We start from the raw sequence: 115,343 nt of genomic DNA on the forward strand, positions 1-115,343 counted from the left end.
TGGTTACTCACTTCAAAGTTGCCGGGCATCTGGCCTGCGGCCACAAAGGCAGCAAGCTCACCACAACCACTGAACTGAACCGAGTGAAATGCAGAAGTTGCCGAAACACCGATGCATACAAGGATGCACGCAAAGACCAACGCAACGCGGCACGCCGCGCCGCCCGCAAAGCCAAAGCCACTCACACTGCCAATGACTGGCGCGCAGCATGGGTCGAGCGACTTACCGCCATGGCCGGGCTGCAACGGTTGCCCCGTGGTTTTAGCGGTCAACCATTCGTTTAAATGACAGGTTCGGCGGTTGAAGCACGTTCACTCGGCCCGGCCGCCGGCCCCATGATTTCTCGCAAAGACATCCGCTTGAACGCTTCGACCAGCGCGCGTCCCTCCTCGGGAGTGCATGAGATGGCCAGGCGCATTGTCGCCTCGCCCAGACTCCAGATCAGAAAGGCAGACGCCTGAACCTGTTGTATATCGCTGCTGGGGTTTACCCGCAGCATCGCATCCGCCAATAACCCGCCGGCAATCCGACACTCCTGCAGTTCCAGCGCCATGAGCTGCTTGTCTGCCTGCATGCCTGACCAGATGTCACGCATCGCCGGTGTCGCCAGGAAAATCTCGTAATACTCGTCCAACAGCTCTGAAAAGGCCTCGCGCAGCCCTTGCGCGTCCTCGACCGCAGCCATGGCGACTTCGATGCAACGACGGCTTTCGGCGTTATAGCGCTCGGCCAAGGTGCGAATCACCGAACTCTTGTCTGGAAAATACTGATAAAGCGAGCCGATCGAAATCCCGCACATTTCGGCGATTTCACTCATTTTCACTTGATCGCTGCCCTTGCTCGCAATCAATTGCGTCCCCGCCGCCAGGATTCGCTCCTGGCGTTCGCGGCTGCGCTGCTGCGTGGGATTGCGCCGGACGGTCTCTGAAACGGCTTGCTCGTGGGCTTCGGTGGTTTTCTTCGGCACTGGCGTGCTTCCCGATCAATAACATGACATAGCCTCACCTTAGCACCGCCCGTACGTCGGTTTCACCGGTTCTTCAGGTTGACGATAAAACATGAGCGTTTATCATCTTTTTAAACATGAGCATCACTCACATTAAACCGATGGAGATGAACGCGATGAAAACCACCCAAGAGACAATCCTGATTCTCGGCGCAACAGGCAAAACCGGGCGACGGATCACTCAACGGCTGCAAGCGGCCGATGTGCCTGTTCGTTTAGGCTCTCGTGGGGCGGATCCGGCGTTCGACTGGGAGGATCGCTCCACCTGGGAAGCGGTGCTTGGGGGTATTCACGCGGTGTACATTTCGTTCCAGCCAGACCTTGCGGTCCCCGGTGCGGTTGAAACAGTGCAGGCATTCACCGATCAGGCCGTTAAAAGCGGCGTCCGCAAACTGGTGCTGTTGTCAGGGCGCGGCGAAGTTGAAGCTGAACAGGCAGAACGCGTCGTTCAAAACAGCGGCGTGGACTGGACCATCCTGCGGGCCAGCTGGTTCTTTCAGAACTTCAGCGAAGCGCACTTTCTTGAGCCAATCCTGCAAGGAGAACTCGCCCTCCCCGTCGGCAACATCGCCGAGCCCTTTGTCGACGTGGAAGACATCGCCGAGATTGCGGTTGAGGCGCTGACCAAACCGGGGCATTCAGGCCAACTCTATGAGCTGACGGGCCCGCGCGCACTGACCTTTGCAGAGGCCACTGCCGAAATTGCCCACGCGTCCAAACGCGATGTCGGTTTCGTCGCCGTGCCACCCGACGCCTATCGCCAGGCGCTGGAACAGGCCCAACTACCAACAGAGCTGATTGAACTCGTGCTGTACCTCTTCACCACCGTACTCGATGGCCGCAATACACCGGTGGCTGACGGCGTACAGCGTGCACTGGGTCGCCCGGCGCGGGACTTCAGCGACTATGTTCGCCGCACGGTGGCTACGGGTGTCTGGGGTTGAGATCAGCCGAATAGATTATTCGACGATCAGTTCAATAGCGCTGTATGCCATTTCATTTTTGGCGATAAGCGTTTTCCTCAGCTAGGGTTTCTATCGCATCGATTCTGCGCCGACGATGTGGGTAGGCGCCTGATCAAGGAGGAACGAATGACACTGATCCGTGAGGCGGAAAAAACCTACCGCCGCTGGTCCAGCCCGATCCTGCTGGAACTCAAGGAAAGAGAACATCAGCTCAACCCGGTAGATCGTGAGGCTCTGCAGAATGTTTTGGTAGAGAGAAGGCTCATAGACACCGGCAACCCTTCCGGCGCTGATCGACGCAAGGCGAATCAGCCTGCTGACAAAAGCGGCAAGTGAAAATAGGTGACCGGAAACAAACAAGGGTTTGCATCAGCTTTCGCTGGCAAACCCTTGATTTTATAAATTACGGTAAGAGTCCCACTCAAGCCGGTTCGCAGGTCAGCCTCCACGACTGCTCAAACAATTCCCCAGCGTTTCGGCTTTCAAACTCTTCCTCCAGAAAAACTCTGCTATTGCGAGGAAGTGCGATGAACCTTGAAAAACCGACCATTCCCCCGAAGCTGTTTCTACTGTTCACCTCGCCGCAAAATACCTGGTGCCTGGAGTCAATGTTCCTGAACACCGCGGATTGAGGGTCTTTCAGATAGTCCCTGACAAGGTTTTTAGCCTGGTACTCCATGTAGTAATTGAAGTACGCAAACCTTGACGCGTAGACCACGCTCGCCAGAACGATGGCCGATACCATCAGGTACTTAAGTGTCTTCCATGCCATCCTGGGCCTCGCAAGAAGATGAAGTCGGCAAAGTGATCGTTCGCAGAACACTTCGAGAAATAGCCGAGTAAAAATGAAAAAGGCCTGCGTGAGGTATCTCACGCAAGCCTTTGATATTCATGGTGCCGAAGCCGGAATCGAACCTTCCTCCTTGTTGCTGAAAATAAAGGAAAATTTCAAGTTCGAAAATTTCTCTACCTCTATGTGTACCCTCATTGGGCTTTTCCAACGGTACGACTGGAACGCAGTGGTGCACCACGTGAACGAAAAATATCCAGGGTGTCTTTTACAAAATACGTTATTGGATGCTATCCCATAGCCAATCGGACGAACGATCATCAAGCCGGCGGCGCCAATTGCACAGGACTAACAGGAGATGTTTCAGTTTTACGACTGCGATTCACGGAAGGCCTGGGCTAGAGAGATGGCCTGGGGATACAACGTAATAGCAATGGAATCGGCGCCACCAGAGTGAGGATTTACAAACGACTCTGAGGAGGGGCGGAGCTGGCCAGCGTGGTGTGGGCTGATGTCGAACACCAACCGATCTACTCCATTCTGGAGTCAATCACCGGCATCGCGGTAACCCGTGCCGACCTGGCGATCCGTGCCCAGGAAGCCGATGAAAGCCTGGCCAGCGCCCTGCACATCAACCGTGGCGCGGCATTGTTAATCATGGAACGCACCTCTTACTTCACCGACGGCTGTTGCTGCGACCGCACGACGTTTTTTATCTGTTCCGAACGTTACGCCTTTGTTCTTAGCGGTGTATTCAAATCCACAAGCGGTCGGTAGATCGGCCACTTACCGAAAACGCTCATCGTAACCTCACGGGCGACCCATCATAGCTGAGCTTGCCTACTGCATCGGGCCCAACGGTTGGCGGGTTGATCTTTGACTCGAACGGGTATCAAGCGACATTCGAGTTGAGCGCTGCATTGCTCGGTGCGGCGGCTGCACTTGCCTTTCTGGCTGCACGCGCTGCCTCGCGGGAGCCTGTTGCATCGATGAGCATCGTCTGAAAACCACAAGACACGCCAAGGCGTGTCTTGTGGTTCGCGTGGAGCAGATGCTTCCCTGGATTCAATAGCCCTTCGAGCGATCGACTACATTCACTAAAGGTTTTCGCGCTTTTTCTCTGGCGAGATTCTCGACTATCACTGCCACAGCGCCCGATATCTGTACATCGCTCGCGACATGAGGTGTCAATAATATGCGCGGATGTTTCCAGACAGGGCTACCTTGCGAAGGAGGCTCTTGTTCCAATACATCCAATACGGCCCCCCCCAAACGGCCTTCATCTAACGCATCAAGCAGATCCTGCTCTATCACGTGGGCACCACGTCCTACGTTAATGAGTCCAGCGCCGTGAGGAAGACAAGCAAGCCTCGCCGCATTGAGTATGCCGTCTGTTTCGGGTGTTAGTGGAAGCATGTTCACCAAGATATCGCATTGCCCTAAAAACGCATCAAGCTGCTCTGGGCCGACGTAACAGCTTCCGCCAGGTACGTCCTTCAAAGAACGATTCCAGCCACTGAGCTGAAATCCCAATGGTTGAAGGCGATCAAGCGCAGCTCGTCCGAGATTGCCAACCCCCATGACACCGACACGCCGCTGTGAAGCTCGGACGATGGGTCTAGGATGCCAGCTGCCACTGCGCTGATCCTCTTGATAAGCGAGGATGTCTCGATGCAAGGCAATCACACCAAACAGAACATACTCGGCCATGATGTCAGCCATCGAGCTATCTACCAGTCGAATTAGCGACACGTGTCCAGGCAAGCTGGCCAAATCGAACTGATCAACCCCAGCCCCGGCAGCGTAGATGATTCGAAGATTGCTAAACTGCTCCGCAAGGTTGGTGAGAGGCTCCCAAGCCAAGATGTAGTGCACCTCTGCCGGGTTGCCGATATCAGGCCATTGGCGGAACTCAAGTTCAGGGGTGAGTGTTGATAGGCTATCCCGCCATTTCTCCGCGTCGGCGGGGTCTGCCATGTATAGGATGCACATGGAAAACTCCATATGGAAGTTTCTAGCATGAGGCGCTCCATGTAGCGCCTCGTCCTTTCCCGCATACGTATCTGCAACGGTCTCGACAAAATCAGCTAACTGTCTTCCAACACGCCCTTGCTCTGACGGTGCCCCCCGCAATCTTTAATACTTCGCTGAGTTTAAGCCGCGATGATGACTCAACGATATTTGAAGCAGGCATTTGGGCAGTCAGAAGAGCGATCACACCTTCTCGGTTTCTTTCAGGTGCGCGTAGCTATCAACGAATCGCTTAAATTTGTGGTTACCACATGTGTATGCTTCATATTTCGCGGGTGAAGTCTCACTCACGCAGGTTGGCACAGGTTCAACAACCGCATCGAAATCCAGATCAATGAAGAAAGGTATAGAATAACGCTCCAGCCCGCTGGTGTTGATGACGCGATGCATTGTCGAAGTGTAGCGATCATTGGTGAGAGTTTGAACTAAATCACCAATATTGACGATAAATGTGCCTTCAACGGGTGGCGCAGTAACCCACTCCCCTGCACGATTCCTGACTTGCAAACCGCCAACTGCATCCTGGGACAGGACAGTCAAGAAACCGTAGTCTGTGTGAGCCCCAATACCAATTTCCTCTTGGGAAACCCTTCCGATCTGGGGCGGGTAACGCAAAATTCGCTGAATTGTGATCGGTTTACGCTGAAGATGTTCAAAGTAATCTTGTGGCATACCCAGACTCAGCGCGATCCCGCCGATGAGCGTTCTGGCGAGCTTCAATACAGCGGAATGATAAGCGTCGGCAACCTTCTCGAATTGCGGCAGTGCAGCCGGCATTTGATTAGGGCCAAAAAATGGAGAAACCTCATCGTAATGAGCTCCGTAATCAAAACACTCTTTAAAATCGCGGGTATTGGCGGGATCTACGTTTTCCGCATACATGGGTATATAGCCGCGTAGCGTACGCCCGGAATTGACGACATTAAGTTTATTTTTCTCTTCGTATGGGAGTTTAAAAAAAGCCTTGCTCAGCGCATACATCTCATCTATCAATTGCTGATCGATACCATGGTCTTTAATGTAAAAAAACCCCACCTTTTCGCATGCGTCACCTATTTGGCTAGCCACCTGCAGCGGATTTTCACCGTTTAGAAGTTGGGAAATATCTATGATTGGAATTTCAGTAAATGCTGTTTGCTTGCTAGCCAGACGAATATCAGATGACTCTCTCACGGATGCTCTCCTCTTCCAAATATCAATAAGACAGCAGACTCAGAAAGCACCACCGCGCCCCTTTAATCTTACTGAACCACTCTACTCAACAGCGCGTTCGCATGCGACGACACAAAGGGATAAAGACAATTTGCAGGCCATTCGCGTCGATACCTGGACGTCACCTTCACGCCAACTTTTACGTTCGGGTCAATGGCGCGCTTTACCGCTACGAGCACTTTCATAAATCCCTCAAGGACTCATGGATCGATGCATTGGACTACCGACGCGAATGAGCCAGATCAGCCCCTGTTTTAAAGGATGTTAATCCTGGTTTTTTGGAGATGCAAGCAAAATGTACACCTATGTCACATTCATTGACTAACATGAACATTAGACGTACCGTTATGTCAACACCAATCCCGATGTTCTGCTCCAGGAGCACAACACATGTCCGGCGATCCCTCGCTGCAACCCCATACCACACATGAAAAACCGACCAGGCGCTGCGATCGTCAATACATCATCCGTTTGGGGTATTTATCCTCGCTCCGCCCACGTGGTGTATTGCACCAACAATGGGGCCGTTGCGGTTTTGACCAAGAATTTGGGCCGCGATTGTGCCCTCTGGGAATCCGTGTGAATGCCGTCTGCCCGCACGAAATCATTACCCCCAGGATACGCAGCGGATTTGAATGTCGAGGCCCGGATCCGGACAAGGCAGTGCAAGAGCTGAACAAGAACGTGCCACTAGGCCGTATCGCCGAGTCCGAAGATATCGCGGATGTGCTCGCGTTTCTGGGACCCGACGAGGCGAAGTACATCGTTGGTGAAACAGTAGAAGTCACAGGCGTCAAGCCGATATCAGGCTAAAGAGAGAAAGCAATGCTTAACGGCAAAAATGTAGTGGTTACCGGGGGCGGCAGAGGTATTGGTCGGGGTATTACCGAACAACTGCTTGAGGTGGGGGCATCGGTGTTGATTGCTCAGCGCCAGGCACTGGACGCCGAGTTGCAAAATCACCCCCGAGTCTATTTCATCGAGGCAGATCTCGCCTCGATGGCGTCACCTGGTTTGATCGCGCAAGTAGCGCAGGAGCAGCTCGGCGGAGTCGATGTCCTAGTCAACAATGCCGGGTTCATGTTCGAAAAATCCCTTGATGACATGACCGAGGAAGATTGGGATCGCATGATGGCTGTCAATCTGCGTGCGCCAGCATTCTTGTGCAGGGCATTGGTGCCACAGATGCGTCAGCGGGGCGGTGGCAGCATCATCAACATTGGATCGATCGAAGGAATAGGTTCTAACCCTGAACATGCCGCATATTGTGCCTCCAAAGCGGGCCTCCATGGATTAACCAGGGCCTTGGCGGTCGATCTGGGACGGGACAGCATTCGCTGCAACGCCATCGCTCCTGGGTGGATCAATTCTGAGCTAAGTGATGCGTATCTCGCCAACCAAGCTGATCCACATGCGGCGCGTCAGGCCCTCCTGCGACTTCACCCGGTTGGACGCACCGGAATGCCGGCGGACATAGGAAGGACAGTGGTTTTTCTGGCCTCAGAATCATCGGCCTTTATCACCGGGCAAGTGCTTGTGGTGGACGGAGGTCGCACGGCAAAACTGCCATTGCCATTTTGATCGAATCAGCCTGAGTTGCAACGGAGGGCGCCACTCACCCACCTCCGGTGCAGATTGCGCCACACTCTCGCCCGTTGGAAATTTTTTGCGGCGGGCAACGCTTTAACACTTGGGCGCTTTGTTCTCTATCAGGTAATTGCCACCATCGACCACCAGCAACTCACCGGTGATGTGACTGGACTCAGGTGAGGTACGGAAAGTAACGGCATCAGCCACTTCCTCCTGGCGACCTGCCATGCCAACCGGGACATACTTCGCTGCATTCATATCCTCTGGAGTGCTTGCCCCAGTGGCAATCCAGCTAGGTGCGACCGAGCTCACAGTGATTCGATATCGCGCGACCTCAAGAGCCAGCTCATGTTCATATCCACCATTCCGGCTTTAGCCGCCGCAAAAGCCGCCTCTCCCGGATTATCGGCTCGAGTGCCAGTCGTGGAGCTGACATTGACGAAACCTTACACTTCAAAACCCTGCGCAGGGTTCACGCTTTCACCTTAATCGCAAGTGCTGCGACTTCCAAAAGCGCATCCGGTCGAATCACCAGGCCGAGGTCGCTGGTGACCTCTCCTCCCTGCAACCCAAAAGTTCGTGAGGAAAACAACGTGGGCCGTAAAAGGTTCGCGGTGACAATCGTATCGAGCGCTTGCGTAAATGCAGGCAACGAGAAGTGCTCGAGCAGTAAAAATCCTACCCGAGCATGAGGCGTCGGCTCACCCCGAGTCTCTTCCAGATAGCGCAGGTTTTTACCTTTCATACACCCACTGAAATCTCGCCGTTCGATCACATATGCCTCGCTTCTGTACATTAACAAACGCAGCCTTTGTGCAAACCACGATTGAATCTGCGCATCGAAGAATCAACCGCTGACGCCGTGACCAAACAGTTTATGCGAGCTGGACCCCGTGGGCTTGAGGGCCTTTGCCCTCTCATATTGGTGACTTGCTAAATGGCCTTTATAGGAAAAGCCGACAATTTAAACTTACTAACCTTCTCGCCCGGCCCAAAATTCATGCCAACGAATGACCGAGCTGACGCCCAGCTTCGTTATTATCTTGGGGGGGAGCCTGCTGGGGCCTGGTGCCTGATTGAAACTATCCAGAAACTCAGAACGTATACCCGAAGCCAACTCCGCCGCCATTACACCTGCCAGGGTGCTCTTGACCGTTCCCAACCCATTTTCGCAGCATGCTGAATACAAGTTTTCTTCGATCTCGCCAAATGCCGCGGCGCTGTTACGACTCAAGCAGAGTCGGCCAGCCCAACTGAACTCCAGCGCAGTGGATTTCAGTTCGGGAAAACGAGCATCCAAGGAATGTCGCTGCTCTTTCGCAACCGCAGCTACGCGCTCCGGAGTGACCTGGATACCTGGGTCATAGGTGAACTTTGTCCGGATGACGATACGCGAGAGCCCATCTGAAGTGATTTTGCGAACGGTCGCTCCCATTGGATCAGCCGGCAACAAGGCCCACTTGGCTTTGCCCGGCACCACTTTCCTGAATGCATCGTCGCTATACGCTGCAGTCATGGAGGCGTAAGTGAAGACGTGCAGCAAGCGTCCTTGATAATGGCCAAAGTCTTCAATGTGGCCGTTAACCCCCAGGATAACCTTGGGTGCGTGTACCGTCCCGTTTGGTGATCGAGCGGTCCAGCCGCTACCCTGCTTCGACAATTCAATAATGGGAGAACGTTCAAACAGCGTGATTTTCCCTTCGAGCCCTGCTGCCAGATCCCGGATGTATTGTGCGGGTTGAATCAACACTGCGCCGGGGGTATAGATTCCACCGTGGTAATAGGTGGACCCGGTGATTTCACGCATTTGCGCTGCATCAAACATCTCGAACTTTTCGCCAATACGCTCAAGGGATTTGGCGTAATTGACGTTCAGTTTCAATCCCCGTTCAGTGGCGGCCGCGTTGATCTTCCCGGAAGGGTCGAACGTGTCGGCAGACATGCCGTACTCCCGTGCAGCTTCAGCGGCAAAAGCAATCGCAAAACGATTTTGCGTGATTTCCAGCGCCGTTGCAGACTCACTCGCCACGGAGTATTCCCCGGACGACAGACTGTGCGGCACATCGATCATGAAACCAGAGTTTCTGCCGGCCGGCCCCTTGGCGACTTCATGAGCATCGACCACAATAATGCTGTCACCCGGGTGCAGCTGTGAAAGTCTGCGAGCGGCGGACAGGCCGGCAAAACCGGCCCCGATAATCAGCCAATCCGCCGTCACGTTTCCATCAAGCATGCGGACAGGCGCAGTGCGTGCGGAAATCGCCTCCCAACCTGAAACCCCGGTGTCTACCGGCAGGCGCTTGATGGTATGGGTGCTCATTTTTCGGTCTCTTCATCCGACCGATCAGACACATCGATCCAGATTGTTTTGATTTCGGTGTACTGGTCATGGGCAAAAATGGACTTGTCCCGACCGCCGAAGCCCGACTCCTTGTAGCCCCCAAATGGTGTCGAGGAGTCACCCTCACCGAAGCAGTTCACGGTGACGATGCCCGCGCGAATTTCCCGCGACAACTTGATTGCCCGCCGCAGGCTGCCGGTGTAAACAGAGGCCGCCAGCCCATATACCGTGTCATTGGCCAACGCAATGGCTTCGGAGATCGTGTTGAAGGTGGTGACCGAGAGAATCGGGCCGAAGATCTCTTCCTGGAACAGCCGATTGTCTCGACCAACACCGTCAATCACCGTTGGCTCTACAAAGGCACCGTCTTTGGTCGCGCCACCGTAAACCACTTCAAGCTTTCCGGCGGCGGCGTGCTCAAGGTACGACTTCACTTTGGCGAAATGCTCTGGGCTGACCAGCGACCCTACACGGTTTTCCGGATCGAGTGGATCACCCATTTTCCATTCGCGGATGTAGGCGCCCATGCGCTCCAGCAGTTCGTCTTTAACGGACGCATGGACGATCAGACGTGAAGTCGCGGAGCAGTTTTCGCCCATGTTCCAGAACGCGCCGTTGACGACATGCTGAGCAACGAGATCTAGGTCTTGCGCATCGTCCATCACCACGGCCGGATTTTTTCCGCCGCACTCAAGGACGATGCGTTTCAGGTTCGAATCGGCGGCGTAATGCAGGAAACGGCGGCCGGTCGCGGTGGAACCGGTGAAGCTCACCATGTCGACATCGTTATGCAAACCAATGGGTTCACCGACGTCTTTGCCCGTGCCGGTCACAATGTTGAGTACACCAGCAGGTATACCGGCTTCAAACGCCAGCTGAGCGACACGCAACGTAGTAAGCGAGGTTTGTTCAGCAGGTTTGACGATGACCGAACAGCCCGCAGCGAGCGCCGGGCCGATTTTCCAGGCCAACATCAGCAACGGGAAGTTCCAGGGCAATACGCAGCCCACCACGCCGATGGGCTCCCGGACCACCATGGTCAGCGCGTCGCTGCCCACCGGGGCGGTGTTGTCATAAATCTTGTCGATCAGTTCTGCGTGCCAGCGGATCGTGTGGATGGTGTCCGGGATGTCGACCAACTGACATTCACTGACCGGTTTGCCGCTATCGAGGCTTTCGAGGACGGCCAGTTCGTATTGATGGCCCTCAAGCAGGTTTGCAAACTTCAACAGAACCGCTTTGCGCTCCCGAGGAGAAATCGATCTCCAGCGTCCATCCTCAAAGGCCTCCTTGGCATTGCTCACCGCGAAATCGACATCATAGGATGAACAAGCTGCGACGTCGGTCAAAAAGTCACCGGTCGCCGGATTGTTCGTGGCGAAGGTTTTGCCAGAGATCGCGGACTTGAACGCGCCATTGATGAACGCCTTGGATGGCAACGAAATGTCTTTGGCCAGAGCGGCATATTCGGCCTTGCTCAGAAGATCACCCATGGCTGGCTCCCGAAGAAATGTTGGCTACGTTACGTTTGAGTTCAGTAATGACCGACGCGAAACTCTGCTGTTCGTCCGCTTCAAGTGGCTGCAATGGCAGGCGCACGTTACCGACTTTCAATCCGACAACTTCGCAGCCGTACTTGATCGACTGCACGAACTTGCCACCGTCCAGGGCATTCATCAGCGGCATCATTGCCGACATGATTTGACGGCCTTTGTCGAAGTTCTTTTCGATCACGCAGGCTTCATAAAGCGCAACGTGTTCCTTGGGCAGGAAGTTGGAACCTGCGCACACCCAACTGCGGGCGCCCCAAGCAAAAAATTCGAGGGCCTGGTCGTCCCATCCGCAGGACAAGGCAATGTTGGGGAACTGCCGGGCCAGCATATGCACCTGGCCCATGTCGCCGGAACTTTCCTTGATGGCGACGACGTTTTTCGATTGGCTGACACGCGTGAAATATTCTTCGTCCATCGAAACGCACATGCGCCCCGGATAGTTGTAAAGCATGATCGGCAAGTCCGCTGCGCGATCGATAGTGAGCGCGTGAATCGCGTTTTCCTGTGAGGTTGGCAGCGCGTAAGGCGGGGACGTGACGAGAATGGCGTCCGCTTTGATCGCTTTGGCATCTTTGGCGTACTGAACCGCATCTTCGGTACGAATCGCCCCGGTACTGACGATCAGTTGCACCCGAGTGCCGATCACGTCTTTGGCGTAGGCTGCCAACTCAGTGCGCTCTTCGGCGGTCTGCGCATAATACTCGCCGGTCGACCCGCCAATAATAATGCCGTGTACCTTCGCCTCAATCAGCGACTCCAAAACTTCCGAGTACACATTCCAGTCAATCTCCCCATCAGAGTTATAAGGAGTTACTGCTGGTGTATAAATACCTTCAAATTTCAAGATAGATGCTCCGAATGCGAGTTAGGTGGAAGATCAACGAGCGCGTCAGCTTTGATGCCTTGAGGCGCGATAAATACCTCCATGTTTTCACGGGACAGTTCCCAATGCTCAAACACGAGATCAACTACGGCAGTTTCTTCACGCCGTTCAATGGCTTCAATAAAAGCGTCATGATGTCCGGCAGATTGCTCGAGACGTTTCTCCATGCCCCCGTTTTGAGGACGAAAAAACGTATTGCCGATACGAGCATGATCAATAAGCAGTCTTCCCAGACAAGGCTCCAGGTAGTGATTACATGCCATTTCACCCATGATGGCGTGAAACCGATTGTTCTCAACAACCATCACAAGTGCATCTTTTGAAACAGTGGCTTTGCGAAAGCGTTTCTGGGTTTCTTTTAAATCAATCAATTGACGTGGCTTGAAATTTTGTACCGCCAGGCGGCCAATGGCTGCGTAGATCATGGGTGCTACCAGAAAGAAGTTTCGAAGAGTCGCATAATTCATGGGAATGACCCGGGCGCCTCGATTCTCTCGAATATCTATATAACCTTCGCCAGCCAAACGTCTGAACACTTCACGAACAGGCGTTCGCGATAGACCATAACGCTCACTAATAACAACCTCGTCCAGTGTTTCATCTGGATCAAGTTCCATTGTCAGAATCTGACGCTTCAAGTCTTCGTAAAGAGCACTTTTGCTGCCTTTCACAAATGACCTCCAGAGGTTGTTTTGCCGACTAGTACGGTTAACTGTTGAATCCAGATTGGCATGGGCCAAGAAGGCGGTCAATAGAGTGTATTTCTGGCGTATACATTTCTAGATGGGTGCTTCACTCGTCCAGAAAAATAATTTCTCCTTTGTTTTCAATATCTTGATATTTTCTCCTCAGAGCCGCGACGCCAATCGATAACATTTGTTTATGCATTGATAAGAGTAAATGTTTCTTGTTGATGCATGATTACCGTCGTAGCCTTACAACAGCGATATTCTACCGACGAATTGGATAAGAGAATTTCTCACACATTCGTTCCATTAGTTAGAATCTGTTTGCCCGGGCTCGAATAAGGAGCTGTAGAAATAATGCTATTGATGCAAACTTCGGCATTAAAGAACTGTCTGCCTTAATAAGGACTCAGAAACGAAATGAGTGCATGGATGGCACCACCATCCAAGAAGGCACATTTTTCGTAAGGCGCTTTCTGGACGTGGCAAACCGTTCCGGTTCGCGGATAGAAGCAGCACGGTTTGATGGGCTTGCTCCACAGACGGTACTGCGAACTCAAGACCGTTTAGCCTCATCTCGCTGAGCAGGCTGAATGTGTCGTCCCCTTGGTATTTTGGAGTGTGTTGACCGTGAGCACTAAATCGGCAGTTTCAAATCTTATCGCGCAGCGCAAGCCTGACCACGCGCTGCCAGGTGCCCTCTATAGCGATCCAGACGTTTACAGGCAGGATCTGGAGCAGATCTGGCACAAAAGCTGGATCTTCGCAGGGCACACATTTGAGCTGGAGAAGTCGGGTCAGTACCTGTCGCTGCAAATCGGCGATTACCCTGTCGCTATCGTGCGCGGCGCAGACAAACAGATTCGGGCCTTCCACAACTCCTGCCGTCATCGCGGTTCCAAGGTATGCCCGGAAGCCAGCGGCAAGGTAGCCAAGCTGGTGTGTCCTTACCACAAATGGACGTTCGAGCTGGATGGCAGACTGCTTTTTGCCGGGAACATGGGGGAAGACTTCGACAAGTCTCAGCATGATTTGAAACCCGTGCATTGTGAGGTCGTCGAAACGTACATCTATGTGTGCGTCGCTGACGTCGCCCCTGACTTTTCTTCATTCAGAAAATCCGTCACCCCTTTCGTTGCGCCTCATAACTTGGACGACTGCAAAGTCGCGTTTGAGTCGAACATCATCGAGAAAGGCAACTGGAAACTGGTTTTCGAAAACAATCGTGAGTGCTACCACTGCGATTGTACTCACCCGGAATTGATGCACTCATTCGTGGACAACCCATCAGTGGGCGGCGCTGGCGGCGATGAAGATCTCGAACTCAAAGAGCACTGGGATCGCTGCGAGGCGGCAGGTCTGCCTAGCCGATTGGTCATGGATGATGAAGGTCGTTTCCGAATGACGCGCATACCCCTGTTTTCCGGGGCCGTCAGTTACACAATGGATGGCAAGCCTGCGGTCACTGGCCGGTTGGACACAACCGGTGAAGCCAACATCGGTGCACTGCTTTATTTCAACTATCCGTCAACCTGGAACCACTTTCTGGGCGATCACGCGTTAAGCTTCCGCGTTCTGCCCATCGGCCCGAATGAGACGATGGTCACTACAAAATGGATAGTTAAGAAGGACGCACAGGAAGGTGTCGATTACGACATCGATCGTCTCACCAAAGTCTGGCTTGCAACCAATGACCAAGATCGCACCTTGGTGGAAGGTGCGCAGGTAGGGGTTAACTCTCCTGCTTACGAGCCAGGCCCGTTGTCGGTGGCTAGCGAAATTGGCGTGTGTCAGTTTGACGATTGGTACTGCAAAACGATGCTTGAGCAGCTCAACGACACGATCCCATTAAGATCTGTTGGCTAAGTGCAAAACTGCCGGTGGTGAGAACCACGAGTGATCACCACCGGCACACCCAACCTCTCCCCTCCTCGTAACCCGAGTTACTGCTTCGCCAGTACTCCTATCCTTTAAACATCTCTGGAAAACTGGGCAAGAATCCAGTCTCGGAGCCGACAACTAGCGTCATCATTCATCCGGTCTTCACGAAATGTCAGATAGTGCTGACTTTCATGGAGAACCACTTCTTCTTCGATCGGACGAATCAGCGTGCCGTTGTCGATCAGGTTTGAAACCAGATGATTCCATCCGAGGGCTACACCCTGATGGGTCAACACCATGCTGATTACCAGGTTGTAGTCGTTCGCGTTGAAAACGTGAGGGCTGTCGTGGGGGCGTTTCTCGATATCAACATCGTGATAAGCCAGCCAAACGCCCCAGTCCACGTGCTCCGCTACCTGTGATCTACCATAGGGACTGAGGTTTAGCAAAACCCCGTCGCGTAATCCTTCCAGGCTGGACAACTCAGGGTGCTCCTCTTTGTAACGAGGCGTGCACACCGGGTAGATGACGTCATGAAACAACGGATAACTGCGGTAGCCATCCTGAATCCTGGCCATTTTAGTGATGAAGATGTCCGGAGTTACACCCGGCTCCATCGACAAAAAGTTTTGAGTGGTAACCAGATTGAGGTCGATATCCGCGTTCTTGGTAAAAAAACCAGGCAGCTTCGCTGCAAGCCAGAGGGCTGAAAATGCGGGAGAACAGCAAAGCGTCAACGTGCGCTTGCCTGCATTGTTGGTGCGGATGCGCTCCGCTGCCTGGGAAATGTTGACGAAAGATATCTGCGCAGCATCAAAAAAAATGGTGCCGGCTTCCGTCAACTCGACCGCCCGCCCCACCCTTTTGAAAAGTTCCACACCAAGGTACGCCTCAAGCTCCCGAATCTGACGGCTGATTGCCGCTTGGGTAACGCACAGCGCTTCTGCCGCACGCGTAAAACTCTGATATTTGGCGGCTGCTACGAATGACTTCACGGCTTTCAGAGACGGCATTTTCAGAAGCGTCATGTCTGGATCGATGTGCTTAACCATAACCTAAAGTATTGGATATCCGGTTCGGGGCCCTTTTGAAGGCCATTAGGGACGTGCTCGGCGAGAGGATTCAACCTAGAGCCCACGCTGGAGCGTAGCTGAAACGGAGGTTCTAAGACAGGGCCAGCGGCAGTCGCCTTCGCAACCAGTACTGCCACAGTCGCAAATTGACACAATCAAATGATTGATAACATGACGTTATTGATTGGTCAGAAGAAATGTTGTTAGACGCTGACTCTATAAGGTAATAACTTGGTTCTCAAGGAACTGCTCAATCCAGCGCCGATAAAACAAGAATAATAAACATCACATAATAAAGAGGATGGTCACAATGACTAACTCCCAACCTTTCTCCCAGCTTGCCTGCCCCCATAAGCACCGTCTTAACTGATCAAGACAAGTGCACCTAAATTCTTGATCTTACGTCGTAATTGCAGCAGGAGGGGTTATGAGTCTTGGTGACGAGATACTCTCGGTAAAAAACATTTACAAAGTCTTTGGTGCTCAGCCAAAGCTCGCGATGGAGATGCTGGCTCGCGGTGCTGATAAAAGTGAAATTTTCAGCAAAACCGGTCAAGTCGTTGGCGTTTTTGATGCCAGTTTCTCCGTAAAACGTGGAGAGATTTTCGTCATCATGGGGCTTTCCGGTTCCGGGAAGTCGACGATGGTCCGGTTGTTCAATCGACTAATCGAGCCAACCTCCGGAACCATCCATCTTAACGGCCATGAAATCACCGGTTTGTCGGACGCCGATCTTCTCAGCGTTCGTCGCAAAGACATGAGCATGGTGTTTCAGTCGTTTGCCCTGATGCCCCACATGAGTGTGATCGACAACGTTGCTTTCGGCCTGGAAATCTCGGGTGTCGAGGAAAGTGAACGGCATAAACGTGCACTCGAGGCACTTAAACAGGTGGGGCTCGATGGCCACGCCTACAGCTATCCGCACCAACTGTCCGGCGGTATGCAACAGCGGGTAGGCCTGGCCCGAGCGCTGGCCAACGACCCCGCCATCCTGCTGATGGACGAAGCCTTCTCGGCACTCGACCCGTTGATTCGCCACGAAATGCAGGGCGAACTGATCCGCCTGCAGGCAGAACAGCATCGCACTATCATCTTCATCTCCCATGACATTGACGAAGCGATTCGCATCGGTCATCGCATTGCGATCATGGAGGGTGGCCGGGTAGTACAGATCGGTACCCCACAAGAGCTGCTTTGCAACCCCGCGAACGATTACGTCAGAGCTTTCTTCAAAGGCTTTGATGCCTCGAAGATCCTCAAAGCTGGTGATGTTGCCAAAATTTGCGCAGAGCATCCGTATGCCATGGATCAATCCACTCCTACGCTGCGCGACGATGTACTCCTGCAAGACGTCTTTCACATCGTTGCTGATGCAGTTAATCCAGTTGCTGTGCTGGATCGCCAGGGTGTGTTCAAAGGCACGATCTCCAAGAGCCTACTGCTTCAGACAATGAGCCGACACTAATAGTCTCTACTCGCTGGCTTGCAAGGCTCGGACATTCAGGTAATTAGCATGAACGAATTCAGTTTTCTAGACCCGTTTCAATCCATCAACGTCCCTTTGGGCCAATGGGTAGAAGTTACCCTGAATTATCTGGTTCATAATTTCCGCGAGGTATTCCGTTCGATAAGATGGCCAATCGACCAGGTACTTAATGGTATTCAGTTCGGATTGTTGGCAATTCCTCCGTCCATATTCATTATTATTACGACGCTCCTCGGCTGGCAGGTAGGAGGGAAAAAGATAGGGATCCTTTGTTTCGTCACCCTCACCCTCTTAGGCGTGATCGGCGTATGGAGTGATGCCATGGTCACCCTCGCTCTGGTGCTCACCTCACTGTTCTTCTGTGCAGTTATTGGCATACCGCTGGGTGTCCTGTGTGCCCGGAGTGACCGACTAGAGATGCTTCTGCGGCCGGTACTCGATGCAATGCAAACACTGCCTGCATTTGTTTATCTGGTGCCCGTGGTGATGCTGTTTGGTATTGGCAACGTACCGGGGGTGCTGGTCACGATCATCTTTTCGGTAGCACCACTGGTCAGGCTCACCAATCTGGGAATTCGCCAAGTACCGGAAGACAAAGTTGAGGCGGCCCGGGCTTTCGGATGCACCCCACGCCAGATGCTGAGGCGGGTTCAACTTCCTTTAGCTGCCCCGACGATCATGGCGGGTCTAAATCAGGCATTAATGTTGTCACTTTCCATGGTGGTGATCGCATCAATGATTTCGGTTGGCGGGTTGGGGATGATGGTACTTCGCGGGATTGGCCGCCTTGATATGGGCTTGGCAACCGTCGGTGGGTTGGGCCTTGTATTGCTGGCGATTTTCCTCGACCGACTGACCCAGGCAATGGGCGAACGCAGTAACAGGGCAACCAAAGGTGAGCACTGGTATCAGACAGGCCCTGCGGGTGTCATTTATCGCCTGAAGAGAAAAAACACTCTTACGAAAATAGAAGTCAGTCCCAAAGAAAGCTAACTCCGCTAAGCGGCGCGTCGTGAACCAAAAGAAATGCCAACTTCTTAATCCAGCCCAGGTAAACGATAATGAACTTCACAACATTCGGAATAAAACAGAAATTTATTCATTCTGTCGCGCTTTTAGTAATAGCGGTTTCACCTGTTTTTGCATCGGCCGTGACGGCGCAGGAACCCGGAAAAGGTGTATCTATCACCCCAATTTTTCCGACAATTGCCGAAGAGCGATTTCGCGGGGAGATTGCAATGGCGGGCCTCAAGGAGTTGGGCTACGACGTTGAGACACCCAAGGAAACCGAGTACTCCACCATGATGGTAGCGATTTCCAATGGTGACGCTGATTTCTCCGTACACCTGTGGGAGGAACTGCACAAATCTTTCTACCAGAAGGCCGGCGGCGATGAGACGATGGTGAAAACGGGCGACATTATGCCGGGCGTACTACAGGGCTACATGATCGATAAGAAAACGGCTGATGAGTATCACATCACCTCTATCGAAGATTTGAAAAAGCCAGAGATTGCCAAGCTGTTCGATAGTAATGGCGACGGTAAAGCCGACCTGACAGGTTGCAACCCCGGCTGGGGCTGTGAGCTGGTCATTGCCCACCATATGAAAGCCTATGGCCTGGATAAGACCGTCACAAATAACCAGGGCTCCTATTTTGCCCTGATGGCCGACACCATTGCTCGTTACAAACAAGGCAAGCCAGTTCTCTATTACACCTGGGTACCTCAGTGGATCTCTGGTGTTCTGGTCGAAGGTAAAGATGTTGTTTGGTTAACCGTACCGCGTACGGACCTCCCAGGTGGCAAAAACGATGTCAACACTACCTTCAATGGTAAAAACCTAGGTTTCGCGGTAGACAGTGTCAAAGCGGTAATCAACAAAGAGTTCGCCGAGAAAAATCCGGCTGCGGTGAAGTTTCTGTCTGAGATGCAGATCACTACCGATGATGAAAGCGCGCAAAATCTGAAAATGCACAATGGTGAAAAAAGTGCAGCCGACATCACCCGGCACGCCAAAGAATGGATCGCGGCCCATCGCGCGAAATACGACAGCTGGCTAGCAGACGCACGCGCCGCTGCTAATACCGCCACCGCAAAAAATTAATCTCTTCTTTTAAAACTGAGTAAAAGGTTGCCCTTCATCGGGCAACTTTTTATCCGTTTCGGCGTTCATCATTCAGGAATCATGAAATGCAGTTGTATTCATTCGTCCAGAATTTCAGTTACAAGGACGCGCCCCTGCATACACGCGAGCTGATCAAAACTTGCCTGCTCGACATCATTGGTGTGGCCGCCGGAGCCCGCAACAATCAAACCAGCGTCATGCTAAAAACCTACGCTGACACCCATTACTCTGCCAATAAGCTGTCCAGCCGACTGTGGTTCGACGGCAGAGCCGTACATCCACTGGGCGCTGCGTATGCCGGCGGCTTCTGCGTTGATAGCCTGGATGCACATGAAGGTCACTTCACCTCCAAGGGGCATGCGGGTGCGACAGTCGTCCCGGCCATTGTCGCATTGGTAGACGCGTACCGCAGTCGAGGAAAAGACATTAGCGGCGAGGAATTCCTTAGCGCACTGTGCATCGGTTACGAGACCGCCTTGCGTGCGGGCCAAGCCTTAATGGCTACGGCTCCGGAATATCATGCTTCAGGTGCTTTTTCCGGCATCGGGGTCGTTTGCGCAGGAGCACGCCTACTGAAACTCGATGAACCGACATTCCGGCACGCTTTGGGTATCGCGGAATACTTTGGTCCCAGGTGCCCGATGATGCGCCTGGTGAGCTTTCCGACGATGTTGCGTGATGCCCACGGCGCCGGAGCGTATGCCGGACTGAATGCACTATTCATGGCACAGCTCGGTGTCACTGGCGCTCCTGCCTCCACCGTTGAGCCTTTAGAAATTTCCAATTTCTGGCAGGACATCGGAGCCCGCTGGGAGATCGACGAGCAATATTTCAAACCGTGGCCCGTCTGTCGCTGGGCGCAACCGGCACTTACGGCCATGACCGATTTGATGCGCGCGCATCCAGTCATCACGGCGGAGTTGATCGAGACCATTGATGTCGAAACGTTCCACGAGTCCGTGTGCTTGCAGGGTCATTTTCCGAAGAATGCAGACGAGGCCCAGTATGCTTTAGCGTTCCCGCTGGCGGCCTTGATCGTTCGCGGAAAGTTGGGCGCTGACGAGGTCACCGGGGATTCCATTCATGCGCCAGACATCTTGAGCATCAGCTCGAAAATAACCCTTCATGAGGCGCCCGACCTGTCCGCTAGGTTCCCAGAGGAAATTCTGTCCCGCGTCACGGTTACCCTGAAAGACGGCACCCGACTTACGAGCCCGACCGCGACGGCCAAGGGCGACCCCAATACCCCTATGTCGAGTGACGAACTCACGGCTAAATACCATTTACTGGCTGATGAAAGCTTGGGAAACACACTCAGCCATGCCATCAAGAACAGTGTTGAAGCATTGCCCGGTAGCGATGACTGCCAATCATTCTTTGATTTGTTGCTGTCCGCTCCAAAAACCGCTGCCTAGATCCAGCAACAGTTCCCAAGCTATTCGTTCAGGTGTCAAAGAGGATTTATGTCTTTCGTATTCGAGAGCGTGCTCAAAGACAAAAATAGGGGGTACTCCTATACGGCGGAGAAACCAATCAAGCCGCAGGCATTGACTCGTGTAGCTTTCGTGCTTTTGAACAATTTCTCGATGATGTCGTTCACCGGCGCTATCGATGCGCTGGTGACCGCCAACCTGATTAGCGAGACACCCGCGTTTGAGGTGTTGACTGTCGGCCTCAAGAGCCGTCTGGTAATGAGCGATCTGGGAATTGCGATTTCAGCAGACCTGGAACTATCACAACTTCCGGACCGTATCGACGTTCTCATCGTCGCCGGTGGGTTGCGAGTGAAGCTGATCAGCGACCCGCTCTTACGGCGCAAGCTGCGTAACGTCGCCTCTCTTGGCGCGACCATGGGCGGTTTGTGGAACGGCGCATTTTTCCTGGCGGAAGCTCAGCTAATGGACGGTGTCGAGTGCGCCTTCCATCCAGATGGGCGAGCGATGATGGAGGATGTGTTCCCCAAAGTCCTGGTCTCTTGTCGAACTCACGTAATAGACAAAAACCGTATCACGTGCGCTGGCGCCAGTAGCTCGTTACGCATGATGCTGGAGCTCATCACCGCTAAACAAGGCGTGTCGCTGACCCATGCTGTCGAGGAAATACTCAGTTGTGATCAAACCACAGAGGTCTCTGGAATATCGACTGTCATCGTGGACTCTGACCCCACCTTGCCACAAACCCTGAAGCTCGCTTTAGAACTGATGCAAAAGAACATCGAAGAGCCGTTATCGATCGACGAACTGGCTGAGTGTGTGAACATTTCCCGACGACAATTGGAGCGTCGCTTCTGCCGTTTCGTGGGTGCAACGCCCACACGCTACTACCTTGAGCTGCGCTTGACTCGAGCGCGGCAGCTTATTCTGCAAAGCAATCGGCCGATCACCGATATCGCGATTGCAACCGGCTTCTGTAGTTTCGCCAACTTCCATATGCGCTTTCGGGATTTCTTTGGCGTAGCACCGAGTAGTTATAGAGCAACGTATGAGCACAGGCGCTAAGTCTTCCGAAGTCCGCGTCAGCAGCACACATATGAAACCCGCGATGTCTCAGCCGAGTAATCATGGCTAGCATCATCGATAAGGACAACCGAGAATCATGAATGCTCCATCGCCGGTGTTGATCCCCACGGCAAACCACCGCGAACGGGTGTCTACCCGCATCGCCTTCCTCATCGCGGGCTTACTCATGTCCGCATGGGCACCATTGGTTCCATTGGTTAAAGCACGCGCTGGCTTGGACGATGGTGGCTTGGGGCTGTTGCTTCTATGCCTCGGAGGTGGATCTATTGTGGCCATGCCCTTCGCTGGATATCTCACCGCACACTATGGATGCCGCCCGGTTGTAATTTGGGCGACGATTGTCTTGTGTGCCGTTTTTCCGCTGTTGAGCACCGTAGCGTGGCTGCCTGGTCTGGTATTAGCTGTCATCATCTTCGGTGCCAGCATGGGCATGCTTGATTGCGCCATGAACATACAGTCCGTCATCGTCGAGAAAACCAGCGGGCAAGCACTTCAGTCCGGCTTCCATGGACTTTACAGCGTCGGAGGCATATTGGGCGCCGGCGCTATGACCGCTTTATTGACCTTAGGGCTGGATCCACTGATTGCGGCGGGCTGTATCGTTGCCACAGTTTTGGGATCGCTTTACAAGGCTGCGCCTGCTTTGCTGACTTATGGCACTGAACGGGGTGGGCCATTGTTCGCGGTGCCCAGAGGTATCGTGCTGCTTTTAGGGACGCTCTGTTTCATCGTTTTCCTCACTGAAGGCGCATTGCTTGACTGGAGTGCGGTCTTCCTTGTCTCGAATCGAGGGTTAGAGCCGAGCATCGCCGGTTTGGGTTACGCATCCTTCGCCGCGGCGATGACGGTGGGTCGCCTGACGGGGGACACCATCGTCAGTAAACTAGGCGGTGTGCGCGTAGTTACGCTGGGCGGACTTTGCGCAGCCGCGGGAATGATCGTGTCGCTTGGGATCGATGGCTGGCCTGCTTCCTTAATTGGCTACGCCATGGTCGGGGCTGGCTGCTCAAACATTGTCCCGGTGATTTTTACCGCTGTAGGCCGGCAGCAACGTATGCCACAAGCGGTAGCCATCCCCGCTGTCATCTCGATGGGCTACGCGGGCATTCTGATAGGTCCTGTATTCATTGGGGCGGTCGCCCATTTAAGCACCCTGCCATTCGCTTTGAGCGGCGTAATTGCTCTGCTGTTTTTTGTAAGTGCAACAGCTCGATTACTCAAGGCGACGCCCTGATGTTCTAGCGCGAGCTGGATCAAGAGGTTGTAAGCGTTGGCGTTGGCGTTGGCGTTGGCGTTGAAAAAGTGTGGCGCTTTGCTGGATCGGGCTTTTAGGTTGATATCATGATGAGCAATCCATCCGTACCAGTCCAAATACTCAGCGACCTGCGAGCGGCCGAAGTGGCTGAGGTTCTATAGCGCGCTGTCGCGAATGCCATGGATAGATTCCGCCTGCGCCACGCAGAGCGCTCTTCAGCGGCTCGTGTGAAATTCTGTCACCTAGCCACCGCTAAAAAGGTTTTGACTGAGCGCAACGAAGGCATCTTTATCAGCGCCTGATCGGGCCAAGTCTGCTTAATCATTACAATAGGTCATCATTACCCCATATAAAATATCGATTCTTCAGGCCAGCGGCCTCGTCCTAGACTGTTTGCAAGTAAATAAAAGTAAACCGACGCATAAAACCTGATTATTCGGAGGAAGACTTCGCAACGATCTTTCTGGCGCAGCCGTCAAAGTTATCCAACAAGTTTATCGCAATATTTAAAATCTTTTATTCATTAGGTCACTTTCTCGAACTGTCACCCGCTTGAGCAAGGCCTTTTGTAAATTGAAATGAGGACGGAATTTTGATGACTTCACCTTTTTCGATTCCAAACAGCGCGCGCCGCATCGACCCAGCCAGGCAGCGTGCTGTTGCGCTAAAAAGGGATGGTTCTATAGATGACAACAATCGCGTCGAGATAGGTCCTACACCGCTGGCTTTCGCGGAGTGGGTTCGGCTGGGCCTGGAGCCGCCTCATCTGCCCACCATGCGTAAATTTCGACTGCAAAGAATAGTCGATCAGCTCATATCCCGTGACTTGGGCGGCGTCCTGCTATTTGATCCTCTGAATATCCGCTACGCGACCGACACCACGAACATGCAGTTGTGGACGACCCATAACCCCGCGCGTGCTTGCTTCATCGCAGCCGATGGTTATGTCGTGTTGTGGGATTTCCATGGTTGCGATCATCTCTCTGCCCACTTGCCGCTGATTAATGAGTTACGCAGTGGCGCGTCGTTCTTCTATTTCGAGACCGGTGAGCACACCGACCAACATGCCAGGCATTTCGCAGCCCAAATCGACGAATTGCTGCGCCAACACGCCGGCACCAATCGCCGCCTTGCGGTAGATCGGATTGAAGTAGCAGGCGTGCGCGCACTGGATGCGCTTGCTATCGACATTTGCAGTGGTCAAGAAGTGACTGAGTTCGCCCGGTTGATTAAAGGCCCCGATGAAATCAAGGCGATGCGATGCGCGGTAGCGTCGTGCGAAGCTTCCGTGGCCGAAATGCATCTAGCACTACGCGCCGGAGCTACCGAGAACGATGTCTGGGCCGCCCTGCACTCCGGCAACATCCGCCGGGGCGGCGAATGGATCGAGACGCGAATACTCAGCTCCGGCCCACGCACCAACCCCTGGTTCCAGGAGTCCGGCCCACGGGTATTAAGTGATGGCGACCTGTTGTCGTTCGACACAGATCTGATCGGTACCTACGGCATGTGCGTGGACATGTCCCGCAGTTGGATCTGTGGAGGGCTGGAGCCAACAGCCGAACAAAAGCGCCTCTATCGGATTGCCCATGACCATATCATCCATAACACCGAGTTGATAAAGCCAGGCGTGCGCTTCACGGAACTCACCGCCAAGGCTCATCGACTACCCGAGCCATGCCGCGCTCAACGGTACGGCGTGCTTTACCACGGCGTAGGTTTGTGTGACGAGTACCCTTGCATCCGTTATCCAGAAGATTTGGAGTCCTACGGATACGAAGGCGAACTCCAAGCGGGAATGGCCCTTTGTGTCGAGGCGTATGTGGGTGAGGTTGGCGGCCAGGATGGAATCAAATTGGAGAACCAGTTGCTGGTAACCGAGACCGGCTATGAATTGCTTACCCATTATCCGTTCGACGAAAGTTTCCTGCGGGATACGAAGCCCAATTTATGAGTCAGTCAATCGAAGTCCATAAAGGAAAAGCAACACTGCTGACCCCTGCTTCGGGCCGATCTTAACAAGACGAAAAACCGATGGACCAACCAAATGTACATCAGCACCTCCGCTGCTGAGGCTGATGTACATCTCAGAGACATGATGTCAACTCCATCCTGAAGTGCCAGGCCGGGAACGTAACTGTTTGGCATTGGAGCCGTTATAGATATTGAAAGCGGTGATCCAACCTCTGAACTTCGTAGATGAGGTCCGAACAGTCCCCCGTAGTTAGACCTATGAAAGTAAGCGTCGAAGTGGCGCCGCGCTCCCTGCTTGCCTTGAGGACTGAAAAGTTGACCAAAATTAACCAAACAATTCATTCCATCCCGCAGGATTCTGCTCCACGATCCGTCGGATTCCTCCTGTTGGAGGATTTCACTTTGATCGCTCTGGCATCGGCAGTAGCACCTTTGCGCATGGCAAATCAACTCTCCGGTAGCGAGTTATATCGATGGCTCACCCTGAGCAAGGGCGGCACCCCAGTATCTGCCAGTGTCGGGTTGAAAATAACTCCAGACGCTAAAATGGAAGAAGCTTCTGACCTCCATACCGTGATTGTGTGCGGCGGACTGGATATCCAGAACCGCGTATGCCACGAACATGTGCGTTGGTTGCAGCTCCAGGCCCGTTTGAGTTGTCACCTAGGCGCTGTCTGCACTGGAAGTTGGGCATTAGGCAAGGCCGGATTGCTGGATGGCCATAAGTGCAGTGTTCATTGGGAATGTCTGGCGTCCATGCGGGAAGCATTCCCCAAATCAGAAGTCACTACACGCCTGTACTCCATCGATGGAAACCACTTAACCTCTTCAGGTGGCACTGCTCCGATAGACATGATGCTGCACTTGATCAGGTGCGAGCATGGCCGTGACCTGGCAGAGGCAATCTCGGATATGCTCATGCACGAGCGCATGCGAAGTGCTCAGGACCATCAACGGTTACCGCTCAGGCATACACTTGGCGCAAATCAACCCAAGCTGCAAGCAGCTATTCTATTAATGGAAGCCAGCCTGGAAGAACCCCTCGAACTTACCGAATTGGCTTTCCAGGCAGGCATTTCACGTCGCCAATTGGAGAGGCTGTTTGACAGGTACCTGGATTGCTCTCCGTCGCGCTATTACCTCAAGCTGCGTTTAGTCCAGGCACGTCAGTTGTTAAAGCAAACCTCATTGCCCGTTCTGGAAATAGGCGCTCTCTGCGGCTTTGCTTCAACTCCACATTTCGCCAGAAGCTATCGCGGACATTTCGGCGTACCGCCTAGTGATGAACGTGCCTCATCAAATGCCGTTGTAGTGGCGCCGATGCCCGCTCGGGACAGCCTGGTAATAGCGCAGGCTCTATAACCGGTTTAGCCCTCTGCCGTGCGCAGAGTGAGGTGACCTTTGCCAGCGTGAAAATCTAAAGGGTGTAGGCGATGAGCAGCCTTTAGCGTCCGTTAAAATCGACTACGCCAATTTTCTTAAGAGCCACTGTTCATATGTCGCCGCAGGGCGATGCTATGGCGCAAAGAATCTTTTTCTAAAAATTCTTTCCCGATAATGTCTTCAATTCGTGCCCCAGCTTCAACCTTTTCAATAAGCTGTAAAATCGCTTTCTTCATGAACCAGTGGGAAGTGCGATCCAGCTTTGCCGAAACGGATTTCAGCCTGGCGCGAGTTTCCCCATCTAACTTGATACCCAGCGTTGTAACCGATGACATGTCTCACCCTCTAAATAACTATCCGATCTCGTTTGCCACAGCCTTTTATACAGAGGCACTAATGCATCAAGCCCCACAGCGCAAACAGTGGAGCATCTGTCGATTTCATTGCATGGATACAGGATGGGGGGTTGAATACAGCGCCCCCTGCTCCAGGACTCCACCACCCAACGTCCTCTCGATACCATTGGCCTGGCGAAAGAACTAGATAGAACTCAGCCGGAGGGTGATGGTGAAAGGGATAGGTGGTATCGGGCGCCATGAGTGCCAAGCCCAACGTCAAGTTGGAACATTCAAATAGCCCTCCCGGGCCAGTAATCAGCCCATGACGATGCCTTTCCACGAATCGATCGTCCTGGCCAGGCTGGGCCTGACGATTTATCCAGGTGACATGAGGCAATAGAGTGCTTAACGCATCCAGGACCGCCACCAAGTATTCGTTGGTTCTTGGCGCAACGTTAAGTGCCTGGGACAAATAGGGCTCCAGGGATTCTGGTAGCGTCCGTGGCGTTTCCGACGGCTTTTTAATGGTCCATTGGGCAGTGGTTATAGATGTGGAGCGCGTCTGGATCGAATCTGGCACCGCGTCGGAAACGACGTTTGACAAAGCCCCATGAAGTGAGCGCTGAAGCAACTGCCCGTTTCTAATAAAAACCTGATCCAACGATAAATTTTCAATGCTGTTTATCATCGTTTTCGAACCCACTCTTAAGCCATATTTCAAACTGGATTACAGGCTGCTCAGCTCGTTCAGCAGATCCACGGAAACACTGATTCCATTGCTTTGCGACTCCATCATAGAGTGCTGACGTTCCCACCCTGCCCGGTGGACGCCCATCTGTGTCAAGCGGGTCAACTGACTGGTAAGTCGGCGTTCAAATCCTGGCGAAAAGAAATCCGGAGCAAGAACCAGAATGAGCAGGCCACAACCCGGTGTCTGGGTCCCTTGATGAAAAGCTGGTGAATCCAGCGACCAGTTAGCACCGGTGAGACCCGCGGCCAAGACCTCCACCATGAGCATCAGATTAGCCCCGCGATGACCACCAAAAGGAAGTAGCGCGCCGCCTAACGCCTCCAAAGCATTACGTGTTCCGTTTCCATGCTGATCCACCGCCCATCCATCAGGAATATCGCCCCCCGTCGATGCGGCATGGGCAATATTCACGAATGCCGCGGCGCTGCACGCCTGGTCAAACATGAGGGGAATACCATCGGCCGAAGGCGCTGCAAAGGAGAGTGGATTTGTGGAGTAGGTTTTGCCCTTGGCTCCAGGAACTGCAACAAGCGCGGGGCCATTGGCGACCGCCAACGCAATGAGCCCAGCCTTGGCAAATCGGAGTGTGTAGTCACCGAGTTCACCGCTTGTAAAACTATTGCACTGGCTCAGCGCGGCCATACCGTTTTCATAGGCGGCATGGCACATCGAATCGAAGCACCGATCAATCCCAAGCTGGGCGATCCCGCTTCTAGCATCAGATTTGAAGATAATCGAACCAGAGGATGAAATTCGTGGTTCGGCACGAGGATCTATTCGACCCGATGAAAAGCCAGACAAGTAATCGGCAAGATGACGAAAACCCACGGCTTCGTTACTGCGGGCTTGCGCCGCAACTGTGGCGCGGGCCAATGAGTCGGCAACCGCTTGGGAACATCCCTTTGATTCGCAGAGTCGCTTCACCCAGCCGACAGCTTCATCGATCGTAAAGCTACGATAGGCTGCTGTGTTCAAAGGTACCGCCTTAAGGTTTAACGATGCAGCCGGCACCCTTCACTCTGCGTCAAAGGCGCCAAACTGCAAATATCTATAGGAAAGCGGCGGTCATTCCTGACCTGTTGTCGCGGATGCGGTTTGACTGCCAAACATCGCCTCAAAGCGGGGCTTGTTGGCTGCGTAGTATTCTGCAACGACTTTGTCAGCCGAGCTATCACGCGCAGTAGCCATCAATTTCTCAAGGTCAGCTTTAGGAATTTTGAAGTTGGCGAAGAATCGAGCAACATCAGGATGCTCCGCGCTGAAACCTTTGCGTGCAACCGCGTGGATTTGCTCAGCACCACCGAAAATCTGCTTCGGATCATCCAAATAGCGCAGCGGCCACTTGGCGAACATCCAATGTGGGCTCCAGGCGTTGATCAAAGACCATTTGCCACGCTTAAGGTTACGATCCAACTCGCTCAACATTCCAGATTCCGAAGAAGCGACCATCTTGTAGCCATCAAGCTTGTATTCTTTAATAGCTTTTTCTGTAAGCTTGTATTGCCCGTTACCCACTTCGGAAGTCAGAATCTTGCCGCCGAGTTTTTCTCTAACTTCTGGTTTGTTAAGATCCTCGACGCTGGCGATCTCACTGGTCGGAATGGAAGTTGGCACCGCCATACCGATCCGACCTTCATACAGCACGCCGAGGTCTTCGAGCTTGTCTTTGTATTTGTCATAGAATGACTTGTGAGTGCTCGGCAGCCAGACCATCGGGATCAGGTCAATATTACCGTTAGCCAGCGCTTGGAACTGGATACCTATATCGGCCAGAATCAATTTGACCGGTTGCTTCAGGTGGTCTCGCAGTGCCGTGTCTGCCAGCTTTACAGCGATTTCAGTATCCGACCAATTCACCCAGCCGATACGGATAGGCGCGGGTTCCTCGGCTTGAGCAAACAGACTGCTGGAGGCCATAGCCAAGCCTGCAAGCCAGCTGATACAAATTTTACTGGATAACGTCATCTGGTGTATCTCCGCGTACTGTATTAATAGTTATTGGCAGGGCAGCAGAAGAATCAATTTTTCTCATGAGAGCAAAATGACATCGCCATCACAAGGGATTTAATGTTATATCCACATGAGTTTTAGTTATGCGAAGTTATTTAACTTGTTAAAGTAGCTCGCCCCTCCATTGTTACTTCGGCAGAGCAAATTTTAATGGTATATGCGTCGAGCTTTAATGGAATGATGAGCTCACTCATAATACCCTTTCGAGCTCCGGCAATGCCTCAAATAAGTCTGCAACCAGCATGTAATCTGCAACTTGTGCGATCGGCGCCTCTGCGTCCTGGTTGATCGCGACGATTACCTTTGATCCGCTCATGCCCGCCAGGTGTTGAATGGCACCACTGATACCCGCGGCGATATAAAGATCCGGCGCTACGATTTTGCCCGTTTGCCCAACCTGCAGATCGTTGGGGGCAAAACCTGCGTCCACCGCTGCTCGCGATGCGCCCACGGCGCCACCGAGCTTGTCTGCCACACGCTCGATCAACGCAAAACTCTCTTTGCTCTGCATCCCGCGGCCACCGGAAACCACGACGCGAGCGCTCGACAGATCTGGCCTTTCGCTAACTGTCAGCTGTTCGCTTACAAAGCGAATATTGCTTGCGCTTTGCCCACTATCAACGGCCATGACTTCGCAGCGATTATGCTGCGATGCCGCCTGGGCGAAAGCCGAGGCACGGACAGTGAGCAATTTAATCGGATCAAGCGACTGAACCGTGGCGATTGCATTGCCTGCATAAATGGGTCGCTGGAAGGTGTCCGCCGACACAACCCTGATCACGTCCGACAGCATGCCGACATCCAGACTGGCCGCTACGCGTGGCAACACATTGCGGCCCATGCTGCTTGCATCAGCCACTACATGCGTATACCGGTCGGCCACCAGCGAAGTGATCAGCGGCTGGACATTCTCAGCCAACGCCTTCTCGAACATTGTTCCCTGAGCGAGCAATATTCGATGAAGCCCGAGGGTAAGCGCAGCCTGTTCCGCTACTGCTGGCGCATCTGGCCCTCCCGTCACAAGCAAATCCGTTTCAGCACCAAGTTCGATGGCGGCGGTAATTGCACTCCACGTACCTGCCGTCAGTTGACCCGCGACGTGCTCGGCGATAACCAATGTGCGCATCAAATCACCCCAGCAACGTTTTTCAGTTTATCCACCAGCTCGGACACCGAACCGACCTTGATTCCCGCTTTGCGCACTGGAGGGGGGGCAACCCCTAACAATCGAACGTGCTCTTTCACGCTGGCACCCAAGGTATCGGCAGCGATGACTTCAAGAGGTTTTTTCTTGGCTTTCATGATATTGGGCAGCGAGGCATAGCGCGGTTCATTCAGGCGCAGGTCGCAAGTGACAACCGCAGGCACTGAGAGCGCCAGGGTCTGACTACCACCATCGACCTCACGCTCGACCACCCATTTATCATCGATGTAACTGATGGATGATGCATAGGTGGCCTGACCGCTTCCGATCAACTGCGCCACCATTTGCCCAACCTGGTTGTTCTCCTGATCGATAGCCTGTTTACCAAAAAGGATCAGTTGCGGCTTTTCGTTATCGATCACTTTGCTCAGGTATTTGGCCACGTTGAGCGGCTCGAGTACCGCGCTTGTTTCCACCAGAAGGGCTCGATCCGCGCCGAGCGCCAATGCCGTGCGCAATTGTTCCTGCGCGGCAGAGGAACCTACCGAAACCACCACCACCTCGGACGCCAGCCCCTTTTCCTTAAGGCGGATCGCCTCCTCCACTGCAATCTCGCAGAAAGGGTTCAAGGCCATTTTTACGCCATTAAGTTCAACGTCTGAACCGTCAGCTTTCACCCGAACTTTCACGTTCGGGTCGATGGCGCGCTTTACCGCAACGAGCACTTTCATAGTCCCCTCGCACTCTTGGATCGATGTATGGAATGGCCAGCCCGAACAGGCCTGGTCACCCCTGTTTCGAATGGATATTAATCCTGGTTTTTACGTCACGCAAGAAAAATGTACACCTGTGTCCCACACATTGACACGCATGAACATTCGACGTACCGTTATGTCAAACCAAGCCTGATGTTCTGTTCCCGGAGCGCAACACCATGTCCAGCGATCCCCTGCTGCAACCCTTTAAGATCAAAAACCTGACCCTCAAAAACCGGATCATGACCACCTCCCATGAACCGGCTTACCCGGTCGACGGCATGCCTAAGGAGCTTTATCGGGCGTACCACGTCGAGCGCGCCAAGGCAGGCGTGGCACTGACGATGACCGCCGGCTCCGCCGCGGTGTCGCGCGACAGCCCGCCGGTGTTCAACAACATCCTGGCTTACAAGGACGAAGTCGTCGGGTGGATGAAAGATCTGACTGACGAGTGCCACGAACATGGCGCTGCAGTGATGATTCAGCTGACCCATCTAGGTCGGCGCACCCGCTGGGATAAAGCCGACTGGCTGCCAGTGGTATCGCCGTCTCACCGCCGCGAAGCATCGCACCGGTCCTTCCCCAAGAAGATGGAAGAGTGGGATATCGACCGGATCATCAAAGATTACGTGGATGCCGCCGAGCGGATGAAAGCCGCGGGCCTCGACGGTCTGGAGCTTCAGGCCTACGGGCATTTGATGGATCAGTTCTGGTCACCATTGACCAACGATCTTGAGGGCCCTTACGGCGGCCCCCTGGAAAACCGGTTACGGTTTACGTTCGATATCCTGCGAGGCATCCGCAAGCAATGCGGTGAGGACTTTTTGCTGGGTGTACGCTACACCGGCGATGAGGACCTGCCTGGTGGATTCGGCGCGCAGGAAGGCATCGCTATCTCGCATATGCTCAAGGACAGCGGCCTGGTTGATTTTCTTAACGTGGTGCGCGGGCACATCGACACCGATGCCGGTCTGACCGATGTGATCCCGATCCAAGGCATGCGTAACTCCCCACACCTGGATTTTGCCGGCGAGATCCGTGCGGCCACCGGCTTCCCCACCTTCCATGCGGCCAAGATTCCTGACGTTGCCACCGCCCGTCATGCCATCGCCTCCGGCAAAATCGACATGGTCGGTATGACTCGTGCGCACATGACCGATCCGCACATCGTGCGCAAGATCATCGAAAAGCGCGAAGAGGAAATTCGCCCCTGTGTAGGTGCCAACTACTGCCTGGACCGCATTTATCAGGGCGGCGCCGCGTATTGCATCCACAATGCTGCGACCGGGCGTGAAACCACCATGCCCCACGAAATTCCCAAAGCGCCGGCCAAGCGCAAGGTAGTAGTAATCGGAACCGGCCCGGCGGGCCTGGAGGCGGCGCGCGTCGCCGGTGAACGCGGCCATGACGTAACCGTGTTCGAAGCGGCTGACCAGCCCGGCGGGCAGATCCGGTTGACCGCTCTTAGCGAGCGTCGCCGCGAAATGATCAGCATCATCGATTGGCGCATGGTGCAATGCGAGCGCCTCGGTGTGAAGTTCCACTTCAACACCTGGGCCGAGGCCGAAACGGTGCTGGCTGAAGAGCCGGATGTAGTAATCGTGGCCACGGGTGGCTTGCCGCACACGGAGGTGCTCAAGCAGGGCAATGAGCTGGTGGTATCGACCTGGGACATCATTTCTGGCGACGTCAAGCCCGGCAAGAATGTGCTGATCTTCGACGACGCGGGCGACCACGCGGCGCTACAGGCTGCCGAGGTCATTGCCAACAGCGGTGCAAAATTGGAGATCGTCACACCTGACCGGTCGTTTTCGCCGGAGGTAATGGCGATGAACCTGGTGCCTTATATGCGCAGCCTGCAAGACCTGGCGGTGACCTTCACTGTGACGTATCGGGTGGACTCTGTAGAGAAGCGCGACGGTCAGTTGATTGCCAACTTCGGCAGCGATTATGGCCAGGTGCACAAGCAGCGAGTGGTCGATCAGGTCGTGATCAACCACGGCACCCTGCCCCTGGACGATTTGTACTTCGATCTGCGTCCCCATTCGAGCAATAACGGCGCGGTCGAACAGCACAATCTGATCGCTGGGAAAACCCAGAATATCGTGACCAACCCCGAAGGCCGTTTCCAGCTGTTCCGTATCGGCGATGCGGTCTCGGCGCGCAATACCCACGCTGCGATCTACGATGCGCTGCGGCTGCTGAAAGACATCTGAAGTCACGCCCCTGACTTCAAACATCAGGGGCAATTTTCACACTTAACACGAGACTCTTCCATGTCAGCACAGACCTTGAAGTCCAGGGCGGCTGTCGCGTTCGCTCCCAATGAACCGCTGCAGTTGGTCACCATTGACGTTGCACCTCCCAAGGCTGGCGAAGTGCGGGTTCGCATTGTCGCCACGGGCGTCTGTCACACCGACGCCTTCACCCTTTCGGGAAGCGATCCCGAAGGCATTTTCCCCACGGTGCTGGGGCATGAAGGCGGTGGCATCGTCGAAGCCATCGGCGAAGGCGTGACCTCGCTGCAAGTCGGCGACCACGTGATTCCGCTCTATACCGCAGAATGCCGACAGTGCAAATTCTGCCTCTCCGGCAAGACCAACCTCTGCCAGGCGGTCCGGGCAACCCAAGGCAAAGGCCTGATGCCCGACGGCACTTCACGTTTTTCCTACGAAGGTAAGCCGTTGTTCCACTACATGGGCTGCTCGACGTTTTCCGAGTACACCGTACTGCCTGAAATCTCCCTGGCGAAGATTCCAAAAGAGGCTCCGCTGGATCAGGTTTGCCTGCTCGGCTGTGGAGTGACCACAGGGATCGGCGCCGTACTCAACACCGCCAAGGTAGAACCTGGCGCCAGCGTCGCAATCTTTGGTTTGGGCGGTATTGGCCTGGCCGCAATCATCGGCGCAAAAATGGCCAGCGCCGGGCGCATCATTGCCATCGATATCAACCCAGCCAAGCGCGACGTCGCCCTGTCGTTGGGCGCGACGGACTTCATCAATCCCAAGGACTATGACAAGCCCATCCAGGACGTCATCGTCGAACTCACCGATGGCGGCGTGGACTATTCGTTCGAATGCGTCGGCAATGTGCAACTGATGCGAGCGGCACTGGAGTGCTGCCACAAAGGTTGGGGCGAGTCGATCATCATCGGCGTTGCCGGCGCAGGCCAGGAAATCCGCACCCGCCCCTTCCAGCTCGTAACCGGTCGTGTATGGCGCGGCAGTGCCTTCGGCGGCGTGAAGGGCCGCACCGAGCTTCCCAGTTATGTGGAGAAAGCCAGTCGCGGAGAGATCCCCCTGGAAACCTTCATCACCCACAACATGTCCCTGGACAAGATCAACGAGGCATTCGAGCTGATGCACACCGGGCAAAGCATTCGTACCGTCATTCATTTCTGAAATCGGCGGGTCTCAGATCCGCTCGGCAGTCCCATTACCACCCACAGAAAGGAAACCAAGATGTCCGTTTTTACCCACGTAACCGTCGGCACCAACAACCTGACCAAAGCACGTGCGTTTTATGACGCAACCCTGAAAGAAATCGGCCTGAAGCGCGTGGCCGATCTCGATGAAGCCGGCTCCATTTGGGGCGTCGATAAACCTTCGTTCTTCGTACTCAACCCGGCCAATGGAAATCCGGCTTCTATCGGCAACGGTGTCACCGTCAGTTTCGAAGCACCGAACCGCTCTGCAGTCCATGCCTTCCATACTGCCGCATTAGCGAACGGTGGCGTTTGCGAAGGCCTGCCAGGCTCTCGTGGCTGGGCTGAAAATGCCTATGCCGCTTACGCTCGTGATCTGGATGGGAACAAGCTTGCCGTTTACTGCTTCAAGGCAGAGTAAACGACACTTACCGAAGCCCCTGTAAGGGGCTTCGGTTTATCAGGCCGTTAGCCCTCTGCGGGCAACGGCAGCACCGGCTAGCAACGCCCTACCAATTTGTTCTTCGAAATGACCTTGCGTCATCGTTCGCAAAGCCGCAGCCGTCACTCCGCGGTAGGCAACCAAGGCATCAATCATCTGTTGAGCATCGTGGCTGGCCAACAGCTGGCTGCTGTTTACAACAACGTTCTTCGCGGCAAGCTGCGCTATTTCAGCCGGTATGCCGGCAACCATCGCCTGATTGGCCAGCGCCGTCATCAGCAAGGCAGGAAAAGCCGGCCCCGTGCCCGAGAGCGCCGAGAGATAATCAATGAAGTCCTCTTGCTGAACCTCAGCCGCACTGCCGACGCATTCGAACAAACGCTGCACGATAATCTTTATCGCGCCCTCAACCTCTCCAAAACAATACCAGGGCGTGAAGGACTGCTCGATTTCTACCGCCGCGTTGGGCATCGCCCGCACGACCGCCGAAGCCGAGGTCTGCGCAGCAATGGCGTGCGCTGTAATCCCGGCCATCAGAGAGATGACTGTCTTGCCCGTCGCATTGATGTTCAGGCTGGCGAAATGCTCGGGTCGAACCGCAATGATGACCACGTCGCTGCAATCCACCAGGTCCTGGTTATCAGCGACCAGGCCAACGCCGTATTGCGCCAATGGGTGGCTGCCCGAACGATTAGAGATGACAAGATTGCCAGCTGGTACCAGCGCTTTCGCCAGCACTGCCTTGGCGATCGCCCCGCCCAACCAGCCCGTTCCTCCAATAATGCCCAGCGTCTCATTAAACATCTGCAGGCGTCTCCTCGAAGGTGTCTGTCAAGGGTACGAAAACTCCGGGCTCCTTTTCGGCATAACCAAACTTGCCATAGAAACGATCCAGCTCGCGCTGCTTGGGGACTTTGCCGGTAAAAATACTCACGTAATGAGGAATGCGTTGGAAGCGCACGGTGATCAACTCAGTCGTGTTCATGGTGATGTAGCCGATCTGGGTCAGATAGATCGTGCGGGCCCGAGCATCAGCAGCCTGGCTGTCATAGCCAAAGCGCTTGAACATGCTGGCCAGAGCGTTCATTCGTTGCTCGTCGACGACAGCGACTTCTTGAGCAACTTCATTTGACTGAAGCGCCCAGCTGCGCACGGCAAACTCGAATTGCGAGTCGAACAGTTGCGGGTTGAGCCAGCACTCGAAGACATTCAAGATCGCCTCGGAGATGCTTTCAGCATAGCTTTCACTTTGCCGGATCAATCCTCCCGTATTGGTCTCCCGCCAGCGTGTCAACAAAGCGGCCAGCAGTTGTTCACGGTCTTCAAAAAACCAGTAGAAGCTGGTTCGTGACAAGCCAAGGCGCTTGGCCAGCGGCATGACCCGAACGGCATCGATGCCGGACTCCTTCAGGGCATCATAGGCAGCTTCCAGCCAACCCTCCGGCGACCCACGCCAGCCTGCATCCTGCGCCTTACCACGTGCCTTCCCTACCTGAGGCATCTTGCTTACCTTCTTCAATAATGCGTAACGCGAATGTACTCGGATGAACGTCCAATGTACACCTTGGTACATTCAATTGACTTCCCAAGGTTGCGGAGTCCTAACGTCCAATGTCATTAATGATAAAAAGTCATGAGACGTTGACATAAAATGGTTTGTCAGCGACGCGCAGCTAGATAAATATCTCCTACAGGCAAGGACTTCAAACCAAAACAACAACGAGCCGCCATTTATGAATCTTGCAGTGCACGCCCCTGAAAGAGTTCGACATCCGGCCAAAGAATGCCGGGGCGACCGACTTTGTCTCACCTCACATCTGTTACTCATTGACTGCCCAAACTTCGATAACTGCTAGAGCGAATTTATCGCGAAGCCATTTTGTGCCGCCTGACTTATGGCGCACAACTATCAATTGTTTGAAGCGAGGTAATAGATGCTCCAGCCAGAAAAAAGCCGAAACCCCGTCAGGTAGTTTGCCGTCGCCCATCGACAACAAAGCGTTCAAGCACACCGTGCGTTTGGATCAGCTGTGCTGAGCCGTGCCCGAGCGATTGTGTTCGTGAGTTATTTCTTCCATCAGCCGGATGAGTAATATGTGGATTACACAAGAGAAGCTTCCACTGGGTGAACATATCGCCCGGTATGTCGATTGGTTAACTCAGCATGGTGCAGGCGTATTCGATTCCATATCGCTGTCGCTGTCTGGAATCATCACTGTTTTTACCAGCGCCCTCCTTTGGTTCAACCCCCTGGCTTTGATAGCGTTATTTGCCCTTCTTGCTTATTACATCCAGCGCAAGGTGGGCCTGACGCTCTTTGTCGCCTTCTCATTCCTGCTGATATTCAATCTCGGCTACTGGCAGGAGACCATGGAAACCCTTGCCCAAGTGACATTCGCCACGCTCGTATGCGTGATCGTCGGCGTACCGCTGGGCATCGTCGCCGCGCATCGACCTTGGTTTTACGCAGCCCTACGGCCAGTACTCGATCTGATGCAAACCGTGCCCACCTTCGTTTATCTGATCCCGACCCTGACGCTGTTCGGCCTGGGCGTCGTTCCAGGATTGATATCCACGGTGGTCTTCGCCATTGCCGCACCGATCCGCCTCACCTATCTGGGTATCTGCGATGTTCCGGAGGAGTTAATGGACGCCGGCAAGGCCTTCGGCTGCTCACGCCGCCAGCTGTTGGCGCGCATCGAACTGCCGCATGCGATGCCCAGCATCGCCGCCGGCATCACCCAGTGCATCATGCTGTCGCTGTCCATGGTGGTCATCGCGGCACTGGTGGGCGCCGATGGCCTTGGCAAACCGGTGGTCAACGCACTGAACACCGCCGATATCGCCATGGGCTTCGAAGCAGGCCTAGCGATCGTGCTGCTGGCTATCACCCTCGACCGAATCTGCAAGCAACGTGAAACCGTGAGAAGAGGTGACGTATGAGCATCATCCGTTTTGAAGATGTCGACGTCATCTTCTCCAACCGTCCAAAACCCGCCCTGGATTTGCTTGACGTAGGCTTTTCGCGCCCAGACATTCTCAAGAAGACTGGCTTGATCGTGGGTGTGGAGAAGGCAAACCTGGAAATCAACAAAGGTGAGATCTGCGTGCTCATGGGCCTGTCTGGCTCCGGCAAATCAAGCCTATTGCGATGCATCAACGGCCTGAACACCGTCAGCCGCGGCAAGCTGTTCGTCGAGCACGAAGGTCGGCAGATCGATATTGCCTCCTGCACCCCCGCCGAACTGAAGATGATGCGCACCAAACGCATTGCCATGGTGTTCCAGAAGTTCGCCCTGATGCCCTGGCTGACGGTTCGCGAAAACATCAGCTTCGGCCTGGAAATGCAGGCCCGCCCGGAGAATGAACGACGCAAGCTGGTCGATGAAAAACTTGAGCTGGTGGGCCTGACCCAATGGCGCAACAAGAGGCCGGACGAGTTGTCAGGGGGCATGCAGCAGCGCGTAGGACTGGCTCGCGCACTAGCGATGGATGCCGATATTCTGCTGATGGACGAGCCCTTTTCCGCACTCGATCCGTTAATTCGCCAGGGCCTGCAGGACGAATTACTCGATCTGCAGCGCAAATTGCACAAGACCATTGTGTTCGTCAGCCATGACCTGGACGAAGCGCTGAAACTGGGTACACGCATTGCCATCATGAAAGACGGCAAGATCATTCAGTACAGCAAGCCCGAAGAAATCGTACTGAATCCGGCTGATGACTACGTTCGTAATTTCGTCGCCCATACGAACCCGTTGAATGTTCTATGTGCGAAAAGTCTGATGAGCACGCTGGATGAGTGCGTTTTCTTCCGGGAAGAATATTGCCTGGATACGATTCAAAACCTCTGGATGTCGGTGAATCAATCCCGTCGTTTAACCAGCATTCGACGCGGAACCTCAGTCGCGGAAGTCCAACGATGGAATCCCGCCAAGGGAGTCGGGCCGCTAAGTCGACAGGTCACTTCGGTACCGCCGGATACCAGCATGCGAGACGCGCTTAGGATTCGCTATGAAACCGGCCATCCACTGATCGTGCAGGATGAGGCTGATACGGTTCTAGGCGTATTGGGCAATGGCGAACTGTATCGAGCACTCCTTGGGCATGACCTATCGCGTCCTGCTCCATTCGAATCAATAGCGGACTGCTCAGTAGCTTGACTCACCCTGCATTAGCTTTGGAACGCACCTATGCAACCCGGAAATATCGATAAAAAAGTCAAAGGCTATCGGCGGCTGATACCGTCCATGACTGCTTTACTGGAATTCGAAGCGGTGGCGCGGCTTGCCAGCTTTACCCTGGCCGCTCAAGAGCTGGGCGTAACGCAGGCAGCCGTCAGCAAACAAATCAAGTTGTTGGAAGACACTTTGGAGACCAGGCTTTTTCATCGACTTCATCGTGCAATTAAATTAACTCAGGAGGGCTATATTCTTCATTCGGTCGTCACGGAATCCATTCATAGAATGGCAAGTGTGTTCGACAAAATTTCCGAGGGGATCGGTGAACGGGAAATAGCTATTGCATGCACGGATGCGTTTTCTCATCTGAGAGTGCTCCCCAGATTGACCCAGCTTCGTACCCATCAACCCAAGCTTAAGTTGCGATTAATTACGCAACTGCTGTCCCCGAGTTCGTATCGTGATGACGTCGACCTGGCAATCCGTTTCGGCAATGGGAAATGGGAGGACGGAAGTTCAATCTTCTTGTTCGATGAGGAGGTATTTCCGGTGTGTTCCCCCTCCTGGCTGGCGGTACACCAGGCACCTGCATCGATCGATGATTTTCTGGACGTGGCGCTGATTGACTCAGATTCAACCCTTGAAGGCTGGATGACCTGGAACAGTTGGTGTCGGGAACTCGGAGATACGCGCCCCAAACTTAATTACTCACTTCGTTGCAGCTCTTATAGCGATGCGGTCCAGGCCGCTCGTCAAGGATATGGCATTGCACTCGGATGGGGCCGACTGGTTACGCACTTACTCAACAGCGGTGAATTAGTCAGAATAACGCCGTACACCGTCAAACCAAAAGACGCTTACTACGTAGTCGTTCCAACCGGTCGAGAGCCTGGTTCAATAACGCACACCCTGGTCGACTGGCTGCGAGAAGACCGACACTCAAGCTATTGATAACTATAAATTTATAACGCGACTTTTCGCATAACACAGAGTTATGCGAACGTGAGAATAAAGCGCGTTGACGGAGTAAAACTGCCTTTCGATACTGTATCTGCCGTCACTTACGACTGTACGTTTAAGCGAGATCGATAATGACTCTAAATACCGTGAAAACCCATCGCGAACTACTAGCCGACCGCACGCTTGGGCATGGTATGCCTGGCGGCTTGTTTGGTCGCCAAGATATTTTTGAAACCGACGTAGATATCTTTTTTAACAAACATTGGATTTTGGTCGGTGTCTCGGGCGACACACCCGAACCAGGCGATGTCTCTACCATCGATATCGGAAAATCGTCCATCATACTGGTGCGTGATGATGACGAGCAGGTACAGGCTTTTCGAAATGTCTGCCGTCACCGCGGGGCTCGTTTGAAGCAGGCAGGTAAATCGACCGTGGGCATGCTGGTCTGTCCTTACCATCAATGGAGCTACGATCTTGATGGAAGCCTGAAACATGCGGCACACATGGGCCAGAGTTTTGATCCTAAATGCAAAAGCCTGATCCCTGTTCATACTCGAGTCATCGGTACCCATGTCTTCGTTTGTCTGGGCGACGAGCCGCCAGAAGACATTTTGTACCTTGATCAGACCATGACGCCGCGCTTCGCTCAATATGACATCACCCATTCGAAGATTGCTTACGAATCGGAGATCATCGAGGACGGGAACTGGAAGTTGGTGATAGAGAATAATCGCGAGTGCTACCACTGCGCTGCCACCCATCCTGAACTGACCGCCTCTTTCTTGCCCGAAGACTTTGGATTTTGCACGGATGGGCTTGGTGAAGATTCACTTCAGGCACTGGCGGAATATCACCGCCGCAATGCCGACACCAAGAGTAACTGGGAAAGCGAAGGCTATATTTGTGACGCCGTTGAACACCTGGATGAAGAAACGGTGACCCAATTCCGCTCCCAGCGATTGGCAATTGCAGGTAATGGCGAATCGCAGACCCTCGATACGCGCGTGGCATGCACCCGCCTGTTTGGCAACCTTACCCGCCGCGATTTGGGCGACATGCACCTGTGGACACACAACTCGTGGACTCACATCATGAGCGACCACGCCGTCGTTTCCTACATCATCCCGCTGGCTCCAGATAAAACCCTGGTGCGGACCAAGTGGCTGGTACATGCAGAGGCCGTCGAGGGCGTCGACTATCAAGTAGATAAGCTGATCGAAGTATGGGCAGCGACAAACTTACAGGACGCCAGCCTCGTCGGCATTACCCATAGTGGGACCCAGGATCCCGCCTACACGCCTGGGCCGTTCTCTACCTTCACCGAAACCTATGTTGACCAGTTCTCTCGCTGGTACGCCGCGCGTCTTGCCGCCCATGGCGTCTGAGGAATGAACATGACAACTTTCGAAAATTTACCACCAGCCAAAAACATCGATGCAGTCCAGCGTTTCACCGACCCAATGACTTGGGGCGCGTGCGGCTCGCAATGGAACAGCGGCGAACAGAAGACGCTGCAGTGTTGCGCCGTACGGCAGGAAACCCATGATGTAAGGACCTTTATCTTTCGGTGTGCAGACTTCAGCGCACTGAGTTTCGAACCGGGTCAATTCATCACCATTTCTCCCATCATCGGGGGGCAAACCATCGCTCGGTGTTACACCCTTTCGTCCTCCCCCACCCGCCCGTTTGCTTTCTCCATAACCGTCAAGCGGGTGCCTGGCGGAGCAGTATCGAACTGGTTGCACGACAATCTCAAGCCGGGCGATAACCTGCGGGCTTCCGGCCCAGCGGGCAGTTTTACACCGGTTGGTCACCCTGCCGCCAAGTTGCTGTACCTGTCGGCTGGCTCCGGCGTGACGCCCTTGATGTCGATGACCCGCACCGCCGCTGACATGGCCGGTAACCTCGACATCGTCTTTGTGCACAGCGCCCGCACCCCCGCAGACATCATCTTTCACGAAGAGTTGAAACGTATGCAGGCTGGTATGACAGGGCTGCGGGTCATAAATATTTGCGAAGGATTTGGCGATACCGCCGAATGGCGACAGCCTATAGGCCGACTCGATTTGCCTTTGTTAAGCCAGCAAGTGCCGGATTTCCAGGCACGGGAAATCTTTACCTGTGGGCCCCAGGGTTACATGGAGGCAGTCAAATCAGTTCTCAGGGAAGCGGCGTTCGATTTCGACCACTACCATCAGGAAAGCTTCGACATTACGGTACTGAATGAAGAACCTTTGATCGAGCAAGCCTCTCCGTCCGATCAGCAAGACGTGTTTACGGTAACCCTGTCACGCTCGGGGAGGACGTTCAGCATGCCGGGTAATCAGACCGTGCTGAGTGCTGCCAAAAAAGCCGGCGCAATCGTACCGTCCTCCTGCAGTCAGGGTGTTTGCGGCACCTGCAAAACAGCCCTGCTTAAGGGTACTGTGGAAATGAACCACAACGGAGGGATCAGACAACGTGAGATCGACAAGGGCTTGCGCTTGCTTTGCTGCAGCAAGCCCACTTCTGACTTGGTCATTGATCTCTAGTCTTACATCATTAACAGGTAGTCACTACACCCTGGTTTCTGCACAATATCTGTGCACGGTGCAAAATCAAAAATACAGTGACCCTACCTGATGAAGCTGCAACCCTTGCCGCCACTCAATAGCCTGGTGGCGTTTGAAGCCGCGGCCCGCCATTTGAGCTTCACCTTGGCAGCCCGCGAACTAAACGTCACTCAAGGCGCGATCAGCCGTCAGATTCGTTTGCTCGAAGACTATCTGAGCACGGCGCTTTTCACCCGTACGACCCGTGAAATCAAGCTCACCGCGTCGGGCAACCAATATTACGAAAGCGTCCGCGATACGCTGCAGCAAATCGCCCATGCCACAGCGGGAATGCTCCATTGGCAAGGCGCCCGGCAGGTAACTGTCGTTACCAGCACGGCGATGGCATCGTTGTGGCTACTGCCTCTCGTATCGGAGTTCCAACGCCAGAATGAGGAGATTGATCTGCGCATCATCGCGACGGATCAAGTCAGTGATTTTTCCCGGCTAGACTGCGACCTGGCGCTTTACTACTGCAGCACCCCACCAAAAAACATGAAAGTCACTCCGTTGTTCAACGAAGAAATTTTCCCGGTCTGCAGCCCTGCCTTTCTAGCGCAGCATCCAGAGATTCATACGTTAGAGCAGCTAGGCGCGTGTACCTGGTTATGGTTTGAAGACCCGCAACGAGACTGGATTGGGTGGAAGGAATGGTTTCAACGTCTTGGCTACCAAGCTCCAGAACCTCGGCGGCGCATCAATATCAACAGCTATTCAATGTTGATTCAGTCAGCGCTGGCTGGCCAGGGTATCGCTTTGGCTTGGTCGGGCCTACTCAGCAACCACTTGCAAACTGGCAACCTCGTTCGACCGACGCAAACCACCCTGTGCACAGACGCTCAGTTCTGCCTGCTGGAACCTCAAGGTCGGCCCCCACATAGACAAAGCGTCGAACGCTTTCGCCAGTGGCTGATGGCGCATCTGGCGGAGACGGTCGACGTTTGAGTAATAGTCATGGGTGCGGCTCGTATGCGGCTCACCTCTGCCCCCAAAAGCATGAGCGGCCAACAGCGTGAAGAGCGGGCTAATGCGATCGATGGCGGCGCGAGCGACAGATTTCCGGCAGGAATGATCTGCGACCAGATAGATTGGCGTCGCAGGGCTTAACCCGGATTTAATGTTGACCTGCCGATGGTCGCAAATATAGTGGGTGGCGGCGCACTCAGCTGCCGACCGGCCCGATGTCGTCTTCCGACGATCCATGCCGTCCAAGTCTGTTGGCCGCCGGAGGCGTGTCAGGCCCGGCGCCCATGTGTCGGCGACCGGCAGAACGTTGTTGAGGGTGATCTTGTCAGCGCCCATATGCACGCGCGGCATACCGGGTCAGGGGGCAGATAAACCTGGCCAGGCTATCTAGGATTGGCGCAAGGAAGGAAGGCATCCATCAATGCCAGCAAGGCCAAGGTGGACACGGTGGACACGGTGGACGTGTACCGGATTCCTGGTCACACCCGAAATTTTCCAAAGCTATGCTCAGGAGTTTCCTGGTATCTCACAGGGTGCAGACTAAGAGATTGCGAAATGGCGCTGGGTGCAGACGCAGTTCAAAAAACTGAAGGTTCACAGGAAACATGGAGATGACATTAACATCTGGACCTTTCAGGTCGAAGGATCTCGGTAGAAAGCTAGACTCAAAGATTACTTGCTAGAAAAACCAACGCTGTTGTTCGAAACCGTACTTGCCGACAATCCTCTTCTTAAAATCGAGACAGCTTAAACTCCGTAGCATTTAGGCGAGCGCGGCGACGCAGCACCGTCGTCATCGCGCGACCGTCCATGCCGGCGCCAGCCACCTTTTTCCGTCTCATGACGGCGTTCAAAGAAACTCCTTTCGGATGTCGATACTCGACCGTTCGCCAATATTCCGATAGTTCTCGGTGAGCCATGCATCGGCCTCGCGTCGTCCGTTGTCGCGCAACCCGCAAAGGAAGTCCCAGTCTGCGTTGTACTTGCTGGACACGCTGAGCGCGCACATCGCTGCGTCGGACCGAATGGAGTGGATCAGCATCTCCTTCATCTCGTCGCGCTCGACCTTTCCTTGCTCGATGAGGTCGGTGACAAAAGCGATGGTGCGCATCTCACGCATCAGCGACGAGTTGAAGCTGATTTCATTGATGCGATTGAGGATGTCGGCAGCTGTCATGGGCACGCCCGGGCGGACGAGCGGGTTGATGTGGACGATCACCACATCGCGCGTATTGCAGTGGTAGATCAATGGGAAAATCGCCGGGTTTCCCATATAGCCGCCATCCCAGTAATGCTGGCCGTCGATCGTGATCGCCTGGAACAATGTCGGCACACAGGCCGAAGCCAGCACCGCTTCGGCGCAGACGTCCTCGCCTGAGAAGATGCGTATCTTCCCCGTCTCAACATTGGTCGCACACAGATAGAGGTGGAGCGGGCATTGCTTGCGCAAGACGGCGAAATCGACCTGATTCTCCAGCACCTCGCGCAGCGGATTCAAGTTGTGGCGATTGAACTGGTAAGGCGAGAAGATACGAAGCGCCATGTCCGCAAACGCATACATGGGCGAATAGTCCAGCCCGAAACTGTGCGTCCCTTTCAACCATGGCGCCCAGCGCAACGGGTTATGCCGCTCGGCGGACTGCGCCACCGCGGACCAAAAATCATGCAGCGCCTGGCGCGCGCCGGCCTCTTCACCCTGCAGCATGCCGTAGGCCAGCACGACGGCATTCATCGCGCCGGCACTGGTTGCACTCACCCCTTCAATGGCAAGCCTGCCGTCCTCGAGCAACCGATCGAGCACGCCCCAGGTGAACGCACCGTGCATCCCGCCGCCCTGCAACGCCAGCGCGACCGGCTTTTTCGTGGTCATTCTTGGTCTCCTCGTCGGTGCTGGCCGCATCGGGTGCTTGGCGCAGTGCTTCGCCCCGTCACGCACTTGCCGACGACACGCCGCTGCTTCATTCAGCACCAAGCGTCATCGATCGTTCACCCCCCGTTTGATGCCCATGCATCGAGCAGCGCCTTGGCTTGTAGCAAATCAACGCTGTCGAAGCCTTCGGTGAAGAAACTATAGATGTCGGCCAGCATCTGCCTGGCCGCCTCCTTGTCTCGTGTTTCCCAAAGCTGAGCAAGGCTCACTGTGGCTCGTAGCTCGAGTGACTTTGCACCTTGCTGTCGAGCGACCGAGATCGCCTTGTGAAAGCATGCTTGCGCTTCCTGCTGCACGGAAGAATCCTGTCTGTCTTCACCCGGACATTGGAGGGTAAACGTTCCCTTGAGCCGGTACAGTTCAGCTTCGTAAAAGTGCTCGCCTGTTCTGTCCACCATAGCCAGAGCGTCGGTCACGACATCCAATCCTGCCTGCGGTTGCCCGGCGCGCCCATGAGCAGCGGCCAGCAGAGCCAGAAAATAAGAGCACCCAAGCTCTGCTCCGGCGGCTTGGTAATTGGCGATACCCTGGGTTATCTGAGCGATTCCCTCGTCAATGTTTCCCTGCTCGGTGCGAGCCCAACCCTGGAGAATAGTCCCCCACGCCAAGTAATACGGAAACCCTTGTTCGAGTGAAAGCTTGATGGCGGCATCAGCACACTCCTCGGCGAGTTGTACGTCGTGCCGAAACTGTCCCAGTATCGACGTAGCAGACAGGTTGAAGGCCAGGCTGAACGTGTCGGCAACCTTCTTGGCCATTGCAAGGGCCTCCTGGCTGCGTGTGCTTGCCTGATCGGGGAAACCCAGGTGCCAAAGACACAAGGCCGTAAATATCAGGGCGTAGCCCGGATCCATGCCGTACCTGATGGCATGTGTGCGATGAAGGTCCGGGTTGTAGAGAACACGCGCCTGCTCGTTGTGGTCAAGGGAATTGCGCAGATCTCCCTGGAAAAACAAGGTCGCCCCGAGCGCCGCATGGGCTCCCACGAGCAAGTTCGGATCCTGCGCAGTTTGCGCGACACTGAGCAGTCGCTCACCCAGTTCGCATGCCGTTGAGTATTGCGCACGCAACTCGTAGTACATCCGCAGCCCCATCAGCGCAGGGAAAAGCGAGTCGTCGCCTACTTGCGCGCATAGCGCCAGTGCACGGGTGTAGGTGGCTTCCACCTCGGGCGCACCATAGCCTCGGGCAGCCATCAACGCCGGTCCCAGGCAGAGCAGCAACATCAGTTCCTGATGAGCACGCGCGGACGTGTCGGGCAATTGCTCGAGCAATTCCAGCGCCGCGCCGAGGTGACGCATCGCATCGAGATGGGCTGAATGCTGGAGGGACTGTTGCCCGATACGGTGCAGGTATTCCACGGCCTTCGGGACATTGCCGCTCAGCCTGTAGTGGTGCGCCAGTTCGCTGCAATAATCGGCGATGCGGGTGGGGAACAGTGCCTCGATGGCCTGCGCCGTGCGTTCGTGCAGTGCGCTCCGCCGCTCCGTGAGTAGCGAGTGGCCCGCGACCTCCTGGGTCAGGGCATGCTTGAACGAATACTCCACCTCCGGAAATGCAGGCCGCTGGTAAATGAACTCCGCGGCCTCCAGTCGGGCCAGTAGATCGCGTAAATCGTCGTCATTCCGAGCGCCACGTCCATCACAGATGCGTTGGATCAGACTGAACGCAAACTCCTTGCCGATGACGGCGAGCGTCTGCAGCAACTCCTTCTGCGCAACGGGGAGCCGGTCGATACGGGCAGCGAGCACACCTTGCACGGTGGTGGGAATATGCAGCGCAAAAGGAGTTTGCTCGATCCGGTAACGGCCGGGTTCACCGAGCAGCGAGCTATCCTCGACCAGCGTTTGCACCACTTCCTCCATGAAGAAAGGGTTGCCCTCCGTCTTCTCCAGGATGAGTTGTTTGAGGGGCACGAGGGTGGGATCGTCCCCTAGCAGGGCCGCGAGCAGTCCCTGGGCTTCGGCCGGGCCCAGCGGTTCGAGCCGAAGCTGACTGCAATGACCCGCGCGCGTCCACGCAGGCTGATACTCGGGCCGGTAGTTCACGAGGAGCAGGATCGGAGCACTCGCCACGCGGTCGATGAGACACGCGAGGAATGCTTCGGTCTCGCGGTCCAGCCATTGCAAGTCCTCGAACAGCAGTTCGATCGGCTGATCGCGACTCTCGCGCGCCAGAAGTTGCGTAATCGCGTCGAAGATGCGATCGCGCCGGATCTGAGGATCCATTTCCGCGAGCGCCGAACTGCCTTCGCCAATACCCAGCAGATAGAGCAGGTAGGGCACAAGATCCTCGAAGCTGCGCTCAAGCGTCAGAGTCTTGCCCATGACCTTTTCCCGGCACCGCCGCTCGTCGTCCAGTGCAGTGATCTGAAAATAGCTTTTCAGAAGCTCGATGAGCGGAAAATAGGCAAAGGCCTTGCCGTGCGACACCGAGAAAGTCTCCAGCACCAGACAGCCGCGCCGCGAGCCTTCCTTGAACTCATGGAACAGCCGCGACTTCCCGACCCCCGCCTCGCCTGCCACCGCGACGACCTGCCCGTGGCCCGCTTTGGCCTTATAGAGTGCCTGATGCAGGTGATCAAGTTCGACTTGGCGGCCGACGAACCTGGCCAGCCCGCGATGTGCCGCCAGTTGCAGGCGCGTGCGCAGCGCGCCGAGACCCTGCACTTCATACACGACAAGCGGATCGGGAATGCCTTTGACTTGGGTGGCCCCCAGAGTCCTGAACTCGAAATAGCCCTCCGCCAGCTTGTGGGTGGACTCGCTCACCAGGATTGACGATGGCGCGGCGATGCCCTCCATCCGGGATGCAATGTGGATCGTGTGCCCGACCGGATCGTACTCGGTGTGTAAATTGTCTGTGCGGATCGAACGCACGACGACCTCTCCAGTATGGATGCCAACGCGGATTTGCAACGGAATACCTTTTTCCAGACGAATGCGGTCACCATGTCGGTGTATCACCTCCTGCATCCGTAGCGCCGCATACAGCGCCCGCTGCGGATGGTCCTCATGGGCGATGGGGGCGCCGAATAGCGCGAGGATGCCATCGCCCAGCGTCTTGGCCACGTAGCCTTCGTAGTAGTGGACAGCTTCCATCATCATCGCGACAACAGGCTCGATCAGGCGCTGGGCCTGTTCCGGATCGAGGTCGTGGATCAGCGCCGTAGAGCCAGCCATGTCGGCAAACAGTGCCGTGATGGTCTTGCGTTCTCCGGCGGTCTCGCCCCGGGCTTCCATGGCGGCCTGTTCGGCGCGGATGCGCTCGGCAAGGTAGTGGGGTGTGTAATGAATGGGCGCTGGAGAAGGCTCTGAAACAGGCCGGGAGCGCGGTGATAGCGCAGCAGACGCATCGGTTAGCGGTGCACCGCATTCACTGCAAAATTTGTCGGAAAGGCCCGCCTCGTGGCCACAGCGCGAACAGCTGCAAGACAGCCTGGCGCCGCACGCTTCACAGAAGCTGGCCCCGGAGGGATTCTCGAATCCGCAGTTTGCACAGCGCATACGACCTCCTTGCTTCTAATCGTTAGGCGCCGGATCCGCTGGCGGCAAGACGCGATCGGATGAGGCGATCTCCCCTGTCGTCGATATCCGCGTGACACATCATCGCTGCGCGGGCTACGCAGCGCGTAAACAGCTGCTATACATCCGCGACTCGGTTACCGAAAGTCGACAGGAATCCTGGTAGGCGGCCACGCCTCAACACACAACTTGGGTACGATTCAGGATGATCTCTGCATAAGTGATCCGCAAGTGGCAGTTGGTCTGTCTCACCGGCGCTATCCCCCATCAGTAACGGACCTTGAAGGTTGGCGAATCTTCTGCCCTGGTATGGCGCCGATCGTAAAGTTTGGTCCTGCTGATCGTTGAGCACTGTGGAGAGTGTTGTGCGGATACCGTGGAAAGCGCGAGTTGAGTCATTGAAAAATATTTTCTGGACGGAGTGGTTCGCCAGTCCGCTGATTGCGCACAAAAATGTTCACATCATCGGCATAACGCACGAAGCAATGACCCAGCCGCTCCAGCTCGCGGTCGAGTTGGTTGAGCAGGATATTCGACAGCAACGGCGAGAGGGGGCCGCCTTGCGGCGCCCCTTCGTGCCGGCGGCTGGTGATCCCGCCCGACATCACCCCGGCTTCGTGATAACGGCGGATTAACTTGAGTACCGATTGTCTTCGACGTGAAGCTGCACATGGGCCACCAGGATGTCGTGGTTGATTCGATCAAAGAACTTTTCCAGATCAAGTTCCACACCCGCCTCCACATGGCCGCGTGCGGTTTCGATCGCTTGGTGAGCGCTTCTGCCCGGACGAAAACCGTAGCTGTAGCCCGAGAACAGCGGATCGAAGAGCTGCGTGAGCTGTTGCAGCAGTGCCCGTTGGATCAGGCGATCCACGACGCTGGGAATGCCCAACTGCCGGGTTCCGCCTTTGAGTTCGGGGATTTCGACGTTGTGTACACCTTGCGGGGGGTATTCGCCGGCCAGCAATCGGTTCTTGAGAATCGGCCAATACTGTTTCACGTAGCCGTCAACTCGTCGACCGTCAGTATCCGTCCGGCGAAGTCATCTACGACATGGTGTGCACTTAAATTTAAGTGGGCACCGGTTCTAGCCTTTTAAGCGGGTATTTCATGCAGCCACAACGCCGTTCCTACTCCAAATCCTTCAAAGTCCAAGTCATTCAAGAGTGCGCCCAGCCCGGCACCTCGATTGCCAGCGTCTCGCTGAGCCATAGCCTCAATGCGAACCTCGTCCACAAATGGATTCGGGTGCAAACGCAAAAAAACACGGAGCTGCAACCTGCTTTTATTCCGTGACCCATGCAGCTAGCCGGAGCAAATTCGCAAGCTGCATCATCGACTATCTGCGTTGAAATCCCGCATCCGTGTGGCACTGTCAAAGTGAACTGGCCGACCGATAGCGCGGCTGCCTGCGCAACCTTCCTTCGAGATCTGTTGCAATGATTCGCATCGACGCCATCTGGCTCGCCACCGAACCCATGGACATGTGCGCCGGTACTGAAACCGCGCTGGCGCGGTTGGTCACCGAGTTCGGTGCGGCGCAGCCGCACTGCGCTCATCTGTTTGCCAACCGCCGCGCCAATCGCATTAAAGTGCTGGTGCACGACGGGTTCGGTATTTGGCTGGCGGCGCGCCGCCTGCATCAAGGCAAGTTCTTCTGGCCGGGTTCTCGACACGGCTCTCAGATGGAATTAGGTGCCGAACAACTGCATGCCCTGGTGCTGGGCTTGCCCTTGGCATAGAGTCGGGCCAGGCAGTGCGATTTCCATCGTATAACGCCTGTCATGATCAGGCGCACTGCAAGCCTGCTCAACCAAAGCGACCATATCATTGAGCATCGGGTAGGCGAACTACTGTATGAGGGCTGTCTCAAACCCGAACTGATGACGGAGTCGCGCCGGAATCCCGACCAACTGCAGCGCTGGGCGTCCAGACGAAACAGCTCTGCGCGGAGTGTAATGGGTCAGATGTTAAGTACTTCCCTCCTGATGTCGGCGAGGCCGCTTTGCCACGGCCCCACCAACTCGCCACTGGCCTCCTCACCGCTCCACACAGGCTCGGGCAGTGCCCCCGTTCGTTGGATACTACGTCGTTGCTTGACCACACATATATGACACCGGGTACGTGTAGCCGTTTAGCGGGGAATGACGATGGCGTAAATCCCAGCTAAAGCCAGAACACGTCATCAGGTGCGGAACTTCCGCACCAGACCGTCCAGCTCATTGGATAGCGACGCCAGGCTTTGCGAGTCAGTACGCGATAATTGCGCCAGTTCGACCACCAGTTGTGCATCACCATGAATCTGACTGATGTGCCGGTTGATGTCTTCGGCCACCTGATGCTGCTCTTCGGCGGCGGTGGCAATCTGGGTGTTCATATCGCGGATGACGTCCACCGATTCGCGAATCTGGCCAAAGCTGGTGCGAGCTTGGCCAATCTTACTCACCGACTGCTGCGAGACCTCAAGGCTAGAATGCATCTGTTGCGCCACCGAGGCGGTGCGCCGGGCCAGATTGCCCAACAAGCTGTCGATCTCGGCAGTAGAGTCGGCGGTACGCTTCGCCAAGGCCCTGACCTCGTCAGCCACCACAGCAAAGCCACGCCCCTGCTCACCCGCTCTCGCAGCTTCGATGGCGGCGTTGAGGGCCAGCAAGTTGGTCTGCTCGGCGATAGAGCGGATGGTGTTGAGAATTGACTGGATGTCGTTACTGTCTCGCTCTAATTGCGTCATGTCCTGCGCGGAGCGGGATATTTCTTCGCTGAGCCGGTCAACGCTTTCTACTGCATCATCGATCTGCCGTTGACCGTCGCGTGCCTGTTGCTGACTTGTGTCGGCGGATTCGGCAGCCTGACTGCAAGAACGCGCGACTTCGTTAGCGGTGGCGACCATTTCGTGGAAGGCAGTGGATACCATGTCCACCGCTTCACGTTGGCGGTTGGCGGCCTCAGCCATATTACCCGACACCTGAGTGGAGCTATGCGATGCTGCAAGTATGCTGCTGGCAGCCCTGGAGATGTGCTGGATCAAGCTGCGGATCGCGCCCAGAAATTGGTTGAACCAGCGAGCTAGCTGGGCAGTTTCGTCGTTGCCGCGCACTGCCAGCGTGACAGTCAGGTCGCCTTCACCTTGGGCTATCCCCTCCAGCCCGCTTGACACACCGCTGATCGGGCGCACGATAAAGCTCGCGAAAGTAGCGCCGACCAGCGCGAAGACCACAGCAAGTGCCGCAGCGATGATACCAATCAGCCAGGTCAGTTTATTGGCTGAAGCCATGACTTCATCCTGCTTGATCAGGCCGATGAAACTCCAGCCGAGTTTGTCAGCAGGATAGACGTTAGCCATGTAGCGCTCGCCATTAAGCTCTACTGCTGTCAGACCTTTGGGCGTTTTGGCCAGCTCACTAAAACCACCGCTCAGCTCACCGAGCTTCTTGAAATTATGCTCGGGCTGCTTGGGGTCGACCAGCACGTTGCCGCTATTTTCCATCAGCATCAGGTAGCCGGTTTCACCAAGCTTGATCTGTTTGACGATGTTGGTCAGTTGTTTGAGTGTCACATCAATGCTCATCACCCCGCCTGGGTTGCCCAGGGCGTTAGGTATCGCACGTACGGTCGCGATCATCACCGCGTCGTCGGCAGACCAGTAATAGGCATCAGTGCGCACCGTCCTGCCCGGGTTAGCCAGAGCGGTCTTGTACCAAGGGCGCGCACGAGGATCGTAGTTACTGAGCTTCTGCCCCTCAGGCCAAAACGCGTAACTGCCGTTGGCTAGACCGTAGGAAATATAGGAATAAGAAGGGTGGCTTTTCGCCATGCGATCAAACAGCGCAACGATGTTCTTGCCCGTTTCGGGCTCGGGCAGGTTTTCCTGTTCGGGCGTCAACGAGCTTTTGAGACCGTTACCAGCGGTGGCTACCAGCGGATTGGACGCAAGATAATCGATGTTCTGGCTGATACTGTCGAAGAACAATTGCATGCCGTTCTCGACCTGACGTATTTCGCGCCCACTGTTTTCGACAAAACTTTCCGTGGCCTCGTTGCGCAGATTAATGATGACAATGCTGGCGACAACAATGATGGGCAAACACGCGATGATTGCGAACGCCCCAGTTAGCTTTTGCTTGATGTTCATTTAAGCTCCGTAATCGTTTTCATACATCGCAAGTCACATTAGCTGCACCCTGCTGCATGCTGCCCCAGCAAGACCGTTATTACATAGAGGTACATATAAAGTGTCGGCGCAGCCGGATTGCCATTCCCAGCACTGGGCCAGTTGTGTATTCGGATCTGTCAGCTGGAGCGCAGTCATAGCAAGAACTGACCAAGGGCTCCGACATTCAAAATTCCATTCGTGTTTCTCGGGAAGGGGAATACCCAAAGTAAGCCGTATAGCACTTGCTGAAATGGCTCGGGGAGACGAATCCACAAGCCACTGCGACCTGCACTATGGTTAGACCGGAATGCTGCAGCAGGCGTCGTGCTTCAGTGACCCGAAGTTCGAGGTAGTAACGCTGTGGGGTAGTGCCCAACTGAGCCCTGAACAACCGTTCGATTTGGCGCCTGGACAGATTGACCCAGCCTGCCAGCTGCTCTAAATCCAGAAGTTCTTCAAGATTCGCCTCCATCAATGTGACGATTTCTCTCAAAGGCGCCGCCATTTTAATGTGGAGCGTTGGATTCAGGCGTCGATGCCGTGAGTCCTCAAATGCCAAGATGTCCGAGATGCCATCAACAAGGCCTGTTCCATGACATTGACCGATCCAGCCCAGGATCATATGAAACGCACCGCTCGGGCTGGCCGCCGTATAACGATCGCGATCAACCATAAAGCTCTCACTTGTCACCTGGCTGTGCTGTGCCGCCTCTGCAAGCGCTGGCCGATGCTCCGGGTGAATGGCACAACGGTATGCATCCAGCAAACCTGCTTGCCCCAAGAACCAGGCTCCGTTCCAGAGACCCGCTAACGCTACTCCCTTCTCGGCGGCTTTCTTGAGCAGAGCGGACAAATGAGCATCGGCGCGCAGTGGCGTCCGAAGCCCGCCACACACGATCAACAGTTTTAGATCGCTCAGTGGATAGGATAAAAGCTGTTGATCCGGGCGGATAATGATGCCCAAGTCGCTCATCACTTCCTGCGCATTCAGCGTAAACGTGCAGGTACTGAAGAGTTCAGGCCGCAGCAGATTCGCTGTCACAAGCGCGTCCAATGCGTTGGTAAATGAAGGCAGAGAAAAGTGATCAAGAAGGATAAAGCCCACCTCCGAACGGGAAACGTTCGTAGGTTTCTCATCATTGAGATAGCGAAAGTTTTTCCCTTTGATTGTTCCACAAAAAGTTCGCTGTTCTATCACTTCGAGGCACCCTTTTATATAAGATAAAACGATACAATCGAGCCGCGAAAAATGGCCTTCCTCCGTTATTACCACTACCTTTACGTATAGGGCCTCGGGTCAGAAATGCCGGTCATTTCAACGCGAAGATCGCCCCAACCAATACAGTTGAGGCGACCTCCAAACCAGACACCGTTAATCTGAATCAGGACGCATCGATCCAGATGGTTTTCAACTCGGTGTATTGATCATGAGCCCAAATGGACTTGTCTCGGCCACCGAAGCCAGACTCTTTGTACCCGCCGAAAGGCGTAGATGCATCGCCTTCGCCGAAGCAGTTGACGGTCACGATTCCGGCACGAATGCCGCGCGAAAGCTTCAATGCATTGCGCAGGTTACCGGTGTACGCGGACGCCGCTAATCCATAAGCCGTGTCGTTAGCCAAATCGATGGCCTCATCCACAGTATTGAAGGTTGTTACGCTCAGGACGGGGCCGAAGATTTCTTCCTGAAACAACCGGCTATCACGGCTTACGCCATCAACGATGGTGGGTTCCACAAAGATATTTTTCGTAGTACTCCCGCCCACCAGCACATCCAGCTTTTGGTCTTTAGCGTGCTCAATGTACGAACGCACTTTTTCAAAGTGAGCGGTGCTGATCATCGAGCCCAGGCGATTTTCAGGGTCAAGCGGATCACCCATTTGCCAATCGCCCAGGTGAACCTGGATACGCTTCAAAAGATCGTCCTTGATATCGCTATGAACGATCAGGCGAGAGGACGCAGAGCAGTTTTCGCCCATGTTCCAGAAGGCGCCATTCACTACGTGCTGCGCGACGAGATCAATGTCCTCGACGTCGTCCATCACAACTGCAGGGTTCTTGCCTCCGCACTCCAGAACGATGCGCTTCAGGTTTGACTCACTGGAATATTTTAGAAACAGCCGGCCAGTGTCAGTAGAGCCTGTAAAGCTGACCATCGCGACATCCGCGTGCCGGCCTAATGGTTCACCGGCCTCTTTGCCACTACCAGGCACCACGCTGAACACGCCCGCAGGGATACCCGCCTGATAAGCCAGTTCAGCGACGCGCAGCGTACTCAACGTGGTTTCCTTCGCGGGCTTGACCACGATCGAACAACCTGCTGCCAGCGATGGGCCAATTTTCCAGGCAAGCATCAATAGCGGGAAGTTCCACGGCAAAACAAGACCGACGACTCCGATGGGCTCACGCACGACCATCGTGACGGCTCCCGAACCCACTGGCGCGGTCGAATCGTAAATTTTGTCGATGAGTTCTGCGTGCCAACGCAGCGTATGAATTGTTTCGGGAACATCGATGTTCTGGCATTCACGAATCGGTTTGCCGCTGTCCAGACTTTCGAGTACCGCCAATTCGTGCGAATTCTCTTCAAGCAGTTGAGCGAAACGCAGCAATACAGACTTGCGTGCAGAAGGCGAGAGCGAATGCCAGCGGGCGTCCTCAAATGCCTCTTTGGCTGCTGCCACGGCCTCGTCGACATCTCGAGAGTCGCACGCGGCGATTTCAGCTAGAACGTCACCCGTTGCTGGGTTGGTCGTAATGAACGTTTTGCCCGATATCGCATCACGAAACTTTCCGTTGATAAATGCCTGATTGCGCAACTCAAGCTTACCTGCAAGTTCGCGATATGCCTCTTTACTAAGAAGATCTGCCATTTCAAGCCTCCCCAATGATTTGGGCTACGTTTTGTTTGAGGGTTCGAATAATTTCTTTCAGTTGTTGTTTCTCGGACTCCTCCAATGGTTGCAATGGAGCCCGAACACCACCGGGATGTAATCCGCTTAATTCACTGCCATGCTTGATGGATTGAACGAACCTTCCGCCGTCGAGAAAAAACATCAATGGAAGCATTGCCGACATGATGCGGCGTCCTTTAGCGAAGTCTTTTTCAATGACACAAGCTTCGTAGAGCGCAACATGTTCGCGGGGGATGAAGTTCGAACCCGCGCAAACCCAGCTGCGAGCCCCCCAAGCAAAAAATTCCAAAGCTTGATCATCCCAACCACAAGATATTTGGATTGACGGATGCGATTGAGCCAGACGATGAAGACGATTCATCTCGCCTGAACTTTCCTTGATAGCGACGATATTCTTGCAGTGTGCAATGGCGTCGAAGAACTCTTCGTCCATCGCGACGCCCATCCGGGCCGGGTAGTTGTAAAGCATGATCGGAAGTCCAGCTGCTCTGTCCACTGCCAGGACATGAGCGCCAATTTCTTTTTGTGTGGGCAGCGCGTAAGTAGGAGAACCTACCATAAGAGCATCTACCTCAAGCTCCTTCGCCCTCTCGGCAAAGTAGACAGAGTCTTCAGTTCGAATCCCCCCGGTACCCACAACGAGCGGCAAACGACCGTTGATAATATCTTTTGCACGGCCAGCAATCTTTACACGCTCAGCTACCGTGTGAGCGTAATACTCACCGGTCGACCCACCAACAACAATGCCATGAACCTTGGACTCGATCAGGTATTCAATAACCTCGCCAAAGGCCGAATAATTAATCTGGCCATCCGAAGACAACGGAGTGATGGCAGGCGTAAAAATGCCGTCAAAGTTCAAAGTATTGTCTCCAGTATTCTAGGTAAATCAAGGGCTAAATATTTGTTAACTTAGTGATGTGGCTGGTTGGGTCTAGCGATCGAGTTTCTGTGCAAAACGGCTATAGCACTGGACGTTTCATGAGGTTTTCATTTAGACAAAATGAAAACCTCATGCCCTATTTAACGTGCAGCCAAAGGCCGATTATTTCGATTAAGTAATCCACGGCTAACGCGATCTAAAAGTAGCGCTACAGCTACGATGGCGAGTCCCGCTCGCAGACCGAGCCCCATCTCCATACGAGTGAGTCCTCGAGTGACCTCGGCGCCCAAGCCGCCTCCTCCTACCAACCCAGCAAGAACCACCATTGCGAGCGATAACAAGATGCATTGATTCAGCCCCACCAGAAGCGTAGGTGTGGCCAGAGGAATCTCGATCTTGAAAAGAATCGAGCGTTTTGTGGCACCCATGGCATTTCCCAACTCGACCATTTCCTTTGGCACCTGGTTAAGCGCCAGTGTGGTCAAGCGCAGCATGGGAGGAATCCCATACACCACGGTAGCGATGATTGCGGGGACACGGCCGAGGCTGAAAATCATTACCGCAGGAATGAGATAGACCCATGGTGGAACAGTCTGCATTACGTCGAGCACCGGTCGCACTGCGGCGTCGAATCGCTTCACCCGTGAGGCGAGGATGCCAAGCGGAAACGCAATAGACACTGATATCAGTACGGCCACCGAGACCAGCGCAATGGTTTGCATGGAAGCAATCCAAAGTCCGGAGATCAAGCAATATCCCAGCATCACTGCCGCCAACACAGCGACACGCACTCGAACGATCAGCGCAACAGTGATAGCGACGATGGCGATCACCGCTAACGGCGGTAGGGCCAATAGTGCACCTTCAATTGCACGCAGACTTATTTCAACCACCACACTTATGGCTTTAGAGACACCGTGAAGATTGGTGTTGAACCAATCAACGAAAGGGGCAATATATTTTCCAGGGGAAAACTGGATTTCTGGTGCGCTCATGGTCGTTTCCCCTCATACGCAGCCGCGGCGCTCTGTGCCAAACGGTCGAGAACCATGGTGAGAATAACGATTGCGATAGCACCGTTAATTGATTTGGCGATGTCGAGAGTGCGAATCGCGCCATATATAGTCTCACCCAAGCCACCAGAGCCGACGATGCCAGCAATGACTACCATGCCGAAAGCCATCATGAGGCTTTGATTGATGCCAGCCATGATGCTTGGCATTGCGAAGGGCAGACGTATCTTCAAGAACATCTGCCAGCCAGTGACGCCACTAGCATTGCCAAGTTCGATGAACTCATTCGGCGTCATGCGAATGCCGAGCGATGTCAGGCGAAACGCCGGCGGCAACGCCACGATAAATGTCGCGATCAGCGCCGTGCCTGTGCCATAGCCTAAAAGCGCAATGGCAGGTAGCAAGTAAATGTAGGGCGGCATGGTCTGAATCATGTCGAGCGTGGGCTCGACCATGCGATCCAACACCGGAAGCAACCCGGCTACCACACCCAGTGGAATGGCTACCAGCAGAGCCATCAACGTCGCTGCGACGACCAGTGCCAGAGTGCTCATAGTTTCTGGCCACAAGCCGATAAATGCGCAGAAAAGCATTCCAATCAAAGCAGCAATGGCGAAGCGTGGCCCGGCGAGACGCCACCCCAGCAAAGCGATAAGCACTGCAACAACGTAATATGGCGGGAGGTTGAATAGCCACAGAAGGCTTTCGTAAATACCTTTCAGAACGTCATTTACTGCATCGAATAGTCCCGAACCATTGTCGGAAAGCCATTCAAGCCCCGCGTCCACGGTCGAGTCAAAGCTGCCAGGGAAATTTTCGACATTCATGAAGACACCTCCGCCAGCGCCTGATCAACCGGGTGTGCATATTCGTTAGCAGTCCCTTGTACGCCTCTTAGCAAATCGCGCATGGTGATCACCCCTGTGATGACACCCGCGTCCATCACGGCGATCGCGTCGCGATCATTTGCTACCGCAAGGCCGATGATGTGATCAAGGTCGGCGTCTGGAGGCGTGGTTGGCAGTCGACTTACATCAACGTTGGGGTGCGCCGCCTTGTAGAGCGCAACCGGCGTCATCACCGAATTGGCTTTGACGAGGTGGAGCCTCGATATACCCGCGACGAACTCTGCTACGTAATCATCGGCCGGATTTAGAACTATTTCCTCGGCGGTTCCCACCTGGATGATCATTCCGTCTTTCATGATCGCGATGCGATCTCCTAGCCGGATCGCCTCGTCCAAGTCGTGAGTAATGAAGACAGCTGACTTGCCCAGTTCCTTTGTAAGCTGGCGGAATTCGTCCTGCAACTGACGCCGTATTAATGGGTCAAGTGCGCTGAAAGGCTCGTCCATGAGGATAATTTCCGGATCTGCAGCAAGCGCGCGTGCCAGGCCCACCCGCTGCTGCATTCCCCCGGATAGTTCGTCCGGGTAACGCTTAGTCCAGTCGGCCAGGCCAACTTTGGTTAATGCCGCCTCAGCGACCTTCAACCGCTCGGCTTTTGGAACTCCCTGTACTTCCAACCCGAACGCAGTGTTTTCAAGCACAGTACGATGCGGCAACAGTGCCACACTCTGAAACACCATCCCAATCTGCCTTGCCCGTACCGCACGTAATTCGGCGTCGCTGAGCGACGACAGCTCACGGCCCTTGACCAGCACCTTGCCCGAGCTTGGCGTGATCAGTTTGTTAAGCAATCGGATCAGTGTCGATTTACCGCTGCCGGACAGGCCCATGATGCAAAAAATCTCACCACGGCGAACCTCTAGGTTGACGTCAGACACACCTACGACGCAGCTATAGTCTTGAAGAATCTGCTTTTTTGTCAGCCCTCTTTCGACAACGGCTTTCATTGCTTCAGCCGAGTTCTCGCCGAAAATCTTCCAGACGGACTCGCAGCTCACCAACACATTATTTACGTCTAAACTTGTAGTAGCCATAGCAAATCCTATCGAACCTTTTTATAAAATATTGTTCGTTAAAGTTCGGCAGCTAAATAAATACCGGTCTTAATTTTTTTTGTTATTTTCCCAACGCTGAATCAAATCGCCATTCTTGGCAATCCAGATTTTAACTGCTTCATCCACCGATTTTCCGTCCTTTATATCGCCGTTGATTGCCTTAATATCAGTGATCGGAACAAAAATACTGGCAATCACTTCTCTGGCGCGAGGGTGCTTCTCAGAAAAGCCTTTCTGACCAATCCAGTAATAGGTTTGCGATGGGGGATAGATTCCCTTTGAGTCAGCCAAATACTTGAGGTCAAATTTCTGAGTCATCCAAGATGGATCCCACATGGTGACAGCGACCCACTCCTTGCGATCCACTGCTGACTTAAGTGCAGCCGTCATCGCTGCGGTACTGCCTTCAACCAGTTGAAGTTTTACGCCATAGGCTTTTATGGCTTCGCTGGTACTACGCATCAGGCCAGCACCAGGCTCAATACCAATAACCTTATCGCCGAATTTGGCGGAGCTCTCATTCAACTGCTCGATCGTGTCAATGTTTACGTATTTGGGAACCGCAATCCCCTGATACAAACCGTCGGAAACAGGTGAAATTTTTTCGTAACGATTCTTACCACGATCCCAATAGTCTTGAGCAAGATAGTTCACTGGGGAAACTAACATTTCGATGTCACCTTTACCCAGCGCTGCGAAGGCTATCCCCCACTCGGAAAATTCAGTGAGCTTGACCGTGTAACCCTGATCCTCCAAAACCTTTTTGGTGATAAGTGAAGTCGGCGACAAATCCTCCCAAGCCATGGTACCCATCGTGATGGTCTTCTCTTCTGCCTGTGCTGGCAAAACAGTTCCTATCATCATCAGCAAAGCGAACATCGCTTTCCAAATCGTTTTCATGGTATTTCCCCTACAGAGGTTGAGTGGTCGCCTTTTCTCGGGCGACATTGCGTTCGTGATTTTTAAACTTCTTTTCCAACACGCAATTCTTGCCATCGGATATCCGAGTTATCGCCCTGCCAAGTGTTTGGCGCTGGCGGTACACGATTAGGCTTTGGGTTTTAAAACCTGGCGTTCTTTCGATCCCGTAGGGAACCGTCGCTGGGTTTTGCGCATATTCAGCTCCCTTTAAAAGATCACTCATGGTCGAGCTCCTTAATGGAAGTGTAGTTAGCTTACCCAACGTCCAAGGGACTTATTCTCGCCCTGCACGCCATTCACGGAGCCTTAAGTCAGCCTTCGCACCGATACTAAGAAACGGCTGAGGCGGCAGATTTTTCGGTGGGTCATAGCTGGAGAAAATCTCAACCAACTCAGATTTCATTCCCAGGGCCGCTTCTGCAGCAGCGATACCGGCGGCTGTAGATTTCGACGCACCTAAACCGTTGCACGCGCAGGCCGCAAACAGGCCTTGTTCAATTTCCCCGAATATCGGCACGCTGTTCCAGGTCAACGCCATAGGCCCGCCCCATCGATACTGCATTTTCAGCCCTACAAGGTCAGGAAAACGATCGGCGAACTTACGGTCATGCACCCGACCGGCGCTTTGCACATGACCATCGTTGATCTCCAACCCCGCGTGATATGAATAACGTGAGCGAATCAAGATCCGGTCACCCTCAGCACCACTCACACGACGCACTGTAGTTCCCATCGGTAAGGCCGGTGTCGCTGCCCAGTCGCGTTTTCCGCCGAGACGTTTCGAATCGAAAGGTTCAGTCATGGAAGCATAGGTGAAGACATGCAACATCTGCCCGCGAAACAAGCCAAAGCTCTGGGCGTGGCCATTGTTTGCCAGGATGACTCGTTTGGCCGTGACCGAACCTGCGGAAGTCTTCAGCAACCAATGACCAGACTGCTTTTCGAAGGACTGTACCGGGGAGTTCTCGTACAAGGTCACTGGCTTTCTCAGGCAATCTGCAACGGCACGAATATAGGCTGCAGGTTGCACCATCACCGTTCCAGGCATGTACAGCCCGGAGGTGTAGATACGGCTGCCAGTCACGTCATAAATGCCCTTGGCATCAAGGATCTGATAGGACTCACCCAAACCCTGCAGCTGGCGTGCATAAGTAACGATGTGGGCGTCGCCCTTCTGGCTAATCGCTACGCTGTAGCGGCCACAGGGGTCAATGATTTCACGCCCCCAGCCGTTTTCTTCCGCCATGTCCGTAGCCAAGCTAATAGCAGTGCGATAGAGCTTGATATCCCGCAGAGCCCGATCTGTTGATGTACCACCAAAATCTTCCGAGCTGACTTCATGGGGCAAATCAATAATGAATCCTGAGTTACGCCCCGTGGCCCCCTCCCCGACAACGCCCGCCTCCAGGACGGCAACTCGCAATGTCGGATCAAGCTGAGATAGCCGTCGCGCGGCAGACAGACCAGCGAAGCCAGCGCCAATGATTGCAACATCAGCAATTACAGCGCCATGAAGCGATGTGGTCGGTGCCCGTGGAGCGAGCATCTCAACCCAAGCTGAACGACTGCTGTTCTTCGGAAATTTAGTGGCCACGTACATGACTTCTACTCCCAAGACGTCAAGCGAGTTTGGACTCGAGAACAATCAATGGTTCAAGGGCGGCCTTGAGCGCATCTATTTTGTCAGCAGATAGGCGCGCCAATGGTCGACGAGGATTTCCCGCCCCGTAACCAGTGATCTCGGAACCTGCATAAACGGACTGGACATAGTCGCCTTGCCAGATCAACGACATGACGGGCTCGAGCGAGCGCCAGATCTCCCGAGCACGACCCCAATCCTGTTCCAGGGCGGCTTTTACCACCGCTACGCAAGAACGTGGTGCCATGTTCGCCCCACCCCAAATCAAGCCTGCAGCACCGGCAAAAAGCGCGTATGGCACCAGCGGGTCGGCGCCATTCATCGTCGGCAAACCGGTACGGATCAGCGATGCCTGCGCCGCGAGATCACCGCTGCTGTCTTTGACCGATACAAAGTTTGGAATTTCGCTCAATTGGCGAAACAGCGATGGCGTGACCTCTACGCCGACGGCCTGAGGCACGTTGTAGCCTATGATTGGCAGCCCGGCTTCAGAGACGGTGGAATAGAAGTCGATAATCCCTTGGTCATCAGTTGGGCCTTCGAAAAAGGGCGGCAACACCATGACGCCATCCGCCCCGCATTCCGCTGCATGACGGGTGCGTTCCACTACTTCATCTGCAAGCAAGGCGGACGTTTGCACAATCACTCGAGCACGGCCATTGATAACTTTGGAACCAAAGGCCACGAGTTGCTTGGACTCTTCCTTGCTGAGGTAAACATGCATGCCCGTGCCGGAGCTCAGGACAAACCCATGTACACCAGCGGAGATGTAGCGTTCAATCAAACTTTCAAAACGCGGGTAATCAATTTTTCCCTGCGCATCAAATGGAGTTGTGATTGCCAGATTGACACCGGAAAAAGCGAATGCAGACATTGATTCAAACCTCATTTTGTTCTTTTCTGGAAAGTCCAGCCAGATAGCTCTCAGCTGGAAGTAATGATTCGCGCGCACCAAGCAAATTATCGCTGCGCCTGCAACCAAATAGCCTGGTATAAATTTATTCCGATACTTTTCCAAGAAGCCAAGCGTCGGCGATATTTGCCAAATCAAATGTGAGCTTCTACCTTCCGCTTGTTAAGCGCTCAACAAATGGCAGATTTGTCTTTTTTATTCCACGAGAGCTCACAGTAACAACAGGTACGAGAACCTGCCTCTGGAATAAACTAAATAATCAGGAAATAAACTTCATCTCATCACCTTGAAACATTCATTTCGTATTCGGTTTTCATGGTGAAAGAATAATGACAAGAGAGATTGGGACATAGCGACTTATACGCCGATCAATTGATGAGCTGACCTCATGCATTTGAGTCGTCGGGATCCTGCCGCAATCCGCTACCGAACTGTTCTTCGAGCCAGTCGCGCAGCTTGCAGCAGCTGGGATCACGGGCTTTGTCCTCATTGGAATTCAAATAATGAAGGGTTTCTCTATGCACCAGTTTTTCTTTGACTGGTCGGATCAGGAGCCCTTTTTCGATCAGGGGAGCGACAAGGTAATGCCACCCTAAGGCAACACCTTGGTGGGCCAATGCGAGCTGGATGAGAACGTTGTAGTCGTTAGCATTAAAGAAATGCGGAGCATGGCTGGGTCGAGCTTTGAGATCGATATCGTGATGAGCAAACCAAACGCTCCAATCCACATGTTCAGCCACCTGTGAACGGCCAAAGGGACTGAGGTTCAGCAATGCTCCATCTCGAAGATCTTGAATGGATTGTAGCTCTGGATGCTGCTCCAGATACTGAGGCGTGCAGACCGGATAAATGACGTCGCATACCAGTGGCTGGCTGTGATAACCGTCGTGACTTTTCATCATTTTGCAAATGATGAAATCTGGATGAACACCGCTCTCCATCGATAGAAAATTTTGGGTAACGACTAGGTTTAAGTCTATCTCTGGGTAGGATTCGAAGAAAGAAGGTAATCGGGGGCCAAGCCAAAAATTGGTGAACGCAGGCGAGCAGCACAGGGTTACCACATGCTTAGAGGTGGTATTACTGCGCATTCGCTCAGCCGCTTGAGCAATGCTGGTAAATGAAAGCTGAACCACGTCATAGAAATTAGAACCCGCATCCGTGAGCTTTACCGCCCGGCCTGCCCGCTCGAAAAGCTCCGTTCCGAGATGAACCTCTAGCTCACGTATTTGGCGGCTGATAGCACCTTGGGTAACGCAAAGAGCCTCAGCAGCGCGCGTAAAGTTTTGATACCTGGCCGCCGCTACGAAGGCTTTGACGGCACGTAGGGATGGCATCTTGATCAGCGTTTGATCAGGTTCATTTTGCTTAATCATTACTGTAGATCATCACTAGCCCCTTTAAAAAATCGATTCTTCCCGCCACAGGCCTCGCTCTAGACTGATTACAAGCCCCAGCGATCTAGGGGGAGGCTCTCCAGCAAAAGATTATCTGAATTGGCTGGGGCGTAATAGCCCTTGTGAGCCGATGGTACATCTGTAATCAGTTCTCTCCGAACGGCTACGGTCGATGCAAAAAGCCCCGATTTTAGATTTGAGAGTGCACATAAAAATGCAGAAATACACTGCCGTATTAGACCTTATCAAACAACGTAAACCCCAGCATGGGTTGCCGGGCGCTACCTATGCCGACCCGGAAGTTTATCGCCAAGATTTAGAACAGATTTGGCATAAGGAGTGGATCTTCGCGGGTCATACCTTCGAGCTGGAAAAGCCGGGACAGTATTTGACACTGCAAATCGGCGATTTCCCGGTCGCCGTGGTGCGAGGGAAAGACGGCAACATTCGTGCGTTCCATAACGCGTGCCGCCATCGTGGATCAAAGGTCTGTACCGAGGATAAGGGAAAGGTGGCAAAACTTGTGTGCCCCTACCACAAATGGACATTCGAGTTAGACGGGAAGCTACTGTACGCCGGCAACATGGGCCCCGACTTCAACACAGCGGACCACGACCTGTTGCCCGCTCATTGCGAGGTGGTGCATAGCTACATTTACGTCTGTGTGGCAAAGCTTGCACCTGATTTCGAAAAATTCCGAAGCGCGGTATCTCCGTTTATTGGCCCTCACTACCTGGAGGATTGCAAAGTTGCGTTCGAAGCCAACCTGGTGGAGAAAGGCAATTGGAAACTGGTGTTTGAGAATAACCGAGAGTGCTACCACTGCGACGGTACGCACCCAGAACTACTCCAGTCTTATACCGAACTTGCATCGGTACAAGGGATCGGCGGCGAGGAACCCCCTGAGCTGACGGCCTATTGGAACACTTGCGAAGCTGGTGGCCTGGCTAGTCGGCTCGCTATGGATCCGGCGGGACAGTTTCGTATGACGCGTATTCCGCTCGACCACGGCGCCAGCAGTTACACCATGGACGGTAAACCTGCCGTCAATCGACGCCTGGATCGCAGCGGAGTAGAGAATATCGGCGCACTGCTGTACTTCAACTATCCATCGACTTGGAACCACTTTCTTGGCGATCACGCTCTGAGTTTCCGAGTTTTGCCACGAGGCCCTGGAGAAACGGTGGTAACTACCAAGTGGTTGGTGCCCAAGGACGCTCAAGAGGGGGTGGATTACGATGTCGAACGCCTCACGAAAGTGTGGATGGCGACCAACGATCAGGATCGACGTCTGGTAGAAGGCGCCCAAGTTGGCGTGACCTCACCAGCCTATCAACCCGGTCCATACTCACCGTTGGTGGAGAATGGCGTTTGTCAATTCATAGACTGGTACTGCGAGCTGATGGACAAGCGTTTGACGGAAACAGTTGGCGCTTCAAAGGCGTTTTGATAAGTAGCAACCACCGGTGTTCGCCGTGTAAAGGAACACCCTGACAACTTTAATGCAAGTTCAATCTGCATTAGTCAGCAGAAGTGCCGTTCGACAAAAAACAAGAGGAATTTAAGTGTGCATTCCCAGAACGCCGCCTCCCAGCTCACAGAGTCCCGCTTGAATACTCAAAAAGTGTCAAGCATAGGATTTTTATTGCTGGAAAACTTTTCTCTCACCTGCTTTACGCAGTGCCTGGACGTGTTGGTGACGGCAAATCAAATTCGGCCAGGCTGTGTAAAAATTTCTACTTTCAGTAGAAACAACTCGGAAATCATGAGCGACTTGGGAATACCTATCAGACCGGACACCCCATTGACGGAGATTCGAATCTCAGACTTGGATTTAATGGTGGTATGCGGTGGCTTACGAACACCGAGAACGGTTCCACATTGGCTAATCAGTCTTTTGCACAAGCTTGCCAGTTTACCTATCGTACTGGGCGGGCTCTGGAATGGCGCCTGGTATCTTGGAAAGGCAGGTCTTTTAGATGGGTACCGCTGCGCCATTCATGCAGAGCAACGAATCGCCCTGGCTGAATACGCCCCCAACACGACTGTGACACTGGACACCAGTGTAGTCGATCGTGACCGGCTCACAGCTTCTACGCCCGCAGGCGCATTTCAAGTCATGATCCAGTGGCTCCATAAAGTTGCTAATCATGAGTTGGCTGATGCTGTGTTAGATGTGCTGGATTATGATCAGTCTCGATTTCGTACTACCGCTAAAGCCCGAAACCTTACAGTAACTGCGCCGGTGCGAGAAGTGATCACGCTGATGGAGTCTAATATTGAAGAACCTTTAGACCTCGATCAACTTGCACAATGCGTTAAACTTTCCAGACGTCAGATTCAACGCTTCTTTCAGAATCAGATAGGTACGCCTCCTCAAAAGTACTATCTGGAATTGAGGCTCACTGAAGCCAAACGCCTGATACAGAACTCAAAATTTGCAATGATTGATGTTGCGATCGCATGCGGGTTCGTTTCAGCGGGCCATTTCAGCAGACGTTATAGCGCCCTCTTCGGTCATCCGCCTTCAAAAGAGAGTCGTTATGAAATCTAGTTCCCCATAAACCGGGTAGGAGCGAATCACGCTACCTCATGTAGCGTTATCTGACAGGCACGTTTGCGAGGTAAAGGATCATGCGATCCAAGTGTGATTTATCGGAGCAAGAACTGTTGATGCATGGGGTGATTTTACGGGAAGCACTCATGCGAATTCTGGTCCGTCACTCACCCTCGTGTGGCGTCGGTGTTGAGGCTACTGAAGTGTGTATTCGATCATTAGGTAATGCCCGTTTGGACATCGGCCTCGGTCCTTTCTCAGGCGGGCCGCTGCCCTCGACCCTGGAGTCCACAGTGACTCAGGCGTTGTCAAATGCCCCCAGGACTAAGCCGGACTTTAAAATTCTGCTTTCTGCTATTGAGATGCTGCTACCCGGCAGCCGCTGGATAAAGCGATTGGCTGCCGAAAAGGATGATGCCGACTTTGAAGAAAGACACCGGCATGCGTTGATTTTTGGAAAGGGTGGCCTTTTTCAATGCTCGACAATAACCCTGGGATTGGCAGTCATGGAACCGGAACTTAATTACCCGTTCCACAGGCATCCCCCCGCAGAGTTCTACCTCGTTTTATCGGAGGGTGATTGGTACCGGGAAGACGCCGGATGGTGGAGTCCCGGGGCCGGCGGTGTCGTGTTCAATCCCCCATCGGCGGTCCATTCAATGAGGTCAACCGGCAAACCGCTGCTGGCACTTTGGGGACGAATAGAAAACGCGCAGGAGGCCGCTCCAGATAGTAAAGGTGTTTTCCAATAACTCTAATTCAACCACCACATCAGGGGGAAATATGTCATATCCATTACCCACAAAGATGCATGCAGTATTACTCAACGGACTCGGCGGGCTGGAGCAACTGGAATACCGGACGGATGTATCCGTCCCACAACCCAGTGCCGGAGAAGTACTGATTCAGGTACGCGCCTCCGCTGTTAACAATACGGATATCAACACCAGGATTGGTTGGTACTCTAAATCTGTCAGCAGCGATACAGCGTCCGGTGGCGCAACAGGGTTCGACAGTGTAAACGGCGATGATTCTTCCTGGTCTGGTACGGCGCTGAAATTCCCACGAATTCAAGGTGCCGACTGCTGTGGGTACATTGTTGCAGTTGGGCAAGGCGTTTCAGCTTCACGCATTGGCGAGCGTGTGATCGTCAGCAATCTCCTGCGTACCTATGTCGACTATAGGCCATATGAGTGCTGGACATTTGGCAGTGAATGTGACGGCGGGTTTGCTCAGTTTGCCGTTGCCCCCTCTAAAGAGACGCTCAAGGTGGAGTGCGACTGGACTGATGCGGAACTCGCATCGATACCTTGCGCATATTCAACTGCAGAAAACATGTTGCACCGACTGAAGCTGGGTAAAGAAGTAGTCTTGATAACGGGCGCTTCGGGAGGCGTAGGATCTGCCGCCGTTCAGCTCGCCAAGCGACGTGGTGCCGTGGTTATTGCGCAATGCTCTGCCGCCAAAGCATCAGAGGTAAAGGCTTTAGGCGCCGACCGTATTATTGATCGCAAGGCCGATCTGCTCTCGGTGCTGGGCGAAAATTCTGTGGATGCCGTTGTAGACGTGGTCGGGGGTGAGGACTGGCCGGATCTCTTACGCGTTCTGCGCCTAGGAGGCCGATATGCCATTGCCGGCGCAATTGCCGGTCCAATGGCAGAGATTGATCTTCGAACCCTTTACCTAAAAGATCTCACACTTTATGGCTGCACTTTTCAAGACGACGAAGTTTTTACCAATCTCATTGCCTATGTCGAGTCGGGAGAAATACGTCCTGTTGTAGCTAAAACGTATCCGCTAAATGAAATTCATCAGGCACAGGAAGATTTCTTGAGCAAGGCACACATGGGCAAGTTGGTCTTAATCATTCCGGAGGTAAATCAATGAAAATTGCCAGTGTTCATATTTATACCCATGAGTTACCTGTCCTTGATGGGCCGTATACCATGGCCAACCAGGTCGTCTATTCATTGACGACCACGTTGGTCAAACTCGTAGGGGATAATGGACTGTTTGGGTGGGGAGAGACATGCCCCGTTGGCCCGACCTTCTCCGAGTCACATTCGAGAGGTGCTGTGGCGGCCCTGATTGAAATGGCCAAGGGACTCGTCGGCACTGAAGTGCTACCCGTCCCTTTGCACCGGCGCATGGATGGATTACTCAAAGGTCATAATTACGCCAAAGCAGCGATCGATATCGCTATGCATGACCTCCTGGGGAAGCATCTGGGACTTAGCGTTTCGGATCTTCTGGGCGGTGCCCTGGCAGATCGTCTCCCCTCCTATTCTGTTGTTGGGATCAGCGATCCCGACGAGTCGGCCCGCCTTGCAGTCGATAAGCGCGACCAAGGTTATCCCCGCCTGCAGATAAAGGTAGGTGGCAGGCCAATCGAGGAAGATATCGCGGCCGTTCAAAAGGTGTGGGAAGCAGTAGGCAGTTCGCGTATCAAGCTCGCCGTAGATGCCAATCGCGGCCTGAATACACGCGACGCCTTAAGACTTTGCCGCGAATGCGCAAACATCCCTTTCATCCTTGAGCAACCTTGTAACACCGTCGAGGACTTCCAGAAAATTCGTTCGCAGATTAGCCATGCGATGTACATGGACGAGAGCTGCACCAGCATCAATACTGCAATCACTGTGGCGGGAACCGGTCTAGTCGATGGTTTCGGAATGAAGGTCACGGCGCTGGGTGGCTTGCATCCGATGCGCGCGTTCCGTGACATCTGTGCAGCACGGAACTTACCCCATACCTGTGATGACGCATGGGGTGGAGATCTCATTGCGGCCGCCTGCACCCACATCGGCGCAACTGTCGCTCCTGAACTGCTGGAGGGTGTGTGGATAGCAGCCCCCATGATTGACGGTCACTACGACGAGAAAAATGGAATACGCGTGGAAGGTGGTCACATCAAACGCCCACAAGGAGTCGGCTTGGGCGTTGTGCCTGAAGAGAGCATATTTGGCGAACCGGTGGCGTCCTTCTAAATCATCAGCCTGGCGACGCTTCACGGCACGTCCAGGCGTTTGGTGTGCCTAGCCAAGGCGTCAATTGAATTGATCGGCGCTACGCAATCATATTGATGTTGAGTCGTCCTTGGCCAGGCTATACGAGCTAGAACTTCAAGCACCCAACCAAGACCTTGAGTTGCCGGAAGATCTCAGTCAGACGCCCCGAACCGAGCTGCGCCGAGTGCGCAAATTTCTCGACCCGCTATGGATCTGCGTGATGTGCCGGCTGATCTCTTCGGCCATAGGACGCTGTTTTTCTGTCGCCGTGGCGATCTGGGTTTTCTAATCACGATTCGAGTCTACCGCCTCACCATCGGCGGTATCTGGGCGTGATACCTGGAATCAAGGCCGGCGCGAAACACGCCGGCTTAGGCTGATTTAGCGTCTTAGTGAATACAGCCCCCCCAACACCACCAGCAGCGCCCCCACCATCAAGGTGGTCTCCAGCGCCTCGCCGAACCACACCACACCCAGCACCGACGCGAACACCAACAGGGAGTAATTGAATGGCTGCAGGGTTACCGCCGCCGTGTATTTTAGGGCTTGCAGCAACAGCAGCTGCGCCATTACGCCGGTCATTGATAACACCAGCATCAACACCAGCTCCAGCGGCGTAGGTGTCACCCATTGCGGCAGGCCGATCGCAGTCGAAGCGACCGCACCCCAAAAACCCATGTACAACATATTGGTGCCGAAGCTGTCGGCGCTACTGATCTTGCGCGTGAGTATGTTGAAGCAGGCGAACATCAGGGCTGCCACCAGGGGAATCAACGAGGCGGGGCTGAACACGCCCATGCCGGGTTTGAGAATGATTAGTGTGCCGACAAAACCAATCACCGCCGCCATGCACTTGCGCAGGCTGAGCTGCTCACGCAGCGCCAGGGCAGCCATGGCCATGGTCAGCAGAGGAAAGATGGCGTAGATCGCATGGGTTTCGGCCAACCCCAAATAGCGCAGCGCCATGCCGAACACGAAAATTTCGAACACCCCCAACAGCGAGCGAGCCATCTGCATCCAGGGATGGGCGGTTTTCCGAGCATTGGCCATCCCACCCTTCATCCTCACAAAACACACCGCGAACATGAGGAATACCCAATAGCGCACCATCACCAGTTGCGCCACCGGCAAGTCCTTGACCAAAATCTTGGTGATCCCGTCCTGGGCCGCGAAGATGAACATCGACAGCAGGCAAAGCATGATGCCGATACGCGTTCCCCTCGCCCGTCCTGCTTCGCTTGTTGACTCGACCACTGTGCTCATGATGGCAATCCCCGGCCGGAATCATTCACCCCACACCTCCTCGAACACCCGCACCCAGTTTGCCCCCATGATCTTGCGCACCACCCGCTCGGGATGACCGCGTCTGAGCAGGGTCTCGGTGAGGTTAGGAAACTCGCCGACGGTACGGATGCCCAGCGGATTGATGATCTTGCCAAAGCGTGTCAGACGCCGTGCGTAGCCCTTGTCGTGGGTCAGATACTCAAAGAAGTCCTGGCCATGCCCTTGAGTGAAATCAGTGCCAATACCAATGGCATCTTCACCGACGATGTTCATGATGTATTCGATGGCCTCAGCGAAATCATCAATGGTCGCGTCCACGCCCTTGGCCAAGAACGGGGTAAACATGGTCACGCCAACGAAGCCGCCGTGGTCGGCGATGAACTTCAATTCCGCGTCGGTCTTGTTGCGCGGATGCTCCTTGAGTCCCATGGGCAAGCAGTGCGAATAGGTCACCGGTTTGCTCGAAGCCAGGATGACCTCCTCACTGGTACGCGAACCGACGTGGGACAAATCGCACATGATGCCAACGCGGTTCATCTCAGCAACGATCTCCCGGCCGAAACCCGACAGCCCGCTATCACGCTCGTAGCTACCCGTCCCCACCAGATTCTGAGTGTTGTAGCACAACTGTACGATCCCCACGCCCAACTGCTTGAAGATCTCCACATAGGCGATCTGGTCCTCGAACGCGTGGGCGTTCTGAAAACCAAGAAGAATACCGGTCTTGCCGAGCTCCTTGGCCCTGCGTATATCCGCGGTGGTACGCACCTGCATCACCAGATCACTGTTCTCGCGGATCAGTTTCTGGCTGGCGGCGATGGCATCCATCGTCTTTTGGAAGCCTTCCCACACCGAAACCGTACAATTAGCGGTGGTCATGCCGCCTTTGCGCATGTCCTCAAACAGCTCACGGTTCCATTTGGCGATGACCAGACCATCGATCACGATACTGTCGTCATGTACTTCGCGCGCATTCATGCCGCGTCTCCCTTTTCAATAGTTGCGTGAGCCAGTCCGGCGCATCGTTGCTCAAGCATCAACCCGGATGGCGAGCACTTTTCAAACCAGGCGCCGGTTCCACACCTGGCCCATCGTGCAGAGAAATTCGCGAGGTCTCTGGCAAGCCCAGACCTCCCGCCAGTGCCAGCAAGGCGATCACCACCAGGTAGAAGGCTGGCGCCAGGCTGCTGCCAGTCTGGTTAATCAGCCATGTTGCAACCAGCGGCGCGGTACCGCCAAACAGCGTGTAGGCAATGTTGTAGGTGATCGCCGATGCGGTGTAACGGGTGCGGGTGGGGAAAACTTCGGAGAGCAGCGCGGCCGTAACCACGCCCGACAGCACAGCGCCCACCGCGAGCAACAAGACCCCAAATATCGCCGCTGGCACTTGACCGGCGCTAGCCAGCCAGTAGGCCGGAAAAACGGTCAGGATCACCCACGAACAAGTCGTGGCGACTGTCCTGCGCCGGCCGAATCGATCCGAGAAAGCCCCTGCCGCCGGGCAGACACCGGCCGCGAACAGCAACGCCACCGTCGAGACCATCAGTGACTGCCCACGGCTAAGATACCCAACCACCTGCAGGTAGGTGGCGAAGTACGTGGTGAACATATAGAAGGACAGTGCAGTCAACGAAATGAAGGCGCCAAGCCGCAGGATGGAGCCCCTCTGCTGCTGCAAAGTTTCGCGAAGCGGGGAATGGGCATGGGTTTTATATTCGGCCATGGAGTGCCGGAAAGCCGGGGTTTCCTCCATCTTCCAACGCAGGTAGAGGCCCACTAACCCGAGCGGTGCAGCCACCAGAAACGGCACCCGCCAGCCCCACGCGCCCATTGCTTCAGCCGACAGGCTGGCTTCCAGCAGGTAAGCCATGATTGCTGCACACGCGAAGGCCGAGAAAGTCGAGACGGGAATGAAACTGCCATACCAGGCACGCTTGTGATTCGGCGCATGTTCCATCAGATAGGCGCAGGCACCGGCATACTCGCCACCAGCGGAAAAACCTTGGACACAGCGGGTAAGCGTCAGCAGTACGGGCGCCATCAGCCCTATGCTCGCGTAGGTCGGCAGCAGACCGATCACCGTGGTGGCACCAGCCATCATCAGCACCGTGACCGACAATACGCGTTTGCGTCCCAAGCGATCACCGAGCGTGCCGAATACGATGCCACCCAGTGGCCGCAAGGCGAAGGCAACCGCGAAGATGGCGAAGGTTTGGAGCAAGGCGGCGCTGGGGTCAGCACTGGAAAAGAATTGTTTGGCGATGGTGGTGGCGAGAAATCCGTAAACCGCGAAATCGAACCACTCTACAAAGTTACCCACTGCGGCTGCCGCGATGACCTTACGCAGTGTGGCCGGTGAAACATGGCCTGTTTCGCTCATTGTGGTGCTCTCCTGGATTATTCTAATTAAATAAGATGGGCAGCCAATAATTCGGAACAAACTAGGTGCAGAATTCTTGTTGTGGTGGTACTTGTTGCGCTACTGCAGTCAGCCATTGTCGACCGGCAAGGCGAGCGCTTGTGGTGATAAACTTGGTGCCATCATATGCAGACTGCCCCCGGGGCGACCAGACTTCCTGATCACCTAGGTAATCGGCGTTATTGCATTCATCAATTTGCGAGAGAAGCTGTCGTTATGCGTGAAGAAGATTGTCTGAATCCCGAATATCTTCTTCATCATTTACCGGTCGCTGTGATCATTGCCCGCAATCGGGTGATCCTGAACTGCAATGCCTTGGCGCGGACAATGTTTCGCGCCAGTGATGTACAAATCATTGGGGCCTCGTTCGCGATGCTGTACCCCAAACAGAAAGACTTCGAAACCGCGGCGGAACATTTCGGCCCCCTGCTTTCGCGACATGCCGACTTTCATGATGACCGTTTAATGCGCCGTCTGGACGGCACGCATTTCTGGGTGACCGTTCGGGGTTACGGCTTCAACGAAAGTAATCCGTATGAACTGGCTGCTTGGGTATTCACTGAAGTGGATACCCGGAAACAAGAGGAACTGAAGGAGAAAGTGATCCTCACCTCTCGAGAACGCGAAGTGGCTGCGCTGCTGGTAGACGGACTGACCAGCAAGGAAGCTGCGAAAAGCCTGGGCATCAGTCCCAGAACCGTAGACATCCATCGCGGCAGCCTGCTTCGCAAATACGCGGTAAATTCCACACCGGATCTGATTCGACAGATCGTCAACTAGCCTGCGCCGGGTTGAGTACACCGGCCGGGAAAATCTCCGACGCCAGTTGTGCCAGACACAACGCGGTCAGCGAGTTTGTTCCGCTGGCTTGACCACGGTATTACCGGCGGGCAGGGCCGGGGCGATTTTCCAGGCAACCATCATCAGCGGGTAGTTCCACGGCGCGATGGAGGCGATCACGCACACCGGGGCGCGGCCCAGGGCACCCGCTGCTTCAGCAGAGTCCCCCCTCTCGCCAACGCAGGTGTCCGGGATATCCCTGGTCCGCAGTGATGCTCGACAAGTCTCTCGCACCGCGCCTGCGTTCGATGTTCGATGTTCGATGTTCGATGTTCGATGTTCGATGTTCGATGTTCAGCATGAAACAGAATCAGGCGCTGCCGGTGGAGCTGTGCTGTGACAACCTGTCGTTACTGCGCGACCTGACGTTGTGTAGCGACAACATCCTGTTCACCTGGAGCTCTTGGCTCGATCACGACGACCGCAATGGCGGCCTAGTAAACTTGGGCTCCCTGTTACATCCCGAACTTTCGCCATCGGATATGTGTATCGAGTGCGCCATCGTGCAACTGGCGGGACGTACCCTATCGCCACCCGCGCAGCGGCTAGTGGACCTGATCCTTGCACAGGCCTGACTCGCCGAAAAGACCTCACAACGTCGCTAGCCTGCCTTTCGTAACGCTGCGATATCTCGTTTAGGAGCAACTCCAAACAGTCGACTGTATTCGCGGCTGAACTGGGAGGGGCTTTCATATCCAACCTTGAAAGCCGCACTGGATACGTCCTGGTGTTCATTGAGCATCAATCGTCTTGCCTCATTCAGTCGAAGCCATTTTTGATACTGCAAGGGGCTCATTGCGGTGAGTTGGCGGAAGTGGTGGTGGAAGGTTGGCGTACTCATCTGGACACGGGCCGCTAGCTCATCGACTCGAAGCGCCGAGGTGTAATTCAACTTCAACCAATCGATGGCTTTCGCGATCCGATAACCTTGACCATCGACAGAAGTTATCTGTCGAAGCCGGCCCGCCTGATCACTTTTCAAGAGACGGTAGTGAATTTCACGCTGGATCAAGGGGGCGAGAACAGGAATAGCTTCCGGCTCATCGAGCAGCGCCAACAAGCGCTCGAACGGCGCCAGCATGGCTGCGGTCACTGAACCGATGCCTACCCCTTTCGCGGCCGAGCGTTCACGGGTGGGCGGCAGGTCACTCTGCGCTATCAGCTCTGCCAGCATGCGCAAATCGAGCTTGAACGTCAGGCCCAGGCACGGTTGCTCCGGGCTCGCCTCGAGCACCTCCGAGTTGGCCGGCAAATCCAGTGAGGTGACCAGAAAACGCGAGGTGTCATACGGATAACCCTCACCGCCTACCCACAGCTGTTTCTCGCCTTGGGCGACAAGAATGATGCTCGGTTCGACCATGCAAACAACAGGCGGCGACGGGTGTTCGCGCCTAAAGAAGCCGAGACCCGCAATCGAGGTTGCGTAGTCACCGGGTTTCAAGACCCGCGAGCCAATGACCTGGACGAGCGCCTCTTGGGGCGATGTGGGGGTTTCGTGTGGGGGCATCATGTTCGTCTCGTACCTCTTCGCTGAACTCTAACTCGCCCGCACGCAACCGTCCTGCAAAAGAACGCAGACTCATAGAATCAGGCAAGTAATCCAGCGCAATGCACTGTTTGCAGTCAGGGCAGAGCGGGAAAATGTTCATCCGACACACCATCGAGGACTCTCCCATGCTTGTACAAGCCTATGGTGCTCATGCGGGCGACAAACCCCTTGAGCCTTTGCAGATCAGTCGCCGTTCCCCCGCCACCCATGACGTTCAGATCGACATCGCCTTCTGCGGTATCTGCCATTCGGACTTGCATCAGGTGCGTGCCGAATGGGCAGGCACGCAGTTCCCCTGCGTACCGGGACACGAAATTGTCGGCCGCGTATCGGCGGTCGGCGCCCATGTAGCGGAATTCAAAGTCGGAGATCTGGTCGGTGTCGGTTGCATCGTCGACAGCTGTAAACACTGTGACGACTGTGAATCCGGCCTGGAAAACTACTGCGATGGCATGATCGGCACCTACAACTTTCCGACGCCAGAAGCGCCCGGCTGGACGCTGGGCGGCTACTCGCAAAACATTGTGGTGCATGAGCGTTATGTCCTGCGCATCAGTCACCCGGAGGAGCAATTGGCCGCCGTCGCGCCGCTGCTGTGCGCGGGCATCACCACGTATTCTCCGCTGCGTCACTGGAACGCCGGGCCGGGTAAGAAAATCGGTGTGGTCGGCATCGGTGGGCTGGGCCACATGGGCATCAAACTGGCCCATGCGATGGGCGCCCACGTTGTGGCGTTCACCACGTCCGAATCCAAGCGCGAAGCGGCGAAGGAGTTGGGCGCTGACGAAGTTGTGGTATCGCGCAACGCTGAGGAGATGGCCGCGCATACCAAGAGCTTCGACTTCATCCTCAACACCGTCGCAGCGCCCCACGATCTGGATGTTTTTCTGGTGTTGCTCAAGCGCGACGGTGCGCTGACGCTAGTCGGTGCGCCCGCCTCGCCGCATCCATCACCCAATGTGTTCAACATGATCATGAAGCGCCGAACGATTGCCGGCTCGATGATCGGCGGTATCCCCGAAACGCAGGAGATGCTGGATTTTTGTGCCCTACACGGCATCGTCGCCGACATCGAACTGGTACGCGCCGATCAGATCAACAACGCCTACGAACGGATGCTCAAGGGTGACGTGAAGTATCGCTTCGTGATCGACAACGCCACATTGGTTGGCTAGTCGAAAGACTCCAGCCGGTAACGACTCAACCGAAAGGATGATCCAGTGAAAGGTATTTTTCTCGCCCTCGGGCTACTTGTTACCTCTTTTTCTTCGATGGGAGCCGATATGTCAAACGGTGCAGACAACTTCTACAAAAGCGACAAAGTGACGGTGGAAAAGGTCACCTTCAAAAATCAATACGGAATGAAAGTCGCGGGCAACCTGTTCACGCCGACAGACCTCGATCCGAAAACGAAAAACGCAGCCATTGTCGTTGGACACCCCATGGGCGCCGTAAAGGAGCAGAGTGCAAACCTCTACGCCACCAAAATGGCTGAACAAGGATTTGTCATGTTGTCGCTGGACTTGTCCTTCTGGGGCGCCAGCGAAGGCACACCTCGCCAAGCAGTCTCGCCTGATATCTATGCCGAAGACTTTAGTGCCGCCGTGGACTTTCTCGGCACTCAACCCATTGTTGATCGCGAGCGTATTGGCGTCATTGGCATCTGTGGCAGTGGCAGCTTCGCCATCAGCGCGGCCAAGATTGATCCGCGCCTCAAGGCGATCGCCACCGTCAGCATGTACGACATGGGCGCAGCCAATCGTAATGGCCTCAAGCATGGCGTAACGGCGGAACAACGTCAGCAGATCATTCGCGAGGCGGCGCAGCAGCGTGATATAGAGTTTCAGGGTGGTCAAATCCGTTATACCGGCGGTACGCCGCTGAAGCTAACCGGTAACGCCGTGGGTGACGAGTTCTACGATTTCTACCGCACCACGCGTGGCGAGGTTACGCCTGCCGGCGCATCGGCGCAGACCACCACCATGCCGACGCTGACCAGCAACGTGAAGTTCATGAACTTCTACCCGTTTAACGACATCGATTCGATCTCCCCTCGTCCACTGCTGTTCATTGCTGGTGCCAAGGCACACTCGCTCGAGTTCAGTGAGGACGCCTACAAACGCGCTGCCGAGCCCAAAGAACTGCTGATTATTCCAGATGCCGGGCATGTGGATCTTTACGACCGGGTCAACCTCATTCCATTCGCTAAGTTGACCTCGTTCTTCAAAAGCAACCTGAAGTAGCCTGATCGGCGCCCTAGCCGGGCACCGGCTCTCTCTCTCGCGGCCTCGTTCACGGGGCCGCGACGCTTCGCGCATTACAGGATTCAATCAATGACCAACCACTCTCCCGTCTCCCGGAACGCTGAACAATCGTGGGGCGCCGTATTCGCCATGTCGCTTGCAGCCTTCGTGCTGGTGGCGTCGGAATTCATGCCCGTCAGCCTACTGACGCCGATTGCCGCCGATCTGCATATCACCGAGGGGCAAGCGGGCCAGGGCATTTCTGTCTCTGGGCTGTTTGCGCTGTTCGCCAGCCTCCTGATCGCTTCGGTGGCGGCGCGGGTCGACCGCAAACCTCTGCTGTTGTCACTGACTGTGCTGATGATCATTTCGGGAACAGTGGTCGCTTTCGCGCCGAATTACTGGGTATTCATGATCGGCCGCGCGTTGATCGGGGTAGCGATAGGCGGCTTCTGGTCGCTGTCGGCGGCAACCGCCATGCGTCTGGTGCCCGAAGACCAGATCACTCGCGCCATGGCAATCGTCAACGGCGGCAACGCTCTGGCAACAGTGATTGCAGCGCCGTTGGGCAGTTTCCTTGGCGCATTGATCGGCTGGCGCGGTGCATTCCTGTGCGTCATCCCGGTCGCGGTAATCGCCTCTGTCTGGCTTCTGTTTAGCCTTCCGGCGATGAAGTCGCAAAGTGGTTCGGGCACTGGGAATGTCTTCAAGTTGATGAAAAGCCCACCGGTCGCGTTAGGCATGGTGGCGGTCAGTGTCTTTTTCATGGGGCAGTTTATGCTGTTTACCTACCTGCGCCCGTTCCTTGAAACGGTCACGCACGTCAGTGTTTCCACGCTGTCGCTGATGTTGCTCGTCTTGGGTCTGGCTGGGCTCGCGGGAACCTTCCTGATTGAAGCCTTCTTGAAAAATGGCCTGCATCGCACCCTCATCGTCATTCCGATATTGATGGCGGTGATCGCACTGGCGCTCGTTTCATTCGGCAGTTCGGCGGCCACCACCACTGTCTTGTTGGGTCTCTGGGGACTGGTTGCAACGGCAGCTCCAGTGGGATGGTGGACATGGCTGGCAAGAACATTGCCAGAGGCTGCTGAAGCGGGAGGTGGCTTAATGGTGGCGATCATTCAACTGGCCATTGCCTCGGGTGCAACCGTTGGCGGGCTGGTGTTTGACTTGAGCGGCTATCGCGCAACCTTCGAGTTGAGCGCCGCATTGCTGGGCGTGGCGGCTGTGCTTGCCTTCCTGGCTGCACGCTCTGCCACGCGGGAGCCGGTTGCATCGGTGAACATCGCATAAAAAAACACAAGACACGCCAAGGCGTTTCTTGTGGTTCCGGTGGAGCAATCGTTCACAGGCTGGACGGTAAAATCAGCGTGCACTGTCGATGATTTGGCCGCCGTCCGGTGTCAGGCTGTATCCCGTCAGAAATTGCCCATCCTTGCTGGCGAGGAACAGCACCACTGGCGCAATGTCTTCCTCCGGCGATCCATAACGGCCAAGTACGTTAGTGGGTGCAGGCACATCGACCGCAGTTCCCCAAGTGTCAGCGGCCGGCATGACATTGTTGACAGTGATCTTGTCAGCGCCCCACTCCCTGGCCGCCGAGCGAGTCAAGGCACGTACCGCCTCCTTGGCCATGTTGTAAGGCGCGTAGCCCTGCATGCCGATGACACCGGCCAAGGAAGCGAAGTTGATCACCCTGCCCTCACCGCTGGCTTTGAGATGGGGATAGCACGCCTGCATCGTTCGCAGATAAGCAATCGGGCCCATTTCGAAATTACGCTGCAATTGCTCGGCGGATAGCTCGATCACCGATGAAAAAACCACAGAGGGATCGAAAGCGTTGTTCACCAGAATGTCGATCCGTCCAAAGGCAGCCATCACCTTGTCGACAGCAGCAGTAATTTGATCGGGATCCGCGATATCGCAAACGATTCCGAGCGCGACGCCGCCTGCGGACTGAATATCAGAAACGACCTGATCGACATTTTCAGCCGTACGCGAAACGACCGCGACTTTCGCGCCCTGCACCGCGAAAATCTTTGCGGTGGCTCGGCCAATGCCACGACCGGCGCCGGTGACAATGGCCACTTTTCCACTGAGTCGAGTCATAGCATTCCCCATTATCCAAGAGTCGTTTGGATGATCGCCGCCGGTGCGTAAGGCGACGGAAATTCGCGAACGGCGTTTTGTGTCATAAAGGAGGCGGTCAGGAGAATGAGCCCCACGGCTGCCGGGATAGCACCTTTGGGCTTGTGAACACCCAGGTGCGCTGAAGCTGAAAGCAGCAGGTGATAAAACATACCGGCATAAGCGAGTTCACTGAGCGCCACATTGTAGCGCCACAAAATCGCAGCAGGACCCAGTACCTTGACCACGATCATTAAAGGCACAAGGTGGGAGGCTGAATAGCCCAACTGCGCTTGTGCGTTTCGTACATAGTCTCCTTTGGTGATGTACATCGAGGCAGAGGCGAAATAGAGCAGCGAAAGCAGCGCCGTGCTAATCCAGTAAATATAATTTACGATCATGAGGTTTTCCTAAGCAGGTATTGTTACGTCGACTTAGGGCAAAGATGTCGCCTAACATGAAAACCCACAAGTAGGATGAAATACTGGTACTTAGTATGGAAAACCAGACTAATGATGTAGCTCAGATCAACATGCACGAGGAAATGCGCCGCGCATTTTCGCTGCTTTCAGGCAAGTGGAAGCTTGAAATCATGTGGCTGCTAAACCAGCGAATGTACCGCTTTGGGGAACTGCGCAAGGCGATTAGCGGCATCACGCAACACATGCTGACGGCGCAACTCCGAGAGCTTGAAAACGATGGCCTGATCTCGCGAACAGTCTTCGCGGAAGTACCTCCGCGCGTCGAATATGAGATGACAGCCAAGGCGAGTGCACTCGGGCCGACGATGGCGGCTCTCGCCACCTGGTGGAGCGAGTACGGGAAAAGCGTCCCCGTGAAACCAAATCCACGTGGCCGAAAAGCTAACAGCACCCGCAAAGGTGATGGTGCGGTTTAAACCTGAGCGATTCACTGCAGCCGAGGTGATGTGCGACGTGCTTCCTGCGCCTTGAAAGCCAGCTGATTCAGAACCTCCGACACTTACTCCAAGGTCAGTTAGCTATCTAGTCTATTTGCGTAATCGAATTCCAAGCAGCCTTCGCGAGAAAGTCCTGATACTGCTTCGGGGTTTTTTTTGACCCTCCCGGAAAGCCAAGCACGCGAATAGCTTTCTGTCGCTCCGATGATAAGTGACGGTAAGAGTTCTACAGGAAGATGACTGAACTGCTCCTTGCGGCCCTCGACACTCATCCAGTCCAACAACTGCCTGTTGCGTTGTTTATTGCGTTCAAGCAATTCACCGTTGAAAGGCCCATTTGAGACGGCGTAGCGACTTTGGAAAACAAAGCGAGCCCAATCCGGTTGCTCATCTACCCATTCAGCGTAGCTATAGATCAGAGCCGCTACACCCGCTTGAGCCGTCTGTGCTTTCTGCAAATAGCTATCTCGGAGCGCTGCCTGATCTTCTAGCGCAGCGAAAAAAAGAGCGGCCACCAGTCCCTCTTTACTCCCGAAGTGATGATAGATAGCGCCTACGCTCGTTTCGCATTGAGCCCGAATGGTTTCGATGTTTGTGGCTTCGATACCTACCTCGTTAAAGCAGGCAAGTGCTCGGCGCAGGATAGTGCGCTTGAGCTCGCTACGCCTTCCCGGATAGATACGCTCGATCAGATCAGTTGAATGCATGAGGGGAAACGCCAAATGAAGCGGAGTCTATAGGTTGAACGCACCGTAAAGAAAGCTTGGCTTGACAGCTTCCAGATATACAGAATATTGTTCCGTTACAGAATATTGTTCTGCATTCAACCAAGAGGGTATCTCATGAGTCAAGCTCTAAGCATGTTCAATAGCGTAGGCCCCGCCGCGTTCAGCAATATGGCCTGCCAAATGGCACCTTACTTCAGCACAATCGCCCCTGAGATTTCAGAGCTCAGCCCAGGCCATGCAGTCGTTAACGTGCCGTTTCGCAAGGAAATCACCAACCATCTGGCATCTGTGCACGCGATAGCCCTGTGCAACGCAGCCGAGCTCGCGGGCGGAATGATGACTGACGCTTCGATTCCTTCAGGCGCCAAATGGATTCCGAAAGGCATGACCGTTGAATATCTCGCGAAAGCAAAATCGAGCATTCGAGCTGTAGCTGATGGCAGCGGTATTGACTGGAAAACCGGCGGCGACAAGTTCGTTCCGGTTGATATCTTCGACGAGGGTGGCGTGAAAGTTTTCACTGCCAGAATCACGATGAATGTGAAAATCGCTTAGGCCTTTTCTATAGGCTCGGCGTTATGCCGAGCCAAATCGCTCCTGCTGCGAGCATGAAAAATGCGTCATAGTTTCAACAATTAACTGTCACCGGTAGAGTTTGAAAAGCGCCGCACAGCGAGCTTGGGGAGTGTCTAGAAAACCCGGAGCGATTCAGGGCGTTACACGCCCCCTAATAATGGGGATGAAGGCAGACTCTGGATCTGCATCACAGAGGCACCTCCCGCCTTCGTCAGAAAATGTCGGCGCGTCATGCACAGATTCGACAGGGCAAAGACTTTCACCAACTGCGCTGTTTTCTTGGGCAGCCATGGAAGCGCACCTTCACTTCATCCAACTCGCTATTGCGTCTGGCGCACCGTTGGCGGGCTAGTCTTCGACTCGAGCGGATATCAAGCGACCTTCGAATTGAGCGCCATGTCTTGCGGTTTCGGTGGGGATACCTTGGGAAATTGGACGTGACCGTCAGCGTGCGCGGTCATTACGGAGACAACGGAATCAAGGCGGATTTCACAGAGGGCATATGCATGCCCCTCCGTGCAGATACAAAACGTGCTTTGCTGAAACATCGGGAGCATGAGGGGGCAACCGATACACCTCAACTCCATCCACGATTCGATGTTCTACCTGGACGTTCCCCATCATTCGATGTGTAAGCCTGGCCGGGCCCATCTTGCGCACTTTTAAATACCTTCGAACAACGCTTCGAGAGAACCGCAAATTCGTTTTCGCCGGGTCATGCGTAGGAGCGCAACAATCACCCGAATTTGAAAGCCTGGCATTTAGGGATCACCTATGGCGCTCAGCGCCTCGCTCACTCTTGCACACTACAAAAGGAGGAGCCTGCAATGCGAGGTGCATTTCACTTCCTGGCTCGCATACCGAGCAACTGCAATGCCCTTATCAAGGTCTGCCGACTAAAACATAGTCGATGAATGCGCGAAGTTTGGGCAGCACATTTCGCCGACTGGGATAATAAAGCGCCAATCCGGGAAAGGTCACCGAGAAGCTTTCGAGTAAGACTTCAAGTGTTCCAGCGTGGATATTGCGCGCAACGAGAGATCGCGGAAGCATGAACAATCCGACCCCTCGCTCCGCGGCGTGAATACAAGCAGCCACATCATCCAGTATCAACGGACCACGAACGCGCACTACGTGCCTTTCGCCCGAGACGCTGAATGTCCAGCTGTCCAGCACAATACCCGCCTGCCGGTAGGTGATGCACGGCAGGCTTAAGATATCATCAGGCAGCAGAGGCCGCGCATAGCGCGCAATCAGGGACGGTGAGCCGACGACAATGGTGGGTTCCTCAGCGGTCAGAGGTACCGCAACCATATCAGCGTGTACATAAGAACGCGGTCGTACTCCGGCATCGCAACCTTCATCAATGATGTCCACCAGGTGATCATCACCGACAAATTCAAGCTGTATTCCCGGGTTCGCGCTAAGGAACCCAGGCACGAAGCGTTCTGTCAGCACAGGAACACTTGCCCTGGGAACGCTGATTCGAAGCAGCCCGGTTACAGACTCACCGAAGTTACGCGCGGACTCAATTCCCAGAAGCACCTGCTGAGCAGCAGGCCGCACTTGAAGCAGCAGTCTTTCTCCAGCCTCAGTCAGTCCGACGCTTCTGGTAGTTCGTGCCAGCAGTGGCACTCCCACTCGCTGCTCGAATGCGCGTATCGCCTGGCTAACAGCTGATGGGGTAATGCCAAGGCGGCGCGCAGCCGCCCGAAAGCCGCGCTCCTCGGCGACCGCCAAGAACACGAGAACCCCATCTAACTCACCGCGTCCGATTGTGTAGTTCATCTAAACAGTATGAGTAGGTGGAAGTGGATTATCAACCACGGCATTCAAGGGGAAAATAATGTATCAACCCCCTAGAAAGGATTGCTTCATGAATGCTGAAACCAAACAAAACCGCGCCTATCACCTCGAAAAATTTGGCGGGCTCGATGGCCTTGTCAACGGTGCCATAGCGACTCCGGCCCCGGCCTCAGGCGAAGTCGTCGTCCGCGTACGCGCCTCCTCGTTGAATTTCCGAGATATCCTCATTCTGCAAGGACACTACACAGCGCCCGTACCGTCGGGCACCATCCCTCTTTCCGACGGTGCAGGTGAGGTGGTCGCCGTTGGCGAGGGAGTGACTCGCTTCGTTACTGGAGATCGAGTCGTGAACTCATTCTTCCCTGAATGGATCGACGGGCCGTTCACCGGAAAATATTCCCAGTACTCATATGATGTCGACGGCTGGCTGGCAGATTACCGCGTCACGTCAGAAAACGCTCTGGCACACATTCCTGACAGTCTGAGCTTTGAAGAGGCCGCTACCCTACCTTGTGCTGCGGTCACTGCGTGGTCTGCGGTCAAAGGAGTAAGCGCAGGCGACACGGTACTGACACAGGGAACGGGAGGCGTCTCGTTGTTCGCCATCCAGTTTGCGAAAGCGTTGGGCGCGCGCGTCATTGCCACCACATCCAGCGATGAGAAGTCCGAACAGCTCAAGCTGTTGGGCGTAGACGAAATCATAAACTACAAAACCCATCCCGCATGGTCGCAACAGGTCCGGGTGCTTACCAACGGCAATGGCGTCAATCGCATCGTTGAGGTGGGTGGCCCGGGCACTTTCCAGGAATCGGTCAAGGCCATTGCGGTAGGTGGCCAAGTTTCGATGGTTGGGGTACTCGCGGGCTTGGAAGGCAGCGTCGACTTCATGTCCATGTTCATGAGCCAGGCGCGATACCAGCCTATCGCCCTGGGCAGTCGACAAGATCTGGAAGATTTGATCGCAGGCATCGCCGCGCATGGAATCAGCCCTGTAATCGACAGTCGTTTTGAGTTTGGGGACGCCAAGCGGGCGTACGAAAAACTCATGACACGCGACGTCTTCGGCAAGGTCGTTATCAGCCACTGATGTGATGACCACCCAGTCAACGATAACTTAGGGGCCGATCATGACTGCTTATGTAATCTTCATCCGAGAGAAAACGCTCGATCAGCATGAGCTTGATATCTATGCACAAAAAGCGCCCATTGCTCTTGCCGGCCTGCAGTCCACGGTGCTTTCAGCCTATCAACGGATTGAGGCGTTTGAAGGGGAATTACCAGAAGGCGTTGTACTTTTCTCCTTCCCGACATTCGACGAAGCCACGGCCTGGTATCACGGCGACGCGTATCAGTCCATCGTTGGACACAGGCTCAAGGGTGCAATCTATCGAGGGTTTGTCATAGACGGAGTAAGTTAAAACGCCTACCGAGGATATCCAGAACCCTGCTAGGGCACACCACCGTCGGTATGACAGAGCAGTACATTCGGATGCGCAAAGGCATGAAAGTCACGCCTACGAAATGACCAACGGTAACGAATTGCTGAGCAGAGATTGGTTTTTGCGGAGTAAAAAATTAAGGGCTTGCGTGAGGTATGTCACGCAAGCCCTTGATATTCATGGTGCCCGAAGCCGGAATCGAACCGGCACGCCCTTACGAGCGGGGGATTTTAAGTCCCATGCGTCTACCAGTTTCGCCATTCGGGCGGTAGCGCGGTCAGGCAGTCTGATGGCTGACAAATGATGATCTGTCAGTTCTGACGCCTGTGCAGCAGAGGACGAAATATATACATCCCGTCCCGGTGAAGCAAGTTTGCAAACGCCCATTTCAAGACTAAATCTTGCAGGACGACGCAAATAAAAAAGCTCCGTAAATCATCGATCTACGGAGCTTGTTTAAAGTGGAGGCCGAGGTCGGAATCGAACCGGCGTAGGTGGATTTGCAATCCACTGCATAACCATTTTGCTACTCGGCCTCAAACATCTGATGTCATGTAGCACAACACCAAACGCGTACAGTCTTGGAGAAGATCTAGATCTAACTCCTTGAAAACATTGAGCTTTTTCAGCGGTCAGTGCTTTCGATGGCGTGAATTATGTACTGATTTCCGAAGACTGGCAACCCCTTGATTTCAAAAAAAATTTGCCGGGTGCTTTGCATGTTGCGACGCAGGCTCAACGCTTCGCCCGCGCGCACCAATACGGCTTCAGCATGCCCCCGGCCCGCTTAGTGCCCGCGAATGTAGTACTCCAATTGCCGGATCAAATCGGCCTGCTCGACAATTGCCTCTTTGACCAGGTCGCCAATCGACAACAACCCGATCAGCTCGCCGCTATCCAACACCGGCAGATGCCGCAGGTGGCTGTCGGTCATGACTTCCATGCAGCGCTCGATGCTCTGCTGACTGTCGGCTGTCACCACCGGCGCGCTCATGATGTCGCGCACCGGCGTGCCGACCGAGGAGCGTCCCTGTAGAACGACTTTGCGCGCATAGTCGCGCTCGCTGATAACGCCGACCACCTGCCCTGCTTCGATGACCGGCAGCGCGCCTACATTCTTCTCGGCCATCATTTTCAGCGCTTCAAGCACCATCTGGTCTGGCGCGATGCTATGCACGTGCTGGTTTTGCACGACTTTCAGTTTCAGCAGCTGTGCGGCTGTTTTCATGGATGCCTCCGCTATCGTTGCTTATTGCCGATGCTTGACCTCAAGCCAGCCCGACTTCCACCACGCTGCCGTTAAGCCGCACCGGCCAGACCCGCAAACGTTGCTGCGGATACTCCAGGCAACTGCCGTCCTCGAGGCGAAAATGCTGTTTGTAGATCGGTGAAGCAACCACGAGATCACCCTTGATGCTGCCGACCAACCCGCGCCCGATGACGTTCGCCCCGGATTGCGGGTCATGGTTGTCGATGGCGTAGAGGCTTCGCCCCTCCGCGCCCGGCAGGTAGAACAGCGCCACTTGTGCGCCGTCGAGCCACACGACGACGCCGGAGTTAGAGACAAGGTCCTGCTGCTCGCACACGGTTTGCCAGACATCGCTGTCGGCCAGGGAATCGATGCGTTGGGTAGTGGACTGGCTCATCAGGCAATCTCCTCGGTGACAGGGATCAGGTTGAGTTCGGCGGCCATGATCGGGCGCCGTTGGCCGCGTTCCTGGACAAAATGGATGTCCGGGTCCGGGCGTTTGTCGTTGACGAAGGTCCGGAAGCGCTTGAGTTTTTCCGGGTCTTTGAGGACGTTGGCCCACTCGCATTCGTAGCGGTCGACCACCAGTTGCATCTGCGATTCGAGCTCGGCGCCGAGCCCGAGGCTGTCGTTGATGATCACCTCTTTGAGGAAGTCGAGGCCGCCCTCCAGGCTTTCGCGCCACACCGAGGTGCGTTGCAGTTTGTCGGCGGTGCGGATGTAGAACATCAGGAAACGGTCGATGTAGCGGATCAGCGTCGCATCGTCCAGGTCTGTGGCGAACAGCTCGGCGTGGCGTGGGCGCATGCCGCCGTTACCGGCGATGTAGAGGTTCCAGCCCTTCTCGGTGGCGATCACGCCGACGTCTTTGCTCTGGGCTTCGGCGCACTCACGGGTGCAACCGGACACTGCGAACTTGAGCTTGTGCGGCGAGCGCAATCCCTTGTAGCGGTCCTCGATGGTCAGGGCCATTTGCACGCTGTCCTGCACGCCATAACGGCACCAGGTGCTGCCGACGCAGGACTTCACCGTCCGGGTCGATTTGCCGTAGGCGTGCCCGGTTTCGAAACCGGCTTCGATCAGTTCGGCCCAGATGTCCGGCAGTTCATGCAGCTGCGCGCCGAACAGGTCGATCCGCTGACCGCCGGTGATTTTGGTGTAGAGGTCGTATTTTTTCGCCACGACACCGATCGCGATCAGTTTGTCGGCCGTGATCTCACCACCGGGAATACGCGGCACCACCGAATAGGTGCCGTTTTTCTGCATGTTGGCCATGAAGGTGTCGTTGGTGTCCTGCAACGGCACCAGCGATGCGTCCATGATCGGCTGGTTCCAGCACGACGCGAGAATCGAGCCCACGGCCGGCTTGCAGACGTCGCAACCGGTGTGGCCACGGCCGTGTTTGGCCAGCAGTTCTTCGAAGGTGATGACCCCTTCTACGCGGACCAGCGCATACAGTTCCTGACGGGTATAGGCAAAGTGTTCGCACAGGCTTTTGTCGACACTGACGCCCCGGGCGATCAACTCATGTTCGAACACTTGCTTGAGCAGGCCGGCGCAGCCACCGCAGCCGGTGCAAGCCTTGGTCTGAGACTTGAGCAGGCCCAGGTCGGTGCAGCCGCCATCGATGGCCGAGCAGATGGAACCCTTGGTGACGTTGTGGCACGAGCAGACCGTGGCCGATTCGGGCAACGCGCCCGGGCCCAGGGTCGGCGCGCCTTCGGATGACGGCAGAATCAGGCTGGCGGGTTCCGCCGGCAAGGCAATCGCGTTCTGCATGTATTGCAGCAGCGTGTCGTAGTAGCTGTTGTCGCCGACCAGCACCGCGCCGATGACATGCTTGCCCGAGGCATCCACCACCAGCCGTCGATAGCTGGCCGTGGTTTCGTCGATGAACTGATAACTGCGTGCGCCTGGCGTGTTGCCGTGGGCATCGCCGATGGAGCCGACGTCAACGCCCAACAGTTTGAGTTTGGTCGACATGTCGGCGCCCAGAAACGGCTCGGCCGTGTCGTTGCACAGACGTGCCGCCACACCGCGCGCCATCTGGTAGCCCGGCGCGACCAAGCCAAAAAGACTACCGTTCCAGGAGGCGCATTCGCCGATGGCGTAAATGTCCGGATCGCTGCTCAGGCATTCGTCATTGATCACTACGCCGCCGCGCGGGCCGATCTCCAGCGCGCATTGCCGGGCCAGCGCATCTTGTGCGCGGATGCCCGCCGAGAACACGATCAGGTCGGTTTCAAGAAACTCGTCATTGGCGAAGTTCATGCGGTAGCGATATTCCTCGCCCGCGCTGATCGATTGAGTAGAGCGCGACAGGTGCACACCGACACCGAGTCTTTCGATCTGCGACTTGAGCGCAAGCCCACCCATTGTGTCTAGCTGCACCGGCATCAGGCGCGGGGCGAATTCCACCACATGCGCTTCCAGGCCGAGGCTTTTCAGGGCATTGGCGGCTTCAAGGCCCAGCAGGCCACCGCCGACCACGACGCCGCGTCGGGCATTGGCTGCCGCAGCACGGATCGCATCGAGGTCTTCAAGGGTTCGATACACCAGGCGCGAATCGCCTTCGGCACCTTCGACTGGCGGCACAAACGGATAAGAACCGGTGGCCAACACCAACTTGTCGTAAGGGATGCTGCCTTGCGCGGTAATCACCTGGCGACGGGTGCGGTCGATTTCCAGCACCGGCACACCCAAATGCAGGGTGACGCCCGGCGTCTGGTAAAGCGACGCATCGGACAGCGCCAACGATTCGGCATCACGCCCCGAGAAGTACTCGGACAGATGCACGCGGTCGTAGGCACGCATCGGCTCCTCGCTGAAGACGTGCAGCCGATACTGGTCAAGCGCGCCCCGCTCAATCAACTGCTCGACGCAATGATGTCCGACCATGCCATTGCCGATCACGATCAGCGTTTGCACTTTGTTCAACGCGGCAACATTGGAATTCATAAGAAGCACCCGGCTAAAACGGTTCAAAAAGCAAAAAAAAACGCCTGAAACCTTGCGGTTCCAGGCGTCTTTGCCTGTTCTTTTGCGGTGTTAGCACCAGACGTCTATGCCTGATCCACCGATGTTGCCCATGATTCGATCGTCGTTGACCGAGGGGGCTGCCCACTCGACTGCGTTTATGGTGGGCCTGTCCGGTGTATTGCAGTGTTTGTGCCAGATCGCGAAAACGCTGATTGCCCGGCGTTTTTCAGGCACGAGCACCGAACAGGCTCCAGACTTTTGCCTTCGCATAGTGCAGACCGAGGCCTCACGGCTTTATAAAAGTGCATTCATGGGCATTACAGGTATTTGAGCCAGGCGATGTCGCGACGTCGGGCCTTCAGCCCCGAGAACCACCGGACCGGGCGATAAAGCGCAATGGCCAACAGGATTGCGGCGATCCATACCGCGCCTACCGAGTCGAAACCGAAGTACGCGCCCTGATTCAATCCGAACAGCGCTACAGCGATGAGATACAAAACCTTCAGTGCGTAGAGGTGCAACAGATAGAAGAACATCGGCGCTGATCCAAACACCGTCAAGGGACGCAACCATCGGCTCTTCTGCAGGTGCTCAAACCAGAGAAGCAGCAAGCATCCGAGGCTCAGGGTCAACGCAATAAACAGCAGCGACGGCGGGTATTTGGTGATGTTGAAAAAGCTCATCAGTGTTTGCACGGACGTATCGCCAACGCTCCACGGCTTCTCGCCATAGCCGTTGAGCAGCCGCAGTGCGACGAAACCGGCCAGCCCCAAAACGCCACACAGCAGCAATTTGCGTTGGCGCCCCTTGGCCTGCGCCGCTCGCCCGAACCACGGACCCATGGCGTAACCCAAACCAATGACTCCTATCCACGGCAGCACCGGATAGGACGTGCGCAGCCGAAACCCTTCGGACAGTTCGATCCAGCCGCGATCATGGAGAATCGCCCATGGCACGTGCATCGCCGACTCGATCGGAAAATGCAGACCGTCCAACAAGTTGTGACCGGCGATGATCGCCAGGCTCAAGAGCAACAACACCGGACGCGGCAACCAGACCATCACCGACAGGGCCAGCATGCTCAAGCCGATGGCCCAAATCACCTGCATGTAAATGACGGTCGGCGGAAACTGGAACGTCCAGGCGAAGTTCACGAGGGTGAACTCAAGCACCACCAGAAACAGCCCTCGCTTGAACAAGAAGCTGCAAACGTCGGCCTTGCCGGCGTACTTCTCACCGTACAGCCAGGCCGACAGACCGGTGAGCAGCACGAAGACCGGCGCGCACAAATGCGCCAGTGTCCGGCTGAAAAACAGCGCCGGCTCGGTCGTGGTGATGTCCATGGGATCGGACACTTGCCGATGCAGGAAAAAGGTTTCGCGGACGTGGTCGAGCAGCATGAACAGAATCACCATGCCCCTCAATGCATCGATGGAAAGAAGCCGGCCAACTGCCGTGCCGGTGGAGCGAGAAGGTGCAAGGGTCATGGATGTTTCGCAACGCAAGGGGTGAATAAACGTGTCCCGCAGGACAGCCTGCCGGGCACCTTATATTGTTACCCTATAACATCTCAAAGCATTTTTTTAGTTTGTGCACATTTAGAAAGAAACCATGTAGGAGCGAGCCTGCTCGCGATGGTCGTAAACGCAAACGCGTGTTGCCTGGGTAAACGCAGCGTCCTTTAAACCATCGCGAGCAGGCTCGCTCCTACAATGTTAATGTTGAAATGTTTTGTTTCATTAATCAGACACCTGCAAAGGAATGCCTTCAACAATGGACTTCTCACTCAAGCACCTGGCCGCGACAACGTTGATGCTGGCCAGTCTTTCGTCGTTCACCACAGCAGCGCACGCCAACATTACCCCGCAGCAAGGCGCGGCCATCCTCAAGACGTTCAGTGACGCATCGATCACGGATTTCAGGCAGTTCCTGACAAGCGTGGCCAAGAGCGACCTGGCCAAAACCGACGACCTCGGCACGGCAATCTCAGCCTTCCTCGACAACAAGAGCCTTTCCGCCGATCAGCAGAACGAAATCCATCGCCTGCTCGGCCTCTATGCGCGGGTGAAATACGGCAGCGCCGCCACCGAGACGCTGCGCGAACTGGTGGCCATCCCGACCTTCCGCGTGGACGGCATTGCCCAGCACGACAACCCTGAATTCATCAAGATCGCCGACAAGATCAAGAGCCTGGCCCAGGCCTTCAACCTGACCTTTCGCAACGTCGACAACCGCGTCTATGAAATCTCCCTCGAAGGGAGCGGCGATGAAGTGGTGGGCATTCACGCCCACGCCGACGTGGTGCCCGTGACACCGGAAAACTGGGTCCTGAAAGACGGCACCCGCCTCGATCCATTCAAGGTCACCCTAATTGGCGATCGCATGTATGGCCGTGGCACCGAAGATGACAAAAACGGCATCGTGGTGGCGCTCTACGCCATGAAAGTCATCAAGGAAGAAAAGCTGCCGCTGGCGAGGAATTTCAAGTTGCTGGTGGACACCACCGAGGAAACCAGCGGCGACGCCATCCCTTATTACTTCGAACACAACCCCACACCGAACTACAACCTGGCGCTGGATGGCGGCTACCCGGTGGTGATCGCCGAGAAAGGCTACGGCACCGTCATGGCCAACTTCCCCAAGCGCAAGGCTGACGGCAAGGGTGCTGAAATCGTCTCGATGACTGGCGGCCTGGCCACCAACCAGATTCCGTCGGCGTCGGTCGCCACCCTGCTGAGTGACAAACCCGCCGAACTGGCCGCCAGCCTGCAAAAGGCCGGCACCGAGTACGCCAAACGCAATGGCGGCGATTTCGAGGTGACGGCCAAGGTCGTCGGCAAAGACGTCACGCTGACAGTCACCGGTGTTTCCGCCCACTCCTCCGAGCCCGAGTCCGGAATCAACCCGGTGGCGAGAATGCTGGTGTTCATCAACAGCCTCGACGGCAAGGTCGCCCTCAAGCACAACCACATCACCGACGCGGCCCGCTACGCTGCCGACAACTGGGGGCTCGATTATCTGGGTGGCAAATTGGCGGTCGGTTTTTCCGATGCGTTCATGGGGCCGTTGACCACCTCCCTGACCTTTGTCGGGATGGATGAAAACACCTTCAAACTCGCGGTCAACCTGCGCGTACCGAAGGGCAAGTCCCCGGAAGTGCTCAAGCGCGAAATCGCCGACAAGCTGGACGCCTGGAGCAAGAAATCCCAGGTTGCGGTGGCCTTCGATTACTCGATCGCCGAACCGATGTACCGCAATCCCGAGGGTGAATGGGTCAAGGCGCTTCTCGCCGTGGCCAGCGAAAACCTGGGCATGGAACACAAATTCGGCACCTCGGCCGGCGCCACCTCGGTCCATGAACTGCCCAACGGCGTGCAGTTCGGCCTGGCCCGGCCCGAAGTCAAATACACCGGCCACACCGACAACGAGTTCAAGACCGTCGACCAGTTCCTGCTGGACCTTCAAATCGTGACCGAGATGTTCGGGCGCATCGGCCAGTTGCCAAAACTCTAAGCCCTCCCCTTCGGACCCGCTGCTCTGGCGGGTCCGACGCTTACAACGTCCTGATCCACTTTCCTGTAGCAGTCTTTTCACGCCTTGCCATCAGCGTTGCCTCCAGAGCAACGATCTCTGAATTAAGTTGCTCTTGCTGCCATTGATCAATGGAGCGAGCATCGCTCTCGACACCGGAGCGGCTGCGAGCGCCACATCCTGCCGGCTGTCTTACCTCCCCCGCACGCGCACAAGCCCCGACAGAGGGCCTACGGGAGAGTCATGTCTAATAAAAACAAGAGTTAAATTATGACCAGAGACAAAGGCAAACTGTGTGTACTGCTGTTTACCGGGGCTGGCGCCAACCTTGCCCAGGCCGCCGACAGCGGATTCGTCGAACAGTCCACCGCTACCCTGCAAACCCGAAACTATTTTTTCAGCAGAGACTTCTCCGATATCCGAGGCTCGGAAAAATCGATGGCTCAGGAATGGGCCCAAGGGTTCATCCTCAACTTCAAATCCGGCTACACACCCGGGCCGGTAGGATTCGGCCTGGATGCCATCGGCAAATTCGGCATCAAGCTCGACAGCAGCCCGGACCGGGTCAACTCGGGGTTATTACCGGTCAAGGACGATGGCCATGCCGCGGACAATTATGGTCGCCTCGGGTTGGCGGCGAAGATGCGCGTTTCCAAAACCGAGCTGAAGGTCGGTGAACTGCAACCCAACCTGCCGACACTGGTCTTCAGCGACATCCGCTTGCTGCCCCCGGCCTATCAGGGCGCAAGCATTACCAGCAGCGAAATCCCCGGCCTGACGCTGCAAGCCGGGCATTTGACCTCCACGACCCTGCGCAATGAAGCCGGCGAGAGCAAACTCCAGGCGTTGCTGGGCAACAAGCCGCAACGCCAAGTGTCGAGCGATGCCTTCAACTACGTGGGCGGCGATTACGCGTTCAACAGTAACCGCACCACCGTGAGTGCCTGGCATTCCCGACTGGAAGATATCTACGAGCAAAACTTCTTCGGTTTGAAACACAGTGTGCCGGTGGGCAGTTGGGTGCTGGGCGCCAATCTTGGTTACTACGACGCTCAGGAAGAAGGTCGCAAACTGGTGGGCAAGGTCGACAACCAGTCCTTCTTCTCGTTGCTATCGGCCAAGCTCGGTGGCCATACGTTCTATGCCGGTTACCAGGGCATGTACGGCGACAGCCCCTTTCCTCGCGTGTTTCTCAATGTCAGCGCCCTTGGCAACGAACTGCCGACCTACGAGTTCGTCTCCACCCATGAGCGCTCCTTTCAACTGCGCTATGACTATGACTTCGCGGCCCTCGGTGTGCCTGGCCTGCTAGCCAGCACACGTTATGTCACCGGCGACAATGTGAAGACGGGGATGGGCTATGAAGGCAAAGATCGGGAGCGTGACCTCGACCTCAGTTACACCTTCCAGGCAGCCCCATTGAAAGGCCTCGGCGTGCGAGTGCGCAATGCGGTGGCACGCTCCAACTACCGCACGGATATCAACGAGAACCGACTGATCATCAGTTACACGTGGACGCTGTTCTGATTTCTAAAAACAAGTGTGGGGGCGAATCACTTCGCCCCCACAGGTTTTACTGTTACCCGGCCTTCAACTGACTTCCACGGTCATCTTGATTTCGACACAGGCGCCCAACGGAATCTGTGCCACGCCGAATGCCGAACGCGCGTGTTTTCCCTTATCCCCAAACACCTCGGCGAGCAGCTCCGAGGCGCCGTTCGTGACCAGATGCTGCTCGGTGAAACCGGACGTTGAATTCACCAGGCTCAGCACTTTGACAATCCGCGTGACCCGATTCAGATCACCAAGATGTGCCTGCAGCGTCGCCAACAAATCGATGGCGGTCGAACGCGCGGCCACATAGCCCTCCTCTGTCGTCAGCGTTTCGCCCAGTTTTCCTGCCCAGACTTCGCCGTCTTGCTTCGCGATATGGCCGGACAGGTAAACGACATTGCCACTCTGCGCACTCATTACATAGGCTGCGGCGGGAGCACCGGTGGTGGGCAATTCGATACCGAGGTCTTTCAGGCGGGTATAAACATCATGTTCAATCATGGGCTTTCCTCGAATAGAACGTGCCAACGCCCGGAACTTCCGGGCGCTGGGCTAGTTGAAAAACGTTTGATCCGGTTGTTTAGCCGGGTATCGATTCGCGGCTGAAGGCGTCGACTTCCTGCACCAGGCTCTGCGCTGCCATCATCACCAGAGCACGGCCTTTGTCCGGGTTGGCCAGGGACGGATCCGAACCCATGCGGCCATCCGGATGGCGTGCGCGGAAATCCAGTGCTTCGCGAATCGGCCCCCACGGCGCGATCTGCGGCGAGTACCCGGCGGTTTTGATGGAATCCGGGTAGGCCCATTGGGTCACGGCAATCTCGGACGGCGTGGCATGAATGCCGTGCCCCTCAGGAAACTGCGCCCGCGCCAACTCACCGATTCCCTCCAGATCCCACCAATTACACAACTTCAGCGCGAACCCCGCAGGGCGTCGAGCGAAGCTTGCTTCGGCGTAGAGCTCCGAGAACGCCGCTTCAATCGATGCGACGTTGCCCCCGTGGCCATTGAGGAAGAGGATTTTTTCAAACCCGTGAGCGGCCAACGAACGCACCCAGTCGCCAATGGCCGCAATGAACGTCGAAGGACGAAGTGAAATGGTCCCGGGGAATCCAAGATGGTGTTGGGCCATGCCGATGTTGAAAGTCGGCGCAATCAGGATGTCTGCCGACTTCTGCGCTTCGCACGCAATGATTTCGGGGCACATCCAGTCGGTCCCCAAAAGGCCGGTCGGACCGTGTTGTTCATTGGAGCCGATCGGGATCACGATGGTGCGGCTGCGCTCAAGGAATTTCCCGATCTCGGCCCAGGTCGATAGGTGTAAAAGCATGTGGGTTCTCTCTTTAAAAGGGTTCCTTTCGGAACACGACTGATCAAGTGGGAGGCGGTTGATCAACCCGCGCTGAATTCAGAAACCGGGCGCTCACGGGGTTGCCGTTTGGTGGCAAGGATCACGAACGCTGCACACAGGAAGACGCAGCCCACAACGACGATGCCGAGATTGGCGCTGCCGGTTGCCGTTTTTGCCCAGCCAATCACCGCAGGCCCCCAGAAGCCGCCGGAAAGACCGATGGTGTTGATCAAGGCGATGCCTCCCGCCGCCGCATCACCCTTGATGTGCTCGGAGGGCATCGCCCATAACACGGTGTAGGCCATGAACATCATGGCGGTCGCCACGGTCAGCAGAACCAGCGACGCCATCAGGTTGCCGTCGGCAAAGGGATACATGAGCAACAGGATGGCGCCAATGCCCGCAGGGACTGCGCAGTGGTAGCGTCGTTCGCCGACCCGGTCGGACCGACGCCCTATCCAGTACATGCCGCATGCCGCCGCGACATAGGGAATCGCGGCATACCAACCCAGCTGCATGGTGTCGTTGACGCCCTGGGCCTTGAGGATTGCCGGCAGCCAGAAACTCATGGCGTAGATCGAGAAGATGATGCAGAAATAGGCTGACGCGAGGATGTAGATTTTCGGGTCGCGCAACACCGCCCGGAACGAATGGGCACGCCCCGACGATGTACCGAGTTCACTCTCCAGCAGTGTCCTTTCTTCAACACTCAGCCATCGGGCCTCCGAGGGCCGGTTGGAGAGTACGAAATAGGTCAGGATGCCGAGGAACACGCAAGGCAGACCTTCAATCAAAAACATCCATTGCCAGCCGGCCAGGCCCCCAACGCCTTCGAACGTGGTGATCAGCCAGGCAGACAGCGGACCGCCGATAATGCCGCCGATGGGACCGGCAATAAACACGATCGCAATGGCCCTCGCCATGCGCTTGGGGCCGTACCAGCAAGACAGGTAATAAATCATGCCGGGGGCAAAACCGGCTTCGAATACGCCCAGTAGAAAACGCATCGCATAAAACATTGGCACGTTGCGCACAAAGAGCATGCAGGCCGATGTGATGCCCCAACACACCAGAATGCGGCTGAAGGTTTTTCGCGCCCCCACCTTCGGCAACATCAGGTTGCTCGGCAACTCAAACAGCACGTACCCCAGAAAGAAAATACCGGCGCCCGCTCCGTAGGCCGCATCGGACAGTCCGAGATCATTTTGCATCTGCAGCTTGGCGAAGCCGACGTTGATCCGGTCCAGATACGCAAAGACGTAGCAAATGAACAGGAGTGGCAACAGCCGCCAATTGAGCTTGCGGTAAAGGGCAGAAACGGCATCACTGCTTGCCGGTGTCAGTAAGGTTGACATGCGAGTCTCCAATTATTCTTGTTGGTCTGCGTTCGTGCCAAAGAATGTTGCACCGGCACCGCAGGCCCAGCAAGAGCAACTAAGTTCGTGTATCGTTGCCCTACAGGCAACACAAACTTTCTGGCGAGAGGGCTCGGGATGCGCGAGATCAACCAACAACGGCTGCGGTATTTTCATGAAGTGCTGGTCCACGGCTCGATTCGTGGCGCGGCGGACAGCATCAATACGTCGCCCTCCGTTATCACGCGCCAGATCAAGCTGCTGGAAGAGGAACTGGGCGCAAAACTGTTCGAGCGCCAGGCTCGCGGCGTGCAACCCACCGAGGCAGCGGCGCACTTGCTGGAGTTCTGGCGCGGTTATCGATCACACCAGGAGAAACTCGAAGACCAGCTTCAAGCGATCAAGGGCCTGCAACAGGGTCAGGTGCGAGTCGTCATCAGTGAGGGCTATGTCGATGCCTTGGTCGACAACGTGCTCGCCCCCTTCTGCAAACAGTACCCCAAGCTCGATGTCCGGCTGGACATTCTTCCCGTCGACGACGTACTGAACGAAGTCGCCGAAAACCGTGCGCACATCGGCCTTGCCTACAATCCTCCGCCGCATTCGCAAATCGATTACCGCGCGACGTCATCGCAGCCAGTGATGCTGCTGGTTCGCCCCGATCATCCATTGGCAGTGCGAGGGGGAACGGCAACCGTCGAGGACATACTCACCTGCCGACTGGTGCTGACGCCCCCCACCTTCGGTATCGGGCATGCGATCAAGATGCTTGAGTACGCCGAGAAAATCGAAATCCGCCCGGCACTGGTCAGCAACTCCCTCGCCGCACTCAAGCGCCTGGTGGCCTCCGGAGATTTCACCTCGTTGCTCGGCGAATTCGCTGCCTATCGGGAAATCGAACAAGGCAGCCTCGCGGCGGTACTGATCGACCATCCACTGTTTCTGGGTGTGGAGGCGAAACTGCTGGTGAAGTCCGGCCGACCGCTGGCCGCGCCGGCTCAGGAGCTGCTGAACTGGATGTTGCAGCGCTTGCCGATGTTTGGGGCGGGTGACGGAATCAGATTGGCTTCTCGGTGATCTCAGCGCTGTTTGCTGATAGGCGCAATGAAATCGCTGGAATGAAAAAAGAGGCTGATGCCTCTTTTTCTAATGCCAACCAAAAAAAACGCACAAAAAAAAGCGCCACTCATTGAGTGGCGCTTTTTCTGTATTTGGAGCGGGAAACGAGACTCGAACTCGCGACCCCGACCTTGGCAAGGTCGTGCTCTACCAACTGAGCTATTCCCGCGTCTTGGTGGTGCGCATTCTATAGAATCCAGAAGCTCCGTCAACCCCTTGATTCAAAAAAGTTTTATTTATTTTTCCACATCGGTCTTCAGATGCGGCCAGGCAGCCCGCAGGTATTGAACCATGGACCACAATGTCAGGCCCGCAGAGATCATCAGCAAGGCGTAACCCACCAGGACCCAGAACGTGAAGTCCGACGGATTGGCCAGCAGGATCACCAGCGCCAACATCTGCGCGGCGGTTTTCCATTTGCCCAGGTTCGACACGGCGACGTGAGCACGAGCGCCGAGCTCGGCCATCCACTCGCGCAGTGCCGATACCACGATCTCGCGACCGATGATCACGGCAGCCGGCAGCGTGAGCCACAAATTACCGTGTTCCTGCACCAGCAGCACCAACGCCACGGCGACCATCAGCTTGTCGGCCACCGGATCGAGGAACGCCCCGAACGGCGTACTTTGCTCCAGACGACGAGCCAGGTATCCGTCCAGCCAGTCTGTGGCAGCGGCAAACGCGAAGACCGAAGCGGACGCCAGGTAGCTCCATTGGTAAGGCAGGTAGAACAGTAAAATGAAGATCGGGATAAGCAGGACGCGTAGAACGGTAATCAGATTAGGGATATTCATCGGCACAACTGGCTACGAGGTGAGGGGGCATTCTACTCGCTGTGCAGATTTGCATAAATCAACTCTGCGAGCTTTTTACTGATCCCGGGTGCTTTGGCGATCTCTTCGATGCTGGCACGAGACAGCTCCTGCAATCCACCAAAATGTTTCAACAAATCGCGCCGACGGGTCGGACCCACCCCGGCTACACCCTCAAGCGTAGACGTACGGCGCGTTTTGCCACGACGGGCACGGTGTCCGGTAATTGCAAATCGGTGGGCTTCATCGCGGATCTGCTGGATCAAATGCAGTGCCGGAGAATCGCCACGCAAGGTAAATTCGTGGGCGGCGTCATTGAGGTACAAGGTTTCGAAGCCGGCCTTGCGCGTCGCACCCTTGGCCACGCCCAGCAGAATCAGGTCGGGCACCGCCAGTTCATTGAGCACATCGCGCGCCATGGACAACTGCCCCTTGCCGCCGTCCACCAGCAGAATGTCCGGCAACTTGCCCTCCCCGTCCTTCAGTTTGCTGAAGCGCCGGGTCAGGGCCTGGTGCATCGCGGCGTAGTCATCGCCGGGCGTGACGCCTTCAATGTTGTAGCGCCGGTAATCGGACTTGATCGGCCCTTCGGGGCCGAACACCACGCATGACGCCACGGTCGCTTCGCCGCTGGAGTGACTGATGTCGTAGCACTCGAGGCGCTGCGGTGGCTCATCCAGTTTCAGCACGTCGGCCAGGGCATCGAAACGTGCCGCAACGTGTTGGCGGTTGGCCAGGCGCGCGCCCAGAGCCTGCTCGGCATTGGTCACGGCCAATTGCTGCCAGCGTGCCCGCGTGCCACGAACCCTGTGACTGATGCTCAGCTCACGACCGCGCAGCTCTTCGATGGCCGCGATCAGGGTCGGGAAGTCTTCGTGAACCACGTTGACGATCAGCTCGCTCGGCAAGTCGCGCTCGGGGCTGCTGACGAAGTACTGACCGAGAAACGCGGCCATGACTTCGGAAACGTCTTCCTCAATGCCCACCTGCGGAAAGAAATTCTTGCTACCCAACACCCGACCACCGCGCACGCTGATCAAATGGACACAGGCACCGCCCGGATTGACGAACGCTGCGATGACGTCGACGTCACCGGTCCCGCCTTCCATGCTCTGTTGATCCTGGACCCGGCGCAGCAACGAGATCTGGTCGCGGAATTCGGCGGCACGCTCGAATTCGAGGTTGATCGCCGCCTCTTCCATGCCGGCGGACAATTCATCGGTCAGCGCATTGCTGCGCCCTTCGAGGAACATCACCGAGTGACGAACGTCCTCGGCATAAACTTCGGGCTCCACCAGCCCCACACACGGAGCCTTGCAGCGTTTGATCTGGTATTGCAGGCATGGGCGTGTGCGGTTCTTGTAGTAGCTGTCTTCGCACTGGCGAACGAAAAAGGTTTTTTGCAGCAGGCTCAGGCTTTCGCGAATCGCCCCGGCACTGGGATAAGGGCCGAAATATTTGCCCTTGGCCTTTTTCGCCCCACGATGAATGCTCAGGCGCGGGAACTGACCGTCGGAAAGAAACACGTACGGGTAGGATTTGTCGTCGCGCAGCAGAATGTTGTAGGGCGGGCGCCATTCCTTGATCAGCGTCTGCTCAAGCAGCAAGGCTTCGGTTTCGTTGGCCGTGATCGTCGTTTCGACCTGGGCGATACGCGCCACCAGCGCAGCGGTCTTGGGCGCGAGGCCGGACTTGCGGAAGTAACTTGACAGACGATTCTTGAGATTCTTGGCCTTGCCGACGTAAAGCAGGCGCGCCTCGCTGTCGAACATGCGATAGACGCCGGGGCGTCCGCTGACCGTCGACAGGAAAGCACTCGGATCGAAGGTGTCAGTCATTTTCAGAGGCTGGCATCAACCATGCCGTGACGAACTGCCAACAGCGTCAATTCGACATCGCTGCTGATCGAAAGCTTTTCGAAAATTCGGTAACGGTAGGTGTTCACGGTTTTGGGCGACAGGCACAGTTTGTCGGAAATGATCTGGACCTTCTGGCAGCCGACAATCATCAGCGCGATCTGGATTTCCCGCTCCGACAGTGCGTCGAAGGGCGAATCATTGGTCGGCTGAAAGGATTTGATCGCCAGTTGCTGGGCAATCTGCGGGCTGATGTAGCGTTGCCCGGCAAACACCAGGCGGATGGCCTGGACCATTTCCGGCAACCCGGCGCCTTTGGTCAGGTAGCCCGCGGCCCCGGCCTGCAACAAACGTGTAGGAAACGGATCTTCCTCGCACACGGTGACCGCGACGACCTTGATATCCGGATGACTGCGCAACAGTTTGCGCGTGGCTTCAAGACCGCCGATACCCGGCATCTTGACGTCCATCAGCACCACATCGGGTTTCAACTCACGCGCCTTGAGCAGGGATTCTTCCCCGGACTCAGCCTGGCCGACTACTTGCAGGCCATCGATGTCAGCCAGCATTCGTGTAATGCCTGTACGAACGAGATCATGGTCATCGACTACTAGCACCCTAATCAAGCAGACACCTCGCGATATGGTCTTATTGAGTTGCCGACACCTTAGCAAAAAGCAACTGGCAGACCTAGCGGCAAGCGTCATATAAAAAGTTTCAATACATCTTGAAAGGCTTGTCTCATGCGTGTTTCAGCGATGCGAGGCATCGATATCGCGCTGCATTCTCAGGAAACACTCGTCTTTGCCGACCACTGCCAGGCCCTTTCGCTCGTATAACGCTTTCGCCGGATTATTTTCAAAAACCGTCAGGCGCAATGCCGGGCGTCGCTCCTTGCTCGCCATTGCCAATACCTGATCGATCGCCCAGGAACCGGCGCCCTGCCCCCGGAACGCTTCGAGCACGTGTAACTCACGGATGTACAAGGCCCTTGCATCCCGACTCAGGCTTACATAACCCAGCCGTACATCATCACGGACGATCACCCAGTTTTCCCGCCCCGCCCAGGCCACATCGAAAGCCTCGTCCTGCCACAGCAGATCGTGCTGAATGTAATAGCGGAGCATGGTTTTACAGGTCAGTTCACGAGCAAAGTCGAGGTCTTGCGATGTCGCAGGACGTAATTCGAATCCCATCAGGCCTCCGCGACGGCGACGACGCGCCCCGTCCAGCTGTCAGCATTGCGGCGAGCAACGACCAGCAGATTGCCCGTGCCAGGTGCGGCAGCGATCAGCGAACCGTCCGACGCCCAGATGGCACTGCGTCCTGCCGACTCCCAGCCCCCCGTCGCACCGCCATGGTTGGCCATCAGCACCGCCATCGAATGTCTGACGGCATAGCCTTGCAACAACGCAGTATCGGGGGCGTAACCATTTTCGGTGATCAGCACGCCTGCGGCATACAGGTCGGCGCCCTGTTGCGCCGCTGCGGCCGCATGACTGGCGTGGGAAAAATCGGCGCACACCGCCAAGGCTATCGTGTCGCCGCCGATGGTCAGGGGCGAGCCGCCAGTGCCCGGCGCAAACGCTACTTCCTCGCCGGGATGCAGATGCTGCTTGCTGTAGACCCCGAGTGAACCATCGGCGCCCAGTACCAGCGCCCCAATCAACACCGGCGAATGCTCCGACAGACGAACAGGCATCCCGACTACGGTCGTTACGCCGACTTCCTGCGCAAAATCGCGCAACGGTTGCAGCACCGCATCCTCCGGAGCGATGGCCAGCTCAGCCGCCAGCCCGCGCTCGTACCCGGTCAGCGACAGTTCCGGAAACACCAGCAACTGCACGCCCTGCTCCGCCGCCACCTGCAAGAAGCGTTGATGCCACGCAATGTTGGCCGCTAGGTCTCCGGCGATGGAGATCGATTGAGCGGCGGCGATGGTCAGCGTCGTCATGGTTCGTCCTTGTGACGTTGTGTTTTTGTTTAAACGGCGAGTGTGTCACAACCGCCGACGCACTCAAGCGATAGAAAACGCCGCCAGTAACCAATAGCAATTTCTGATTGAATCCGTGTACCGGCCTCTAGTAAGCTCGGCGCATCCATCGGAGACAGACCATGTTCAACGCCCTCTCACAGCTTCGTTCCGCCAGCGCCCCGCGCTCGGTTGCGGCTGCCCGGGTGAATGTCGTTTGCGCTTCGGTCAGCTTTTACTTTGGGTATTGGTTTAGCCACTGGCGCGCCTGATACCCACACGGCGCCCACTTTAAACGGGTCGCCACCAGAGAATTCTCAACCCCCGGTCGGCCTCCCGACCGGGGGTTTTGTTTTTTCAGCCCCCACACTTTTTAGCAACAACACAGACATTTTGAGGATTCACGACATGAACTACGCCACTTATTACCGTCACGACAGTTTTACCGCCTGGCGATTTAGCAGCCTCCGCTCGGGACAGCCTGCCGCCTCCGATCGGTCACCCACAGGTGGCGAGCACACACACGCAGCCAATCCGGCCAATTGTCGAACACCCCAGTAGGGCCGAGCGCGCGGGAACGAACCCGCCGCCCGCCCAGGAAGCCTGAACATGAACTCGTCCGTCTCTGCTTTGCCGCTGTCCACCCTGAGCCCTGCCAATGAAGCGCTGACCTTGCGCCTGCCGAGCTCATTGCAACTCAAACAGCAACTGCCGCTCAGCAACGCCCTGACACGGCAAGTCGCCGCCCACCGCGATGCGGTCCGCGCGATTCTCAACGGTGAAGACTCCCGTTTGCTGGTCATCGTCGGTCCTTGCTCGATTCACGATCCGCAGTCCGCCCTCGAATACGCCAGTCACCTCGCCCGCCTCGCCGCCGACGTCAGCGATGAAATGCTGCTGGTGATGCGCGCCTACGTCGAAAAACCCCGTACCACCGTCGGTTGGAAAGGCCTGGCCTACGATCCGCACCTGGACGGCAGCGACGACATGGCCGGTGGCCTGACCCTGTCACGGGATCTGATGCGCGAAATGCTTCGACTCGGCCTGCCAATTGCCACCGAACTGCTGCAACCGATGGCCGCCGGGTACTTCGACGACCTGCTCAGTTGGGTCGCCATTGGCGCCCGCACCACTGAATCGCAGATCCACCGGGAAATGGCCAGCGGCCTGAACATGCCGGTCGGCTTCAAGAACGGCACCGATGGTGGCGTCGGTGTTGCCAGTGACGCCATGCGCTCGGCCGCTCATCCGCATCGGCATTTCGGTGTCGACAGTCAGGGGCACCCCGCGATCATCCAGACGCCCGGCAATCCTGACACTCACCTGGTATTGCGCGGCGGTCATCGCGGCCCGAACTACGACCGCAACAGCGTCGCCCAGGTGAACAGTGATTTGACCAAGCTGAAGATCCCGACCCGAATCATGGTCGATTGCAGCCACGCCAACAGCGGCAAAGACCCGCTACGTCAACCAGCGGTATTCAACGATGTGCTTGAGCAGCGTCTGCAAGGTGATCGCTCTCTGATCGGGATGATGATTGAGAGTCACCTGTTCGAGGGCTGCCAGCCGCTGAGTCCGTCGCTTCAGTACGGTGTATCGGTGACGGATGGCTGCCTGGGCTGGGATGGGACCGAGGCGTTATTGCGTTCAGCGGCGGAACAGCTGAGAACCACACGCGGCTGACAGGCAAATGACATTTCGGAGGTAGGTCATTGCAGAGCTCTGCGCTACCTCCGATTAAAGGACGTCCGGACATTCCGAAAAGAGCCTCCTGCTGATTCGAATATTCGTACATTCCCTATTCCGTTTTCACCCATTCACAGCGGCTTCTTCATACATCGCGCAAACGTCCGGGTGCTTTAGAGTGGGCCCCGGACACACTCACGAACTCCCGCGAAAAGGTATGAACATGCAACGGAATGCAAGCACCCTCCACCCCATCCTGTTGGTCCACGGCCTGTTTGGTTTCGATCGGATCGGCCCTTTCGAACTGTTCCATGACATCAAGCAAACCCTCAGGAGCGCCGGCGCCAGGGTGTTCATCCCGCACCTGTCGGCTACCCATACCAATGAAGCACGCGGTGACCAGCTTCTGGCACAGATCGAACGGGTGCTGGAAGGCACCGGTGCAGACAAGGTCAACCTGATCGGGCACAGCCAGGGAGCTCTGGCCGCCCGCTATGCCGCAGCGATAGCGCCGCAAATCGTTGCGTCGGTGACCTCGGTCAGCGGGCCCAACCATGGCTCGGAACTGGCGGATTTCCTGCGCAAGGCGCTGACGCCTGGACAGCTGCCGGAACAAGTCGCCGATACGGTGGCCACGTTGTTCGCTGACTTCCTGTCCTTGTTGAGTGGCGACCGCCACCTGCCGCAAAACGCGATCGCGGCGCTCAATGCCTTGACCACCGAAGGCGTCAGCGCGTTTAACGAGAAATACCCTCAAGGGCTGCCGAAGACCTGGGGCGGCAAAGGCAGCGAGCGGGTCAACGGCGTTCGCTACTATTCCTGGAGCGGAACCCTGCAGGGCAACTTCCTCGATGAAGGGCTCAACGCACTTGACCCACTGAATGGGTGCTCCCGTGCTTTTGCCAGGTACTTCACCATCGAGGCCGAGCAAAACGACGGCATGGTCGGCCGCTTCAGTTCTCATCTGGGCAAGGTGATCCGCTCCGACTATCCGCTGGACCACCTGGACAGCATCAGCCAGACAGTCGGCCGGGTTCGCAAAGACATCGACCCGATTGACCTGTACGTGCAACACGCCGAGCGTTTGCGCAAAGCCGGTCTGTGAACCGGACGGAACTTTGAGGAGAAATAGACTACTGAATCCGGTAGGCTGAGCACTTTACTGAACATTAGAAGGAGTATTTTTCCATGGCTAAAGCCACTGCCCGTCACATCCTGGTTGCCAGCGAAGACAAGTGCAACGAACTCAAAGCCCAAATCGAGGCTGGCGCCGATTTCGCCGAAGTTGCCAAAGCCAACTCCACTTGCCCGTCCAGCCGTCAGGGCGGTGACCTGGGTTCGTTCGGTCCGGGCCAGATGGTCAAGGAATTCGACACCGTGGTCTTCAGCGCACCGATCAACGTCGTGCAAGGCCCGGTCAAGACCCAGTTCGGCTACCACTTGCTCGAAGTGACCAGCCGTCAGGACTGATTGATTCGTCAGTGCCAGCACTGAGCGTTCCAGTACGAAGCAGTTACTAAAACGCCGCTTGTCTCCACAGACAAGCGGCGTTTTAGTAACTGCGCTTTTTTAGCATCAGACATCAGAGACTTCACCCTCCGTTTCCTTGGCAGGGGGCAATTCGTCCCTGGGCCACTCCTTATCCCAATCCGAATCCCACGACCGTCCTTCATCAAACTCATAAACAGCAATGTCGGTAATAGAGAGTTCGCGACATTCCGGCGAACCTCGACCTTCGCGAAATATACTTAGCCGTACCTCAGGAGACGTTGCCGTAATCCCACCTCCAATTGGATAAAATCCTGACTGAAACTGATAGGCCAGGTTCCACCGGTCCGCATACCGCTTGCCCTCTTCTAAACTAAGCACCACTTCCCCCTGGCGCGGCGATCCAGGAGCATAAACGCTCGCCGTAAAACAATATCGCTTGCCCACGATCAGATTGGTCAACTCCTTGAACAGGAGTTCCTTGCGGCCCACGCCATCGATTGCCTTATAGTGGAAACATGTTTTCCCTTCGACAACCTCGAAAGTAATAGCTGCCGGATCGACTTCCGGGCTCGTCAACCACCCCTCTCTACCCCCCTCTGCAAACGACGTCTTGTCCTTATAATTAGTCGCATGCCAATAACTGAAGCCAGGCTTGAAAGGTATGACGCCCTCCGGGCTTTCGTTATTGATCTCGGGATGAACGCCAAACAGAACGCTAAACTTTCGATATTTTACGAGGGCTTCATACTTAATACTATCCACGACAACTTCCACCCTGCCCGCGTCTATTTCCTTTCCGCTGAGCCCCGCTTTGAAAAGCAATCTGATTTCAGCTCTATCACCCCCTCCCTCAAAAACACCTCTAATCCAGACGAAATAATACTGCCTGACTTTGGGGTTTTCCCAAAGATCAATAACAACCGTTAACTGGTGACGCACATTAACAGCAAACAAGACATCCCCATGAGCTTCCTTAATTCGAGCAACGGGACCTGGTATAAATTCCATGACCTGACTCCTTCATCAAAATCATTCAAACGATGTACAGCCGTGACTACCGATGAAGTCACCCCGCCTTATCAGGCTCCAGCGCCTCAACCCTGTCTACTGTCACAATTGACAGGTGTGCACCACCCAGTACGTTCCGTCTCCCCTCACCACAGTCCAATGTGGTTTACTGGCCGATAATCTCGCAGCCTCACCTACCACGACCCGTCATCGAGACTTACGCCCCAAGGCCGACAATGCGCTTGTTTTTTTCTTCACTGTTGTGCATGACCCTGACTGTGTTGTCAGGTGTTTCAACCGCAACCGCCGCGCCTCAACACGCGCTGACCGTCTACGGCGAACCGCCCAAGTACCCGGCCGGCTTCAGTCATTTTGCCTACACCAATCCGCAAGCGCCCAAGGGCGGTACGATGCGTCGCTCGGCGATCGAGATCGGGCATTTCGACCATGTCCTGCCTTATATAGACAAAGGCATCGGCGTGACGCAGATCGACGGTTTGATCTATTCGCCGCTGGCCCAGCGTTCGCAGGACGAGCCTTACACCGTGTACGGTCTGGTGGCGCAGAAGATGGAGCGTTCGGATGACGGGTTATCGCTGCGTTTCTACCTCAACCCCAAGGCTCGCTTCGCCGACGGCAAGCCGATCACCGCCGAAGACGTGCGATACACCTTCGACCTGCTGATGACCCAGGGCAGCCTGCGTTATCGCACCCAGTTCGCCGACGTCAAAGGCGTCGAGGTGGAATCCCCGCTGACGGTGCGTTTCGACTTCAAAAGCAACGAAAACCGCACCCTGCCCCTCGACATCGCAACCTTGCCGGTGTTTCCCGAGCACTGGTGGAAAACCCGCGACTTCGCCAGCGGTGGTGGTTACGAGCCGCCACTGGGCAGCGGCCCGTACAGGGTGGGCAAGGTCGACTCCGGGCGCAGCATCACCTTCGAACGCAATCCGGACTGGTGGGGCAAGGACCTGCCGGTCAGCCGTGGGCTGTACAACTTCGATCACTTCAGCATCGAGTACTTCGGTGATACCGATGTCGCGCGTCAAGTGCTGCGCGGTGGCGCCTACGACTACAACCGCGAATTCTCCGCCACCGCCTACTCCATCGGTTACGAAAGCCCGGCCCTCAGCGACGGTCGCCTGCAAAAGGCGCACCTGGCCAGAGAAGCGCCGCAATCGGCCCAGGGCTTTGTGTTCAATCTGCAGAACCCGATGTTCCAGGACCGCCGTGTCCGCCAGGCGCTGGTGATGCTGTGGGATTTCGAATGGAGCAACCGGCAGATGATGCGCGATATGTATATCCGCCAGCAGAGCTTCTTCTCCAACTCCGCCCTCGCCGCCCGCAGCCTGCCGGATGCCGCCGAACTGGCGATTCTCGAACCGCTGCGCGGGCAGATCCCCGACGAGGTGTTCACCAAAGTCTTCGAAGCGCCGAAAACCGACGGCAGTGGCGTGATCCGTGACAAACAACTGCAAGCACTGGATTTGCTCGGACAGGCCGGCTGGAAGCCCGATGGCGATCAATTGGTGAATGCCGAGGGCCAGCCGCTGAGTTTTACCTTCCTGGTCAGTCAGAACGGGATGGACCGTTTGCTGCTGCCTTACAAGCGCACGCTGAAGCAGATCGGCATCGACCTGAACATCCGCCGCATCGACTCCTCCCAATACGTCAATCGCCTGATGTCCCGGGATTACGACATGATCGTCACCGGCTACCCGGTCACCACGTCGCCCGGCAACGAGTTGAATAACTATTTTGGTTCGGCAGCGGCCAACGATCCGGGCTCCAACAACTACATGGTGTTGAAGAACCCGGCGGTCGATACGCTGGTCAACGGCCTGGTCCGCGCCACCACCCAGGCCGATATGTTGCGCTACGCCCATGCCCTCGACCGGGTGCTGCAATGGAACTATTACTGGATTCCCAACTACTACCCGCCGGGCAGCTCGACCGTGTGGTGGAACCGTTTCGGCATTCCCAGCGTGCAAGCAGCCAATGACGAAGCCATCGAGAGCTGGTGGGAAGTGAGCACCACGCCGCTGACCAACCAACAGATGACCGCCGAACTGATCAAGCGCGGCAAACCCGGAGGGCCGCACTGATGTGGGCTTATATTCTGCGGCGCCTGCTGCTGATCATTCCGACCCTGGTGATCATTCTACTGGTCAACTTTGTCATCGTTCAGGCCGCACCGGGCGGCCCGGTCGAACAAGCGATCGCGCACTTGCAAGGTATCGGCGGCGCCAGCGTCGGCGGTGGCTCCGGCGAGGTCATGAGCGGCAGTTCGCGAGCCAGTCGCGGCCTCGACCCGCAACTGATCAAGGAGATCGAAAAGCAATACGGCTTCGACAAACCGGCCCATGAGCGCCTGTGGCTGATGCTCACCAGTTACGCGCGACTGGACTTCGGCAAAAGCTTTTTCCGCGGCGCCACGGTCACCGACCTGATCCTCGAAAAAATGCCGGTGACCATTTCCCTCGGGCTCTGGGCCACGCTGATCACCTATCTGGTGTCGATCCCGCTGGGCATTCGCAAAGCCGTGCACCACGGCAGCCAATTCGATATCTGGAGCAGCACCGCGATCATCATTGGCTACGCGATGCCGGCGTTCCTGTTTGCGATGTTCCTGATCGTGGTGTTCGCCGGCGGCACATCGCTGAACTGGTTTCCGGTGCGCGGCCTGGTCTCGGACAATTTCGATTCCCTGTCCACCGTGGGCAAGATCGCCGACTATTTCTGGCACCTGGTATTGCCGGTCACGGCGCTGGTCATCGGTGGGTTTGCCACATTGACCATCCTGACCAAAAACTCCTTCCTCAATGAAATCACCCGCCAGTACGTGGTCACGGCGCGCGCCAAAGGTATGAGCGAACGTCGCGTGCTTTACGGCCACGTGTTCCGTAACGCCATGCTGCTGGTGGTGTCGGGCATTCCCCAGGCGTTCATCAGCGTATTTTTCGCCGGCTCGTTGCTGATCGAGGTGATCTTCTCCCTCGATGGCCTGGGCCGCATGAGTTATGAAGCCGCGGTGTCGCGGGATTATCCGGTGGTGTTCGGTTCGCTGTTCATCTTCACGCTGTTCGGCCTCCTGATAAAACTCGTCGGCGATCTGTGCTACACGCTGGTCGACCCGCGTATCGACTTCGCCGCGAGGAATGCCTGATGCTCAAGCTTTCGCCGTTGGCGCGCCGTCGTTTCGACCGATTCAAGAAAAACCGCCGTGGCTGGTGGTCGCTGTGGCTATTTGTCGGCCTGTTTTTGCTGACCCTCGGTGGTGAGCTGATCGCCAACGACAAACCGCTGGTGGTCAGTTATCAGGGCTCGTTGTACTTCCCGGCCTTCAAGCGCTACACCGAGCAGGCGTTCGGCGGGCAACTGCCGTTCCAGGCGGATTACCGCAGTGACTATGTACAGAAGCTGGTCAAAAAGGACGGCGGCTGGCTGCTGTTTCCGCCGATCCCGTTCAGCGACGACACGCCCAACTACGACCTGAACAAACCGGCACCGAGTCCACCGTCGAATGTGAATTGGCTGGGCACCGACGACCAGGCTCGCGACGTGCTGGCACGGGTGATTTTCGGCGCGCGGGTGTCGATTCTGTTTGCACTGATGCTGACCTTTGTCAGCGCACTGATCGGCATCGCCGCCGGCGCGCTGCAAGGCTATTACGGCGGCTGGGTCGACCTGATCGGCCAGCGTTTGCAGGAAGTCTGGTCGGGTCTGCCGGTGCTGTACCTGCTGATCATTCTGTCGGGGTTTGTCGAGCCGAATTTCTGGTGGCTGCTGGGGATCATGGCGTTGTTTTCCTGGCTGGCGCTGGTGGACGTGGTGCGTGCCGAGTTCCTGCGCGGACGCAACCTCGAATACGTCAAGGCTGCGCGGGCACTGGGCCTGACCGACCGCAAAGTCATCGTGCGGCACATCCTGCCCAACGCGATGAACGCGACGCTGAGCTACCTGCCGTTCATTTTGACCGGGGCCATTTCGACGCTCACCGCGCTGGACTTCCTCGGTTTCGGCATGCCGGCCGGCAGTGCCTCGCTGGGCGAGTTGATCGGCCAGGGCAAGCAAAACCTGCAAGCGCCGTGGCTGGGGCTGACCGCGTTTTTCACCCTGGCATTGATCCTGTCTTTACTGGTGTTTATCGGCGAGGCGTTGCGAGATGCCTTTGACCCTCGATCCTGACGCGGACTGTTGATATGAGTAACAACCTGATCGAAATCCGTGACCTCTGCGTGACCTTCAGCGGCCAGACCGTGGTGCGCAACCTGTGTCTGGACATCCGCCCCGGTGAATGCCTGGCGCTGGTAGGTGAGTCGGGTTCCGGCAAATCGGTGACCGCGCACTCGATCCTGCAACTGCTGCCCGAGACCGGCACCGAAACCAGCGGCAGCATCCGCTATCGCGGCAAGGAGTTGCTCGGCGCTTCGTCCAGGGTTTTGCGAGAGTTGCGGGGCAACCGCATCGCCATGATCTTCCAGGAACCGATGACCTCGCTCAATCCGCTGCACAGCATTGAAAAGCAGATCGGTGAAACCCTGCTGCTGCACAAGGGCCTGACCGGCAAAGCTGCGCAGGAGCGGATTCTGGAGCTGCTGCACCTCGTGGGCATCCAGAAACCCAAAGAGCGGCTCAAGGCGTATCCGCATCAACTCTCCGGCGGCCAGCGGCAACGGGTGATGATCGCCATGGCGCTGGCCTGCGAGCCAGAGTTGTTGATTGCCGACGAGCCCACCACTGCGCTCGACGTTACGGTGCAGCGCAAGATCCTGATCCTGCTCAAGTCCCTGCAACAGCGGCTCGGCATGTCATTGCTGCTGATCAGCCACGACCTCAATCTGGTGCGCAGCATCGCTCAGCGTGTGTGCGTGATGAAGGCCGGGGAAATCGTCGAACAGGCGCCGTGCGAAACGCTGTTCACCGAGCCGAAACATCCCTACAGCTGCGTACTGCTGAACGCCGAACCGGAAGGCCAGGCGCTGCCCCGTGACGAGCGCGAGAACGTTCTGGAAGTGGACAATCTTTGCGTGCGCTTCCCCCTCGGTGGCGGGCTGTTTCAGCGCAAAACGTACTTGCATGCCGTGGACGGCATCAGCCTGAATGTCCAGCGTGGCAAGACATTGGGCATTGTGGGTGAGTCCGGCTCGGGCAAGTCGACACTGGGTCAGGCGATCCTGCGCCTGCTCGACTCCGAAGGCAGCATTCGCTTTCAGGGCCAGGCGCTGGACGGTCTGACGCAAAAGCAACTGCGGCCATGGCGCAAGAAAATGCAGGTGGTGTTCCAGGACCCTTTCGGCAGCCTCAGCCCACGGATGTCCGTGGCACAAATCATCAGTGAAGGCCTGGAAGTGCATAGCCAGTTGACGGCGGACGAATGCAAGGCCGAAGTGATTCGGGCCCTGCAGGAAGTCGGCCTCGACCCGCAAAGCCGTCATCGCTACCCCCACGAGTTCTCCGGCGGCCAACGCCAACGTATCGCCATCGCCAGGGCGCTGGTGCTGAAACCGGCGCTGATCCTGCTGGACGAACCGACCTCGGCGCTGGACCGCACCGTGCAGAAACAAGTGGTCGCGCTGCTGCGCCAGCTTCAGGAAAAACACGGCCTGACGTACCTGTTTATCAGCCACGACCTGGCGGTGGTGCGCGCCCTCGCCCACGACATGATCGTGATCAAGGACGGCAAAGTGGTGGAAAGCGGCGCCAGCCACGACGTGTTTGATTCACCGCAGCATCCGTACACCAAAGAGCTGTTGGCGGCGGCGCATCTGCAACAGGCATAAAATCGCGTCGCTGCCTTCGCGGGCAAGCCTCGCTCCTACAGGTGAACGCGATCCCCTGTAGGAGCGAGGCTTGCCCGCGAAGAGGCCCGCACAGACACACACATTCTGGACATGACCCCATGAACACCACCGAAAGCCTCAAGGATTACCAGCGCGTTCGTCTGTTGGCGATCCGTTCGCTGTTCGAGATCATCGAGCAGTCCAGTGAAGGCACGGTGATTGTCGACCGCGACGCGAACATCGTCTGGATGAACGAACGTTATGCCCGACGCTTCGGTCTGGATTCGGCGCAAGTGGCCATCGGCAAGGCCTGCGAAAGTGTGATCCCCGGCAGCCTGCTGCGGGAAGTGGTGCGCACCGGCCGACCGATTCTGCTCGACATGCAGGACACACCCAAGGAACCGTTGGTGGTGATGCGCCTGCCGATCCATGACGACGCCGGCGTGGTGATCGGCGCCATCGGTTTCGCGTTGTTCGATGAGTTGCGCAGCCTGTCCCCGATGCTCAAACGCTACATGAGCATGCAGGA

At 55.6% G+C, this 115,343-nt stretch carries 102 protein-coding genes, 3 tRNA genes and 9 pseudogenes (2 of these 114 running past the window's edge); 54 read left to right on the plus strand and 60 right to left on the minus strand.

Translation table 11 applies throughout. The annotated features are described in order from the left end of the window. A protein-coding gene (locus ACM6IO_RS13795) for a hypothetical protein (protein ID WP_414911643.1) crosses the window boundary here: on the plus strand, window positions 1-284 show its 3' portion. 1 nt of this gene lie to the left of the window's left edge; the window shows 284 of its 285 coding nt (coding positions 2-285); the start codon is cut by the window's left edge — 2 of its three bases fall inside, at window positions 1-2; its stop codon occupies window positions 282-284. Here the strand turns inward: ACM6IO_RS13795 and ACM6IO_RS13800 are convergent. Then, entirely contained in the window at window positions 281-967 is a 687-nt protein-coding gene (locus ACM6IO_RS13800; RefSeq protein ID WP_414911644.1) for a TetR family transcriptional regulator, read from the minus strand. The two genes, ACM6IO_RS13795 and ACM6IO_RS13800, sit on opposite strands and share 4 nt — an antisense overlap. A gap of 155 nt (window positions 968-1,122) precedes the next feature. On the opposite strand from ACM6IO_RS13800, the gene ACM6IO_RS13805 reads away from it, so the two are divergent. Together ACM6IO_RS13805 and ACM6IO_RS13810 are read left to right on the plus strand one after the other, a co-directional pair. Next, window positions 1,123-1,950, plus strand: coding sequence for an NAD(P)H-binding protein (locus ACM6IO_RS13805; protein ID WP_414911645.1), 828 nt, complete (start codon window positions 1,123-1,125; stop codon window positions 1,948-1,950). Window positions 1,951-2,097: 147 nt separating this feature from the next. Next, window positions 2,098-2,307 (plus strand): hypothetical protein, encoded by a 210-nt coding sequence (locus ACM6IO_RS13810; RefSeq protein WP_192227041.1) that lies wholly within the window; start codon window positions 2,098-2,100, stop codon window positions 2,305-2,307. An 85-nt stretch (window positions 2,308-2,392) separates the two neighbouring features. Here the strand turns inward: ACM6IO_RS13810 and ACM6IO_RS13815 are convergent, their stop codons facing one another. Continuing rightward, the gene (locus ACM6IO_RS13815) at window positions 2,393-2,743 is read right to left on the minus strand and encodes a hypothetical protein (RefSeq protein ID WP_414911646.1); all 351 of its coding nucleotides are present in this window, start codon (window positions 2,741-2,743) and stop codon (window positions 2,393-2,395) included. A gap of 501 nt (window positions 2,744-3,244) precedes the next feature. On the opposite strand from ACM6IO_RS13815, the pseudogene ACM6IO_RS13820 reads away from it, so the two are divergent. After that, window positions 3,245-3,538: pseudogene (locus ACM6IO_RS13820) on the plus strand (UTRA domain-containing protein); the annotation flags it as partial. A 53-nt stretch (window positions 3,539-3,591) separates the two neighbouring features. Next, a pseudogene (locus ACM6IO_RS13825) lies at window positions 3,592-3,765 on the plus strand (MFS transporter); the annotation flags it as partial. A gap of 61 nt (window positions 3,766-3,826) precedes the next feature. Here ACM6IO_RS13825 and ACM6IO_RS13830 read toward each other — a convergent pair. Beyond that, window positions 3,827-4,753: a 2-hydroxyacid dehydrogenase gene (locus ACM6IO_RS13830; protein ID WP_414911647.1), complete on the minus strand. Its 927-nt coding sequence runs from the start codon at window positions 4,751-4,753 to the stop codon at window positions 3,827-3,829. Window positions 4,754-4,975: 222 nt separating this feature from the next. Next, window positions 4,976-5,965 carry an isopenicillin N synthase family dioxygenase gene (locus tag ACM6IO_RS13835; RefSeq protein WP_414911648.1) on the minus strand — a complete coding sequence of 330 codons (990 nt, stop codon included), beginning with the start codon at window positions 5,963-5,965 and terminating at the stop codon, window positions 4,976-4,978. Window positions 5,966-6,431: 466 nt separating this feature from the next. On the opposite strand from ACM6IO_RS13835, the gene ACM6IO_RS13840 reads away from it, so the two are divergent. The 3 genes from ACM6IO_RS13840 to ACM6IO_RS13850 are packed head-to-tail and all read left to right on the plus strand — an operon-like array spanning window position 6,432 to window position 7,585. Beyond that, entirely contained in the window at window positions 6,432-6,587 is a 156-nt protein-coding gene (locus tag ACM6IO_RS13840; RefSeq protein WP_414911649.1) for an SDR family NAD(P)-dependent oxidoreductase, read from the plus strand. Next, on the plus strand, window positions 6,584-6,817 hold the full coding sequence (locus ACM6IO_RS13845) for an SDR family oxidoreductase (RefSeq protein WP_414911650.1): 234 nt from the start codon (window positions 6,584-6,586) through the stop codon (window positions 6,815-6,817). The genes ACM6IO_RS13840 and ACM6IO_RS13845 overlap by 4 nt, the downstream gene beginning before the upstream one ends. Window positions 6,818-6,829: 12 nt before the next feature. Beyond that, window positions 6,830-7,585 carry an SDR family NAD(P)-dependent oxidoreductase gene (locus tag ACM6IO_RS13850; protein ID WP_414911651.1) on the plus strand — a complete coding sequence of 252 codons (756 nt, stop codon included), beginning with the start codon at window positions 6,830-6,832 and terminating at the stop codon, window positions 7,583-7,585. Between the two features lie 102 nt (window positions 7,586-7,687). Here ACM6IO_RS13850 and ACM6IO_RS13855 read toward each other — a convergent pair. The 6 genes and pseudogenes from ACM6IO_RS13855 to ACM6IO_RS13880 form a co-directional block, all read right to left on the minus strand. Further along, window positions 7,688-8,034: pseudogene (locus ACM6IO_RS13855) on the minus strand (SDR family oxidoreductase); the annotation flags it as partial. A 53-nt stretch (window positions 8,035-8,087) separates the two neighbouring features. After that, window positions 8,088-8,390: pseudogene (locus ACM6IO_RS13860) on the minus strand (GlxA family transcriptional regulator); the annotation flags it as partial. A gap of 177 nt (window positions 8,391-8,567) precedes the next feature. Further along, entirely contained in the window at window positions 8,568-9,914 is a 1,347-nt protein-coding gene (locus ACM6IO_RS13865; RefSeq protein WP_414911652.1) for an NAD(P)/FAD-dependent oxidoreductase, read from the minus strand. After that, the gene (locus ACM6IO_RS13870; RefSeq protein WP_414911653.1) at window positions 9,911-11,428 is read right to left on the minus strand and encodes an aldehyde dehydrogenase; all 1,518 of its coding nucleotides are present in this window, start codon (window positions 11,426-11,428) and stop codon (window positions 9,911-9,913) included. The genes ACM6IO_RS13865 and ACM6IO_RS13870 overlap by 4 nt, the downstream gene beginning before the upstream one ends. After that, entirely contained in the window at window positions 11,421-12,332 is a 912-nt protein-coding gene (locus ACM6IO_RS13875) for a dihydrodipicolinate synthase family protein (protein WP_414911654.1), read from the minus strand. The genes ACM6IO_RS13870 and ACM6IO_RS13875 overlap by 8 nt, the downstream gene beginning before the upstream one ends. After that, entirely contained in the window at window positions 12,329-13,042 is a 714-nt protein-coding gene (locus tag ACM6IO_RS13880) for a GntR family transcriptional regulator (RefSeq protein ID WP_414911655.1), read from the minus strand. Before ACM6IO_RS13880 ends, ACM6IO_RS13875 begins: the two co-directional genes overlap by 4 nt. A 645-nt stretch (window positions 13,043-13,687) precedes the next feature. Between ACM6IO_RS13880 and ACM6IO_RS13885 the strand changes: the two genes are divergently transcribed. Further along, entirely contained in the window at window positions 13,688-14,923 is a 1,236-nt protein-coding gene (locus ACM6IO_RS13885) for an aromatic ring-hydroxylating oxygenase subunit alpha (protein WP_230173474.1), read from the plus strand. A gap of 104 nt (window positions 14,924-15,027) precedes the next feature. On the opposite strand, the gene ACM6IO_RS13890 is transcribed toward ACM6IO_RS13885, so the two are convergent. Continuing rightward, window positions 15,028-15,990 (minus strand): LysR family transcriptional regulator, encoded by a 963-nt coding sequence (locus tag ACM6IO_RS13890; protein ID WP_230173472.1) that lies wholly within the window; start codon window positions 15,988-15,990, stop codon window positions 15,028-15,030. Window positions 15,991-16,438: 448 nt separating this feature from the next. Here ACM6IO_RS13890 and ACM6IO_RS13895 point away from each other — a divergent pair, with 448 nt between their 5' ends. The 8 genes and pseudogenes from ACM6IO_RS13895 to ACM6IO_RS13930 all read left to right on the plus strand — a co-directional run bounded on the left by ACM6IO_RS13895 (window position 16,439) and on the right by ACM6IO_RS13930 (window position 26,792). Then, window positions 16,439-17,476 (plus strand): quaternary amine ABC transporter ATP-binding protein, encoded by a 1,038-nt coding sequence (locus tag ACM6IO_RS13895; protein ID WP_414911656.1) that lies wholly within the window; start codon window positions 16,439-16,441, stop codon window positions 17,474-17,476. Between the two features lie 48 nt (window positions 17,477-17,524). Then, window positions 17,525-18,490 (plus strand): glycine betaine/L-proline ABC transporter permease ProW, encoded by a 966-nt coding sequence (gene proW, locus ACM6IO_RS13900; RefSeq protein ID WP_414911657.1) that lies wholly within the window; start codon window positions 17,525-17,527, stop codon window positions 18,488-18,490. Between the two features lie 68 nt (window positions 18,491-18,558). After that, window positions 18,559-19,602, plus strand: coding sequence for a glycine betaine/L-proline ABC transporter substrate-binding protein ProX (gene proX / locus ACM6IO_RS13905; protein ID WP_414911658.1), 1,044 nt, complete (start codon window positions 18,559-18,561; stop codon window positions 19,600-19,602). An 86-nt stretch (window positions 19,603-19,688) separates the two neighbouring features. Continuing rightward, complete coding sequence (locus tag ACM6IO_RS13910; protein WP_414911659.1) at window positions 19,689-21,038, plus strand: MmgE/PrpD family protein; 1,350 nt, start codon at window positions 19,689-19,691, stop codon at window positions 21,036-21,038. Between the two features lie 48 nt (window positions 21,039-21,086). Continuing rightward, the gene (locus ACM6IO_RS13915; RefSeq protein ID WP_414911660.1) at window positions 21,087-22,121 is read left to right on the plus strand and encodes a GlxA family transcriptional regulator; all 1,035 of its coding nucleotides are present in this window, start codon (window positions 21,087-21,089) and stop codon (window positions 22,119-22,121) included. A gap of 97 nt (window positions 22,122-22,218) precedes the next feature. Further along, window positions 22,219-23,376: an MFS transporter gene (locus ACM6IO_RS13920; protein ID WP_414911661.1), complete on the plus strand. Its 1,158-nt coding sequence runs from the start codon at window positions 22,219-22,221 to the stop codon at window positions 23,374-23,376. A gap of 616 nt (window positions 23,377-23,992) precedes the next feature. Next, window positions 23,993-25,351, plus strand: a complete 1,359-nt coding sequence (dddP, locus tag ACM6IO_RS13925; protein ID WP_414911662.1) for a dimethylsulfonioproprionate lyase DddP — start codon at window positions 23,993-23,995, stop codon at window positions 25,349-25,351. Between the two features lie 335 nt (window positions 25,352-25,686). After that, a pseudogene (locus ACM6IO_RS13930) lies at window positions 25,687-26,792 on the plus strand (GlxA family transcriptional regulator). A gap of 57 nt (window positions 26,793-26,849) precedes the next feature. Here ACM6IO_RS13930 and ACM6IO_RS13935 read toward each other — a convergent pair. The 6 genes from ACM6IO_RS13935 to ACM6IO_RS13960 form a co-directional block, all read right to left on the minus strand. Beyond that, on the minus strand, window positions 26,850-27,089 hold the full coding sequence (locus ACM6IO_RS13935) for a hypothetical protein (RefSeq protein WP_111455202.1): 240 nt from the start codon (window positions 27,087-27,089) through the stop codon (window positions 26,850-26,852). A gap of 58 nt (window positions 27,090-27,147) precedes the next feature. Next, on the minus strand, window positions 27,148-27,780 hold the full coding sequence (locus ACM6IO_RS13940; protein WP_414911663.1) for a dimethylsulfonioproprionate lyase family protein: 633 nt from the start codon (window positions 27,778-27,780) through the stop codon (window positions 27,148-27,150). A gap of 39 nt (window positions 27,781-27,819) precedes the next feature. After that, window positions 27,820-28,818, minus strand: a complete 999-nt coding sequence (locus ACM6IO_RS13945) for an Ldh family oxidoreductase (protein ID WP_244176338.1) — start codon at window positions 28,816-28,818, stop codon at window positions 27,820-27,822. 90 nt (window positions 28,819-28,908) lie between these two features. Then, window positions 28,909-29,808 carry a glycine betaine ABC transporter substrate-binding protein gene (locus ACM6IO_RS13950; protein ID WP_090404400.1) on the minus strand — a complete coding sequence of 300 codons (900 nt, stop codon included), beginning with the start codon at window positions 29,806-29,808 and terminating at the stop codon, window positions 28,909-28,911. Between the two features lie 235 nt (window positions 29,809-30,043). Next, window positions 30,044-30,979, minus strand: coding sequence for an electron transfer flavoprotein subunit alpha/FixB family protein (locus tag ACM6IO_RS13955; RefSeq protein WP_414911664.1), 936 nt, complete (start codon window positions 30,977-30,979; stop codon window positions 30,044-30,046). Beyond that, window positions 30,979-31,728: an electron transfer flavoprotein subunit beta/FixA family protein gene (locus ACM6IO_RS13960; protein ID WP_414911665.1), complete on the minus strand. Its 750-nt coding sequence runs from the start codon at window positions 31,726-31,728 to the stop codon at window positions 30,979-30,981. The genes ACM6IO_RS13955 and ACM6IO_RS13960 overlap by 1 nt, the downstream gene beginning before the upstream one ends. 203 nt (window positions 31,729-31,931) lie before the next feature. Here ACM6IO_RS13960 and ACM6IO_RS13965 point away from each other — a divergent pair, with 203 nt between their 5' ends. Genes ACM6IO_RS13965 through ACM6IO_RS13975 form a run of 3 tightly spaced genes read left to right on the plus strand, consistent with a single transcriptional unit; the run spans window position 31,932 to window position 35,597 of the window. Beyond that, complete coding sequence (locus ACM6IO_RS13965) at window positions 31,932-33,968, plus strand: FAD-dependent oxidoreductase (protein ID WP_413386394.1); 2,037 nt, start codon at window positions 31,932-31,934, stop codon at window positions 33,966-33,968. 60 nt (window positions 33,969-34,028) lie between these two features. Then, the gene (locus ACM6IO_RS13970; RefSeq protein ID WP_090404411.1) at window positions 34,029-35,153 is read left to right on the plus strand and encodes an S-(hydroxymethyl)glutathione dehydrogenase/class III alcohol dehydrogenase; all 1,125 of its coding nucleotides are present in this window, start codon (window positions 34,029-34,031) and stop codon (window positions 35,151-35,153) included. A gap of 60 nt (window positions 35,154-35,213) precedes the next feature. Further along, complete coding sequence (locus ACM6IO_RS13975) at window positions 35,214-35,597, plus strand: VOC family protein (protein ID WP_090404415.1); 384 nt, start codon at window positions 35,214-35,216, stop codon at window positions 35,595-35,597. A gap of 39 nt (window positions 35,598-35,636) precedes the next feature. Here ACM6IO_RS13975 and ACM6IO_RS13980 read toward each other — a convergent pair whose 3' ends face one another. Then, window positions 35,637-36,422 carry a pyrroline-5-carboxylate reductase family protein gene (locus tag ACM6IO_RS13980; RefSeq protein WP_414911666.1) on the minus strand — a complete coding sequence of 262 codons (786 nt, stop codon included), beginning with the start codon at window positions 36,420-36,422 and terminating at the stop codon, window positions 35,637-35,639. Then, window positions 36,415-37,119: a TetR/AcrR family transcriptional regulator gene (locus ACM6IO_RS13985; protein WP_003174082.1), complete on the minus strand. Its 705-nt coding sequence runs from the start codon at window positions 37,117-37,119 to the stop codon at window positions 36,415-36,417. Before ACM6IO_RS13985 ends, ACM6IO_RS13980 begins: the two co-directional genes overlap by 8 nt. 593 nt (window positions 37,120-37,712) lie before the next feature. On the opposite strand from ACM6IO_RS13985, the gene choW reads away from it, so the two are divergent. The 7 genes from choW to ACM6IO_RS14020 all read left to right on the plus strand — a co-directional run bounded on the left by choW (window position 37,713) and on the right by ACM6IO_RS14020 (window position 44,974). Then, a complete protein-coding gene (gene choW / locus ACM6IO_RS13990; protein ID WP_414911667.1) occupies window positions 37,713-38,561 on the plus strand; it encodes a choline ABC transporter permease subunit in 849 nt (282 codons plus the stop codon). Beyond that, window positions 38,558-39,781, plus strand: a complete 1,224-nt coding sequence (gene choV, locus ACM6IO_RS13995; protein ID WP_414911668.1) for a choline ABC transporter ATP-binding protein — start codon at window positions 38,558-38,560, stop codon at window positions 39,779-39,781. Before choW ends, choV begins: the two co-directional genes overlap by 4 nt. A gap of 30 nt (window positions 39,782-39,811) precedes the next feature. Next, window positions 39,812-40,750: a LysR substrate-binding domain-containing protein gene (locus ACM6IO_RS14000; protein ID WP_414911669.1), complete on the plus strand. Its 939-nt coding sequence runs from the start codon at window positions 39,812-39,814 to the stop codon at window positions 40,748-40,750. 140 nt (window positions 40,751-40,890) lie between these two features. Further along, complete coding sequence (locus ACM6IO_RS14005; protein WP_414911670.1) at window positions 40,891-42,147, plus strand: aromatic ring-hydroxylating oxygenase subunit alpha; 1,257 nt, start codon at window positions 40,891-40,893, stop codon at window positions 42,145-42,147. Between the two features lie 9 nt (window positions 42,148-42,156). Then, a complete protein-coding gene (locus tag ACM6IO_RS14010) occupies window positions 42,157-43,293 on the plus strand; it encodes an FAD-binding oxidoreductase (protein ID WP_414911671.1) in 1,137 nt (378 codons plus the stop codon). Between the two features lie 90 nt (window positions 43,294-43,383). Then, entirely contained in the window at window positions 43,384-44,298 is a 915-nt protein-coding gene (locus tag ACM6IO_RS14015) for a LysR substrate-binding domain-containing protein (protein WP_414911672.1), read from the plus strand. A gap of 586 nt (window positions 44,299-44,884) precedes the next feature. After that, window positions 44,885-44,974 (plus strand): hypothetical protein, encoded by a 90-nt coding sequence (locus ACM6IO_RS14020; protein WP_414911673.1) that lies wholly within the window; start codon window positions 44,885-44,887, stop codon window positions 44,972-44,974. A gap of 195 nt (window positions 44,975-45,169) precedes the next feature. Here the strand turns inward: ACM6IO_RS14020 and ACM6IO_RS14025 are convergent, their stop codons facing one another. The 3 genes and pseudogenes from ACM6IO_RS14025 to ACM6IO_RS14035 all read right to left on the minus strand — a co-directional run. Beyond that, a complete protein-coding gene (locus ACM6IO_RS14025) occupies window positions 45,170-46,189 on the minus strand; it encodes a patatin-like phospholipase family protein (RefSeq protein ID WP_414911674.1) in 1,020 nt (339 codons plus the stop codon). A 116-nt stretch (window positions 46,190-46,305) separates the two neighbouring features. Then, window positions 46,306-49,755, minus strand: a complete 3,450-nt coding sequence (locus ACM6IO_RS14030) for an adenylate/guanylate cyclase domain-containing protein (RefSeq protein ID WP_414911675.1) — start codon at window positions 49,753-49,755, stop codon at window positions 46,306-46,308. Between the two features lie 443 nt (window positions 49,756-50,198). Further along, a pseudogene (locus ACM6IO_RS14035) lies at window positions 50,199-50,779 on the minus strand (reverse transcriptase domain-containing protein); the annotation flags it as partial. Window positions 50,780-50,883: 104 nt separating this feature from the next. Here ACM6IO_RS14035 and ACM6IO_RS14040 point away from each other — a divergent pair. After that, window positions 50,884-51,069: a transposase gene (locus ACM6IO_RS14040; protein WP_356687590.1), complete on the plus strand. Its 186-nt coding sequence runs from the start codon at window positions 50,884-50,886 to the stop codon at window positions 51,067-51,069. A 143-nt stretch (window positions 51,070-51,212) separates the two neighbouring features. After that, complete coding sequence (tnpB, locus tag ACM6IO_RS14045; protein ID WP_414911676.1) at window positions 51,213-51,515, plus strand: IS66 family insertion sequence element accessory protein TnpB; 303 nt, start codon at window positions 51,213-51,215, stop codon at window positions 51,513-51,515. A gap of 443 nt (window positions 51,516-51,958) precedes the next feature. Here tnpB and ACM6IO_RS14050 read toward each other — a convergent pair whose 3' ends face one another. From ACM6IO_RS14050 to ACM6IO_RS14110, 13 genes and pseudogenes are all read right to left on the minus strand, one after another. Continuing rightward, entirely contained in the window at window positions 51,959-52,726 is a 768-nt protein-coding gene (locus tag ACM6IO_RS14050; RefSeq protein ID WP_390620706.1) for a methyl-accepting chemotaxis protein, read from the minus strand. A 90-nt stretch (window positions 52,727-52,816) separates the two neighbouring features. Next, window positions 52,817-53,905 (minus strand): annotated as a pseudogene (locus ACM6IO_RS14055) (cache domain-containing protein); the annotation flags it as partial. 205 nt (window positions 53,906-54,110) lie between these two features. Then, complete coding sequence (locus tag ACM6IO_RS14060; protein ID WP_414911677.1) at window positions 54,111-55,124, minus strand: GlxA family transcriptional regulator; 1,014 nt, start codon at window positions 55,122-55,124, stop codon at window positions 54,111-54,113. Between the two features lie 184 nt (window positions 55,125-55,308). Next, window positions 55,309-56,799 (minus strand): aldehyde dehydrogenase, encoded by a 1,491-nt coding sequence (locus ACM6IO_RS14065; RefSeq protein WP_414911678.1) that lies wholly within the window; start codon window positions 56,797-56,799, stop codon window positions 55,309-55,311. Between the two features lies 1 nt (window position 56,800). After that, window positions 56,801-57,703, minus strand: a complete 903-nt coding sequence (locus ACM6IO_RS14070) for a dihydrodipicolinate synthase family protein (protein WP_230173445.1) — start codon at window positions 57,701-57,703, stop codon at window positions 56,801-56,803. A gap of 161 nt (window positions 57,704-57,864) precedes the next feature. Then, window positions 57,865-58,719, minus strand: coding sequence for an ABC transporter permease (locus ACM6IO_RS14075; protein WP_230173444.1), 855 nt, complete (start codon window positions 58,717-58,719; stop codon window positions 57,865-57,867). Then, window positions 58,716-59,564: an ABC transporter permease gene (locus ACM6IO_RS14080; RefSeq protein ID WP_414911679.1), complete on the minus strand. Its 849-nt coding sequence runs from the start codon at window positions 59,562-59,564 to the stop codon at window positions 58,716-58,718. Before ACM6IO_RS14080 ends, ACM6IO_RS14075 begins: the two co-directional genes overlap by 4 nt. After that, window positions 59,561-60,679 (minus strand): quaternary amine ABC transporter ATP-binding protein, encoded by a 1,119-nt coding sequence (locus ACM6IO_RS14085; protein WP_414911680.1) that lies wholly within the window; start codon window positions 60,677-60,679, stop codon window positions 59,561-59,563. Before ACM6IO_RS14085 ends, ACM6IO_RS14080 begins: the two co-directional genes overlap by 4 nt. Window positions 60,680-60,748: 69 nt before the next feature. Then, window positions 60,749-61,600 (minus strand): glycine betaine ABC transporter substrate-binding protein, encoded by an 852-nt coding sequence (locus tag ACM6IO_RS14090; RefSeq protein ID WP_414911681.1) that lies wholly within the window; start codon window positions 61,598-61,600, stop codon window positions 60,749-60,751. 10 nt (window positions 61,601-61,610) lie between these two features. Beyond that, window positions 61,611-61,844 (minus strand): hypothetical protein, encoded by a 234-nt coding sequence (locus tag ACM6IO_RS14095; protein ID WP_414911682.1) that lies wholly within the window; start codon window positions 61,842-61,844, stop codon window positions 61,611-61,613. A 51-nt stretch (window positions 61,845-61,895) separates the two neighbouring features. Next, a complete protein-coding gene (locus ACM6IO_RS14100; protein WP_414911683.1) occupies window positions 61,896-63,221 on the minus strand; it encodes an NAD(P)/FAD-dependent oxidoreductase in 1,326 nt (441 codons plus the stop codon). A gap of 19 nt (window positions 63,222-63,240) precedes the next feature. After that, window positions 63,241-64,311, minus strand: a complete 1,071-nt coding sequence (locus ACM6IO_RS14105) for a dihydrodipicolinate synthase family protein (RefSeq protein ID WP_414911684.1) — start codon at window positions 64,309-64,311, stop codon at window positions 63,241-63,243. A gap of 248 nt (window positions 64,312-64,559) precedes the next feature. After that, complete coding sequence (locus tag ACM6IO_RS14110; protein ID WP_230173437.1) at window positions 64,560-65,549, minus strand: LysR family transcriptional regulator; 990 nt, start codon at window positions 65,547-65,549, stop codon at window positions 64,560-64,562. A gap of 235 nt (window positions 65,550-65,784) precedes the next feature. Between ACM6IO_RS14110 and ACM6IO_RS14115 the strand changes: the two genes are divergently transcribed. The 5 genes from ACM6IO_RS14115 (at window position 65,785) to ACM6IO_RS14135 (ending at window position 71,114) form a co-directional block, all read left to right on the plus strand. Then, the gene (locus tag ACM6IO_RS14115) at window positions 65,785-67,020 is read left to right on the plus strand and encodes an aromatic ring-hydroxylating oxygenase subunit alpha (RefSeq protein WP_230173756.1); all 1,236 of its coding nucleotides are present in this window, start codon (window positions 65,785-65,787) and stop codon (window positions 67,018-67,020) included. A gap of 159 nt (window positions 67,021-67,179) precedes the next feature. Further along, window positions 67,180-68,124: a GlxA family transcriptional regulator gene (locus tag ACM6IO_RS14120; RefSeq protein WP_414911685.1), complete on the plus strand. Its 945-nt coding sequence runs from the start codon at window positions 67,180-67,182 to the stop codon at window positions 68,122-68,124. Window positions 68,125-68,243: 119 nt separating this feature from the next. Beyond that, a complete protein-coding gene (locus ACM6IO_RS14125) occupies window positions 68,244-68,879 on the plus strand; it encodes a dimethylsulfonioproprionate lyase family protein (protein WP_414911686.1) in 636 nt (211 codons plus the stop codon). 31 nt (window positions 68,880-68,910) lie between these two features. Beyond that, window positions 68,911-70,014: an alcohol dehydrogenase family protein gene (locus ACM6IO_RS14130; protein ID WP_230173425.1), complete on the plus strand. Its 1,104-nt coding sequence runs from the start codon at window positions 68,911-68,913 to the stop codon at window positions 70,012-70,014. Then, window positions 70,011-71,114, plus strand: a complete 1,104-nt coding sequence (locus ACM6IO_RS14135; RefSeq protein ID WP_414911687.1) for a mandelate racemase/muconate lactonizing enzyme family protein — start codon at window positions 70,011-70,013, stop codon at window positions 71,112-71,114. The genes ACM6IO_RS14130 and ACM6IO_RS14135 overlap by 4 nt, the downstream gene beginning before the upstream one ends. Before the next feature lie 402 nt (window positions 71,115-71,516). Here ACM6IO_RS14135 and ACM6IO_RS14140 read toward each other — a convergent pair whose 3' ends face one another. The 3 genes from ACM6IO_RS14140 to ACM6IO_RS14150 are packed head-to-tail and all read right to left on the minus strand — an operon-like array spanning window position 71,517 to window position 74,799. Further along, window positions 71,517-72,398, minus strand: a complete 882-nt coding sequence (locus ACM6IO_RS14140) for a DMT family transporter (protein ID WP_414911688.1) — start codon at window positions 72,396-72,398, stop codon at window positions 71,517-71,519. 21 nt (window positions 72,399-72,419) lie between these two features. Beyond that, window positions 72,420-73,397, minus strand: coding sequence for a dipeptidase (locus ACM6IO_RS14145; RefSeq protein ID WP_414911689.1), 978 nt, complete (start codon window positions 73,395-73,397; stop codon window positions 72,420-72,422). A gap of 58 nt (window positions 73,398-73,455) precedes the next feature. After that, window positions 73,456-74,799: an MFS transporter gene (locus tag ACM6IO_RS14150; RefSeq protein ID WP_414911690.1), complete on the minus strand. Its 1,344-nt coding sequence runs from the start codon at window positions 74,797-74,799 to the stop codon at window positions 73,456-73,458. Window positions 74,800-75,054: 255 nt separating this feature from the next. Between ACM6IO_RS14150 and ACM6IO_RS14155 the strand changes: the two genes are divergently transcribed. Further along, complete coding sequence (locus tag ACM6IO_RS14155) at window positions 75,055-75,618, plus strand: LuxR C-terminal-related transcriptional regulator (RefSeq protein WP_069970788.1); 564 nt, start codon at window positions 75,055-75,057, stop codon at window positions 75,616-75,618. A gap of 10 nt (window positions 75,619-75,628) precedes the next feature. Here the strand turns inward: ACM6IO_RS14155 and ACM6IO_RS14160 are convergent. After that, window positions 75,629-75,813, minus strand: a pseudogene (locus ACM6IO_RS14160) (aldehyde dehydrogenase family protein); the annotation flags it as partial. A 77-nt stretch (window positions 75,814-75,890) separates the two neighbouring features. On the opposite strand from ACM6IO_RS14160, the gene ACM6IO_RS14165 reads away from it, so the two are divergent. Further along, a complete protein-coding gene (locus tag ACM6IO_RS14165) occupies window positions 75,891-76,253 on the plus strand; it encodes a hypothetical protein (protein ID WP_414911691.1) in 363 nt (120 codons plus the stop codon). 26 nt (window positions 76,254-76,279) lie between these two features. Here the strand turns inward: ACM6IO_RS14165 and ACM6IO_RS14170 are convergent, their stop codons facing one another. Beyond that, entirely contained in the window at window positions 76,280-77,188 is a 909-nt protein-coding gene (locus ACM6IO_RS14170) for an AraC family transcriptional regulator N-terminal domain-containing protein (protein WP_414911692.1), read from the minus strand. Between the two features lie 164 nt (window positions 77,189-77,352). Here ACM6IO_RS14170 and ACM6IO_RS14175 point away from each other — a divergent pair, with 164 nt between their 5' ends. The 3 genes from ACM6IO_RS14175 to ACM6IO_RS14185 all read left to right on the plus strand — a co-directional run bounded on the left by ACM6IO_RS14175 (window position 77,353) and on the right by ACM6IO_RS14185 (window position 80,766). Then, window positions 77,353-78,402, plus strand: a complete 1,050-nt coding sequence (locus ACM6IO_RS14175; RefSeq protein ID WP_414911693.1) for an NAD(P)-dependent alcohol dehydrogenase — start codon at window positions 77,353-77,355, stop codon at window positions 78,400-78,402. A 96-nt stretch (window positions 78,403-78,498) separates the two neighbouring features. Continuing rightward, window positions 78,499-79,470: an alpha/beta hydrolase gene (locus tag ACM6IO_RS14180; protein WP_414911784.1), complete on the plus strand. Its 972-nt coding sequence runs from the start codon at window positions 78,499-78,501 to the stop codon at window positions 79,468-79,470. A gap of 90 nt (window positions 79,471-79,560) precedes the next feature. After that, window positions 79,561-80,766, plus strand: coding sequence for an MFS transporter (locus ACM6IO_RS14185; RefSeq protein ID WP_414911694.1), 1,206 nt, complete (start codon window positions 79,561-79,563; stop codon window positions 80,764-80,766). Between the two features lie 72 nt (window positions 80,767-80,838). On the opposite strand, the gene ACM6IO_RS14190 is transcribed toward ACM6IO_RS14185, so the two are convergent. Next, the gene (locus tag ACM6IO_RS14190) at window positions 80,839-81,582 is read right to left on the minus strand and encodes an SDR family NAD(P)-dependent oxidoreductase (RefSeq protein ID WP_414911695.1); all 744 of its coding nucleotides are present in this window, start codon (window positions 81,580-81,582) and stop codon (window positions 80,839-80,841) included. Between the two features lie 11 nt (window positions 81,583-81,593). Continuing rightward, window positions 81,594-82,001 (minus strand): DoxX family protein, encoded by a 408-nt coding sequence (locus ACM6IO_RS14195; protein ID WP_414911696.1) that lies wholly within the window; start codon window positions 81,999-82,001, stop codon window positions 81,594-81,596. 95 nt (window positions 82,002-82,096) lie between these two features. On the opposite strand from ACM6IO_RS14195, the gene ACM6IO_RS14200 reads away from it, so the two are divergent. Continuing rightward, window positions 82,097-82,498, plus strand: a complete 402-nt coding sequence (locus ACM6IO_RS14200) for a winged helix-turn-helix transcriptional regulator (protein ID WP_414911697.1) — start codon at window positions 82,097-82,099, stop codon at window positions 82,496-82,498. A gap of 106 nt (window positions 82,499-82,604) precedes the next feature. Here the strand turns inward: ACM6IO_RS14200 and ACM6IO_RS14205 are convergent. Beyond that, window positions 82,605-83,226: pseudogene (locus ACM6IO_RS14205) on the minus strand (TetR/AcrR family transcriptional regulator). A gap of 135 nt (window positions 83,227-83,361) precedes the next feature. On the opposite strand from ACM6IO_RS14205, the gene ACM6IO_RS14210 reads away from it, so the two are divergent. Beyond that, window positions 83,362-83,802 (plus strand): hotdog fold domain-containing protein, encoded by a 441-nt coding sequence (locus ACM6IO_RS14210; protein ID WP_057005557.1) that lies wholly within the window; start codon window positions 83,362-83,364, stop codon window positions 83,800-83,802. A 903-nt stretch (window positions 83,803-84,705) separates the two neighbouring features. Here ACM6IO_RS14210 and ACM6IO_RS14215 read toward each other — a convergent pair. Further along, on the minus strand, window positions 84,706-85,611 hold the full coding sequence (locus ACM6IO_RS14215; protein WP_414911698.1) for a LysR family transcriptional regulator: 906 nt from the start codon (window positions 85,609-85,611) through the stop codon (window positions 84,706-84,708). An 88-nt stretch (window positions 85,612-85,699) separates the two neighbouring features. Between ACM6IO_RS14215 and ACM6IO_RS14220 the strand changes: the two genes are divergently transcribed. After that, on the plus strand, window positions 85,700-86,716 hold the full coding sequence (locus ACM6IO_RS14220) for a zinc-dependent alcohol dehydrogenase family protein (protein WP_414911699.1): 1,017 nt from the start codon (window positions 85,700-85,702) through the stop codon (window positions 86,714-86,716). Between the two features lie 40 nt (window positions 86,717-86,756). Then, window positions 86,757-87,047 (plus strand): DUF1330 domain-containing protein, encoded by a 291-nt coding sequence (locus ACM6IO_RS14225; protein WP_414911700.1) that lies wholly within the window; start codon window positions 86,757-86,759, stop codon window positions 87,045-87,047. A gap of 201 nt (window positions 87,048-87,248) precedes the next feature. Here ACM6IO_RS14225 and ACM6IO_RS14230 read toward each other — a convergent pair. The 6 genes from ACM6IO_RS14230 to ACM6IO_RS14255 form a co-directional block, all read right to left on the minus strand. After that, window positions 87,249-87,335, minus strand: a tRNA-Leu gene (locus tag ACM6IO_RS14230). Between the two features lie 195 nt (window positions 87,336-87,530). Beyond that, window positions 87,531-87,604: transfer RNA gene (locus tag ACM6IO_RS14235), tRNA-Cys, on the minus strand. A 251-nt stretch (window positions 87,605-87,855) separates the two neighbouring features. Then, window positions 87,856-88,296, minus strand: a complete 441-nt coding sequence (locus ACM6IO_RS14240; RefSeq protein ID WP_008029579.1) for a CBS domain-containing protein — start codon at window positions 88,294-88,296, stop codon at window positions 87,856-87,858. A 40-nt stretch (window positions 88,297-88,336) separates the two neighbouring features. After that, window positions 88,337-88,714: a nitrite reductase small subunit NirD gene (gene nirD, locus ACM6IO_RS14245; protein WP_192227025.1), complete on the minus strand. Its 378-nt coding sequence runs from the start codon at window positions 88,712-88,714 to the stop codon at window positions 88,337-88,339. Next, window positions 88,714-91,275 (minus strand): nitrite reductase large subunit NirB, encoded by a 2,562-nt coding sequence (nirB, locus tag ACM6IO_RS14250; RefSeq protein WP_414911701.1) that lies wholly within the window; start codon window positions 91,273-91,275, stop codon window positions 88,714-88,716. The genes nirD and nirB overlap by 1 nt, the downstream gene beginning before the upstream one ends. A gap of 338 nt (window positions 91,276-91,613) precedes the next feature. After that, on the minus strand, window positions 91,614-92,783 hold the full coding sequence (locus ACM6IO_RS14255) for a DUF1624 domain-containing protein (protein WP_414911702.1): 1,170 nt from the start codon (window positions 92,781-92,783) through the stop codon (window positions 91,614-91,616). Between the two features lie 286 nt (window positions 92,784-93,069). On the opposite strand from ACM6IO_RS14255, the gene ACM6IO_RS14260 reads away from it, so the two are divergent. Next, complete coding sequence (locus tag ACM6IO_RS14260; protein WP_414911703.1) at window positions 93,070-94,809, plus strand: dipeptidase; 1,740 nt, start codon at window positions 93,070-93,072, stop codon at window positions 94,807-94,809. A 288-nt stretch (window positions 94,810-95,097) separates the two neighbouring features. Further along, a complete protein-coding gene (locus ACM6IO_RS14265) occupies window positions 95,098-96,354 on the plus strand; it encodes an OprD family porin (RefSeq protein ID WP_192227021.1) in 1,257 nt (418 codons plus the stop codon). A gap of 63 nt (window positions 96,355-96,417) precedes the next feature. Here the strand turns inward: ACM6IO_RS14265 and ACM6IO_RS14270 are convergent, their stop codons facing one another. From ACM6IO_RS14270 to ACM6IO_RS14280, 3 genes are all read right to left on the minus strand, one after another. Then, window positions 96,418-96,882 (minus strand): RidA family protein, encoded by a 465-nt coding sequence (locus ACM6IO_RS14270; RefSeq protein ID WP_414911704.1) that lies wholly within the window; start codon window positions 96,880-96,882, stop codon window positions 96,418-96,420. Window positions 96,883-96,961: 79 nt separating this feature from the next. Continuing rightward, window positions 96,962-97,711, minus strand: coding sequence for a creatininase family protein (locus tag ACM6IO_RS14275; RefSeq protein ID WP_414911705.1), 750 nt, complete (start codon window positions 97,709-97,711; stop codon window positions 96,962-96,964). 62 nt (window positions 97,712-97,773) lie between these two features. Then, complete coding sequence (locus tag ACM6IO_RS14280) at window positions 97,774-99,087, minus strand: MFS transporter (RefSeq protein WP_008037095.1); 1,314 nt, start codon at window positions 99,085-99,087, stop codon at window positions 97,774-97,776. Between the two features lie 138 nt (window positions 99,088-99,225). Between ACM6IO_RS14280 and ACM6IO_RS14285 the strand changes: the two genes are divergently transcribed. Next, window positions 99,226-100,164 (plus strand): LysR family transcriptional regulator, encoded by a 939-nt coding sequence (locus tag ACM6IO_RS14285; protein WP_207284433.1) that lies wholly within the window; start codon window positions 99,226-99,228, stop codon window positions 100,162-100,164. A gap of 135 nt (window positions 100,165-100,299) precedes the next feature. Here ACM6IO_RS14285 and ACM6IO_RS14290 read toward each other — a convergent pair. From ACM6IO_RS14290 to ACM6IO_RS14315, 6 genes are all read right to left on the minus strand, one after another. Then, window positions 100,300-100,375: transfer RNA gene (locus ACM6IO_RS14290), tRNA-Gly, on the minus strand. A gap of 67 nt (window positions 100,376-100,442) precedes the next feature. Next, complete coding sequence (gene pgsA, locus ACM6IO_RS14295; RefSeq protein ID WP_008029556.1) at window positions 100,443-101,000, minus strand: CDP-diacylglycerol--glycerol-3-phosphate 3-phosphatidyltransferase; 558 nt, start codon at window positions 100,998-101,000, stop codon at window positions 100,443-100,445. Window positions 101,001-101,032: 32 nt separating this feature from the next. Next, complete coding sequence (gene uvrC / locus ACM6IO_RS14300) at window positions 101,033-102,856, minus strand: excinuclease ABC subunit UvrC (RefSeq protein ID WP_008037102.1); 1,824 nt, start codon at window positions 102,854-102,856, stop codon at window positions 101,033-101,035. A gap of 2 nt (window positions 102,857-102,858) precedes the next feature. Continuing rightward, window positions 102,859-103,500, minus strand: a complete 642-nt coding sequence (uvrY, locus tag ACM6IO_RS14305; RefSeq protein ID WP_008015884.1) for a UvrY/SirA/GacA family response regulator transcription factor — start codon at window positions 103,498-103,500, stop codon at window positions 102,859-102,861. Window positions 103,501-103,626: 126 nt separating this feature from the next. Further along, window positions 103,627-104,070: a GNAT family N-acetyltransferase gene (locus tag ACM6IO_RS14310; RefSeq protein WP_414911706.1), complete on the minus strand. Its 444-nt coding sequence runs from the start codon at window positions 104,068-104,070 to the stop codon at window positions 103,627-103,629. Next, a complete protein-coding gene (locus ACM6IO_RS14315) occupies window positions 104,070-104,828 on the minus strand; it encodes a carbon-nitrogen hydrolase family protein (protein ID WP_414911707.1) in 759 nt (252 codons plus the stop codon). The genes ACM6IO_RS14310 and ACM6IO_RS14315 overlap by 1 nt, the downstream gene beginning before the upstream one ends. A 627-nt stretch (window positions 104,829-105,455) precedes the next feature. Here ACM6IO_RS14315 and ACM6IO_RS14320 point away from each other — a divergent pair. From ACM6IO_RS14320 to ACM6IO_RS14330, 3 genes are all read left to right on the plus strand, one after another. Further along, complete coding sequence (locus ACM6IO_RS14320; RefSeq protein WP_414911708.1) at window positions 105,456-106,529, plus strand: 3-deoxy-7-phosphoheptulonate synthase; 1,074 nt, start codon at window positions 105,456-105,458, stop codon at window positions 106,527-106,529. A gap of 226 nt (window positions 106,530-106,755) precedes the next feature. Continuing rightward, window positions 106,756-107,637, plus strand: a complete 882-nt coding sequence (locus tag ACM6IO_RS14325) for an esterase/lipase family protein (RefSeq protein ID WP_414911709.1) — start codon at window positions 106,756-106,758, stop codon at window positions 107,635-107,637. An 83-nt stretch (window positions 107,638-107,720) separates the two neighbouring features. Further along, on the plus strand, window positions 107,721-108,002 hold the full coding sequence (locus tag ACM6IO_RS14330) for a peptidylprolyl isomerase (protein WP_008029538.1): 282 nt from the start codon (window positions 107,721-107,723) through the stop codon (window positions 108,000-108,002). A 105-nt stretch (window positions 108,003-108,107) separates the two neighbouring features. Here the strand turns inward: ACM6IO_RS14330 and ACM6IO_RS14335 are convergent, their stop codons facing one another. Then, window positions 108,108-109,031 carry a hypothetical protein gene (locus ACM6IO_RS14335; RefSeq protein ID WP_414911710.1) on the minus strand — a complete coding sequence of 308 codons (924 nt, stop codon included), beginning with the start codon at window positions 109,029-109,031 and terminating at the stop codon, window positions 108,108-108,110. 236 nt (window positions 109,032-109,267) lie between these two features. Between ACM6IO_RS14335 and ACM6IO_RS14340 the strand changes: the two genes are divergently transcribed. The 5 genes from ACM6IO_RS14340 to ACM6IO_RS14360 form a co-directional block, all read left to right on the plus strand. Further along, on the plus strand, window positions 109,268-111,136 hold the full coding sequence (locus ACM6IO_RS14340) for an extracellular solute-binding protein (RefSeq protein ID WP_414911711.1): 1,869 nt from the start codon (window positions 109,268-109,270) through the stop codon (window positions 111,134-111,136). After that, window positions 111,136-112,197: a microcin C ABC transporter permease YejB gene (locus ACM6IO_RS14345; protein WP_008029533.1), complete on the plus strand. Its 1,062-nt coding sequence runs from the start codon at window positions 111,136-111,138 to the stop codon at window positions 112,195-112,197. The genes ACM6IO_RS14340 and ACM6IO_RS14345 overlap by 1 nt, the downstream gene beginning before the upstream one ends. Further along, on the plus strand, window positions 112,197-113,219 hold the full coding sequence (locus ACM6IO_RS14350; RefSeq protein ID WP_414911712.1) for an ABC transporter permease: 1,023 nt from the start codon (window positions 112,197-112,199) through the stop codon (window positions 113,217-113,219). Before ACM6IO_RS14345 ends, ACM6IO_RS14350 begins: the two co-directional genes overlap by 1 nt. Before the next feature lie 14 nt (window positions 113,220-113,233). Beyond that, window positions 113,234-114,814, plus strand: coding sequence for an ABC transporter ATP-binding protein (locus ACM6IO_RS14355; RefSeq protein ID WP_414911713.1), 1,581 nt, complete (start codon window positions 113,234-113,236; stop codon window positions 114,812-114,814). A gap of 119 nt (window positions 114,815-114,933) precedes the next feature. After that, window positions 114,934-115,343, plus strand: the 5' portion of a protein-coding gene (locus ACM6IO_RS14360) for a sigma-54 interaction domain-containing protein (protein ID WP_414911714.1). 1,006 nt of this gene lie beyond the right edge of the window; 410 of the gene's 1,416 nt are visible here — the first part of the coding sequence; the start codon lies at window positions 114,934-114,936; the stop codon falls past the right edge of the window.

This window comes from Pseudomonas sp. IT-P44, from assembly GCF_949768225.1.
GTDB classification, from domain to species: domain Bacteria; phylum Pseudomonadota; class Gammaproteobacteria; order Pseudomonadales; family Pseudomonadaceae; genus Aquipseudomonas; species Aquipseudomonas migulae.

Coding starts and splice junctions, on each gene's coding strand:
- ACM6IO_RS13805 (WP_414911645.1), top strand. CDS start 1,123: ATGAAAACCACCCAAGAGACAATCCTGATTCTCGGCGCAACAGGCAAA.
- ACM6IO_RS13810 (WP_192227041.1), top strand. CDS start 2,098: ATGACACTGATCCGTGAGGCGGAAAAAACCTACCGCCGCTGGTCCAGC.
- ACM6IO_RS13815 (WP_414911646.1), bottom strand. CDS start 2,743: ATGGCATGGAAGACACTTAAGTACCTGATGGTATCGGCCATCGTTCTG.
- ACM6IO_RS13830 (WP_414911647.1), bottom strand. CDS start 4,753: ATGTGCATCCTATACATGGCAGACCCCGCCGACGCGGAGAAATGGCGG.
- ACM6IO_RS13840 (WP_414911649.1), top strand. CDS start 6,432: ATGAAAAACCGACCAGGCGCTGCGATCGTCAATACATCATCCGTTTGG.
- ACM6IO_RS13850 (WP_414911651.1), top strand. CDS start 6,830: ATGCTTAACGGCAAAAATGTAGTGGTTACCGGGGGCGGCAGAGGTATT.
- ACM6IO_RS13865 (WP_414911652.1), bottom strand. CDS start 9,914: ATGAGCACCCATACCATCAAGCGCCTGCCGGTAGACACCGGGGTTTCA.
- ACM6IO_RS13870 (WP_414911653.1), bottom strand. CDS start 11,428: ATGGGTGATCTTCTGAGCAAGGCCGAATATGCCGCTCTGGCCAAAGAC.
- ACM6IO_RS13890 (WP_230173472.1), bottom strand. CDS start 15,990: ATGGTTAAGCACATCGATCCAGACATGACGCTTCTGAAAATGCCGTCT.
- ACM6IO_RS13895 (WP_414911656.1), top strand. CDS start 16,439: ATGAGTCTTGGTGACGAGATACTCTCGGTAAAAAACATTTACAAAGTC.
- proW (WP_414911657.1), top strand. CDS start 17,525: ATGAACGAATTCAGTTTTCTAGACCCGTTTCAATCCATCAACGTCCCT.
- proX (WP_414911658.1), top strand. CDS start 18,559: ATGAACTTCACAACATTCGGAATAAAACAGAAATTTATTCATTCTGTC.
- ACM6IO_RS13910 (WP_414911659.1), top strand. CDS start 19,689: ATGCAGTTGTATTCATTCGTCCAGAATTTCAGTTACAAGGACGCGCCC.
- ACM6IO_RS13915 (WP_414911660.1), top strand. CDS start 21,087: ATGTCTTTCGTATTCGAGAGCGTGCTCAAAGACAAAAATAGGGGGTAC.
- ACM6IO_RS13920 (WP_414911661.1), top strand. CDS start 22,219: ATGAATGCTCCATCGCCGGTGTTGATCCCCACGGCAAACCACCGCGAA.
- dddP (WP_414911662.1), top strand. CDS start 23,993: ATGACTTCACCTTTTTCGATTCCAAACAGCGCGCGCCGCATCGACCCA.
- ACM6IO_RS13935 (WP_111455202.1), bottom strand. CDS start 27,089: ATGTCATCGGTTACAACGCTGGGTATCAAGTTAGATGGGGAAACTCGC.
- ACM6IO_RS13940 (WP_414911663.1), bottom strand. CDS start 27,780: ATGATAAACAGCATTGAAAATTTATCGTTGGATCAGGTTTTTATTAGA.
- ACM6IO_RS13950 (WP_090404400.1), bottom strand. CDS start 29,808: ATGACGTTATCCAGTAAAATTTGTATCAGCTGGCTTGCAGGCTTGGCT.
- ACM6IO_RS13955 (WP_414911664.1), bottom strand. CDS start 30,979: ATGCGCACATTGGTTATCGCCGAGCACGTCGCGGGTCAACTGACGGCA.
- ACM6IO_RS13960 (WP_414911665.1), bottom strand. CDS start 31,728: ATGAAAGTGCTCGTTGCGGTAAAGCGCGCCATCGACCCGAACGTGAAA.
- ACM6IO_RS13965 (WP_413386394.1), top strand. CDS start 31,932: ATGTCCAGCGATCCCCTGCTGCAACCCTTTAAGATCAAAAACCTGACC.
- ACM6IO_RS13970 (WP_090404411.1), top strand. CDS start 34,029: ATGTCAGCACAGACCTTGAAGTCCAGGGCGGCTGTCGCGTTCGCTCCC.
- ACM6IO_RS13975 (WP_090404415.1), top strand. CDS start 35,214: ATGTCCGTTTTTACCCACGTAACCGTCGGCACCAACAACCTGACCAAA.
- ACM6IO_RS13980 (WP_414911666.1), bottom strand. CDS start 36,422: ATGTTTAATGAGACGCTGGGCATTATTGGAGGAACGGGCTGGTTGGGC.
- ACM6IO_RS13985 (WP_003174082.1), bottom strand. CDS start 37,119: ATGCCTCAGGTAGGGAAGGCACGTGGTAAGGCGCAGGATGCAGGCTGG.
- choW (WP_414911667.1), top strand. CDS start 37,713: ATGTGGATTACACAAGAGAAGCTTCCACTGGGTGAACATATCGCCCGG.
- choV (WP_414911668.1), top strand. CDS start 38,558: ATGAGCATCATCCGTTTTGAAGATGTCGACGTCATCTTCTCCAACCGT.
- ACM6IO_RS14000 (WP_414911669.1), top strand. CDS start 39,812: ATGCAACCCGGAAATATCGATAAAAAAGTCAAAGGCTATCGGCGGCTG.
- ACM6IO_RS14005 (WP_414911670.1), top strand. CDS start 40,891: ATGACTCTAAATACCGTGAAAACCCATCGCGAACTACTAGCCGACCGC.
- ACM6IO_RS14010 (WP_414911671.1), top strand. CDS start 42,157: ATGACAACTTTCGAAAATTTACCACCAGCCAAAAACATCGATGCAGTC.
- ACM6IO_RS14015 (WP_414911672.1), top strand. CDS start 43,384: ATGAAGCTGCAACCCTTGCCGCCACTCAATAGCCTGGTGGCGTTTGAA.
- ACM6IO_RS14025 (WP_414911674.1), bottom strand. CDS start 46,189: ATGACCACGAAAAAGCCGGTCGCGCTGGCGTTGCAGGGCGGCGGGATG.
- ACM6IO_RS14030 (WP_414911675.1), bottom strand. CDS start 49,755: ATGCGCTGTGCAAACTGCGGATTCGAGAATCCCTCCGGGGCCAGCTTC.
- ACM6IO_RS14040 (WP_356687590.1), top strand. CDS start 50,884: ATGCAGCCACAACGCCGTTCCTACTCCAAATCCTTCAAAGTCCAAGTC.
- tnpB (WP_414911676.1), top strand. CDS start 51,213: ATGATTCGCATCGACGCCATCTGGCTCGCCACCGAACCCATGGACATG.
- ACM6IO_RS14050 (WP_390620706.1), bottom strand. CDS start 52,726: ATGGCTGAGGCCGCCAACCGCCAACGTGAAGCGGTGGACATGGTATCC.
- ACM6IO_RS14065 (WP_414911678.1), bottom strand. CDS start 56,799: ATGGCAGATCTTCTTAGTAAAGAGGCATATCGCGAACTTGCAGGTAAG.
- ACM6IO_RS14075 (WP_230173444.1), bottom strand. CDS start 58,719: ATGAGCGCACCAGAAATCCAGTTTTCCCCTGGAAAATATATTGCCCCT.
- ACM6IO_RS14080 (WP_414911679.1), bottom strand. CDS start 59,564: ATGAATGTCGAAAATTTCCCTGGCAGCTTTGACTCGACCGTGGACGCG.
- ACM6IO_RS14085 (WP_414911680.1), bottom strand. CDS start 60,679: ATGGCTACTACAAGTTTAGACGTAAATAATGTGTTGGTGAGCTGCGAG.
- ACM6IO_RS14090 (WP_414911681.1), bottom strand. CDS start 61,600: ATGAAAACGATTTGGAAAGCGATGTTCGCTTTGCTGATGATGATAGGA.
- ACM6IO_RS14095 (WP_414911682.1), bottom strand. CDS start 61,844: ATGAGTGATCTTTTAAAGGGAGCTGAATATGCGCAAAACCCAGCGACG.
- ACM6IO_RS14100 (WP_414911683.1), bottom strand. CDS start 63,221: ATGTACGTGGCCACTAAATTTCCGAAGAACAGCAGTCGTTCAGCTTGG.
- ACM6IO_RS14110 (WP_230173437.1), bottom strand. CDS start 65,549: ATGATTAAGCAAAATGAACCTGATCAAACGCTGATCAAGATGCCATCC.
- ACM6IO_RS14115 (WP_230173756.1), top strand. CDS start 65,785: ATGCAGAAATACACTGCCGTATTAGACCTTATCAAACAACGTAAACCC.
- ACM6IO_RS14125 (WP_414911686.1), top strand. CDS start 68,244: ATGCATGGGGTGATTTTACGGGAAGCACTCATGCGAATTCTGGTCCGT.
- ACM6IO_RS14130 (WP_230173425.1), top strand. CDS start 68,911: ATGTCATATCCATTACCCACAAAGATGCATGCAGTATTACTCAACGGA.
- ACM6IO_RS14135 (WP_414911687.1), top strand. CDS start 70,011: ATGAAAATTGCCAGTGTTCATATTTATACCCATGAGTTACCTGTCCTT.
- ACM6IO_RS14140 (WP_414911688.1), bottom strand. CDS start 72,398: ATGAGCACAGTGGTCGAGTCAACAAGCGAAGCAGGACGGGCGAGGGGA.
- ACM6IO_RS14145 (WP_414911689.1), bottom strand. CDS start 73,397: ATGAATGCGCGCGAAGTACATGACGACAGTATCGTGATCGATGGTCTG.
- ACM6IO_RS14150 (WP_414911690.1), bottom strand. CDS start 74,799: ATGAGCGAAACAGGCCATGTTTCACCGGCCACACTGCGTAAGGTCATC.
- ACM6IO_RS14155 (WP_069970788.1), top strand. CDS start 75,055: ATGCGTGAAGAAGATTGTCTGAATCCCGAATATCTTCTTCATCATTTA.
- ACM6IO_RS14165 (WP_414911691.1), top strand. CDS start 75,891: ATGCTCGACAAGTCTCTCGCACCGCGCCTGCGTTCGATGTTCGATGTT.
- ACM6IO_RS14170 (WP_414911692.1), bottom strand. CDS start 77,188: ATGATGCCCCCACACGAAACCCCCACATCGCCCCAAGAGGCGCTCGTC.
- ACM6IO_RS14175 (WP_414911693.1), top strand. CDS start 77,353: ATGCTTGTACAAGCCTATGGTGCTCATGCGGGCGACAAACCCCTTGAG.
- ACM6IO_RS14180 (WP_414911784.1), top strand. CDS start 78,499: ATGGGAGCCGATATGTCAAACGGTGCAGACAACTTCTACAAAAGCGAC.
- ACM6IO_RS14185 (WP_414911694.1), top strand. CDS start 79,561: ATGACCAACCACTCTCCCGTCTCCCGGAACGCTGAACAATCGTGGGGC.
- ACM6IO_RS14190 (WP_414911695.1), bottom strand. CDS start 81,582: ATGACTCGACTCAGTGGAAAAGTGGCCATTGTCACCGGCGCCGGTCGT.
- ACM6IO_RS14195 (WP_414911696.1), bottom strand. CDS start 82,001: ATGATCGTAAATTATATTTACTGGATTAGCACGGCGCTGCTTTCGCTG.
- ACM6IO_RS14200 (WP_414911697.1), top strand. CDS start 82,097: ATGGAAAACCAGACTAATGATGTAGCTCAGATCAACATGCACGAGGAA.
- ACM6IO_RS14210 (WP_057005557.1), top strand. CDS start 83,362: ATGAGTCAAGCTCTAAGCATGTTCAATAGCGTAGGCCCCGCCGCGTTC.
- ACM6IO_RS14215 (WP_414911698.1), bottom strand. CDS start 85,611: ATGAACTACACAATCGGACGCGGTGAGTTAGATGGGGTTCTCGTGTTC.
- ACM6IO_RS14220 (WP_414911699.1), top strand. CDS start 85,700: ATGAATGCTGAAACCAAACAAAACCGCGCCTATCACCTCGAAAAATTT.
- ACM6IO_RS14225 (WP_414911700.1), top strand. CDS start 86,757: ATGACTGCTTATGTAATCTTCATCCGAGAGAAAACGCTCGATCAGCAT.
- ACM6IO_RS14240 (WP_008029579.1), bottom strand. CDS start 88,296: ATGAAAACAGCCGCACAGCTGCTGAAACTGAAAGTCGTGCAAAACCAG.
- nirD (WP_192227025.1), bottom strand. CDS start 88,714: ATGAGCCAGTCCACTACCCAACGCATCGATTCCCTGGCCGACAGCGAT.
- nirB (WP_414911701.1), bottom strand. CDS start 91,275: ATGAATTCCAATGTTGCCGCGTTGAACAAAGTGCAAACGCTGATCGTG.
- ACM6IO_RS14255 (WP_414911702.1), bottom strand. CDS start 92,783: ATGACCCTTGCACCTTCTCGCTCCACCGGCACGGCAGTTGGCCGGCTT.
- ACM6IO_RS14260 (WP_414911703.1), top strand. CDS start 93,070: ATGGACTTCTCACTCAAGCACCTGGCCGCGACAACGTTGATGCTGGCC.
- ACM6IO_RS14265 (WP_192227021.1), top strand. CDS start 95,098: ATGACCAGAGACAAAGGCAAACTGTGTGTACTGCTGTTTACCGGGGCT.
- ACM6IO_RS14270 (WP_414911704.1), bottom strand. CDS start 96,882: ATGATTGAACATGATGTTTATACCCGCCTGAAAGACCTCGGTATCGAA.
- ACM6IO_RS14275 (WP_414911705.1), bottom strand. CDS start 97,711: ATGCTTTTACACCTATCGACCTGGGCCGAGATCGGGAAATTCCTTGAG.
- ACM6IO_RS14280 (WP_008037095.1), bottom strand. CDS start 99,087: ATGTCAACCTTACTGACACCGGCAAGCAGTGATGCCGTTTCTGCCCTT.
- ACM6IO_RS14285 (WP_207284433.1), top strand. CDS start 99,226: ATGCGCGAGATCAACCAACAACGGCTGCGGTATTTTCATGAAGTGCTG.
- pgsA (WP_008029556.1), bottom strand. CDS start 101,000: ATGAATATCCCTAATCTGATTACCGTTCTACGCGTCCTGCTTATCCCG.
- uvrC (WP_008037102.1), bottom strand. CDS start 102,856: ATGACTGACACCTTCGATCCGAGTGCTTTCCTGTCGACGGTCAGCGGA.
- ACM6IO_RS14310 (WP_414911706.1), bottom strand. CDS start 104,070: ATGGGATTCGAATTACGTCCTGCGACATCGCAAGACCTCGACTTTGCT.
- ACM6IO_RS14315 (WP_414911707.1), bottom strand. CDS start 104,828: ATGACGACGCTGACCATCGCCGCCGCTCAATCGATCTCCATCGCCGGA.
- ACM6IO_RS14320 (WP_414911708.1), top strand. CDS start 105,456: ATGAACTCGTCCGTCTCTGCTTTGCCGCTGTCCACCCTGAGCCCTGCC.
- ACM6IO_RS14325 (WP_414911709.1), top strand. CDS start 106,756: ATGCAACGGAATGCAAGCACCCTCCACCCCATCCTGTTGGTCCACGGC.
- ACM6IO_RS14330 (WP_008029538.1), top strand. CDS start 107,721: ATGGCTAAAGCCACTGCCCGTCACATCCTGGTTGCCAGCGAAGACAAG.
- ACM6IO_RS14335 (WP_414911710.1), bottom strand. CDS start 109,031: ATGGAATTTATACCAGGTCCCGTTGCTCGAATTAAGGAAGCTCATGGG.
- ACM6IO_RS14340 (WP_414911711.1), top strand. CDS start 109,268: ATGCGCTTGTTTTTTTCTTCACTGTTGTGCATGACCCTGACTGTGTTG.
- ACM6IO_RS14345 (WP_008029533.1), top strand. CDS start 111,136: ATGTGGGCTTATATTCTGCGGCGCCTGCTGCTGATCATTCCGACCCTG.
- ACM6IO_RS14350 (WP_414911712.1), top strand. CDS start 112,197: ATGCTCAAGCTTTCGCCGTTGGCGCGCCGTCGTTTCGACCGATTCAAG.
- ACM6IO_RS14355 (WP_414911713.1), top strand. CDS start 113,234: ATGAGTAACAACCTGATCGAAATCCGTGACCTCTGCGTGACCTTCAGC.